This is a genomic window from Paraherbaspirillum soli (assembly GCF_042654985.1).
Classification (GTDB): domain Bacteria; phylum Pseudomonadota; class Gammaproteobacteria; order Burkholderiales; family Burkholderiaceae_D; genus Paraherbaspirillum; species Paraherbaspirillum soli.
Genome location: NZ_JBHSMT010000014.1, coordinates 1 through 115,343 on the forward strand (window position 1 = coordinate 1; position 115,343 = coordinate 115,343).

101 protein-coding genes, 1 other RNA gene and 1 pseudogene (1 of these 103 running past the window's edge) are annotated in these 115,343 nt (G+C 57.9%); 72 read left to right on the forward strand and 31 right to left on the reverse strand.

All coding sequences use genetic code 11. The annotated features are described in order from the left end of the window. The 8 genes from ACFPM8_RS10335 to ACFPM8_RS10370 all read left to right on the forward strand — a co-directional run. The coding region (locus ACFPM8_RS10335; RefSeq protein WP_378997456.1) for a group II intron maturase-specific domain-containing protein at positions 1 to 260 on the forward strand (260 nt) is incomplete at its 5' end. A 123-nt stretch (positions 261 to 383) separates the two neighbouring features. Beyond that, the gene (locus ACFPM8_RS10340; protein WP_378997457.1) at positions 384 to 647 is read left to right on the forward strand and encodes a hypothetical protein; all 264 of its coding nucleotides are present in this window, start codon (positions 384 to 386) and stop codon (positions 645 to 647) included. 394 nt (positions 648 to 1,041) lie between these two features. After that, on the forward strand, positions 1,042 to 3,285 hold the full coding sequence (locus tag ACFPM8_RS10345; protein WP_378997458.1) for a type VI secretion system Vgr family protein: 2,244 nt from the start codon (positions 1,042 to 1,044) through the stop codon (positions 3,283 to 3,285). A gap of 192 nt (positions 3,286 to 3,477) precedes the next feature. Then, a complete protein-coding gene (locus tag ACFPM8_RS10350; protein WP_378997460.1) occupies positions 3,478 to 5,139 on the forward strand; it encodes a tetratricopeptide repeat protein in 1,662 nt (553 codons plus the stop codon). Between the two features lie 17 nt (positions 5,140 to 5,156). Next, positions 5,157 to 9,377, forward strand: coding sequence for an RHS repeat-associated core domain-containing protein (locus ACFPM8_RS10355; RefSeq protein ID WP_378997461.1), 4,221 nt, complete (start codon positions 5,157 to 5,159; stop codon positions 9,375 to 9,377). Positions 9,378 to 9,388: 11 nt separating this feature from the next. Further along, positions 9,389 to 10,327, forward strand: coding sequence for a hypothetical protein (locus ACFPM8_RS10360; protein WP_378997463.1), 939 nt, complete (start codon positions 9,389 to 9,391; stop codon positions 10,325 to 10,327). A 203-nt stretch (positions 10,328 to 10,530) separates the two neighbouring features. After that, positions 10,531 to 15,093, forward strand: a complete 4,563-nt coding sequence (locus ACFPM8_RS10365) for an RHS repeat-associated core domain-containing protein (RefSeq protein ID WP_378997465.1) — start codon at positions 10,531 to 10,533, stop codon at positions 15,091 to 15,093. A 179-nt stretch (positions 15,094 to 15,272) separates the two neighbouring features. Next, entirely contained in the window at positions 15,273 to 15,563 is a 291-nt protein-coding gene (locus tag ACFPM8_RS10370) for a hypothetical protein (protein WP_378997466.1), read from the forward strand. An 8-nt stretch (positions 15,564 to 15,571) separates the two neighbouring features. Here ACFPM8_RS10370 and ACFPM8_RS10375 read toward each other — a convergent pair whose 3' ends face one another. The 3 genes from ACFPM8_RS10375 to xseA all read right to left on the reverse strand — a co-directional run bounded on the left by ACFPM8_RS10375 (position 15,572) and on the right by xseA (position 18,361). Next, positions 15,572 to 16,132: an NADAR family protein gene (locus ACFPM8_RS10375; protein ID WP_378997467.1), complete on the reverse strand. Its 561-nt coding sequence runs from the start codon at positions 16,130 to 16,132 to the stop codon at positions 15,572 to 15,574. A gap of 39 nt (positions 16,133 to 16,171) precedes the next feature. Then, complete coding sequence (gene sodB, locus ACFPM8_RS10380; RefSeq protein WP_378997468.1) at positions 16,172 to 16,750, reverse strand: superoxide dismutase [Fe]; 579 nt, start codon at positions 16,748 to 16,750, stop codon at positions 16,172 to 16,174. Positions 16,751 to 16,999: 249 nt separating this feature from the next. Continuing rightward, entirely contained in the window at positions 17,000 to 18,361 is a 1,362-nt protein-coding gene (gene xseA / locus ACFPM8_RS10385; RefSeq protein WP_378997469.1) for an exodeoxyribonuclease VII large subunit, read from the reverse strand. Between the two features lie 262 nt (positions 18,362 to 18,623). On the opposite strand from xseA, the gene ACFPM8_RS10390 reads away from it, so the two are divergent. The 17 genes from ACFPM8_RS10390 (at position 18,624) to ACFPM8_RS10470 (ending at position 34,434) form a co-directional block, all read left to right on the forward strand. Beyond that, positions 18,624 to 18,905: a hypothetical protein gene (locus ACFPM8_RS10390; RefSeq protein ID WP_378997470.1), complete on the forward strand. Its 282-nt coding sequence runs from the start codon at positions 18,624 to 18,626 to the stop codon at positions 18,903 to 18,905. Between the two features lie 284 nt (positions 18,906 to 19,189). Continuing rightward, complete coding sequence (locus ACFPM8_RS10395; RefSeq protein WP_378997472.1) at positions 19,190 to 19,795, forward strand: MotA/TolQ/ExbB proton channel family protein; 606 nt, start codon at positions 19,190 to 19,192, stop codon at positions 19,793 to 19,795. Positions 19,796 to 19,805: 10 nt separating this feature from the next. Beyond that, a complete protein-coding gene (locus tag ACFPM8_RS10400; RefSeq protein ID WP_378997473.1) occupies positions 19,806 to 20,240 on the forward strand; it encodes an ExbD/TolR family protein in 435 nt (144 codons plus the stop codon). Next, positions 20,227 to 21,297: a tetraacyldisaccharide 4'-kinase gene (lpxK, locus tag ACFPM8_RS10405; protein ID WP_378997474.1), complete on the forward strand. Its 1,071-nt coding sequence runs from the start codon at positions 20,227 to 20,229 to the stop codon at positions 21,295 to 21,297. The genes ACFPM8_RS10400 and lpxK overlap by 14 nt, the downstream gene beginning before the upstream one ends. Then, a complete protein-coding gene (locus ACFPM8_RS10410) occupies positions 21,278 to 21,484 on the forward strand; it encodes a Trm112 family protein (RefSeq protein WP_378997475.1) in 207 nt (68 codons plus the stop codon). The genes lpxK and ACFPM8_RS10410 overlap by 20 nt, the downstream gene beginning before the upstream one ends. A 22-nt stretch (positions 21,485 to 21,506) precedes the next feature. Next, a complete protein-coding gene (kdsB, locus tag ACFPM8_RS10415) occupies positions 21,507 to 22,259 on the forward strand; it encodes a 3-deoxy-manno-octulosonate cytidylyltransferase (protein ID WP_378997476.1) in 753 nt (250 codons plus the stop codon). Positions 22,260 to 22,475: 216 nt separating this feature from the next. Continuing rightward, positions 22,476 to 23,132, forward strand: a complete 657-nt coding sequence (adk, locus tag ACFPM8_RS10420) for an adenylate kinase (RefSeq protein ID WP_378997478.1) — start codon at positions 22,476 to 22,478, stop codon at positions 23,130 to 23,132. Positions 23,133 to 23,477: 345 nt separating this feature from the next. Beyond that, positions 23,478 to 25,940 (forward strand): sodium-translocating pyrophosphatase, encoded by a 2,463-nt coding sequence (locus ACFPM8_RS10425; RefSeq protein WP_378997704.1) that lies wholly within the window; start codon positions 23,478 to 23,480, stop codon positions 25,938 to 25,940. Between the two features lie 114 nt (positions 25,941 to 26,054). Further along, positions 26,055 to 27,239, forward strand: coding sequence for a patatin-like phospholipase family protein (locus ACFPM8_RS10430; RefSeq protein ID WP_378997480.1), 1,185 nt, complete (start codon positions 26,055 to 26,057; stop codon positions 27,237 to 27,239). A gap of 111 nt (positions 27,240 to 27,350) precedes the next feature. Then, entirely contained in the window at positions 27,351 to 27,773 is a 423-nt protein-coding gene (locus ACFPM8_RS10435) for a guanyl-specific ribonuclease (RefSeq protein ID WP_378997705.1), read from the forward strand. A gap of 50 nt (positions 27,774 to 27,823) precedes the next feature. Beyond that, positions 27,824 to 28,240, forward strand: coding sequence for a barstar family protein (locus ACFPM8_RS10440; RefSeq protein ID WP_378997481.1), 417 nt, complete (start codon positions 27,824 to 27,826; stop codon positions 28,238 to 28,240). Between the two features lie 159 nt (positions 28,241 to 28,399). Next, positions 28,400 to 29,008: a phosphoribosylglycinamide formyltransferase gene (gene purN / locus ACFPM8_RS10445; protein ID WP_378997482.1), complete on the forward strand. Its 609-nt coding sequence runs from the start codon at positions 28,400 to 28,402 to the stop codon at positions 29,006 to 29,008. A 95-nt stretch (positions 29,009 to 29,103) separates the two neighbouring features. Continuing rightward, on the forward strand, positions 29,104 to 30,357 hold the full coding sequence (locus ACFPM8_RS10450) for an RsmB/NOP family class I SAM-dependent RNA methyltransferase (RefSeq protein WP_378997483.1): 1,254 nt from the start codon (positions 29,104 to 29,106) through the stop codon (positions 30,355 to 30,357). Between the two features lie 18 nt (positions 30,358 to 30,375). Then, positions 30,376 to 30,957, forward strand: coding sequence for a phospholipase D-like domain-containing protein (locus ACFPM8_RS10455; RefSeq protein WP_378997485.1), 582 nt, complete (start codon positions 30,376 to 30,378; stop codon positions 30,955 to 30,957). Beyond that, positions 30,957 to 32,294 carry a mechanosensitive ion channel family protein gene (locus tag ACFPM8_RS10460; protein WP_378997486.1) on the forward strand — a complete coding sequence of 446 codons (1,338 nt, stop codon included), beginning with the start codon at positions 30,957 to 30,959 and terminating at the stop codon, positions 32,292 to 32,294. The genes ACFPM8_RS10455 and ACFPM8_RS10460 overlap by 1 nt, the downstream gene beginning before the upstream one ends. 101 nt (positions 32,295 to 32,395) lie before the next feature. After that, complete coding sequence (locus tag ACFPM8_RS10465) at positions 32,396 to 33,604, forward strand: DesA family fatty acid desaturase (RefSeq protein ID WP_378997487.1); 1,209 nt, start codon at positions 32,396 to 32,398, stop codon at positions 33,602 to 33,604. 245 nt (positions 33,605 to 33,849) lie between these two features. Next, positions 33,850 to 34,434, forward strand: coding sequence for a LysE family translocator (locus tag ACFPM8_RS10470; RefSeq protein WP_378997706.1), 585 nt, complete (start codon positions 33,850 to 33,852; stop codon positions 34,432 to 34,434). A 72-nt stretch (positions 34,435 to 34,506) separates the two neighbouring features. On the opposite strand, the gene rpmG is transcribed toward ACFPM8_RS10470, so the two are convergent. The 3 genes from rpmG to radC form a co-directional block, all read right to left on the reverse strand. Further along, positions 34,507 to 34,674 carry a 50S ribosomal protein L33 gene (rpmG, locus tag ACFPM8_RS10475; RefSeq protein ID WP_014005218.1) on the reverse strand — a complete coding sequence of 56 codons (168 nt, stop codon included), beginning with the start codon at positions 34,672 to 34,674 and terminating at the stop codon, positions 34,507 to 34,509. 24 nt (positions 34,675 to 34,698) lie between these two features. Then, positions 34,699 to 34,935, reverse strand: a complete 237-nt coding sequence (gene rpmB, locus ACFPM8_RS10480) for a 50S ribosomal protein L28 (RefSeq protein WP_014005219.1) — start codon at positions 34,933 to 34,935, stop codon at positions 34,699 to 34,701. A 135-nt stretch (positions 34,936 to 35,070) separates the two neighbouring features. Further along, complete coding sequence (radC, locus tag ACFPM8_RS10485; RefSeq protein WP_378997488.1) at positions 35,071 to 35,745, reverse strand: RadC family protein; 675 nt, start codon at positions 35,743 to 35,745, stop codon at positions 35,071 to 35,073. A 117-nt stretch (positions 35,746 to 35,862) separates the two neighbouring features. On the opposite strand from radC, the gene ACFPM8_RS10490 reads away from it, so the two are divergent. The 7 genes from ACFPM8_RS10490 (at position 35,863) to ACFPM8_RS10520 (ending at position 42,139) form a co-directional block, all read left to right on the forward strand. After that, entirely contained in the window at positions 35,863 to 36,318 is a 456-nt protein-coding gene (locus ACFPM8_RS10490; protein ID WP_378997489.1) for an FKBP-type peptidyl-prolyl cis-trans isomerase, read from the forward strand. A 16-nt stretch (positions 36,319 to 36,334) separates the two neighbouring features. Continuing rightward, complete coding sequence (gene ispH / locus ACFPM8_RS10495) at positions 36,335 to 37,267, forward strand: 4-hydroxy-3-methylbut-2-enyl diphosphate reductase (protein ID WP_378997490.1); 933 nt, start codon at positions 36,335 to 36,337, stop codon at positions 37,265 to 37,267. 668 nt (positions 37,268 to 37,935) lie between these two features. Then, positions 37,936 to 38,865: a branched-chain amino acid ABC transporter permease gene (locus tag ACFPM8_RS10500; RefSeq protein ID WP_378997491.1), complete on the forward strand. Its 930-nt coding sequence runs from the start codon at positions 37,936 to 37,938 to the stop codon at positions 38,863 to 38,865. A gap of 16 nt (positions 38,866 to 38,881) precedes the next feature. Continuing rightward, positions 38,882 to 40,096, forward strand: a complete 1,215-nt coding sequence (locus ACFPM8_RS10505; RefSeq protein WP_378997492.1) for an ABC transporter permease subunit — start codon at positions 38,882 to 38,884, stop codon at positions 40,094 to 40,096. Positions 40,097 to 40,105: 9 nt separating this feature from the next. After that, complete coding sequence (locus tag ACFPM8_RS10510) at positions 40,106 to 40,876, forward strand: ABC transporter ATP-binding protein (RefSeq protein WP_378997493.1); 771 nt, start codon at positions 40,106 to 40,108, stop codon at positions 40,874 to 40,876. Beyond that, entirely contained in the window at positions 40,876 to 41,601 is a 726-nt protein-coding gene (locus ACFPM8_RS10515) for an ABC transporter ATP-binding protein (RefSeq protein ID WP_378997494.1), read from the forward strand. The genes ACFPM8_RS10510 and ACFPM8_RS10515 overlap by 1 nt, the downstream gene beginning before the upstream one ends. Before the next feature lie 241 nt (positions 41,602 to 41,842). Continuing rightward, positions 41,843 to 42,139: a hypothetical protein gene (locus tag ACFPM8_RS10520; protein ID WP_378997495.1), complete on the forward strand. Its 297-nt coding sequence runs from the start codon at positions 41,843 to 41,845 to the stop codon at positions 42,137 to 42,139. On the opposite strand, the gene ACFPM8_RS10525 is transcribed toward ACFPM8_RS10520, so the two are convergent. Further along, positions 42,136 to 43,065 carry a transglycosylase SLT domain-containing protein gene (locus tag ACFPM8_RS10525; RefSeq protein WP_378997496.1) on the reverse strand — a complete coding sequence of 310 codons (930 nt, stop codon included), beginning with the start codon at positions 43,063 to 43,065 and terminating at the stop codon, positions 42,136 to 42,138. The two genes, ACFPM8_RS10520 and ACFPM8_RS10525, sit on opposite strands and share 4 nt — an antisense overlap. A 490-nt stretch (positions 43,066 to 43,555) precedes the next feature. Here ACFPM8_RS10525 and ubiD point away from each other — a divergent pair, with 490 nt between their 5' ends. Continuing rightward, positions 43,556 to 45,040 carry a 4-hydroxy-3-polyprenylbenzoate decarboxylase gene (ubiD, locus tag ACFPM8_RS10530; RefSeq protein WP_378997497.1) on the forward strand — a complete coding sequence of 495 codons (1,485 nt, stop codon included), beginning with the start codon at positions 43,556 to 43,558 and terminating at the stop codon, positions 45,038 to 45,040. Between the two features lie 79 nt (positions 45,041 to 45,119). Then, positions 45,120 to 45,218: signal recognition particle sRNA small type (ffs, locus tag ACFPM8_RS10535), an RNA gene on the forward strand. A 4-nt stretch (positions 45,219 to 45,222) separates the two neighbouring features. Here ffs and ACFPM8_RS10540 read toward each other — a convergent pair. The 5 genes from ACFPM8_RS10540 to ACFPM8_RS10560 are packed head-to-tail and all read right to left on the reverse strand — an operon-like array spanning position 45,223 to position 53,229. Then, entirely contained in the window at positions 45,223 to 46,659 is a 1,437-nt protein-coding gene (locus ACFPM8_RS10540; RefSeq protein WP_378997498.1) for a heavy metal sensor histidine kinase, read from the reverse strand. After that, a complete protein-coding gene (locus ACFPM8_RS10545; protein WP_378997499.1) occupies positions 46,656 to 47,342 on the reverse strand; it encodes a heavy metal response regulator transcription factor in 687 nt (228 codons plus the stop codon). Before ACFPM8_RS10545 ends, ACFPM8_RS10540 begins: the two co-directional genes overlap by 4 nt. Positions 47,343 to 47,393: 51 nt before the next feature. Next, positions 47,394 to 50,555: an efflux RND transporter permease subunit gene (locus ACFPM8_RS10550; protein WP_378997500.1), complete on the reverse strand. Its 3,162-nt coding sequence runs from the start codon at positions 50,553 to 50,555 to the stop codon at positions 47,394 to 47,396. Next, positions 50,552 to 51,736, reverse strand: coding sequence for an efflux RND transporter periplasmic adaptor subunit (locus ACFPM8_RS10555; protein WP_378997501.1), 1,185 nt, complete (start codon positions 51,734 to 51,736; stop codon positions 50,552 to 50,554). The genes ACFPM8_RS10550 and ACFPM8_RS10555 overlap by 4 nt, the downstream gene beginning before the upstream one ends. Positions 51,737 to 51,753: 17 nt before the next feature. Beyond that, complete coding sequence (locus ACFPM8_RS10560) at positions 51,754 to 53,229, reverse strand: efflux transporter outer membrane subunit (protein WP_378997502.1); 1,476 nt, start codon at positions 53,227 to 53,229, stop codon at positions 51,754 to 51,756. 361 nt (positions 53,230 to 53,590) lie between these two features. Between ACFPM8_RS10560 and ACFPM8_RS10565 the strand changes: the two genes are divergently transcribed. The 4 genes from ACFPM8_RS10565 to ftsB all read left to right on the forward strand — a co-directional run bounded on the left by ACFPM8_RS10565 (position 53,591) and on the right by ftsB (position 58,261). Next, positions 53,591 to 55,243 (forward strand): CTP synthase, encoded by a 1,653-nt coding sequence (locus tag ACFPM8_RS10565; RefSeq protein WP_378997503.1) that lies wholly within the window; start codon positions 53,591 to 53,593, stop codon positions 55,241 to 55,243. Between the two features lie 32 nt (positions 55,244 to 55,275). Then, positions 55,276 to 56,130 carry a 3-deoxy-8-phosphooctulonate synthase gene (kdsA, locus tag ACFPM8_RS10570; protein WP_378997505.1) on the forward strand — a complete coding sequence of 285 codons (855 nt, stop codon included), beginning with the start codon at positions 55,276 to 55,278 and terminating at the stop codon, positions 56,128 to 56,130. A gap of 113 nt (positions 56,131 to 56,243) precedes the next feature. Then, the gene (gene eno / locus ACFPM8_RS10575; RefSeq protein ID WP_378997506.1) at positions 56,244 to 57,527 is read left to right on the forward strand and encodes a phosphopyruvate hydratase; all 1,284 of its coding nucleotides are present in this window, start codon (positions 56,244 to 56,246) and stop codon (positions 57,525 to 57,527) included. A gap of 359 nt (positions 57,528 to 57,886) precedes the next feature. Further along, the gene (gene ftsB / locus ACFPM8_RS10580; protein ID WP_378997507.1) at positions 57,887 to 58,261 is read left to right on the forward strand and encodes a cell division protein FtsB; all 375 of its coding nucleotides are present in this window, start codon (positions 57,887 to 57,889) and stop codon (positions 58,259 to 58,261) included. A gap of 125 nt (positions 58,262 to 58,386) precedes the next feature. Here the strand turns inward: ftsB and hslO are convergent, their stop codons facing one another. Continuing rightward, entirely contained in the window at positions 58,387 to 59,349 is a 963-nt protein-coding gene (gene hslO, locus ACFPM8_RS10585; protein WP_378997508.1) for an Hsp33 family molecular chaperone HslO, read from the reverse strand. Positions 59,350 to 59,356: 7 nt separating this feature from the next. After that, a complete protein-coding gene (locus tag ACFPM8_RS10590; protein ID WP_378997509.1) occupies positions 59,357 to 59,881 on the reverse strand; it encodes a gamma carbonic anhydrase family protein in 525 nt (174 codons plus the stop codon). A 107-nt stretch (positions 59,882 to 59,988) separates the two neighbouring features. On the opposite strand from ACFPM8_RS10590, the gene ACFPM8_RS10595 reads away from it, so the two are divergent. After that, positions 59,989 to 60,831 (forward strand): ferritin-like domain-containing protein, encoded by an 843-nt coding sequence (locus ACFPM8_RS10595; RefSeq protein ID WP_378997510.1) that lies wholly within the window; start codon positions 59,989 to 59,991, stop codon positions 60,829 to 60,831. Positions 60,832 to 60,890: 59 nt separating this feature from the next. Here ACFPM8_RS10595 and ACFPM8_RS10600 read toward each other — a convergent pair whose 3' ends face one another. The 4 genes from ACFPM8_RS10600 to ACFPM8_RS10615 are packed head-to-tail and all read right to left on the reverse strand — an operon-like array spanning position 60,891 to position 63,121. Continuing rightward, entirely contained in the window at positions 60,891 to 61,442 is a 552-nt protein-coding gene (locus tag ACFPM8_RS10600) for an RDD family protein (RefSeq protein ID WP_378997511.1), read from the reverse strand. A 7-nt stretch (positions 61,443 to 61,449) separates the two neighbouring features. Next, entirely contained in the window at positions 61,450 to 62,148 is a 699-nt protein-coding gene (locus tag ACFPM8_RS10605; RefSeq protein WP_378997512.1) for a DUF3106 domain-containing protein, read from the reverse strand. A 2-nt stretch (positions 62,149 to 62,150) separates the two neighbouring features. Further along, a complete protein-coding gene (locus tag ACFPM8_RS10610) occupies positions 62,151 to 62,555 on the reverse strand; it encodes a DUF3619 family protein (protein WP_378997514.1) in 405 nt (134 codons plus the stop codon). After that, positions 62,552 to 63,121: an RNA polymerase sigma factor gene (locus ACFPM8_RS10615; protein ID WP_378997515.1), complete on the reverse strand. Its 570-nt coding sequence runs from the start codon at positions 63,119 to 63,121 to the stop codon at positions 62,552 to 62,554. The genes ACFPM8_RS10610 and ACFPM8_RS10615 overlap by 4 nt, the downstream gene beginning before the upstream one ends. 552 nt (positions 63,122 to 63,673) lie before the next feature. Between ACFPM8_RS10615 and ACFPM8_RS10620 the strand changes: the two genes are divergently transcribed. The 9 genes from ACFPM8_RS10620 (at position 63,674) to ACFPM8_RS10660 (ending at position 72,412) form a co-directional block, all read left to right on the forward strand. Beyond that, complete coding sequence (locus tag ACFPM8_RS10620) at positions 63,674 to 65,401, forward strand: acetolactate synthase 3 catalytic subunit (protein ID WP_378997516.1); 1,728 nt, start codon at positions 63,674 to 63,676, stop codon at positions 65,399 to 65,401. A 2-nt stretch (positions 65,402 to 65,403) separates the two neighbouring features. After that, complete coding sequence (gene ilvN / locus ACFPM8_RS10625) at positions 65,404 to 65,895, forward strand: acetolactate synthase small subunit (RefSeq protein WP_061534038.1); 492 nt, start codon at positions 65,404 to 65,406, stop codon at positions 65,893 to 65,895. A 100-nt stretch (positions 65,896 to 65,995) separates the two neighbouring features. Then, a complete protein-coding gene (gene ilvC, locus ACFPM8_RS10630) occupies positions 65,996 to 67,012 on the forward strand; it encodes a ketol-acid reductoisomerase (RefSeq protein ID WP_378997518.1) in 1,017 nt (338 codons plus the stop codon). A gap of 410 nt (positions 67,013 to 67,422) precedes the next feature. Then, on the forward strand, positions 67,423 to 68,181 hold the full coding sequence (locus ACFPM8_RS10635; RefSeq protein ID WP_378997520.1) for an SIMPL domain-containing protein: 759 nt from the start codon (positions 67,423 to 67,425) through the stop codon (positions 68,179 to 68,181). Next, a complete protein-coding gene (locus ACFPM8_RS10640) occupies positions 68,178 to 68,369 on the forward strand; it encodes a hypothetical protein (protein WP_378997522.1) in 192 nt (63 codons plus the stop codon). Before ACFPM8_RS10635 ends, ACFPM8_RS10640 begins: the two co-directional genes overlap by 4 nt. Positions 68,370 to 68,577: 208 nt before the next feature. Further along, on the forward strand, positions 68,578 to 69,216 hold the full coding sequence (locus tag ACFPM8_RS10645) for a phosphatidylserine decarboxylase (protein WP_378997523.1): 639 nt from the start codon (positions 68,578 to 68,580) through the stop codon (positions 69,214 to 69,216). A gap of 44 nt (positions 69,217 to 69,260) precedes the next feature. Next, positions 69,261 to 70,142, forward strand: a complete 882-nt coding sequence (pssA, locus tag ACFPM8_RS10650) for a CDP-diacylglycerol--serine O-phosphatidyltransferase (RefSeq protein WP_378997525.1) — start codon at positions 69,261 to 69,263, stop codon at positions 70,140 to 70,142. An 82-nt stretch (positions 70,143 to 70,224) separates the two neighbouring features. Further along, complete coding sequence (gene lysM, locus ACFPM8_RS10655) at positions 70,225 to 70,716, forward strand: peptidoglycan-binding protein LysM (protein ID WP_378997527.1); 492 nt, start codon at positions 70,225 to 70,227, stop codon at positions 70,714 to 70,716. A 145-nt stretch (positions 70,717 to 70,861) separates the two neighbouring features. Continuing rightward, the gene (locus ACFPM8_RS10660) at positions 70,862 to 72,412 is read left to right on the forward strand and encodes a 2-isopropylmalate synthase (protein ID WP_378997528.1); all 1,551 of its coding nucleotides are present in this window, start codon (positions 70,862 to 70,864) and stop codon (positions 72,410 to 72,412) included. Positions 72,413 to 72,472: 60 nt separating this feature from the next. Here the strand turns inward: ACFPM8_RS10660 and ACFPM8_RS10665 are convergent, their stop codons facing one another. Continuing rightward, entirely contained in the window at positions 72,473 to 73,144 is a 672-nt protein-coding gene (locus ACFPM8_RS10665) for a gamma-glutamylcyclotransferase (protein WP_378997529.1), read from the reverse strand. Positions 73,145 to 73,319: 175 nt separating this feature from the next. Here ACFPM8_RS10665 and ACFPM8_RS10670 point away from each other — a divergent pair, with 175 nt between their 5' ends. Next, complete coding sequence (locus tag ACFPM8_RS10670) at positions 73,320 to 73,709, forward strand: MliC family protein (protein ID WP_378997530.1); 390 nt, start codon at positions 73,320 to 73,322, stop codon at positions 73,707 to 73,709. 181 nt (positions 73,710 to 73,890) lie between these two features. Here the strand turns inward: ACFPM8_RS10670 and ACFPM8_RS10675 are convergent, their stop codons facing one another. Then, positions 73,891 to 74,775 (reverse strand): LysR family transcriptional regulator, encoded by an 885-nt coding sequence (locus tag ACFPM8_RS10675; protein ID WP_378997531.1) that lies wholly within the window; start codon positions 74,773 to 74,775, stop codon positions 73,891 to 73,893. A 156-nt stretch (positions 74,776 to 74,931) separates the two neighbouring features. Here ACFPM8_RS10675 and ACFPM8_RS10680 point away from each other — a divergent pair, with 156 nt between their 5' ends. Further along, positions 74,932 to 75,330 carry a carboxymuconolactone decarboxylase family protein gene (locus ACFPM8_RS10680; RefSeq protein ID WP_378997532.1) on the forward strand — a complete coding sequence of 133 codons (399 nt, stop codon included), beginning with the start codon at positions 74,932 to 74,934 and terminating at the stop codon, positions 75,328 to 75,330. A gap of 66 nt (positions 75,331 to 75,396) precedes the next feature. Here ACFPM8_RS10680 and ACFPM8_RS10685 read toward each other — a convergent pair whose 3' ends face one another. Genes ACFPM8_RS10685 through ACFPM8_RS10695 form a run of 3 tightly spaced genes read right to left on the reverse strand, consistent with a single transcriptional unit; the run spans position 75,397 to position 80,972 of the window. Continuing rightward, positions 75,397 to 77,922 (reverse strand): DEAD/DEAH box helicase, encoded by a 2,526-nt coding sequence (locus ACFPM8_RS10685; protein ID WP_378997533.1) that lies wholly within the window; start codon positions 77,920 to 77,922, stop codon positions 75,397 to 75,399. Beyond that, positions 77,923 to 78,708 (reverse strand): 2-keto-4-pentenoate hydratase, encoded by a 786-nt coding sequence (locus ACFPM8_RS10690; RefSeq protein ID WP_378997534.1) that lies wholly within the window; start codon positions 78,706 to 78,708, stop codon positions 77,923 to 77,925. It lies immediately after the preceding gene. After that, on the reverse strand, positions 78,708 to 80,972 hold the full coding sequence (locus ACFPM8_RS10695; protein ID WP_378997535.1) for a DEAD/DEAH box helicase: 2,265 nt from the start codon (positions 80,970 to 80,972) through the stop codon (positions 78,708 to 78,710). The genes ACFPM8_RS10690 and ACFPM8_RS10695 overlap by 1 nt, the downstream gene beginning before the upstream one ends. A 403-nt stretch (positions 80,973 to 81,375) precedes the next feature. Here ACFPM8_RS10695 and ACFPM8_RS10700 point away from each other — a divergent pair, with 403 nt between their 5' ends. Beyond that, complete coding sequence (locus ACFPM8_RS10700; RefSeq protein ID WP_378997536.1) at positions 81,376 to 81,636, forward strand: hypothetical protein; 261 nt, start codon at positions 81,376 to 81,378, stop codon at positions 81,634 to 81,636. A 235-nt stretch (positions 81,637 to 81,871) separates the two neighbouring features. Next, entirely contained in the window at positions 81,872 to 82,921 is a 1,050-nt protein-coding gene (locus ACFPM8_RS10705; RefSeq protein ID WP_378997537.1) for a hypothetical protein, read from the forward strand. 24 nt (positions 82,922 to 82,945) lie between these two features. Here the strand turns inward: ACFPM8_RS10705 and leuE are convergent, their stop codons facing one another. From leuE to ACFPM8_RS10720, 3 genes are all read right to left on the reverse strand, one after another. Continuing rightward, positions 82,946 to 83,626, reverse strand: coding sequence for a leucine efflux protein LeuE (gene leuE / locus ACFPM8_RS10710; protein WP_378997538.1), 681 nt, complete (start codon positions 83,624 to 83,626; stop codon positions 82,946 to 82,948). Positions 83,627 to 83,757: 131 nt separating this feature from the next. Then, positions 83,758 to 84,684: a sugar kinase gene (locus tag ACFPM8_RS10715; protein WP_378997539.1), complete on the reverse strand. Its 927-nt coding sequence runs from the start codon at positions 84,682 to 84,684 to the stop codon at positions 83,758 to 83,760. A 20-nt stretch (positions 84,685 to 84,704) separates the two neighbouring features. Then, complete coding sequence (locus ACFPM8_RS10720) at positions 84,705 to 85,997, reverse strand: amino acid deaminase (protein ID WP_378997540.1); 1,293 nt, start codon at positions 85,995 to 85,997, stop codon at positions 84,705 to 84,707. 154 nt (positions 85,998 to 86,151) lie between these two features. On the opposite strand from ACFPM8_RS10720, the gene ACFPM8_RS10725 reads away from it, so the two are divergent. From ACFPM8_RS10725 to ppk1, 5 genes are all read left to right on the forward strand, one after another. Next, a complete protein-coding gene (locus ACFPM8_RS10725) occupies positions 86,152 to 87,033 on the forward strand; it encodes a MurR/RpiR family transcriptional regulator (RefSeq protein WP_378997541.1) in 882 nt (293 codons plus the stop codon). Between the two features lie 16 nt (positions 87,034 to 87,049). Then, positions 87,050 to 88,537 (forward strand): N-acyl-D-amino-acid deacylase family protein, encoded by a 1,488-nt coding sequence (locus ACFPM8_RS10730; protein ID WP_378997542.1) that lies wholly within the window; start codon positions 87,050 to 87,052, stop codon positions 88,535 to 88,537. 209 nt (positions 88,538 to 88,746) lie between these two features. After that, positions 88,747 to 89,130: a RidA family protein gene (locus tag ACFPM8_RS10735; protein WP_378997543.1), complete on the forward strand. Its 384-nt coding sequence runs from the start codon at positions 88,747 to 88,749 to the stop codon at positions 89,128 to 89,130. A 235-nt stretch (positions 89,131 to 89,365) separates the two neighbouring features. Next, positions 89,366 to 90,718 carry a GntP family permease gene (locus tag ACFPM8_RS10740; protein WP_378997544.1) on the forward strand — a complete coding sequence of 451 codons (1,353 nt, stop codon included), beginning with the start codon at positions 89,366 to 89,368 and terminating at the stop codon, positions 90,716 to 90,718. Between the two features lie 143 nt (positions 90,719 to 90,861). Continuing rightward, a complete protein-coding gene (gene ppk1, locus ACFPM8_RS10745; RefSeq protein WP_378997545.1) occupies positions 90,862 to 92,916 on the forward strand; it encodes a polyphosphate kinase 1 in 2,055 nt (684 codons plus the stop codon). Between the two features lie 12 nt (positions 92,917 to 92,928). Here the strand turns inward: ppk1 and ACFPM8_RS10750 are convergent, their stop codons facing one another. After that, on the reverse strand, positions 92,929 to 94,014 hold the full coding sequence (locus ACFPM8_RS10750) for a YeiH family protein (RefSeq protein ID WP_378997546.1): 1,086 nt from the start codon (positions 94,012 to 94,014) through the stop codon (positions 92,929 to 92,931). Between the two features lie 297 nt (positions 94,015 to 94,311). Between ACFPM8_RS10750 and ACFPM8_RS10755 the strand changes: the two genes are divergently transcribed. The 5 genes from ACFPM8_RS10755 to ACFPM8_RS10775 all read left to right on the forward strand — a co-directional run bounded on the left by ACFPM8_RS10755 (position 94,312) and on the right by ACFPM8_RS10775 (position 101,333). Beyond that, positions 94,312 to 95,211 (forward strand): LysR family transcriptional regulator, encoded by a 900-nt coding sequence (locus tag ACFPM8_RS10755; RefSeq protein ID WP_378997547.1) that lies wholly within the window; start codon positions 94,312 to 94,314, stop codon positions 95,209 to 95,211. Positions 95,212 to 95,397: 186 nt separating this feature from the next. Beyond that, positions 95,398 to 96,273: a DUF2278 family protein gene (locus ACFPM8_RS10760; protein ID WP_378997548.1), complete on the forward strand. Its 876-nt coding sequence runs from the start codon at positions 95,398 to 95,400 to the stop codon at positions 96,271 to 96,273. Between the two features lie 25 nt (positions 96,274 to 96,298). Beyond that, on the forward strand, positions 96,299 to 97,174 hold the full coding sequence (locus ACFPM8_RS10765; protein ID WP_378997549.1) for a hypothetical protein: 876 nt from the start codon (positions 96,299 to 96,301) through the stop codon (positions 97,172 to 97,174). A gap of 179 nt (positions 97,175 to 97,353) precedes the next feature. Beyond that, positions 97,354 to 99,783, forward strand: a complete 2,430-nt coding sequence (locus tag ACFPM8_RS10770) for an alkaline phosphatase family protein (RefSeq protein WP_378997550.1) — start codon at positions 97,354 to 97,356, stop codon at positions 99,781 to 99,783. 284 nt (positions 99,784 to 100,067) lie between these two features. After that, positions 100,068 to 101,333: a cytochrome-c peroxidase gene (locus tag ACFPM8_RS10775; RefSeq protein ID WP_378997551.1), complete on the forward strand. Its 1,266-nt coding sequence runs from the start codon at positions 100,068 to 100,070 to the stop codon at positions 101,331 to 101,333. A gap of 28 nt (positions 101,334 to 101,361) precedes the next feature. On the opposite strand, the gene ACFPM8_RS10780 is transcribed toward ACFPM8_RS10775, so the two are convergent. Continuing rightward, positions 101,362 to 101,790, reverse strand: a complete 429-nt coding sequence (locus ACFPM8_RS10780) for a hypothetical protein (protein ID WP_378997552.1) — start codon at positions 101,788 to 101,790, stop codon at positions 101,362 to 101,364. Between the two features lie 292 nt (positions 101,791 to 102,082). Continuing rightward, positions 102,083 to 104,260 carry an FUSC family protein gene (locus ACFPM8_RS10785; RefSeq protein ID WP_378997553.1) on the reverse strand — a complete coding sequence of 726 codons (2,178 nt, stop codon included), beginning with the start codon at positions 104,258 to 104,260 and terminating at the stop codon, positions 102,083 to 102,085. A 273-nt stretch (positions 104,261 to 104,533) separates the two neighbouring features. Here ACFPM8_RS10785 and ACFPM8_RS10790 point away from each other — a divergent pair, with 273 nt between their 5' ends. Both ACFPM8_RS10790 and ACFPM8_RS10795 read left to right on the forward strand, forming a co-directional pair. Continuing rightward, positions 104,534 to 105,073, forward strand: coding sequence for a DUF4399 domain-containing protein (locus ACFPM8_RS10790; protein WP_378997554.1), 540 nt, complete (start codon positions 104,534 to 104,536; stop codon positions 105,071 to 105,073). A 78-nt stretch (positions 105,074 to 105,151) separates the two neighbouring features. Then, positions 105,152 to 105,727, forward strand: a complete 576-nt coding sequence (locus tag ACFPM8_RS10795) for an HD domain-containing protein (protein WP_378997555.1) — start codon at positions 105,152 to 105,154, stop codon at positions 105,725 to 105,727. Positions 105,728 to 105,747: 20 nt separating this feature from the next. On the opposite strand, the gene ACFPM8_RS10800 is transcribed toward ACFPM8_RS10795, so the two are convergent. After that, positions 105,748 to 106,038, reverse strand: coding sequence for a helix-turn-helix domain-containing protein (locus tag ACFPM8_RS10800; RefSeq protein WP_378997556.1), 291 nt, complete (start codon positions 106,036 to 106,038; stop codon positions 105,748 to 105,750). Beyond that, positions 106,031 to 106,147 (reverse strand): annotated as a pseudogene (locus ACFPM8_RS10805) (transcriptional regulator); the annotation flags it as partial. The gene ACFPM8_RS10800 and the pseudogene ACFPM8_RS10805, both read right to left, overlap by 8 nt. A 266-nt stretch (positions 106,148 to 106,413) precedes the next feature. On the opposite strand from ACFPM8_RS10805, the gene ACFPM8_RS10810 reads away from it, so the two are divergent. The 8 genes from ACFPM8_RS10810 to kdpE all read left to right on the forward strand — a co-directional run. Then, positions 106,414 to 106,521: a potassium ABC transporter ATPase gene (locus ACFPM8_RS10810; RefSeq protein ID WP_378997557.1), complete on the forward strand. Its 108-nt coding sequence runs from the start codon at positions 106,414 to 106,416 to the stop codon at positions 106,519 to 106,521. Further along, positions 106,518 to 106,607, forward strand: coding sequence for a K(+)-transporting ATPase subunit F (gene kdpF, locus ACFPM8_RS10815; RefSeq protein ID WP_378997558.1), 90 nt, complete (start codon positions 106,518 to 106,520; stop codon positions 106,605 to 106,607). Before ACFPM8_RS10810 ends, kdpF begins: the two co-directional genes overlap by 4 nt. A 1-nt stretch (position 106,608) precedes the next feature. After that, positions 106,609 to 108,423, forward strand: a complete 1,815-nt coding sequence (kdpA, locus tag ACFPM8_RS10820) for a potassium-transporting ATPase subunit KdpA (protein WP_378997559.1) — start codon at positions 106,609 to 106,611, stop codon at positions 108,421 to 108,423. A 233-nt stretch (positions 108,424 to 108,656) separates the two neighbouring features. After that, positions 108,657 to 110,735, forward strand: a complete 2,079-nt coding sequence (gene kdpB / locus ACFPM8_RS10825) for a potassium-transporting ATPase subunit KdpB (protein WP_378997560.1) — start codon at positions 108,657 to 108,659, stop codon at positions 110,733 to 110,735. A 10-nt stretch (positions 110,736 to 110,745) separates the two neighbouring features. Continuing rightward, complete coding sequence (gene kdpC, locus ACFPM8_RS10830; RefSeq protein WP_378997561.1) at positions 110,746 to 111,417, forward strand: potassium-transporting ATPase subunit KdpC; 672 nt, start codon at positions 110,746 to 110,748, stop codon at positions 111,415 to 111,417. 47 nt (positions 111,418 to 111,464) lie between these two features. Further along, positions 111,465 to 112,223 carry a TorF family putative porin gene (locus tag ACFPM8_RS10835; RefSeq protein ID WP_378997562.1) on the forward strand — a complete coding sequence of 253 codons (759 nt, stop codon included), beginning with the start codon at positions 111,465 to 111,467 and terminating at the stop codon, positions 112,221 to 112,223. Between the two features lie 209 nt (positions 112,224 to 112,432). Next, the gene (gene kdpD, locus ACFPM8_RS10840) at positions 112,433 to 115,237 is read left to right on the forward strand and encodes a two-component system sensor histidine kinase KdpD (protein WP_378997563.1); all 2,805 of its coding nucleotides are present in this window, start codon (positions 112,433 to 112,435) and stop codon (positions 115,235 to 115,237) included. After that, positions 115,234 to 115,343 carry the 5' end (the start) of a two-component system response regulator KdpE gene (gene kdpE / locus ACFPM8_RS10845; protein ID WP_378997564.1) on the forward strand. Its footprint extends 589 nt past the window's final position, so only the first 110 of its 699 coding nucleotides appear in the window; it begins with the start codon at positions 115,234 to 115,236; the stop codon falls past the right edge of the window. The genes kdpD and kdpE overlap by 4 nt, the downstream gene beginning before the upstream one ends.

Sequence of the window (115,343 nt, forward strand, 5' to 3'; positions counted from 1 at the left end):
ATCTGCGGACGACGTTGAGTCTGGAAGAGCTGGTCCAGCGAATTGGTCCGATCCTCAAAGGGTGGATTCAATACTATGGACGCTTCAATCGCGGCTTGCTGATTAAGGCGATCAGGACAGTAGATCTGTACTTGATGCGCTGGGCGATGCGGAAATACAAAAGACTACGGGAGAGCTACATAAAGGGGTGGAGATGGGTGAGCAAGTTGCGTACTCGCCAGCCGAATCTACTGCCGACGTGGCTACCGGGTTGGGGCTGAACGACAAGAGCCGGATGAATCGAGAGGTTCACGTCCGGTTCTGTGAGAGCCTGAAGGGGAGGTTCCTTTGGGCGACTCGATCTCCCATTCTGGAAGTGCGGCTCAACCACCAAAGGAGCCCGTATGACCTTCGCTATCACGCCTGACAACAAACTGATTTTTCCCCCATCCGACCACCTCCACGAAGCCGCCGAATGCGCCCGTCTCGGCATGTTCTGCCTGGAAGAAGTGCTGCGTCTGCTGCGACCGCTGCGCGAGATCAACAAGGACAACGCGATGACGCATGACTTGGTGCAGGCGATCATCGACCTGGCCGACGACAGGCACAACCTGTTCGATGTGATGCGCGCGCGATTTGAAGAGGAAGAGAAAGCGCGCAAGAAGTAGGGCGGAAAAGCGCAGCGCCTTCCGCCGTTGGATGCGCCACCTACGTTCGATGCATCTAAAACGGCGGATAACGCTGCGCTCATCCGCCCTACGTACACCGATTACACCGATACTCAATGTTTTCAAGGCAAGCCTGTTTTTACACTTTCTTGCTTTTCGACATTACATATCTTTACAAAGGTTGATACAATTTCCGTTGAGAAATGTGGTCGCAAGTTAACAATCCCATGATCCAAAACCGTACTGTGCCTGCCATTGCGACTCGGCTGGTTGTAGAGGACTTTGCTTGTCCGGTCGTCGTTGTGCAATGCAACGCGCCGGTCTGAATGGTCTGAGCGATCTTGGTGCATGTATTGCCTGCTCGGTGATCTCTTTGACAAAACGGAGAACGTCAATGTATCCAAATGCCCCTGACTCTTTGACCAAGGTGGTGCGATTCAATCAGGATCGTCGCCTGGTGCAAATCAAGTCGCCGCTGGAATCCGAACTGCTGGTGGTGCACCGGCTGCATGGCAGCGAGGCCTTGTCCAAGCCTTTCCAGCTGACGGTGGACTTGTTGTCGCCGTCGGCCCAGGTCGAACTGAAGGAGTTGGTGGGCCAGCCTTTGCGCCTGAGCATGCTGACGCCGCAAGGCCAGCGTCATTTCCACGGCTTTGTGAAAGAGTTTGCGCGGACCGGCACCGATGGCGGTTTGACGACCTATCGGGCCGAACTGGCGCCGTGGTTTTCGTTTCTCGACTATGCGACCGATTGCCGGGTGTTCCAGGATCTTTCGGTGCTGGAGATCACGCGCGAAGTGTTCGGCAAATACGGCGACCTGGCGGATTATCGGTTCGACCTGCTATCCGATCGCTATCCAAAACTTTCTTACTGCGTGCAATACAACGAGTCCGATTTCACCTTCGTTTCGCGGCTGCTCGAGGATGCCGGCATCTACTATTACTTCGAGCACGCGGAGGACGGCCACAAGCTGGTGCTGGCGGACGATTCCACGCAATGTCTGCCGTCGGGCGCCGATCCGGTGGTGGAGTTCCAACCGCATCAGGATGTGCTGGCCACCGATGTTCTGGACGACTGGCGTCCGCGCCGCAGAATCGGCGCTTCGGTGCACAGCGCCAAGAGTTTCGATTTCAAGCAGCCGCGCAACCCGCTGGCGGCACAGTGGAAGACCGACGCGCCGCGCGGCACTTTGCCGCAATTTGAAAGTTATGCCTACGATGGCGCGGCCACCTACGACAACACCGGGATCGGCGAGAAATTGACGGCGGTGCGGGGCGAGGAGTCGGCCTGGCAAACCAAATTGTTCGAAGGCGAGGGCACTTGCCGCACCTTGGTGACCGGCCGTTATTTCGATCTGGATGGGCATTTCGAACACGGTGGCGATGATGCCAACGAACGGCGCTTCGCGGTGCTGGAGGTCAAGCACGATGCGCGCAACAATTTTTCCAGCGATTTCAGCGAAGCGCAGGATTGCGTCTACCGCGTCAATGTGACCGCTTTGCGGCGCGTGGTTCCGTACCGGCCGTTGCGGGCGACTGCGCGGCCGCGCATGCCCGGGCCGCAGACGGCGACAGTGGTCGGTCCGGCTGGCGAAGAAATTTGGGCTGACCGTTACGGCCGGGTCAAAGTCCAGTTCCATTGGGACCGGCAGGGCAAATTCAACGAGCGCAGCTCCAGCTGGGTGCGAGTCGCCAGTCCGTGGGCCGGCAGCGGCATGGGCGGCGTATCGGCGCCGCGGATCGGGCAGGAAGTGGTGGTGGATTTCCTGGATGGCAATCCTGACCGGCCGATTATTACCGGCCGCGTTTATAACGCCGACAACATGCCGCCGTTCGGCCAGGAAGTCAGCGGGATGCGCTCGAAGACGGTGCGCGGCGGCGGCTTCAATGAAGTCACGATGCATGACTCGGCCGGCAGCGAACTGCTGAACATGCACGCCCAGCGTGATATGGCGGTGGTGGTGCAGAACGACCACAACAGCACGGTCAACAACAACAAGGCGACCAAGGTCGCGAGCAACCATAGCCTGAACGTCGGCGCCAACCAGGATATTACGGTGGGCGGCAATCGCGGCGCGACCGTGACCGGCAACGATACGCGCACGGTCACCGGCAAGTCCGACACCGCGGTCACCGGGCCGGTGACGCACACTTACCAGGCCGGGCAGAAAGTGACCATCGCGTCGGCCGGCTACAGCGAGAACATCACCGGCAATTTCGGCCACACGCTGATCGGGGACTATAAAGCCAACACCAACGGCACCTGGAACCATGAGATCACCGGCACTTCCACACGCAAGGTAACCGGGGCCGTCAGCGAGACCATGCTGACCGGACGCGAAGTGACGGTGAGCGGCGGCGCCGACAAACGCAACGTGCAAGGCGCGGTGGAGGATGTCAACGTCGGGACCCGTCTATTGTCGGTGGACGGCGATATGAACCATGAGGTATCCGGCACGCATAGCGTGTTTGCCAACACAGCCATGGGACTGACTTCCAGCAACATCATCGAACTGGGAGTGGGAGGGGCCAAGCTCAGTATCAAGGATGGCGAAATCACCATCAGCGCGAATGGCTCGGTCATCAAGATCGATGGCGGCGGGATTTCGATCAATGGCGCCAAGATCCATTTGAATTGATCAGCGCAGGACTGGCGTTTGGCGAATTTTTGATTAACGCAAAAGTGGTAAGGAGTAGGGCGGATGAGCGCAGCCTTATTTGCAATTGCGCCGCCGATGGATGTGTCGCAAGTGTTCGGCGCATCCAAAACGGCGGATAACGCTACGCTCATCCGCCCTACTTGACTGATTTAAAAGAAAGGACCCCTGATCGTGGCCAAAAGCCCAGTGGAAAAAAAAGTCGAAGTGTTGCGCGATCTGTGGATGGAGCATACCCAGGAGCCGCAGCTGCGCTTGCTGGTGTGGCGCATCCCCAATAATGCCGACCGCATGCTGCAAGCTTTTTTCGAAGTGCAGCAGCATCCCGGCGACTGGAACACGGCCGATCTTTTTGTGCGCTTCGATGCGCCGTTTGAAACCGGCTTCGGCTACAGCAGGGCGCTGCGCGATGCGCTGGTCGAGGGTTATGTCGAAGGCCACGACAGCCTGAAGGAGCAAGGCGTGGAGCCGGACTGGCCGTACGCGGCGCTGCCGCGCCACTATTCCGCGGCGGGCTTCATGAGCGTGCTGGGCGCGTTCGCCGAGCATCATCAGGCGCAGGCCAGGCAGCAGCCGGATGCGCCGCAGTTCCGCTATGTGGCGGCGGTGCTGGATCCGGGTTCGGTAGCGAGCCAGGAGGCGTGGGAGGCCTGGCTCGATGCGGCACTGAGCAGCCGGGTTTCGCCGGCAGTGCGGCTGGTGCTGGTGGATACGCAGCAGGATAAACGCTGGGACGGCTTGGTGCGCAAATATGGCGAGCAGGTGGGAGTGATCGAAGCGCCGATCGATATGTTCGATATCGCCCGCGAAACCGCGGCCCAAGCCGGCGGCGCCGGTCCGGCCGTGGCTTACCGCCAGTTGCTGACCGATGTCATCGCCCTGGTCGAAAAAGGCAGTGCGGCGCAGACCAGCGCGCGCGCCGACAAAGCCTTGAAAATAGTGCAGCAAGAACAATGGTTCGATCAGCAGGTGGTGCTGCACATGGCGGTGGCCGGCGCGTATGTGAAAGAAAAAAATTTCAGCGAGGCCATCACGCGCTACCGCAGCGCGCGCGAGTGCGGCGTCCAGGCCGAGCAAAACAAGCATCCGGTCGGCGCCGATATGATCATGCAAACCTGGTTTGGCGAAGCCGGGGTGTGGCTGGCGGCCGGTCAGCCCGAGCGCGCGGCGCAGGCCTACCGCAGTGCGGCGGAACAGGCGCAGAAGGTGCCCAATCCGATGTTCGAGATCGAAGGTTTCAGGATGGCGGCGTACTGCTACGCCCAGGCCAAGCAGCGCGAACCGGCGCGCGAGCACGGCGCCTTGGCGGTGCGTGCGGCCAAGGCGGTGGCGCCCGCCGAACGTCCGCTGACCACGCTGCCGCTGGCGTTGCAGGATTTGTTGCGTTTGCAGGATGCATCCCGCACCGAGAAACTGGAGCGCTGCGCCGCCGACTATCAAGCCGCCATCGCGACTGCGCACAAACAGGCGGAGGAGCAAGCGGGCAAGCTGGGCAATCAACCCGCGGCGGCCGATCTGCAGCGCATCGAAGACAGTATGCATGAGCGTTTTGAAGCGAGTTTCCAACGCCAGCGCCAGGAGCGTGAACGGCTGATCGCGGGCGGCGATGAATTTTTCCGCAAAGTGGTGGCGCTGGGACGGGACATGCTCGACCCGCTGTGGAACGGCCTGCCGACCGTCAAGCATCCGCTGGACAAGGAGGTACAGGAATGGAGCGAGCCGCCGCAATTTACGCCATTGCCGGATCCGACCGATTTGCTGGAAAAGCCTGAGCCGGCGCCTCCAGCACCGGCGCATGCGCCTTCAGCGGCGTTGTCGGATTCCTTGATCGCCTAGCCGCACAAAGGACAAACATGACTGTCGCGGCCAAACATTTCGATCCCCAGATCGGCCTCGACATTCACTCGTACGCGATGCCGCCGGCACCGTTGCCGACCGCGCATATCTCCATCGTGCTGGATCCGTTCGATTACCTGCCCTTCATCGGCGCCACGGTGGAGGTGGCGGGGGTCAAGCGCGCCACCGCCGGTACCGGCGGCCTGTCGGTGCATATTCCGCTGGGAGTCTGGGCGCCGCCGCTGCGGGCGCCGAGCGGGCCACAGTTCGACGATGAACTGTTCATGGGCAGCAAGACGGTGGATGCGGATGGCAGTCCGTTTTCACGAATCGCCATGCCGGTGCTCGACTGCAATATGGTCGGCCTGATCCCGCCGTTCCGGCCGAAAAAACCATCCAAGCCGCCGACGACGATGAGCATGCCGACGGCGGTCAACCTGGCGATCCCGACCAATGTGTTCGTCGGCGGGCCGCCAACCATTTCCGTTCAGGCGCTGTTATTCAAGGCTGGCTTTGCCGCGCTGGGCAAAGGCTTCAAGATGCTGCGCAAGACCAAGGCCTATAAGCGCGCGATGGACGCTTTCAAGAAGGCGCGCCAGAAGCTGTTCAAGAACATGAAACCCGGCTTCCTCAAGTGCAAGGTGTTGCGCGCCGAGCCGGTTGATATTCGCGACGGCAGTGTGGCGCTGGAGCATGAGGATTTCAGCATTCCGGGGCGCTTGCCGCTGACCTGGAGCCGTGAGTATGCGTCGAGCGACAACTACGACGGCATGTGCGGGCACGGCTGGCAGACGCCGGCAGACTTCCGGCTGGAACTCGACCCCGATGGCAGCGTACTGTTCTTCGAAGCCAGCAGCGCTGCGGTGTTTCAGCAATTGCCCGCAGCGCTTGGCGCCGAACATGCGGTGACCGAATTTGTCGACGGCGCGCGGCTGACCTGGGCACAGGGCGCCGGCGGCGACGAGTTGCAGGTCGTGACCAAGGAAGATCTGCGCTACGTGTTCCGCAAGCCGGCATCGAATCTGACGCCGCTGCATCAAAGCCTGTCGTTGCCGATCGAACGGATCGAGGATTTGTGCGGCAATCATTGGCGCTTCGAACGGCGCGATGGTCACCTGACGCGCATCGTCGAAAGCGGCATAGCCGGTTTGCCGGGACGCTTTATCGAAGTGCATGAACGCGGCGGACGGATTCATCGCCTGGGTTTGCACGATCCGGCGACCGGGGTAACGCACCGACTGGTGCGGTACAAATATAACGGCAGCAAGGACCTGGTCGCGGCGCTGGACCAATTCGATGCGGCGCGTACTTTCGAGTACGACCGGCACCATATGGTGCGCCATACCGACCGCCTCGGCCTGTCTTTTTATTATGCGTATGACGCCCAGTGGCGCGTGCTGCATGCCTGGGGCGATCACGGCTTGCACGACTACCGCTTCGTCTACAACGAACTGCTGCGCGAAACCGAAGTGACCGATTCGCTGGGGCACATCTCGCTGATCAAATTCGACGACAACAATCTGCCGCTGTGCGAAATCGATCCATTGGGCGGCGTCACGATCTTTGAGTACGACGAGGTGGGACGCACCACGGCGGTGGTCGATCCGGCCGGGCTGCGCACCGAGTTTGAATACGATGAGCGCGGCAATTTGCTGAAGCTGGTGCAGCCGGACGGCACTGCGGTGTGTACCGTATTCGACGATGCCAATCACATCACCGAGGTGGTCGATCCGCTCGGACATCGGTGGCGACAAAGCTGGGATGAGCGTGGCTTGCTGCTGGACCAGACTACCCCGACCGGAGCTTGTTCGCGTTATGAATACGACGCACTGGGGCAATTGCGGGTTCACGTCAATCCGCGCGGCGCTACGACGGCGCTGACTTTCGACCGTTACGGCAACCTGTTGCACCTGACTGATCCACTCGGTCATCCCAGTTATTTCGAGAGTGATGCGTTGGGGTGTTTAAGGCGGTGTACCAACGCAGTCGGCGATGTCACGCAATACCGTTATGACGTCAAAGGGAGATTGCTGCAGGAGGTACAGGCAGGCGGCAGTACAAGTTATGAATACGACGCCGAAGATCAGCTGATTACCCATACCGACGAGGACGGAGCGCAGACCAGGCTGGAATATTTCGGTACCGGCCAGATAGCCAAACGATTGCAAGCCGACGGCTATAGCGTGCAGTACCTGTATGACACCGAAGAGCAGTTGGTGGGGGTGGTCAATCAACGCCAGGAAACGTACCGGATCAAGCACGATGCGCTGGGCCGCGTGATCGAAGAGGTCGATTACTGGGGACAGGCAACGACTTTCCGCTACGACGCTGCTGGCCGCCTGCTGGGCAGTTGCGATCCGCTGGGACGGATCGTCAGCTACGACACGGATAGGCAAGGCCGTATCGTCAAGAAAACCTTACCGGATCACGACCGTCCCGGCGCTCAGCTGCATGAGATATTCCGCTACGACGATAACGGCGCTTTGATCGAGATGCGCAATGCGCACCGCCATATCCTGCGCAAATTGGATGCCGCCGGCCGTCTCTGCGAAGAGGTGCAGGACGGTTTTCGTATCGAGAATAGCTACGACGAGATGGGCAACTGCTTGTCGCGTCGTACCAGTGCCGGCAATACAGTCGTTTCTACCTTTGATTTGGCCGACGAAGTGCTTAGCGTCGCGATCAACGATGAAGCGCCTATCGTCATCGAACGCGATGAGTTGGGCCGGGCCGTGACCGAGCAGTTGAGCGTCAGCGTCAAGCGTAGCTTGCGTTACGATGGCGCCGGTCACTTGAGCGGCCAGTCCGTGTTGCGCGACCAGTCGCCGTTGTTTGAAACGCATTATGAATATGACCGGGTCGGCAGCCAGACCCAGCGCCACGATAGCGTGCACGGCACCGATCTTTACCAATACGACCTATTGGGCAACCTGTTGCAGCATACCGATCCGGCCGGGCGCGTGACCGAGTTCCTGAACGATCCGGCCGGCGACCGTTTGCAAACGCGCATACGTCAGGCGGAAATGCAGCAGACGGCCGGCGGCGAAGGCCAGGCCGAGACGCTGTGGGCGCGGGAAGGCAGTCATGACGGCAAGCACTATGTGTTCGACCGCGCCGGCAACCTGATCCAGAGCGGGGAGATGCCGGCAACGGAGCTATCGGCCGCGGATTCGACTTTGCAGCTGCGCTGGGATGCCAGCCAACGCCTGATCGAGAGCCGCAAGGCGGGACAAGCCACTCATTACGGCTACGATCCGCTCGGACGCCGGGTCTTCAAGCGCAACCCGACGCATACCACCTGGTTCTTTTGGGATGGCGACGCATTGCTGGCTGAATTGCAGCAGGCGAACGAGGCGCAGAATGCGGACGACATCTGGCTGAGCAGCGACGTGGCGGATTTGACGGCGGCCCGGAACAGGCTCAATGCACTGAAGGCATTGCATTCCCAGGCGCGCGAGTTTGTTTATTATCCCGACACTTTTGTGCCGCTGGCATTGATTGATCGGCAGGCCGAAGTCAATCCGCCGGGTTCCGGCATATTTCATTATCACAATGACCCCAATGGTTGCCCGACCAGGTTGACCGATAGCGCCGGCCGAGTGGTGTGGTCGGTCAGTTATACGGCATGGGGAGCGGTACAAAGCACGCATGTGCAAGCCATCGAGAATCCGATCCGGTTTCAAGGCCAGTATTACGATGACGAGACCAAGCTGCATTACAACCGACACAGGTATTACCACCCTGATATCGGTTATATAAGTCCGGATCCTATCGGACTGGCGGGGGGGATAAATCCCTATCAATATGCGCCGAATCCACTCTCCTGGATTGATCCGTGGGGACTTGACAGAGCCCCGGCTTCTTTGCCCAACGAGCCTGGCATCTACATAATCACCAATGGCAAAACATCTTATGTGGGTAGTGCCGGGATTGGAACGAAGGATGGAATGAATGCGCGAGTATCAGCCTCGAAGCATGCAAAAGCGCAGCGATTAATAAAACAGCCCGGGACCAAGGTGGAATATGTGAGAGTTAATCTTGGAGGGGCAACGACCAAGAGCGATCGTAATAATATCTTGCGATATTATGAGTCGCGCGAATTCAAGAAACAACAAAGTCGGGGATATAGAATGCTGAATGGGGACAGGATTCAAGCGAAGAAAAAGGTCGCACATGCCGAAAGCCTGATTAACACGCATGGGGCACGGGCCAGCAAACGACGGACAAAATGTAAGTAAGGATATTACTCATGATGGAAAATACTTTGGAAGCTTATTTTGTGGAAAATAGAACGCAATATTTATCTCCGGATCTGGAGGGTTGTTATTGCGTCGGAAATAAAGATCTATGCTCATACCTTGAGGATGATGGAGCGGTAAGAATTGCTTGGGGGACGGAGCCAAAAGCCGAGAATCTGGCATCGATCAAGAAATTGTATTTGCTGCCCACGATGGCGCAAATCAAGAATGCCGAATTGCCGCCTTATGTGCGTCAATTGAAGAATCTTCAATTCCTTTCCATACCTTTCCCATTCCTTTTAAATTTAACCAGGGGATCGCTGCCTGATAATCTCAAATGCCTGGTGATTGAAAATTCCTATGATTATGAGGATAGTTTGAAAGGAAAAGAAATTGCGTGGCCGGATATTTCCTTGCCAGCGCTAAAAGCCATGGCTTTCCTTGGCGATTATGAGGCCTCAACCATGTGGCATCGGCTGCATATAAAAAATGGACATGTGCCATCTTTGGAATTTTTAAAGACTTATGTGGATAAAGCAGGGGCGGTATTAGATGCAGTCAGTCAATTTGACGGATTAAAGACCCTGGAATTGAGCAAAGTCGGAAAGCACAATATTTTTGAGCATGTAAGCAAGGAATTGGTGGCACTGGAGATTTCAGGGGCAAGCGCTGATTTCCCAATTTCCAATATGACGAGCTTGCAAAAAATCGAGATGCTAAGTCTTTTCGATATCAAATCAGAGATTGATTGTGAGATTTTTCTCGATTTTCCAGCATTAAAAGAAGTGGAAATGGTGGACTCCAAGAAAATAAAAAACATTGATGCCTTATTGGAGTGCAAGCATCTGATGAGTATTTTGTTACTGAATTGCGGTAACCCATTAAAAAAAGAAGGAAAGCAACGTTTTAAAGCTGCTGACTTTAAAAGACTGGACGTCGACTATTCATAATGTGTTAATTGGGCTTTGGGCTTGGTATTTAACATGCGAAGCCCAAGGTTTCACTTCATAAATATTCTCATTCCCAATCAATAATTTTCTGCCCTCCGCTATCCCCGGATGGGCGGAATAACGTGACGTCCGTAAATTCTTTCTAATAATTCTGGTTACCAATATCTCGTCATTTAGAGATAGCAATAAATATAAGAAAACACATGAGCATTGCAGCCAAACATTTCGATCCCCAAATCGGCCTCGACATCCACCTGTATTTGATTCCGCCGGAACCGGTCCCGGTGCCGTTGCCGACACCGCATATTTCGGTGGTGCTGGACCCGTTCGATTACCTGCCGTTCATCGGCGCCTCAGTGGAGGTGGCGGGGGTCAAGCGCGCCACCGCCGGCACCAGCGGCTTGACGGTGCATATTCCGTTTGGGCTCTGGGAACCGGCGCTGCGGATGCCGGAGGGCCCGCAGTTCTGGGATGAACTGTTCATGGGCAGCAAGACGGTGATCGCGGACGGCAATCCGTTTTCGCGGATCGCGATGCCGGTGCTCGACTGCAATCTGTTCGGCCTGATCCCGCCGTTCCGCATCAAGAAGCCGTCCAAAGAGCCGATGTCGATGTCATTGCCGATGGCGGTCAACCTGGCGATCCCGACCAATGTGTTTGTCGGTGGACCGCCGACCATCAACGTCGCGGATATGGCGTTCAGGGCTGGTTTTGCCGCGCTGGGCAAAGGCTTCAAGGCGCTGCGCAAGACCGAGGGCTTCAAGCGCGCGATGGAAGCGTTCAAGAAGAAGCGGCAGAAACTGTTCGAGAACATGGAGTCCGGCTTCCTCAAGTGCAAGGTGTTGCGCGCCGAGCCGGTCGATATCCGCGACGGCAGCGTGGCCGTTGCGCAGGAAGATTTCAGCATCCCGGGCCGTCTGCCGCTGACTTGGAGCCGCGACTACTCATCAAGTAACGACTACGACGGTCTATGCGGGCACGGCTGGCAGACCCCGGCCGACTTCCGGCTGGAAATCGACCCCGATGGTGCCGTGCTGTTCTTCGAAGCCAGCGGCGCGGCGGTGTTTCCGCAACTGCCGGCAGCGGTTGGCGCCGAACATGCGGTGACCGAATTTGTCGACGGCGCGCGACTGATCTGGGCGCAGGGCGCCAGCGGCGACGAGTTGCAGGTGCTGACCAAAGGTGATCTGCGCTACGTGTTCCGCAAGCCGGCCGCCAATATCACGCCGCTGCATCAAAGCCTGCCGTTGCCAATTGAACGGATCGAGGATTTGTGCGGTAATCATTGGCGCTTCGAACGGGGCGACGGCCATTTGACGCGCATCGTCGAAAGCGGCATAGCCGGTTTGCCGGGCCGCTTTATCGAAGTGCATCAACGCGGTGGACGGATTCATCACCTGGGTTTGCACGATCCGGCGAGCGGGGTAACGCACCCGCTGGTGCGTTACCGCTACAACGACAGCAAGGACCTGGTCGCGGCGTTGGACCAGCTCGATGCGGCGCGTACTTTTGAGTACGACCGGCACCACATGGTGCGCCACACTGACCGTCTCGGCCTGTCTTTTTATTATGCGTATGACGCTCAGTGGCGCGTGCTGCATGCGTGGGGCGATCAGGGCCTGCACGACTACCGCTTCGCCTACAACGAACTGTTGCGCGAAACCGAAGTGACCGATTCGTTGGGACACGTCTCGCTGATCAAGTTCGATGAGAACAATCTGCCCTTGTGCGAAATCGATCCGCTGGGCGGCGTCACGATTTTTGAGTATGACGAAGTGGGGCGCACTACGGCGGTGGTTGATCCGGCCGGCTTGCGCACCGAGTTTGAGTACGATGAACGCGGCAATTTGCTGAAGCTGGTACGGCCGGACGGGACGGCGGTGCGCTCCGTATTCGACGACGTCAATCGCATGACAGAAGTGGTCGACCCGCTCGGCCAGCACTGGCGACGCAGTTGGGATCAGCGCGGCCTGCTGCTGGAGCACGCTACCCCGCTGGGAGCCTGCTCGCGCTTTAGCTACGACGCCCACGGTCAACTGGTCACCCACATCAATCCGCGCGGCGCCGTCACGGCGCTGGCCTTCGATCGTTACGGCAACCTGTCGCATCTGACCGACCCGCTCGGCCATCGCAGCCTTTTCGAACATGACGCACTCGGCCGCCTGCAGCGCCGCACCGATGCCGTCGGCGACGTTACCGAATACCGCTACGACGCCAAAGGGCGATTGCTGCAGACCCGCCAGGCGGACGGCACCAGCGTCCATTGCGACTACGACGCCGAAGACCAGTTGCTCTGCTACACCGATCAGAACGGTGCCCGGACCCGGCTGGAATATGTCGGCACCGGCCAGCTCGCCCGACGCGTGCAAGCCGACGGCCACGCGATGCAGTACCTGTACGACACCGAAGAACAATTGATCGGGCTGGTCAACCAGCGTAAAGAAAGCTACCGGCTCAAGCGCGACGCGCTGGGTCGCATTGTCGAAGAAGTCGATTATTGGGAGCAGTCGCGCCGCTATCGCTACGATGCCGGCGGCAAGCTGTTAAGCGTCACCGATCCACTGGGCCGCATCATTGCCTACGACGCCGACCGCCTGGGCCGCATCGTCAAGAAAACCCTGCCCGATAGCGTCCATCCGACACAGCAGCTACAGGAAACCTTCAGCTACAACAAGAACGGCGCGCTGATCGAGATGCGCAACCCACATCGGCACGTCCAGCGCAAGTTCGACGCAGACGGCCGTCTCAGCGAAGAAGTGCAGGACGGCTTCCGGATTGAATACCGCTACGACGAAGCCGGCAACCGGCTGTCGCGAGTAACCAGCGCCGGCAACCAGATCGTTGCCAGCTACGATTTGCGCGACCAGGTGGCGAGCATCGCGATCAACGACGAAGTGCCGATCCTGATCGAACGCGATGCGCTCGGGCGCGCCGTCAAAGAGCAGTTGAGCGGCAGCGTCCAGCGGCAACTATGCTATGACACGGCAGACCAACTGACTGCCCAGACTGTGCTGCGCGACCAGGTCCCGCTGTTCGCGACCAGCTATGAATACGACCGCGCCGGCAACCAGACCCGGCGCAGCGATAGCGAACACGGCGGCGACCTGTATCACTACGACCCGCTAGGCAACATCCTGCGTCACACCGATCCTGCCGGACGCGTCACGGAGTTCCTCAACGACCCGGCCGGCGACCGATTGCGTACGCGGATCCGCCAGATGGAAATGCAGCAGGCGGCAGGCGCCGAAGGCCAGGCTGAAGTGTTGTGGAGCCGCGAAGGCAGTCATGACGGCATGCACTATGTGTTCGATCGCGCCGGCAACCTGATTCGACGCGGCAGCAGTCCGACGTCATCGACAAATCCAGCGGCCACCGACTCCAGCTTGCAACTACGCTGGGATGCCAACCAGCGCCTGATCGAAAGCAGTCAGGCCGGTCAAATCACTCGCTACGGCTACGATCCTGCGGGGCGGCGGGTATTCAAGCGCAATCCGACGCATACCACCTGGTTCTTCTGGGATGGCGACGCCTTGCTGGGCGAAGTGCAGCAAGCGAATGAGGCCCAAAGCGCCGACATCTGGTCGGCTGGCAATGTGGTCGACCTGATGGCGGCGCGCAAACGGCTTGGTGCGCTGAAGGCGCTGCATGCGCAGGTGCGGGAATATGTTTACTACCCGGGCACGTTTGTGCCGCTGGCGTTGATTGATCGGCAGGCCAAGGTCGCCAAGCGGCCTGCGCACATGGCGCCAGTGGCACCGGTTGTTGCAGCTAAGCCGCTGCCCCCGGCTGCGCCAGTTTCAAAGGCAGCCGCTGTCGATGGCATGGATGGTTTAGGCGGCATCGGAGGATTGGGCAGCGTCAGACTCGGCCAGCAGGGCGACGCTGCCGCCTCGGCGCCAGAGAGTAATCGCCAAGCCGGTCTCGGCGGCTTGGGTGGCGGGATGCAACTGGGCGGCAGTGTCAGCGCACCACCGCCCACTTTCACGTCGATCGTTGTTGCGGTAAGTGCTTCGCCCGAGGTCAGCACCAGCGGCGCAGAAGCGGTAGCCGATCAGGCTGGCAGCGCTGTCTTCCACTATCACAACGACCCTAACGGCTGCCCGACCAGATTGACGGACAGCAGCGGGCGGGTGGTCTGGTCGGCCAGGCATGCGGCTTGGGGGGCGCTACAAAAAATCCATGTGCATGCGATCGACAACCCGATTCGCTTGCAGGGGCAGTATCACGACGAAGAAACCGGTTTGCATTACAACCGCTATCGCTATTACGATCCGCATATCGGGCAGTTTGTCGGGCAGGATCCGATTGGGCTGGCAGGAGGAGAGAATCCCTATCAATATGCACCCAATCCTATGGTTTGGATTGATCCGCTGGGGCTTGCCCGGAACAAGAAAAAAAAGGACAAGGAATATGTCTACAGGCAATTGAATGCCGAAGACAGAGACCGATTCGATAGCGGACTAAGTTTGAAACCGAAAGGTACCGGCGGGTCTATCGCCGATCACGTCGCGGGCGCGGATACCGGGCATATTTCAGCCTCATTGACGGAAGAGGCCACTCTTCGATTTGAGAGCGGGAACGGAATGGTCAAGATCGATGTCGAGGCAGCAATTGCGGGCGGAGCTAAATATGTTGATCACAATAATGTGCTGCAAGGCGCAAAGCAATCCAAAGATTTGAAGGTGCAGAGAGATGCAAGACGGGCCGAAGAGGTCTTATTTAAAGGAGAGATCCCGCACGAAGCAATGACACTTTGCAGGAAGTAAATTAATTTTTGTGTAGTATTTTAAATACTCTCAATACTCCAGGAAATCCGCTTAATTTTTAAACATAGGGACACCTCTAAAAACCTACTGCAAGGTTTGACAAGCTCGCCAATCTCGGGGCTGCTCGCTACGGTTCTTCGAGGTGCCCATAGTTTTAATGCGACTGAATAGGTAAATATATGGCAGCACTTTCTGAATATGCAAACGTCCAAGATACTGCATTGAAAATACTTTTAAAAAAAGGATATCAATTTTGGTTCGACGACCGGACTGAATTGTATTGCGCGGAAAAAAACGGCTGGGATTTTAAGGCGGAATCTCCATGTGGGCTTCTCGGTATCGTCACAATTTATGAGTTCAAAAATCCAGGTCAATATTCTGAATATTGGTGGAAAGAAGAAGGTGAAAATGTCTTTCGCAATATAAGTCACGAACAGCCTGCATATGTCCCCATATGGAAAAAAACCTGAGGTTCGAGTTAGGGAGCGCTCAGTTTTGCACGCAGTTCCATGAGTAGTATGCCCAGCATGTTTTTGCCTTTGCCATCGCCACCGTCGCCCCAGTAGTCGTCATTTTCAGTATGTTCTACTAAACAAGCGTCTTTGGTACTCGCCAATTCAACGCGCAATTCCTGATGCTGGGTAAATTTTGCCCACAACGCCTCACGCATGATGGAAATCTTGACTGAGTCCCAGTCCCGTCTAAGTGGTCGCCGACGGTCACGTCCCATTTGCGCCGCTAACACGGGTGTCTTTGCTTTCCTTATTTTTTCTTCATCGGGCTGTCCCGCGAATTTCTGTGCCTGAAAGAAATGTTCGGTCGTCGGCCAGAGTTTCCCCTTGATACGGACTGAATACGGGGCAAAGTTAGAAAACGAACCATAGTCGTCGTTGACACTGTAAAAATGAATTTTTTGCACGATAAATACCTCGACGAAGCGAAATATGGTGACCGCGGACGTTAAGCGGTTATGAGCGAGTAGAGCGGTTCGATGACAAAAAAATAGCGCTTGCCGCGAAGCAAACGCTATTTTCAGCATGCACTGCCTATTTAAAACTGCGGCAAAGCAATAAAACCCTTAAGCAAAATTCTTCGCCGCAAATTCCCAGTTAGCCAATGCCCAGAATGCTTCCAGGTATTTTGGACGGGCGTTGCGGTAGTCGATGTAGTACGCGTGTTCCCAGACGTCGACGGTCAGCAGTGGCGTGGCGTCGGTGGTCAGCGGTGTGGCGGCATTGGAGGTCGATACCAGGTCGAGCGTGCCGTCGGCTTTTTTCACCAGCCAGGCCCAGCCGGAACCGAAAGTGCCGATCGCGCACTTGGTCATCTCAGCCTTGAAATTGTCGAACGAACCCCATTTCGCATTGATCGCATCTGCCAGTGCGCCGGTCGGTGCGCCGCCGCCTTGTGGCGACAGACTGTGCCAGTAAAAGGTGTGGTTCCAGATTTGCGCTGCGTTGTTGAATACGCCGCCGGAAGATTTCTTGACGATGTCTTCCAGTGATGCGTTTTCGAATTCGGTGCCGGTGATCAGGTTGTTCAGGTTGGTCACATAGGTCTGATGGTGCTTGCCGTAGTGATATTCGAGCGTCTCTTTGGAAATGTGTGGTGCCAGTGCATCCATTGCGTACGGCAGGGGCGGGAGTGTGTGTGTCATGGTGCTTCCTTCGTTTGATTTTATTGGGAAAGACTCAGAATCTGTTGCTTGAGCAGCTGTTGAACAGGTGTCAAGCAGGCTATTGTAAATCGCTTATCCATTCAATGCAGCAGGTTTAGCACCGTCTTAAGGGCACCTCTAAAAACCGTAGCGAGCGGCTCAAGGTCGGGGCGAGAAGCGCAGCCGTACAGAGGTACGGCGAGCATCACAGCCCCGAGATTGGGCCGCGCAGTAGGTTTTTGGAGGTGCCTAATCCAGGGTCGGCTGCACGCTGTCTATTCCGACTTTGGCGCTGCCCTCGGCCAGTTGCAAGGTGATGAAGTGGCGCGGTTGCAGCGCCTGCGGCGTGCGGATCACGTGGCCTTTGGCGTCGGTCACGATGGCATAGCCTCGCTCCAGCGTGCGCTGCGGATTTAATAATTCCAGTTGCGCATTGAGCGCCGCCAGCGTTTGCCGGTTATCCCGGTTCCGTGCCACGAACGCGCTGCTCAGACGGCGCGCTTGCTCGGACAACTGTGCACGTTGCGCGGTTGTGTTCGGCAGGTGCGCGGATAAGCGGGTGCGCAGATTGAGTAGCGCGTAACGCGATTGCGTCAGCGGGATGCGGGTGGCATGCGCCAGCCGGGTTTGCAGGGTTTGCAGTTTGAGGCGTTCGTGCGCGATCGTGGCGGCCGGACTGCTCAAGCGGCGCGTCAGCCAGTCGAGTTTTTGGCCGGCATCGCCCAGTCGTCGCTGCAAGGCGCGGGTCAGGTGTTCGGCATGGGCTTCCAGTGTGGCTAGCCAATCGGTGCGCGGGAACGCCGCCAGTTCGGCGGCAGCGGTCGGGGTCGCGGCGCGCAGGTCGGCCGCAAAGTCGGCAATCGTGAAGTCGGTTTCGTGACCGACTCCGGAAATCACCGGCATCGCGGCGGCGGCGACGGCGCGGGCCACGGCTTCGTCATTGAACGACCACAAATCTTCGATGCTGCCGCCGCCTCGGCATACCAGCAGCACGTCGCACTCGGCGCGGGCCGAGGCGGTATTGATGGCGCGTGCGATTTTTTCGGCCGCGGCTTCGCCTTGTACCGGGGTCGGATACAGGATCACCCGCACATGCGGCGCGCGCCGTGCCAGCGCGGTCAGGATGTCGCGCAGCGCGGCGGCCTGGAGGCTGGTGACGATGCCGATGCAAGTGGCGAACTGGGGCAGCGGGCGCTTGCGGGCCGGGTCGAACAAGCCTTCCGCGTTGAGCTTCTCCTTGAGCCGCAAAAACGCTTCATATAGATTGCCGACGCCGGCGCGTCTGATGGTCTCGACATTCAATTGATAGTCGCCGCGCGGCGCGTACAGTGTGACCAGCGTACGGACCTCGACCTTGTCGCCCTCGCGCGGGATGAAGCCGGCATATTGCGCGCGTCCCTTGAACATCACGGCACGCACCTGGGCTGCGTCATCTTTCAGCGTGAAGTACCAGTGGCCGGACGCGGCGCGGGTGAAGTTGGAAATCTCGCCGGAGACCCAGGTCAGCGGAAAAGACCGTTCCAGCATCCGGGCCACGGCCTGGTTCAAAGCGGAAACCGAGATGACCGGCGGGCCGCTGGATTGCTTGTCGGTGGGGCTAAAGAGATTCATGCGATCTTTCGGCGGCGAGTAAATAATTTATGGCAGGCATTGTAAAGCTGAACGGCGCAGGCGGGCGCTCGGCGTCGGTGTTCGTCAGTCTGTGAAATAAACGCAGCGTCAAGCACGCTTGTTGTACATGAACGGAAAATCGTTACAAATCAATGACTTTGAATAATCCCAGTAAGCTTTCCCACAAAGTTATCCACAAATTCTGTGGGTAACTCTGGAAAGTCGCTGCTTTGCTGGCGGCGACAATGAAAGTTGTGTCGGAATGACTATAAATGCTTATTTGCGACCATTAATTCTAGGAAAAAACTGGTTTTTCGGGTATTTGCACCAAACCTTCACAGCGATGGAAATTCCTTTTCAATCAAGGACTTCGGAGGAGTCCAGTGTGCTTGTTCACAAAGTTATCCCCAAAATCTGTGGAGAACTTTTGATGCAAGATCGCCGGCAGGCGTTGCACGTTTTTGATGCAGGCTTAAAAAAGCCTTTTAAATCAGTGGCTTTGAGTATGATTCCAGCACTTGTCCACAGTCTTGCTCACATTTAGTGTGTGGAACTTCGGGGGATTCTGGGCACCTCGAAAAAACCTACTGCGCGGCCCAATCTCGGGTCTGTGATGCTCGCCGTACCTCTTGTACGGCTGCGCTTCTCAACCCGACCTTGGGCCGCTCGCTACGGTTTTTCGAGGTGCCCATGTGATTAATTTGAAACGGGTTTTGTGCAGATCAATGTTACTCAGGCTTGCTCACAAAGCCTCAACAAGTTACATTCTGCATCCGTGTTGATGAACCCCCTATTTGTACTGAATTTGTATCCACTAAGGAGTCTCTTTTGTTTTCCATTATTCAAGCAGCGGGCTGGCCGATCTGGCTATTGTTAATTGCCTCCATCATTGCCACCGCATTGATTATCGAGCGCCTGGTGTATTTGCGCCGGGCGCGCATTTTGCCGCCGCAGTTGTTGCAGGAAGTAATCCGGGTCTATCACAACGGCAAGATCAACGCCGAAGTCGTCACCAATCTCGAAACCAACTCGCCGCTGGGCCGAGTGCTGGCCGCCGGTCTGCGCAACGTCAATGTGCCGCGCGACATCATGAAGGAGTCGATCGAGGAAGCCGGTGCGGCTACGGCGCATGAGCTCGAACGCTTTCTGACCACGCTGGGCACCATCGCTTCGCTGGCGCCGTTGATGGGCTTGTTCGGCACGGTAATTGGGATGATCGAGATTTTCGGTGCCACCACTGGCGCCGGCGCGGATCCGGCGCAATTGGGTCACGGCATCTCGGTGGCGCTGTATAACACCGGGTTCGGTTTGGCGATCGCAATGCCGGCGCTGATTTTTTACCGGCATTTCCGGGCGCTGGTCGACAGCTTCATCGTCGATATGGAACAGCAGGCGGTGAAGTTTGTGGATACCGTCCACGGCGCGCGCAAATAAAGGTCACCGTATGAATTTCCGCAAAGGCAAGGGTCGCGAAGACCCTGAAATCAATCTGATCCCGTTCATCGACGTACTGTTGGTGATCGTGATCTTCCTGATGGTGACCACCAGCTACAGCAAATTCACCGCGTTGCAGATTACGCTGCCGACGGCCGACGCCGACAAGGCATTGCAGCAGCCGTTCGAGATTAATGTGGCGGTGAATCCGCAAGGTCAATACGCGGTCAATAACGTCCAGGTATCGTCCAAGGATGCCGCCGAACTTGCCCAGGATCTGAAAAGCGCGGCATTAGCCAACAATCAGTCCAAGCAGGAACCTGTGGTGATCATCAATGCCGACGCCATGGCGACCCATCAAACCGTGATCAATGTGCTGGAAGCGGCGCGTCTGGCAAATTTCGATAAGGTCACATTCGCCGCGCAGACGAGTGGCCACAAATAGTCCCTCGACCCGCATCTCGGCCGAGTCAGTCCTGAGCGCCGCCTGGCAGCGGCGTGGACTGCTGGCTTGGTTGCTATGGCCGTTATCGCTCTTGTTTCAGCTGGTGGTCGGGGTGCGGCGTCGCTTGTACGCCGCCGGCTGGCAAGCCAGTGTCCAACTGCCGGTACCGGTGATCGTGGTCGGCAATATTTTTATCGGCGGCACCGGCAAGACGCCGCTGACGATCTGGTTGGTGCAAGCGTTGCGCGCCGCCGGCTATGTACCCGGCGTCATCTCGCGTGGTTACGGCGCGCAGCCGGATGATGCCGAATCTGCCGTAAAGCATGTCACGGCCTTGTCGCTGGCATCGGAAGTCGGCGACGAGCCGCTGTTGATCGCTCGTCGTGCGCAATGTCCGGTAGCGGTAGGCCGCAATCGGGCAGCTGCCGCCCAAGCGCTGTTGCAGGCGCATCCTGAGGTCAATCTGATCTTGTCCGACGACGGTTTGCAACACTATCGCTTGCGACGCGATATCGAAATCGTGCTGTTCGATGCGCGCGGTGTCGGCAACGGCTGGTTGTTGCCGGCCGGGCCCTTGCGCGAACCGGCATCGAGGCGGCGTGACTTTACCGTGGTGAATGCCGATGCGATGCCGGCGTCGATGCCGGAAGCGTCGATCCGCATGAAACTGGTGGGCGAGCAAGCTGAACGACTCGACGACCCGGCTCAGGTGATGTTGTTGTCGGCTTTGCAAAAGAGCGCTTCTGGTGTGCCGGCAGTACGGATTACCGCCGCCGCCGGGATCGGCAACCCTCAGCGCTTCTTTACGATGTTGAGCGCTGCCGGGTTGGTATTTGAATCCGTGGCATTGCCGGACCACTATGATTTTTCCGACAATCCTTTCGCGGCGGTGCAGGCCGAGATCATTCTGATCACCGAAAAGGATGCAGTAAAATGTCGTCAAATAGAAACTATCAAAAACGACCCGCGTATATGGGTCGTTCCAGTGACGGCGCAGATCGATAAAGCGCTGGCACACCAAATTGTGGAGAAACTCCGTGGACACCCGACTGCTTGATATCCTGGTTTGCCCGATCTGCAAAGGTCCGCTGCAATACGACAAGAAAGCGCAAGAATTAATTTGTAAGTCTGACAAGCTGGCCTATCCGATCCGCGATGGTATCCCGATCATGTGGGCCGACCAGGCGCGTGATCTGAGTGATGCTGCGCAAGCAGTAGCCAATCCGCCGGCTCCTGCGGAGTAATTTCATTTAAACAAGACCAGCAATGTCCTTTACCGTCATTATCCCGGCCCGACTGGCCTCCACCCGTTTGCCCAACAAGCCGCTGGCCGATATCGGCGGCAAGCCGATGATCGTGCGCACCGCCGAGCGGGCCGCGCTATCAGGCGCGGCGCAAGTCATCGTCGCCACCGATCACGCCGAGATCATGGCGGTCTGCCAGCAACACGGCATCGCAGCGCGCTTGACGCGTGCCGACCATCCGTCGGGCACCGACCGGATTGCCGAAGTTGCCGCTGCACTGGGGCTGGCTGCCGATGCGGTAGTGGTCAACGTGCAAGGCGACGAGCCGATGATCGATCCGGCATTGATAGCTGCCACCGCTGCGCAGATTACCGAACAGGTGCCGATGGCTACCGCGGCGCACCAGATCGAATCAGCCGCCGACGCTTTTAACCCGAATGTGGTCAAGGTAGTGTTGAACCAGGCTGGTCGCGCGCTGTATTTTTCGCGGGCGACCATTCCATGGCACCGGGACGGCTTCGCACTGACGCAGCACAGTTTGCCGGCGGCGTATGCGCCATTGCGGCATATCGGTCTGTACGCGTATAGCAATGGATTTTTGCAAACTTATCCAACCCTGAGCGTATCGCCGTTGGAACAGATTGAAGCGTTGGAGCAGCTGCGGGTGCTTTGGCACGGGTATTCGATTGCGGTGCATATCGCGCCGTCCGCACCGGCTGCAGGCGTTGATACGCAGGACGATCTGGAACGGGTCAGGCGCTTATTCGGATCCTGATGTATTTGACCGTTGAAAACATGTTCAAATAAGCGTTGAATGACCAATGATTCGGTGGAAAGGGCGGTTGCACCGTCTGTGGATAAAATTGTGTGGTATGTTTCATGCAAATTTAGCTTTCTATAAATATAATAAGCATCTCGGGTGGCGTCGCTACAGGTTTGAGAAACAAGCCGCCACCACAATCAATTTCTCAAACTTACCTTAGGACTTAACATGCGCCTCATCCTTTTAGGAGCGCCTGGTGCCGGTAAAGGCACGCAAGCGACTTTCATTAAAGAGAAATTCAACATCCCGCAGATTTCCACCGGCGACATGTTGCGCGCAGCAGTCAAGGCAGGCACCCCGCTCGGGATCGCAGCGAAGAAGGTGATGGACGCAGGCGGCCTGGTATCGGATGACATTATCATCGGCCTGGTCAAGGACCGCCTGAAGCAGGCCGATTGCGCCAGCGGCTACTTGTTCGATGGTTTTCCGCGCACGATTCCTCAGGCTGACGCGATGAAAGAAGCCGGTGTGACGATTGATTACGTTCTGGAAATCGATGTCCCGGATGAGGCGATTGTCGAGCGCATGAGCGGCCGTCGCGTGCATTTGTCGTCTGGCCGCACTTACCACGCCAAGTACAACCCGCCAAAAATCGATAACAAGGATGACGTCACCGGCGAAGACTTGATCCAGCGCGATGACGACAAGGAAGAAACCGTCAAGAAGCGCCTGTCGGTATATCACGAGCAGACCGAAGTGTTGGTCAATTATTATGGCGAGTGGGCCAAGTCGGGCCAGCCCGGCGCACCTAAATATCGCAAGATCGCCGGCGTAGGACCGGTCGAACAAATTCGCGATAGTGCATTTGCGGCACTGGAAGCGTAAAACAGAGCGGACCTTGGGTCCGCTTTTTTATTACCCAAACAATTATTCTGTCTTCAACAAGCCAATGATTTGCGGGACAGAGTTTAAGAGGCACCGTAGCGCGGCGAATTACTCTGTCCTCAACTGACTAAAGAGAAGCTCAAGGAAAGTACCAAGAAAAAGATCCATTTCGGCCAGCCCAGCCATTCTTCCGAACACAACAGGCCGACGAAAAGTTTTGCAGTGCGCAGTATTTGCAGGAAATGAATGCCGTTTAATGCCGTTGATTTGACGGTGCAGCTTCCCGCAGTGGTGTGGTTGTTTTACTTTGCCGTGACTGTCGTCAAAAAAACAGGAGGAATCAATATGGCATCAGGTCTATGGTTTGCTGTCGTTTGCGGTATCGTCGCCGTCATTTACGGGCTGGTCTCGCGCAGCTGGATATTGAAGCAGGACCCCGGTAATCCACGCATGCAGGAAATCGCGGCAGCTATCCAGCAAGGGGCCGCCGCCTATCTGGCCCGCCAGTACCGCACTATCGCCATGGTTGGCATTGTGCTGTTCATCATCATCGCGCTCATCCCAGGGCTGGGCCCGATTACCGCAGTCGGCTTTATGGTCGGCGCATTGTTGTCAGGCGCCTGCGGTTTCATCGGCATGAATGTCTCGGTGCGCGCCAACGTGCGTACCGCGCAGGCCGCAACCAAGGGGATGAGTGCGGCGCTGGACGTGGCTTTTCGCGGCGGTGCGATTACCGGCATGCTGGTGGTCGGTCTCGGCCTGTTGGGAGTGACGCTGTTCTTTCTGTGGCTGGTATCGTTTGAAGGACGATCCGGGGTCTCACTGCACGACATTATCCGGCCGATGATCGGATTGGCATTCGGCGCTTCGCTGATTTCCATTTTTGCCCGCTTGGGCGGCGGCATTTTTACTAAAGGCGCCGATGTCGGCGCCGATTTGGTCGGCAAGGTCGAGGCCGGGATTCCTGAAGACGATCCTCGCAATCCAGCGGTGATTGCCGATAACGTCGGCGACAATGTCGGCGATTGCGCCGGTATGGCAGCGGATCTGTTTGAAACCTATGTGGTGACATTGATCGCCACCATGTTGCTGGGCGCATTGTTGATCAAAGGGGCTGAATTGCAGGCGGTCCTGTATCCGTTGATGCTTGGCGGCGTGTCGATACTGGCGTCGATTGCGGGATGCTCGATGGTCAAGGCCAAACCCGGCAAGAAAATCATGTCGGCGCTGTACACCGGTCTGCTGTGGGCCGCCGGCCTGAGCCTGATCGGTTTTGCGGTCGTGACCTGGCTCATTCTGCCGCCGTCGATGCGGGTGCCGATGATGGGTTCGGCCATCATCGGTATCGTGTTGACCGGGTTGATGGTGTACATCACCGAGTATTACACCGCCACCGAATTCAAGCCGGTGCGCCACATCGCCGAAGCCTCCACTACCGGCCACGGCACCAACATCATTGCCGGTCTCGGCGTGTCGATGAAGTCGACGGCCTTTCCGGTATTGGCAGTGTGCCTGGCTATCCTCGCTTCATACTGGCTGGGTGGCCTGTACGGCATTGCGATTGCCGCCACCGCCATGCTGTCGATGGCCGGCATCATTGTCGCGCTCGATGCCTATGGTCCGATCACCGATAATGCCGGCGGCATCGCCGAGATGTCCGGCTTGCCGGAGTCGGTACGCGCCATTACCGACCCGCTGGACGCGGTTGGCAATACCACCAAAGCGGTTACCAAGGGCTATGCCATCGGTTCTGCCGGGTTGGCGGCATTGGTGCTGTTTGCCGACTATACGCATGCGCTGGATTCGGTCGGCAACAGCACGGCATTCGAATTGTCGAATCCGCAGGTGATCGTCGGACTTTTCATCGGCGGCTTGATTCCCTATTTGTTCGGAGCGATGGCGATGGAAGCTGTCGGACGTGCCGCGGGCGCGGTGGTGATTGAAGTGAGACGCCAGTTCCGCGACATCAAGGGCATCATGGATGGCAGCGGCAAACCGGAATACGACAAGGCGGTCGATATGCTGACCTCGTCCGCGATCAAGGAGATGATCATCCCGTCGCTGTTGCCGGTGGTGGTGCCGATCCTGGTCGGTTTGTTATTGGGACCGGCGGCGTTGGGTGGGCTGTTGATGGGCACGATCGTGACCGGCCTGTTTGTTGCGATCTCGATGACTACCGGCGGCGGCGCCTGGGACAACGCGAAGAAATACATTGAAGACGGTCATCACGGCGGCAAGGGTTCGGACGCGCACAAGGCCGCGGTGACCGGCGACACCGTTGGCGATCCGTATAAGGATACCGCCGGCCCGGCGGTCAATCCGCTGATCAAGATCATCAATATCGTGGCTTTGTTGCTGGTGCCTTTGTTACCCGGGGTGGGGTTGAATCAGACTGCGACGATGGGGCAGCGGATGCTGCCGATCCTGGTAGAACCGTCTGGCGCGGAGAGTGTCGGCAGCAATGCCGGCGACAGCAGCGACCGGCAGTTACCGACGCCGGCGCAGACGACGATTGTGTATTTTGAATCCGGCAAGACCGAAGCCGCAGCGGGTACGGCTGCACAGTTGGCGGCCATTGTGAGCACGGCCAAAGCCAAAGCAGATGCCAAAGTGGTGTTGAGCGGGTTTCACGATGCCACTGGCGATCCTGCGAAAAATGAGGAAATCGCAAAAGAGCGTGCCAAGAGTGTGAAAGCCTTGTTGTTGATTGCAGGCGTTCCTGAAGATGCGATCGTGCTGGAAAAGCCGCGGGTGACGACCGCAGGCGACAACGCAGAGGCGCGGCGGGTTGAGGTAAGCATTCGATGAGAACTCAGGGTGGCGGCGCAGAGTTAATTGGGGCAGTGCGCCGCCATACTCGGCCCGCGACGTCGCGCCATATCAGATGCCGCATTCCCCAAAGTCCGTCCCCCTGTTAATCTCATGTCCATGCAGATAAAAACAGGCCTGATATTGACCGGCGGCGGCGCGCGCGCCGCGTATCAGGTCGGGGTGATGGACGCGGTGGCTTCCATTTTGCGGGGGCAGGGCTGGCCGTCCGAGCGCAATCCATTCGACATCATTTGCGGCACTTCAGCCGGCGCCATCAATGCGACGGCGCTGGCCTGCCGTGCCGATCACTTCGGCGAAGGTGTGCAAAAACTGCTGGACGTGTGGGAGCACTTCACGGTCGAACAGGTATATCGCGCCGACTCGCTCGGGATATTGCGTTCCGGTGCGCGCTGGTTGTCGTTGCTGTCTTTCGGCTGGTTATTGCGCAAGTGGCATGCCAATCCGCCGACTTCACTGCTCGACAACACGCCGCTGGTTACCATGCTGCATCGGCTATTGGATCTGGAACGGCTGGACGCGGTTTTAAACAAGGGCGCGTTGCAGGCGCTGGCGATTACTGCCTCGTCATATAGCGGCGGTCAGCACATCACGTTTTATCAAAGCAGCGCTACGGAAATCCAGAACTGGACTCGCAGTCAGCGGCGTGCCGTCAGGGATCAGATCGGGGTCGTGCATTTGCTGGCGTCGTCCGCGATTCCATTCATCTTTCCTGCGGTCCCGATTTATTGCGATGGTCGCCGGGAATATTTCGGCGATGGTTCGATGCGCCAGCTGGCGCCGATTTCTCCTGCGATCCATCTCGGCGCCAGCAAGGTGCTGGTGGTCGGCGCTGGCCGCCGCAAGGAATCGCCGTCGGACTTGCCGCTATTTGCCAGTTATCCCAGCCTGGCGCAAATTGCCAATCATGCACTCACCAGCATTTTCCTGGATGGGCTGGCGGTCGATATCGAACGCCTGCAGCGGATCAATCACACCTTGTCTTTTTTGACCGAGGAGCAGCGTGCGCAAGTAGCGTTGAAGCCGGTCGACATGTTGATCATTTCTCCATCGGAGCAGATCGACGATATCGCGTGCAAACATATTGACAGCTTGCCAGTGCCGATCAGGGTCCTGTTAAGCGGCCTTGGCGGCACCGACGCGCACGGCGCCGGGCTGGCCTCTTATTTATTATTCGAGTCCGGCTATACGCGCGACCTGATCCGGATGGGAAAAAAGGATACGTGGGCGCGTCAGGATGAGGTGGTGAATTTTTTTTCCGATCGGTCAAGCACGTAGCTTTTCTGGCGATGCGCAACGATCAGTGCCACTGACGGTGATGATACGGGTTGATTCGGTTTGAGCAACACGTTACCCTACGGTATCGGTTATTTCAAATTTGTTAAATTGATGTCAAATCATGCAACTCAGGGCCGGCTCTCCGGTCCAAGCCCGGGCTTCAGCTTCGCGTTTATGCGCAACTGGATGCTGCTTCTGGTTGGCTTACTGTTCTCTTTTCAGGTTTTTGCACGCGGGCCTTTGCCGCCGGATGTGGTGCCCTTGTCGCAGCTTCCGCGAGAAGCGCAAGCTACGCTGGTGCTGATTAAACAAGGCGGGCCGTTTCCGTATGCCAAGGACGGAGTGGTCTTCGGCAACTATGAGGGGGTTTTGCCAAAGCAAAAGCGCGGGTATTATCACGAATTCACGGTCAAGACCCCACGCGCCCGTAATCGTGGTGCACGTCGTATTATTGCCGGTGGCAATCCCCAGTATTCGGGGGAATATTATTACACCGACGATCATTACCAAACTTTCAGACGCATTCAAGAGTGACTGAGATACAAAAACAACAGCAATCCATCATTGCTCTAGCTGAGGGAAAAATGAGTTTGTTTAAAACCGTGCAGCCAAATGTAGTGCAGTCCATTCGCGCCTTTCGTGTGACCGACTTGCAGGCGGAGGCTGAAGGTCTCGGGCAGCATTTCTTGTATGCGTATTGCGCGGATGCAACGACCAAACAACAAGTTTTATCGAATATCGCGCAGTCTTTTCACTTCCCCAAACATTTTGGCAAGAATTTCGATGCGCTTAAGGATTGCCTGACCGATCTGGCGTATAAAGCCGGTGCGCAACCCGGCTTTGTCGTGGTGTTGGAGCAATTGCCGAACACGCCCAAGTTCGACAAGGAGGCGCGCGAAACTCTGCTGGATGTGTTCCGCGACAGCGCAGATTTTTGGGCCGACAAGAAAGTAGCGTTTCGAGTGTTTTACTCGTTTTCAGTGCAAAACCTGCTTCCCTGATACTTGAGCCGAAGGGCAGAGCGGACGGCCGTTCTTTTGCTGTAGAGTATTTTTTCGTTCTTGGCCTGCTTTCGCAAACAGCCTAGCACCTGTTGCAAAAATAATATTTTGCAGGTGCTTTTGATCAAAAACAGTAGTGCAGAAGGTACAATGCGCGCCATGAAAAGCATTGTTATCCTGATTTCCGGACGTGGCAGCAACATGGAAGCCATCGTCCGCGCCGCTCAAACCGAGCAATGGCCTGCCAGAATCACCGCCGTCATCAGCAACCGGGCCGATGCCGCGGGCCTGACGTTCGCTGCCGCGCAAGGCATCCCAACGGCCGTGGTGGCGAATAAAGATTATCCCGATCGTGAACGGTTCGATGCCGCGTTGCGGACCGTGATTGATGGATTCTCCCCCGATTTGATCGTCCTGGCCGGATTCATGCGTATCCTGACCGCGCCGTTCGTGCAGCATTATGCTGGCCGCATGTTGAATATTCATCCCTCACTGTTGCCCAGTTTTCCGGGTATCGCGACCCATCGGCAGGCTTTGGCAGCGGGTGTCAAAGTGCATGGCGTTACTGTGCATTTTGTGACTGCAACGCTGGATAATGGTCCGATCGTGGCGCAGGCGGTGGTGCCGGTACATCAAGGCGACACCGAGCAGACACTGGAAGCGCGGGTGCTGATTGAAGAGCATCAGCTATATCCGCGTGCAGTGCGCTGGTTTATCGAGGATAGCCTAACCATCGAGGACGGCCGCGTGTTGGTGAGTGAACAATAGTGAACATCAGCGCTGATTAGGCGCGCCGCATGTGGCAACACAAAACGACGTAGCAAGTAGTAGCAACACCGAAAGATTTTTATGAAAGATTCAACATGAGATTGCCACCAGCGATCATCGGTCATACCGAAGAAGTCCTGCGCGAAATTTTGCGTTTTACCGGCCCAGCAGATGGCACCTTGTCGCGCTATTTCCGCGAACATCCCAAGCTTGGTTCGCGCGAGCGCGGAGTGGTCGCGGAAGCGGTCTACGGCTTGCTGCGCAATAAATCGATTTACACCAGTTTCGCCGAATCGGGTAATGGCCCAACCATGCGTCGCATGACCTTGCTGGGTCTGGCAGACGCCGTCGGCGCCGACGCCTTGGGCGGCTTGTCCGAAGAAGAAACAGAGTGGCTGGAGCGGGTCGCCCTGATCGACCGCAGCCTGATGCCGGCGGCAATGCGCGCCAACCTGCCGCAGTGGCTGTTTGAGAAACTGGTGGCGCGCGACGGCGAAGCCACGACCTTACAACTGGCCGACGCAATGAATCAACCGGCACCGCTGGACCTGCGCGTCAATTCTATGAAGGCAACCCGCGAAGAAGTCGTCGCGGCCTTGGCTGAGGCGCCGATTCTGTGTGAGCCAACGCCTTATGCACCACTCGGTTTGCGTGTGATAAAAAAACCGGCGCTGCAAAATCTGCCGCTATTCAAGAACGGTGCGATCGAAGTGCAAGACGAGGGCAGCCAGTTGCTGGCGCAAATCGTCGGCGCCAAGCGGGGCGAAATGGTGGTCGATTTCTGTGCCGGAGCCGGTGGCAAGACGCTGGCGCTGGGCGCGACGATGCGCAACACCGGTCGTTTGTACGCATTCGATGTGTCCGAGAAGCGGCTGGCAAAACTGAAGCCGCGCATGGCGCGCAGCGGTTTGTCGAATATTCATCCGGTACTGATCGCGCATGAAAACGACAGCAAGGTAAAACGTCTGGCCGGCAAGATCGATCGCGTGCTGGTCGATGCTCCTTGCAGCGGCCTGGGCACTTTGCGTCGCAATCCCGACGTCAAATGGCGTCAGACGCCAGAAACCATCGTCGAAATGAACGCCAAGCAAATTGCGATTTTGTCGAGCGCGGCACGCTTGGTGAAGTCGGGCGGTCGCCTGGTTTACGGTACCTGCAGTTTGCTGGATGAAGAAAACGAAGCTATTGCCGCGCAGTTTTTGGCAAGCCACGAAGATTTTGCGCTGCTGCCGATGAAGGATGTTTTGGCCGAGCAAAAGATCGTACTGGAGATGGGCGACTACCTAAAATTGCTGCCGCATCAGCATCAGACCGACGGCTTTTTTGCTGCGGTATTCGTCCGTAAGTAAGTGCTTGAAGGCCCGTCGATGAGGCGCCTGCCTTGCCTGATTCGCCGCATCGGGCAGGGCATAGTGATCTGCGCAGCACTGGCTTCTGCGTCGGTCGGTGCCTTCGATTCCGCTGTGCCGCCGCAAAGTGCGGTGGGCACCTTGCAGCCGGCATTTGCACCGTGGGACGACATCGAGGGCTTGATTGTCGAGAACCTGGCTATGGCCAAAAATCAGGTACTGGTCCAAGCCTACCTGTTGAGTAATCAAAAGATCGTCGATGCCTTGATTGCCGCCAAGCGGCGCAGGGTCGATGTCCGGGTGCTGGTCGACGGCCGGCAGATGGAACAAGTTGGGGCAAGCAAGGCGGCAGCATTGGCGGCCGCCGACGTACCGGTCTGGTTGGAAACGCGCTATCAAAATGCGCACAACAAAGTCATTGTGATTGATCCAGACGCTACCGATGCTACGGTGATTACCGGCAGTTTTAATTTCACCTGGAGCGCACAACATAAGAATGCCGAAAACATTCTGATCGCGCGCAAAAACCCGGCGTTGGCGGCGCGTTACGCCTTGAATTGGGAGCGTCACCGCCAAGACGCTATTCCGTACACAAAATAATGCCGGATATTCTCACTGATTTGATCAACGACTTGGCGAGCAATCTGCGGGCGCCCGGTTTGTTGGCGCAGGCTGGATTGCTACTGCTATGTATCGGCCTTGGCTGGCTGCTGGCGCGTGTGCTGCGCCGCACGTTTACCGTGGCGGGAGTCAAGCCGCCGGTGATGCAGATTGGCCTTGGCAGTTTTGCCCAGGTATTGACGCCGATACTGACCTTGCTGCTCTTGCTGCTGGCCAGGTTGGCCCTGTTGAAATGGCATCAGCCGGTCAATTTCCTGCGGCTGATGATTCCATTGGTAGCGTCCTTGGCGCTGATGCGTTTTGTGTTTTACGTATTGCGCCGGATTTTTGCGCGCAATAGTAGCGTCGGGACCTTCCTGCTGCTGTTTGAAAAGACTTTTGGCGCATTGGTATGGATCGGCTTGCTACTGTATATCACCGGCTTGTGGCCTGATTTGGTGGCGTACCTGGATAGCACGATCATTCCGATCGGCCGCTATCAAGTCTCGCTACTGGCAATCCTGCAGGCACTGGTGTCCGTACTTGTGACCGTGGTGATCGCATTGTGGGCCGGCGCCACGCTGGAAGAGCGCCTGATGCGCGTCAATACCATGCACTCGTCAATCAGGACCGTGGTTGCACGCATGGCGCGTGCGTTCCTGATTGTGGTCGCTTTGTTATTGAGCCTGTCATTGGTCGGTATTGATCTGACAGTGTTATCCGTGTTCGGCGGTGCATTGGGCGTGGGGCTTGGTCTTGGCTTGCAAAAGATCGCCAGTAGTTATGTTTCCGGTTTCGTGATCTTGCTGGAGCGCAGCCTCGCCATCGGCGACATGGTCGGGGTCAGTACGTTTTATGGGAAAGTTACCCAGATCAATAGTCGTTATACCGTACTGGAAGGGCTGGACGGCGTTGAGTCGGTCGTGCCCAATGAAGTGTTCATGAGCAATGCGGTCCAGAATTATTCATTGACCCACCGTATTTTGCGGCTTGCAACACATGTAACGATCGCTTATCAGGATGACGTCGAACGGATATTGTTATTGCTTGAGCAAGCTGTTATCGCTGTCAACCGTGTTTCGAACGATGTCCTGCCGCAGGCTTTACTGCTGAAGATTGGTGCGGACGGTCTGGAGCTGGAAATTGGATTCTGGATCACCGATCCCGAGAACGGGCGCCTGAACGTGTTGTCTGACGTTAATCGTGCAATCTGGTGCGTGCTGCAGACCAACCAGATCAAGGTGGCGCAAGTGAAACGCGATATCAAGCTATCGCAGGAAGAAAATCTCGGCACCAATTCGCAACAAGATTCGCCAAATATCAAAAGTGCTCAATAATAAGGGTACAATTACGGTCTAAATTCGGCTAACTGTTCGGTAACTACCCTTCAAATTACCCGTATTGCACTGCAAAATAACTGCAGCTAAGTAATTCAATTATGGAGTACACAATAGTGTTCAATGCAATTCTGGATTTTTTATCGAATGGTTTGATGGGCGCCAGTCCGTGGCAAATCGTGGTGTTCACGCTGGTGGTGACGCACATCACTATCGCTGCAGTGACTATTTACCTGCATCGTTGCCAGGCGCATCGCGCACTTGAGCTGCACGCGATCCCCAGCCACTTTTTCCGCTTCTGGTTGTGGTTGACCACCGGCATGGTCACCAAGGAGTGGGCTGCTATCCACCGCAAGCATCACGCCAAATGCGAAACCGAAGAAGATCCGCATAGCCCGGTGACACGCGGCATCAAAAAGGTTTTGCTGGAAGGTGCGGAGCTGTATCGCGCTGAATCCAAGAACCTTGAAACCATGGAAAAATTCGGTCACGGCACGCCTGATGACTGGGTTGAAAAGAACGTTTATGACAAGCACAGCGCATTGGGTATTGTCGCCATGCTGTTCGTCGACCTGATGCTGTTCGGCGTCGCCGGTTTGACCGTCTGGGCAGTTCAAATGCTGTGGATTCCAATCACCGCCGCCGGCATCATCAACGGCATCGGTCACTATTGGGGCTATCGCAACTACGATTGCAATGATGCTGCGACCAACATCATTCCATTCGGCATCATCATCGGTGGCGAAGAGCTGCACAACAACCACCATACTTTCGGTACTTCGGCCAAGCTGTCGTCGAAGTGGTACGAATTTGATATCGGCTGGATGTATATCCGGATTCTGGAAACCTTCGGGCTGGCCAAGGTCAAGAAAGTTGCGCCGGAACCGAAGTTCAATCACGCCAAAGCGGTACCGGATCTGGATACATTGCAATCGGTGATCGTCAACCGTTACGACGTGATGGCCAAATATGCGAAATCGCTGAAGACTGCCTGGCGCGAAGAGCGTGAGCATTTGGCAAGCATGGCTAAACTGGAGTCCGGGTTTTTGAAATCATCCAAGAAATTGCTGCAACGCGAACCGACTAAACTGGAAGCCCCGCAAAAGCAGCAGTTGACGGAATTGTTCTTGCACAGCAAAGCGTTGCAAACCATGCACGAAATGCGGGTTGAGCTGGGTGCGATTTGGGAGCGTTCGCATTTCACCCGGGATCAGTTGCTGCATCAATTGCAAGACTGGTGTGCGCGTGCCGAAGCTTCCAAGATCAAGGCATTGCAGGATTTCTCCTTGCGCTTGCGCAGTTATTCCTGAGTCAAGTTAATGGCGACGATGCATTAACTTGCTTCAATAGAACGGTCCTTTTTGGGCCGTTTTTTTTTTGCTCGCATAAATCATTACTGGCGCGTGCATATTCTGCTCTGCATGCCAAACGCGACTGTTCCAGCTATCGGTGACATTGCATAAAGCCGCGCGTAAAATTGCGTGGCGCAAACATTAGGAGGTCTTTAGTGTCGAGTTCACATTTGCAAATTGGCTTTGCTCTGCTCGCGTTTGGGATGGCGCTTACGCCTGGGCCGAATATGCTCTATCTGATTTCGCGCTCGATTTGCCAGGGCCGCAAGGCTGGATTCATTTCGCTTGCCGGTGTCGCTGCAGGATTCTTGTTTTACATGCTTTGCGCGGCTTTTGGCATTACCGCTTTCCTATTTGCGGTCCCATTTGCTTATGATGTGCTCCGGTTCGGTGGCGCGGCTTATTTGCTATATCTTGCTTGGCAGGCAGTCAAACCGGGCGGACGCTCACCATTTCAAGTCAAAGATCTCCCTCTCGATAGCGGCCGTAAGCTATTTCTGATGGGATTTCTCACCAATCTGTTAAATCCCAAAATTGCTTTGCTCTATCTTGCGCTGCTGCCACAGTTCATCGATCCGTCCGCTGGCAGCGTTCTGGTTCAGTCCTTGTGGCTGGGTCTGGTCCAGATTTGTATCAGCATCACGGTCAATGGAATTATTGCGCTCGTTGCCGGGTCGATTGCAGGGTTTCTTGCAGTTCGACCGAGTTGGATTCTGGTCCAGCGCTGGGTGATGGGAACGGTTTTGGCCGGATTAGCGGTTCGCATTGCGCTGCAAGCGCGTAAATAAGCAGGTTCGTACAGCCGAAAAAAAGCCTCGCAAGACGGATGTCTTGCGAGGCTTTTTTTAAGACTGGATCGATTACTTGATCTTGGTCTCTTTGTACTCAACGTGCTTACGTGCCTTCGGATCAAATTTCATGATCGACATTTTTTCCGGCGTCGTACGCTTGTTCTTTGTCGTTGTGTAGAAATGACCGGTACCTGCGGTCGATTCCAGCTTGATTTTGTCGCGGCCTGATTTCGCCATGATGGTTCCCCTTTATTCTGCTAGTTAGACTTTTTCGCCACGAGCGCGCAAATCGGTCAACACGGCATCAATGCCGATTTTGTCGATTACACGCAAACCGGCGTTGGACAGGCGCAGGGAGACCCAGCGATTTTCAGACTCGACGAAAATACGACGATTTTGCAAGTTAGGCAAAAAGCGACGTTTCGTTTTGTTGTTTGCATGGGAAACATTGTTGCCGACCATCGGCCCCTTCCCAGTGACTTGGCAGACACGTGCCATGTTTTACTCCTTGAATATTTCCGAAATTGGAAAAAATGCGAGTATATATAAAAAAATGAGATTTTTCAATGACTTGCGGAAAACAATTGTGTCTTTTGTGTTTTCAAGATTTAACAATTTGACGGTGCAAGTATTTCATAGCTGTCCATGCTCGGCAAATGAGTAAAACTGGGTGCCGGCCACAATGAAATGATCGAGCACGCGCACATCGATCAATGCCAGTGTCTGTTTTAGTGTTTGCGTCAGACTGCGGTCGGCGGCGCTTGGGTCGGGTGATCCGGATGGGTGGTTGTGCGCCAGCATCACGCTGGCGGCATTGTGCGCCAGTGCCGCCTTGACCACTTCGCGCGGATAGACACTGGTGCGGGTCAGCGTGCCGCGGAATAGTTCATCGACCGCAATGAGTCGATTTTTGACATCCAGGAAGAGCAGCACGAACGATTCATAAGGCAGGTTGCACAGTAATAACTGCAGATACTGTTTGACTGCCATAGGCGAATTGAAAGTAGCGCTGGTTTGCAACTCTTCTATCAATGAGCGTCGGGCCAGCTCCAGTACCGCTTGTAGTTGGGTAAACTTGGCTGGACCGAGACCGCTGATGACGGAAAAGTCGCTGAGCGAAGCCGCGAACAGACGATTCAGCGAGCCGAAATGCGTCGTCATATCGCGCCCCAGATCGACTGCGCTCTTACCCGCTACGCCGGACCGCAGAAAGACGGCTAGCAACTCTGCATCGGAAAGTGCCCGTGGGCCGTGTTTGATCAAGCGTTCGCGCGGCCGTTGATCGGCTGGCCAGTCTTTGATTGCCATGGTTTGGTGTGAGGGTAGGAACGTCGGGTTGAGAGTGTCGTTATCCAGGTCATCTGCTTGAAGGTGACATACAATAGCAGCTTTCGACGAACACTTGATTTTTTCTTAATAGTATTTATGCCTAATTCATCTGTCCCAATAGTTACCGAAGCATCCTATTTGACCTTGCACTATCGTCTTGCTTCGCAGGATGGAGAGGATATTGTCAGCACCTTCAAGGAGTCGCCGGCTACACTGCAGTTCGGCATGGGGCAGCTGGCGCCATTCCTGGAACACTGCCTGCTTGGTTTGGAGGAAGGTACGCATAAAACCTTTGACCTGCCGCCGGAACAAGCCTTTGGGCCGCGCAATCCCGAATTGATTCAGCGCGTTTCGCGCGCTACGCTGAAACAGAATTCCCAGTTGGGCGAGGAATATCGTGTAGGTGATCTGGTCGAGTTCGCGGCGCCTGGCGGCGGTCAGTTTGCCGGTGTGCTGCGTGAGATTGACGAGCAGGGCGCTGTGTTTGATTTCAATCATCCGCTGGCTGGCCAATCGGTCAAATTCGAAGTAAAGATTATCGGCATTTTGTAAGTTGAGGGATCTGAATATGGGCAAAGAAATTCTATTGGCGCAACCCCGTGGTTTCTGCGCCGGTGTTGATCGCGCGATCGAAATTGTCGAGCGCGCACTGCAACAATTCGGGGCGCCGATTTATGTGCGTCACGAGATTGTGCACAATGCCTACGTGGTCGCCGACCTACGCAATAAAGGAGCAATCTTTATCGAGGAACTGGCGGATGTGCCGGCCGGGAATACGGTTGTTTTTTCGGCGCATGGCGTCTCCAAGGCGGTGCAGGCAGAGGCGGAAGCACGTGGCTTGACAGTCTTCGACGCCACTTGCCCGCTGGTCACCAAAGTGCATATGGAGGTCGCCAAGATGCGCCGCGAAGGGCGCGAAATCGTCATGATCGGCCACGACGGTCATCCCGAAGTGGAAGGCACGATGGGGCAGGCGGAAAGCGGCATGCATCTGGTCGAGACCGTGGCTGACGTCGACAAACTGGAGGTGGCTAATCCCGAATTGCTGGCTTACGTTTCGCAGACCACGTTGTCGGTCGATGACACTGCGGATGTGATTGCCGCATTGAAGCAAAAATTTCCATTGATTACCGAACCGAAGAAGGGCGATATCTGCTACGCCACCACCAACCGTCAGCAAGCCGTCAAATTCATGGCGCCACAGGTTGATATCGTGATTGTGGTTGGCAGCCCGAATAGTTCCAATTCCAATCGCTTGCGCGAGGTCGCCGAGAAAAAGGGCACAGTCGCCTATATGGTTGACAACGCAGCACAGATTGACGCTGCCTGGCTGGAAGGAAAGTCCCGCATCGGCGTCACTGCCGGCGCATCGGCGCCGGAGGTATTGGTGCAGGCAGTCATCGATCGTCTCAAGGAATGCGGTGCGAAAAGCGTGAGCACGCTGGACGGCGTCGAAGAGCATGTCACGTTCCCGATGCCGAAAGGTTTGGCGCGCGCCTGACCACGAGGGCTGCTTCAGAAAATCGGTGGGGGATTAGGAATGTTCTTGTCATCCGATAGACAAAAGTTGGGCAAATGAAATTTTTGTCCTGAACTATCCCCCCGCATATTAAGTTGCCTGAATGAAATCATTCCGGCTAAGTTGCCGGTCTGTCAAACAACTGTCGATTCGCCCTGTCGAACCAGCTCTTTTGCTGCATTTCAAAGCGAAATTAAATTCAGAAGAATCTCATCTTTTCCAGCGATAGTTTTTTGTTTTCCTCGCTATCATTGCGACGCCGCTGTTTGATCTCAAAGGTCTGTGCGAATCGGGATCAGCAGGGTAGTATTACAAGCTGCTGGGGGTTATTTTTCGGTCAACGCTGACTATAATTTACACAATCATGCTGCGCTGCCCCTGAGACAAAACTTATTAAAGATAAAAAACGTTTTTATAAAAACGTATAGGAGACAAAAAAATGTATACCCATCTCACCCCTCTGATTCCGGCCATTCTCGCAATGCCAAATTATCTTTCCAGTTAAATGGACGGATGTCCCTCAACGGCACTAGGATTTTTATCCTGCGTGCCGTTTTTGTATCGGGAATGATTTTGCTGTGTTGCCTTTGACATGGTCGCAGTAGTGTTCTGACCGATTTGAACCGAACTACAGATAGAACAAGGAAATTATGGATATCTTTATCCAACAAGTTATCAACGGCTTGGTGCTGGGAAGCATGTATGCGTTGATCGCCCTCGGCTACACGATGGTGTACGGCGTCTTAAATCTTATTAACTTTGCGCACGGCGACATCCTGATGATCGGCGCGATGGTTGGTTTGTCGATCCTCAAACTGGTGCAAAACTACGCCCCGGATTTGCCCGGCATCGTCAAATTGATCATTGCGATCGTCGGCGCGATTCCGGTCTGCGTCATCGTCAGCCTGATCATTGAACGGGTCGCCTACCGTCCGCTGCGCACTGCGCCGCGACTGGCACCGTTGATCACAGCGATCGGCGTTTCGATCCTGCTGCAGACTTTTGCGATGATGATCTGGGGCCGCAGCCCGCTGCCGGTGCCGCAAGTCATGCCGTCCGATCCTATCCATGTGTTGGGCGCATTGATTTCGCCGACCCAGGTCATGCTGCTGGTATTGGCAACATTGTCGATGGTTGGACTGGTTCTGCTGGTTGAGAAAACCAAAATGGGACGCGCCATGCGTGCCACAGCAGAAAATCCACGGGTCGCAGGCCTGATGGGCGTCGATTCCAATCGCGTCATCGTGATGACCTTTGCCATCGGCGCCGCGCTGGCCGCAGTGGCTGGAGTGATGTGGGGTGCAAATTATTCGTCCGCACAATTCGCCATGGGGTTCGTGCCTGGCTTGAAAGCGTTCTCTGCAGCGGTATTGGGCGGAATCGGCAATATTTACGGCGCCATGCTGGGCGGCATTCTGCTCGGCCTGATCGAAAGTCTCGGCGCCGGTTACATCGGCGATTTCACCGGTAATTTCCTCGGCAGTAATTATCAGGATATTTTCGCATTCATCGTACTGATCATCGTACTGACGCTACGGCCGTCCGGCATCATGGGCGAACGCGTCGCCGATCGCGCTTAATCGCAGAGGAAATTTCATGGCTCATTATTTCGATACTAAAAAGAACCCGGTCAAGGCTTACACCAGCCTGGCTGCCCTCGGCATTTTGCTGGTGGTCTTCCCGTTTGTTGCCGCCAATTACGGCAATTCCTGGGTCCGCATCATAGACTTTGCGTTGTTGTACATCATGCTGGCGCTGGGTCTTAACATCGTGGTCGGTTTTGCCGGTCTGCTCGATCTTGGTTACATCGCGTTCTACGCAATCGGCGCCTACATGACCGGTCTGCTGGCATCGCCGCAGTTCGCGTCGGTACTGGAGTCCTTCGTCAATACCTATCCCGCCGTCGGCCAGTTCCTGGTGACGGTGTGCGGACCGCAAATTGTCCAGAACGGCATTCATCTGTCGCTGTGGGTGATCGTGCCGCTGGGAGCGGCGCTGGCAGGGATGTTTGGCGCAATCCTGGGAGCGCCGACGCTGAAGCTACGCGGCGACTACCTGGCCATCGTGACGCTCGGCTTTGGCGAAATCATCCGGATCTTCATGAATAACCTGAACGCTCCAGTGAATATCACCAATGGTCCGCAGGGGATCAATTTGATTGATCCGATTCGTATCTTCGGCGTCTCGCTGGCTGGCGAGCGCGGCTCCAATGCAACGGTTTATCTGGGCGGTTATGGCATGCCATCCGTGAATGCCTATTACTTCCTGTTCCTGGTGCTGTGCATTGCGATCATTTTCATTTCGGTACGCTTGCAGCATTCGCGGCTTGGTCGCGCCTGGGTTGCGATCCGGGAAGATGAAATTGCCGCCAAGGCGATGGGGATCAATACCCGTAACATGAAATTGCTGGCTTTCACCATGGGCGCCTCGTTCGGCGGCGTGGCCGGCGCCATGTTTGCGTCGTTCCAGGGCTTTGTGTCGCCGGAGTCGTTCTCGCTGACCGAGTCGATTGCGGTGCTGGCGATGGTGGTGCTGGGCGGGATGGGACATATTCCAGGCGTCGTGCTCGGCGGCATATTGCTGGCCGCATTGCCGGAAGTGTTGCGGCACACGGTGGAACCGATTCAGATGGCAATTTTCGGGAAAATCCTGATTGACGCCGAAGTGCTGCGCCAGTTGCTGTACGGTCTGGCCATGGTCGTCATCATGCTGACCCGCCCATCCGGCCTGTGGCCTGCACCGAAACACGAGGATCGGCCCGATGCCGATATGGATAAACCAACCCCGGCAACGGGCGTGGTACCGGCTTAAGGAGATCTCATGAGCGCACAAACTATTCTAAATATCTCCGGCGTCAATAAACGATTTGGCGGCTTGCAGGCATTGTCCGAAGTCAACATCAAGATTCTTAAAGGCCAGATTTATGGCCTGATCGGACCGAACGGCGCCGGCAAGACGACTTTCTTTAACGTCCTCACCGGCCTCTATCAAGCCGATACCGGCTCCTTTGAGTTGGCAGGCAAACCGTATTCGCCTTCGGCCCCGCATGAAGTGGCAAAAGCCGGTATCGCGCGTACTTTCCAGAACATCCGCCTGTTTGGCGAGATGACGGTACTGGAAAACGTCATGGTCGGCTGCCATGTGCGTACCGAGCAGGGCGTGTTCGGCGCGGTGTTCCGGCACAAGAAGGCGCGCGACGAAGAGGCTGCGATTCGCAAGCGTTCACAGGAACTGCTCGATTTCGTCGGCATCGGCCGCTTTGGCGAGCGCACTGCGCGCCATTTGTCCTACGGCGATCAACGCCGTCTGGAAATTGCGCGAGCGCTGGCTACCGAGCCGCAACTGCTGGCACTGGATGAGCCTGCCGCCGGCATGAACGCGACTGAAAAATTGGCCCTGCGCGAGTTGCTGGTCAAAATCAAGAATGAAGGAAAAACCATTTTGTTGATCGAACATGATGTCAAATTGATGATGGGCTTGTGCGACCGCTTGACGGTACTGGATTACGGCAAGCCGATTGCAGAAGGACTGCCGGCTGAAATCCAGAAAAATACAGCTGTGATCGAAGCCTACCTGGGAGGTGGTCACTAATGGCAACCAATAATATTCTGCGTGTCAGCAACCTCAAGGTTGCATACGGCGGCATCCAGGCGGTCAAGGGCGTCAGTCTGGAAGTCAACGAAGGCGAGCTGGTAACGCTGATTGGCGCCAACGGCGCCGGCAAAACCACGACTCTGAAAGCAATCACCGGCACCCTGCCGCAATGCCGGGTCGATGGCGAAATGCATTACTTGGGGAAGGCGACCAAGGGCATCAATTCATTCAATCTGGTCAAGCAAAAGCTGGCCATGGTACCGGAAGGGCGCGGCGTGTTCACGCGCATGAGCATCCTTGAAAACCTGTTGATGGGAGCTTACACGCGGGACGACAAGGCTGGCATTGCGGCTGACGTCGACAAATGGTTTGGCGTTTTCCCGCGCCTGAAAGAGCGTGCTGCGCAAATGGCCGGCACCTTGTCCGGCGGTGAGCAGCAGATGCTGGCAATGGCGCGGGCATTGATGAGTCATCCAAAGCTGCTGTTGCTGGATGAGCCGTCGATGGGGCTGTCGCCGATCATGGTCGAAAAGATCTTTGAGGTCATCCGCAACGTCTCGGCACAAGGCATCACGATCCTGCTGGTCGAGCAGAACGCCAAACTGGCGCTGCAAGCGGCGCATCGGGCCTACGTGATGGATTCCGGCCTGGTGACGATGAGCGGTCATGCCAAGGAGATGCTGGACGATCCGAAGGTCAAGGCGGCTTATCTGGGTGAATAACCAGAACGACGGGGTGGGCTGTTCCGAGCCCACCAACAAAAAAGGAGCCGATGGCTCCTTTTTTGTTGGCTAGTCGTTTGTCTTATATTGATCAACCAGTCTGCAAGGTGCGTAGACAGACAATCGCCTGGTGTTGCGCTTGACTGCCGTCGCGGCTATATGACGGGTTCTGGCTTGCTAACGATATACGGTCATATCGAGGAAATGCTTGACGATCCGAAGGCTAAGGCAGCTTATCCAGGTGAATAATACGCACGACCGTATTGGAGGGCGCCTCGAAAAACCTACCGCAGGGTTTGGCAAGCCCGCCAATCCCGGGCCTGTGATGCTCGCCCGCTCCGTACGGCTGCAGGTGTTGCAACTTCGTCGCCCCGATCTTGGGCCGCTCGCTACGGTTTTTCGAGGTGTCCTGGAGTTTTCTGAGACAAGCAATAAAAAAGGAGCCATTGGCTCCTTTTTTATTGCTGGTAATGCGCGGTTAATGCTGTTCAAACAGTGCAGCGTGACCAGTAATAGCTTTGTACAACGTCTTGCTTAAGCCTCGGCCGGTGCCCGGTTGGCATCGGCCGGCGATGCCGCCTGTAATGGACGTGACTTTGGAGTTGCCATTGGCGTCGTGATGTTGCCGGCCAGCGGCACTTTCTTGCCGGTCGCAACCTCTTGCAGGCGTCGATATTCGGCCAGTACCTTGGAGCCGTAGCCGCCGTCGTTGGCAAAAGCAGCGGCGCCGACATAGCGTTTCAGGCCGGCTTCAACCGAACCGCCCTGGGTCACGTAATCCTTCAGGATCATCGAGCCCACCTTGATATTGGCGGCCGGGGTCAGTGCAGCCTTGATGCCGCCCAGATTTTCGAACTTCTCTTCATGTACCTTCGACATGACCTGCATCAGGCCTTGAGCGCCGACCGGGCTTTCAGCAAACGGATTCAGACCCGATTCGATTGCCATTACGGCCAGGATCAGCAGCGGATCGAGCTTGGTTTCCCGTGCCGTCTTGTATGCAGTGCTGACAAACACGTTGGTGGCATCGCCGGCTACGCGGTAGCGCTTGGATAGCCAGCTCGTCACCCATTGTTGCTGGCGCGAGTTGTCGACCGGCTTGATCACTTTGTCGGATAACGCGACCAGTTGCGCAGGACGGGTGGTGTCGGCAGCGCTGGTCGGATTGACCTGCTTTTGAGCTTGCAAGTCCGGCTGGCTGTTGACCGCCGGAGTGACATTCTGGGTGCTGGCGAACAGCGACGTTGTCTTCAACTGATCGACTACACTCGGCTTGAGCAACACGGCTGCAACCGTGGCGATCGCGAGCAGGGCGGTCAGCAATACGGTGATGCGGGTGGCGGCGATGAAGCCGCTGATGGAATTGCCGGTGACCGATGCCCAGTTTGCTGAATGGGCTTTGAATTGTTTTGAATAGGCGAACGTTGTCCCGCCTGGTAGAGCCTTGATAGATCTTGCTAACATTAAACCTCCTGAATCGTCGCGATGCATTCAGGCCCCTTAAAACTAGCAAGGGCAAAAAACTGAATTCTGCGTGCATCGTAATCAATATCGCCTGGGCGTCGCATGCTTGCGTAGCGCCGAAACGTCGTTGTTGTTTGCAATTGAGTGGCGGTGACAGGCTGCAGTAGAGTGAGAGCGCTGTGCCAATGCAAACAACTTGTTCGGGGGAGAAGGCTGACGCCTTTTGAAAAACACTCCTTAAAATGTCATATGGGACCCCGATCCCGTGAGTATTGAGAACCGAATTAAAATCGCTTTTCTGGCGATGCGGCTTCATCAAGCTGGGCGCATTGTAGGGGGCTGTTTATATCGAGTCAATACTATAAAATAAAAAAGCTATTACTTTTGTATCTAATGAATGCCTGTCGATTGCAGCAAAAGTCAATAAAATCAAGCGCTTGGCTCAAATGCCTGAATCCTGGGCTTCACATTCAAAAACAATCTAAAAAACATGAAATATTCAGATTTGCGGGATTTTATTGTCAAATTGGAACAAATGGGGGAGCTGAAACGGGTTTCGACGCCGATTTCACCCTATTTGGAGATGACAGAAGTCTGTGACCGCACCTTGCGTGCGGCCGGACCCGCGCTTCTATTCGAGCAGCCGACCGGCCATACGATACCTGTATTGGGCAATTTATTCGGCACGCCGCGCCGTGTGGCGCTTGGCATGGGGACCGATGATGTGAGCGAATTGCGGCGCATCGGCCATGTGCTGGCAATGCTGAAAGAGCCGGAGCCGCCCAAGGGTTTTAAGGACATCCTCGGGCTTGGCACCTTGGTCAAATCGTTGTGGGACATGGCGCCGAAAGAGCATCGTTCGGCCGCCTGCCATGACATCGTGTGGGAGGGTAACGATGTCGACCTGGCGAAACTGCCGATTCAGCACTGCTGGCCGGGCGACATCGCGCCGTTGATTACCTGGGGCTTGGTGATTACCAAAGGGCCGCATAAGAAGCGGCAGAATCTCGGCATTTACCGGCAGCAGGTGATTGCGCGTAACAAGGTGATCATGCGCTGGCTGGCGCATCGCGGCGGTGCGCTCGATTTTCGCGAGCACGCGCTGGCCACCGGCGGCAAGCCGTATCCAGTGGCGGTCGCGCTGGGCGCCGACCCGGCTACTATATTAGGTGCGGTAACGCCGGTGCCGGATAGCTTGTCCGAATATCAGTTCGCCGGACTGCTGCGCGGCAGCCGGACCGAGTTGGTCAAAGCCATCGGCAGCGAACTGCGGGTGCCGGCCTCGGCCGAAATCGTATTGGAAGGCCACATCAATCCCGACCCATCACACCCGTCCGGCTACGAAATGGCGCTGGAAGGGCCGTTCGGCGATCACACCGGCTATTACAACGAGCAAGACTGGTTTCCGGTGTTTACCATCGACCGCATCACGATGCGGCGTTCGCCGATTTACCACTCCACCTACACCGGCAAACCGCCGGATGAGCCTGCGGTGCTGGGGGTGGCGCTGAACGAGGTATTTATTCCGCTATTGCAGAAGCAGTTTTCCGAGATCACCGATTTCTACTTGCCGCCGGAAGGGTGCAGTTACCGGATGGCGGTGGTCCAGATGAAGAAAGCTTATCCAGGCCATGCCAAGCGGGTGATGTTTGGCGTCTGGAGCTTTTTGCGTCAATTCATGTATACCAAGTTCATCGTGGTGGTCGATGAAGATGTCAATATCCGCGACTGGAACGAAGTCATTTGGGCGATTACCACCCGCGTCGATCCGATCCGCGATACCACGCTGGTCGATCACACGCCGATTGATTATCTCGATTTTGCCTCGCCGGTCAGTGGTCTCGGCAGCAAAATGGGGATTGATGCCACCAACAAATGGACTGGTGAAACCAGCCGCGAATGGGGCCGCACGATCAGCATGACGGATGAGGTCAAGGCCAGGGTCGATCAAATCTGGCAGGAATTGGGTTTGTAATAGCGAAACATGCAAAGAAATGACTGCCTAGGCACAAAAAGCGCTGGCAGTCATTTCATGTTGATGTACAATGCACCCCGGCGGGCCCCTGCGCATTGTGGCATGGTCAACCTGGTCAGGTCGGGAACGAAGCAGCCACAGCCATTTCCTGCAAGTGCCGCAGACAAGGCTCGCCTCTTTCCTCAGTTCTCCGTTTCATTCCCCCATTGTTTATTGCCCCCGGCGCCTGCTTGCGCGAGCGGGATGCAAAAGCCTATCGTCGTCACGCCATCAGCGCTATCGGCAAACACGCTGCCGCCATGCATGTTGGCAATCGCCTTGACGATCGCCAGACCGAGGCCGTGGCCGTGATATTGGTTCTGGTCTTGATGTTGATCGTTGCGTGCGGGATCGACCCGGTAAAAGCGATCGAACAAGCGCTGCAAATGGTGTGCGGCAATCGCCTGGCCGGGGTTGGATACCGCCACCCGGATCAGATTCGGCTGCTGCGTGATATTGACCAGAATCTCGGCGCCGGCATGCGAGTGCTGAATCGCATTGTGCAGCAGATTGCTCATCGCGCGCCGGAACAGTGCGGTCTCGATCGAGGCTTCGGCCGCGACATCGCCGCCTATCCTGACCGTCATTTTGGCGTCATCCAGCACGAATTCAAAAAACTCGATGGTCTTGTCGATTTCCTGCGCGATCGCGGTGCGGGTGAGGCTGGTTGCCGGTTCGCCCTGATCGGCGCGCGCCAGGAACAGCATGTCATTGATGATAGAGCGCAAACGCTCCAGCTCCTCCAGGTTCGACTGCAGCACCTCTTCGAATTGCGCTGCGCTGCGTTGGCGCGACAAGGCCACCTGGGTGGCGCCGATCAGGTTGGCCAGCGGCGTCCGCAGTTCATGGGCGACATCGGCATTGAAAGCTTCAAGCTGATGGTAGGCGCCCTCCATCCGTTCCAGCGCGCCGTTGAAGGCGACCGTCAGGTCCGACAATTCGGCCGGCAGCGGCGAAATGTGCAGTCGCTGCGATAGGGTGCGCGGGCCGATCGCCTGCGCCTCGTTCGACAATTGTTTCAGCGGCCGCAGGCCGACCCGGGCGATCCAGTAGCCCAGCAGCATGACCAGCAGCACGCCGCTGAGCGACAGGCTGACCAGCGCAATCACGAAGGCCCGCATGGTATGTATGTAAGGCGCCGCATCGACTGCCACGATCAATCGGATCGGCGGCCGCGCCAGATAGGGGGCAATGGTTTTGCTCAAGGTGTGCAGCGGATATTCGCGATGGCGCAGCACCATGGTCCCGATACCGTTCGGATTACGCTCGATCCGGTCTATGTCGGCCAGGTCTTTGCCGTATTGAAAGCGCGGATCGTCGCTCAAGATCCAGTAGCGGACGCTGCCGTCCGCCGGTGTCAGCGTATCCAGTTTGGCTTGCACATGCGACCAGCGCTCGGTGTCGCCGGCACGCCCGATCATGTATTGCATGTCTTGTATGCGGGTCGTCAATTCATCCTGCTGATGACGCGCCAGCTCGCGTTTCAGCACGCCGTACAAGGCCGCGCCGATCAGCGAAAAAATCACCAGCGCAGCCACGGCAAACATCGCGACCAGGCGGACTGTGATTGAACGTTTCATTCAGCGCTTTCTATGTTGCGCGGTTCCAGCACATAGCCCATGCCGCGGATGGTGTGCAGCAGCTTGGGGCTGAACGGCGCGTCTATCTTGGCGCGCAAGCGCTTGATGGCGACCTCGACAACGTTCGTGTTGCTGTCGAAATTCATATCCCAGACCAGCTCGGCGATCGCGGTTTTCGACAGGATTTCGCCTTGCCGCCGGGCCAATACCGCCAGCAAGGAAAACTCTTTGGCGGTCAGGTCGATCCGGGTACCGCCGCGATAGGCTTTGCGGCTGATCAAATCAATCTGCAAATCGCCGATGCGCAATTGCGCCGGTTCCAGTGCGCGGCCGCGCCGCGTCAGCGCTTGCAGCCGGGCCAGCAGTTCGAGGAAGGAAAACGGTTTGACCAGGTAATCGTCGGCGCCGCCCTGCAAGCCCTTGATCCGGTCTTCGACCCGGTCGCGCGCGGTCAGCATGATGACCGGCGTTTGTTTGATGGCGCGCAGCGCATGCAATACCGAAAACCCATCCAGTCCGGGCAGCATCACATCCAGCACGATGACGTCGTAATCGTGCTGCAATGCCAGGTGCTGACCGTCGATGCCGTTATGCGCGACATCCACCGCGCAACCCTGCTCAGTCAGTCCCTTGTGCAGATAGTCGGCAGTCTTCAACTCATCTTCGACAATCAGGATTTTCATTGGGGGAGGGCTCCGGGTTTGACTTAAGGCTCGAGTGATTTTCTCGCTTGATTATTTGGAATCTAACATGAGCGCGGCGCTGCTCGCTTTACGCGCGCTGCGCGCTTCATTGCGCCGCATGAACCAGTAATGAGCGCGATCCAGGTACAGGTACACCACCGGCGTGGTGAACAAGGTCAGCGCTTGCGACAGTATCAGGCCGCCGACCATCGCATAGCCCAGCGGCTGCCGCAATTCCGAGCCGGAGCCGTGACTCAGCATCAGCGGCAAGCCGCTCAACAACGCGCACATGGTGGTCATCATGATGGGGCGGAAGCGCAACAGGCAGGCTTGATAAATCGCTTCATCCGGCGTCAAGCCATGCTCGCGTTCGGCGGTCAGCGCGAAGTCGATCATCATGATGCCGTTTTTCTTGACGATGCCGATCAGCAGGATGATGCCGATCAGCGCGATCACGCTGAAGTCATAGCCGCCGGCCATCAGGATCAACAGCGCACCGACCCCGGCCGACGGCAGGGTCGACAAAATCGTCAGCGGATGGATATAGCTTTCGTACAGCAGGCCGAGCACGATATACACCGCGATCAAGGCCGCGGCGATCAAATACGGCTGCGACGCCAGCGACTCGCCGAAAGCCTTGGCGGTGCCCTGGAACGCACCGCTCAGCGTCGACGGCACGTTCATTTCAGCCTGCGCTTTCTGGATCGCATCGACAGCGTCGCCGAGCGCGACATTCGGCGCCAGATTGAACGAGATCGTCACCGCCGGGAACTGGCCTTGATGGCTGATCGACAGATAGGCGGTCTGATTGGTGTCGATCGAGACGATGGTCGACAACGGCACTTGCTGGCCGGTCAGCGGCGAGGTCAGGTAAAGCTTGCTGAACAAATCCGGGTCCTGCTGCAACTTCGGCGTGACTTCCAGCACCACGTGATAGCTATTGATCTGGGTGAAATACTGGGCGACCTGGCGTTGGCCGATGGCGTCATAAATGGTGGCATCGATCAGCGCCGGCGAAATGCCGAAACTGGAAGCGCGCGCGCGGTCGATGGTCAGGGTCGCGGTGGCCGCCGCATTTTGCTGATCGGAGGCGACATCGGTCAATTGCGGCAAGCTGCGGAAGCGGGTCAGCAGCTTCGGCGCCCAGGTATTCAGTTCGTCCAGGTTGGAGTCGGTCAGCGTGTACTGATATTGCGTGCGCGCCAGGCGGCCGCCGACATTGATGTCCTGGCCCGCCTGCAGGAACAGGTTGACTCCTTGCACTTGCGCCAGCTGCGGCCGCAAGCGGGCAATCACCTGGTCGGCGCTGGCGCTGCGGCCTTCATCTTTCGGTTTCAGGCTGATGAAGAAATTGCCGGTATTGAAGGTGTTCTGGCCGCCGCTCATGCCGAAGCCGGTGACGTCGGGGTCCTTGCGGATAATGTCGGCCAGCTTGATCATGCGTTCATTCATCGACGCAAACGAGGCGTCCTGGGCCGATTCGGCAAAACCGAAAACAAAGCCGGTATCCTGCTGCGGAAAGAAGCCTTTCGAAATCCCGATGAACAGCAATACCGTGGTCGCCACGGTCGCGAAGAACACCATCAGCGTGCTGAACTGGTGGCGCAATACGAACTGCAGGCCGCGCTTGTAGCCATTCAGCATGGCGTCGAAACCGCGCTCGAACAGCTGATACAGACGGCCATGCGATTCGGCGGCATGCGGTTTCAAAAAGCGCGAGCACAGCATCGGCGTCAATGTCAGCGAAATCGCGACCGAGACCGCAATCGTCAAGGTCACGGTCACCGCGAATTCACGGAACAGGCGACCGACAATCCCGCCCATCAGCAGCAATGGGATGAACACCGCCACCAGCGATACCGAAATCGAAATGATCGTGAAGCCGATCTCGCCCGCGCCTTTGTAGGCTGCCTCCATCGGCGACATGCCTTGTTCGACGTAGCGGTAAATATTTTCCAGCATCACGATCGCATCATCGACCACGAAGCCGACCGAGATGGTGAGCGCCATCAGCGACAGGTTGTCCAGGCTGAAGCCGGCCAGATACATGACGCCGGCAGTGCCCATCAGCGCCAGCGGCACGGTGACGCTGGGGATCAGCGTCGCCGGGACGTTGCGCAGGAACAGGAAAATCACCAGCACCACCAGTGCGATGGTCAGCATCAGGGTGAATTCGACATCCAGCACCGAGGCCCGGATAGTCTGGGTGCGGTCGATCAGGGTATTCACATGCACGGTCGGCGGAATCGCCGCCTGCAGCCGCGGCATTGCCTGTTTGATGCGGTCCACGGTGTCGATCACATTGGCGCCCGGCTGCTTGGTAATCGCCAGCACGATCGAGCGGCCGTTGGTGATGGTATTGTCGGCCGCTGCCGCAGCGCCGGCATAAGCCCAGCCGGCGACTTTGAGGTTTTCCGGCGCATCGATCGCGACGCCGATGTCCCGCACCCGGATCGGCGCGCCGTTCTTGTAGGCCAGCACCATGTCGTTCCACGGTGCGGCGCTCAACAGCTGATCATTGGTGTAGACGGTAAAGCTCTGCTTGCGGCCGTCCACTGTCCCTTTGGGTTGATTGACGGTGGTGGACGCGATCACGCCGCGTATATCTTCCAGGCTCATGCCCATCGCGGCCAGCTTGGTCGGATCGACCTGGATCCGGATCGCCGGCTTTTGGGCGCCGCCGATATTCACCAGGCCAACCCCCTGGATCTGCGAAATCTGCTGCGCCAGGATGTTGTCGGCATAGTCATTCACCTTGATCAAGGGCAGCGCATCGGATTGCACCGCCATCACCATGATCGGCGAATCGGCCGGATTGACCTTGCGGAAGGTCGGCGGGTTCGGCAGGTTGGCCGGCAACTGGCCGGTGGAGGCATTGATCGCCGCCTGGACGTCGAGCGCAGCGGCGTCGATGTTGCGGTTGAGATCAAACTGCAAGGTGATTTGCGACGAGCCGAGGGCGCTGGTCGAGGTCATTTGCGACAGCCCTGCAATCAGCGAAAATTGACGCTCCAGCGGTTGCGCCACGCTCGATGCCATGGTTTCCGGACTGCCGCCGGGCAGGTTGGCCGACACTTGAATCGTCGGGAAGTCGACTTGCGGCAAAGGTGCGACCGGCAGCAGCGGCCAAGCGGCGACGCCGGCCAGCAAAATCGCCAGCGACAGCAGCGTGGTGCCGATCGGGCGCTGGATGAAAGCGGCGGAAATGCTCACTTGGCGCTTCCTTTCACTGGCGTGCCGGCAGCAGCCGTAGCTGCGGCGGACTCGACAATTTTGGCGCCGGGTTTCAATTTGTACTGACCATCCAGCACCACCCGTTGTCCCGCCTGCAGACCTTGATCGATGACGGCGATGCCATCCTGGATATTGGCGACCCGGATCGCTTGCATCTGCGCCGTATTATCGGGATTGATCACATACGCGTAGGTGCCGTCCTGGCTGCGCTGCACCACGGCGGCGGGCACAGTCAGCGCTTGTTTGCGGTCGCCCAGCACCAGCCGCACGTTCACATATTGGCCCGGCCACAGCACATGCGACGGATTCTCGAACACCCCCTTCAATTGCACGGTGCCGGTGCTGGTGTCGATCTGGTTGTTGAGCAGCGTCAGCTTGCCTTGAGCCAGTAGCTGGTCGCTATTGCGCAAATAAGTCTGCACGCTCAGCGGCTGCTGGCTGGCATGCAATGCAGCGTTAATGCTCTGGAAACTTTCTTCCGGCAGGGTGAATGCCACCGCAATCGGATTGATCTGATTAATCACCACCAAGCCATTCGGATCGGCGGCATGGATGATGTTGCCCGGATCGACCAGCCGTGCGCCGACCCGGCCGCTGATCGGCGCCACGATGCTGGTAAAGCTCAGCTGTACCTTGGCAAAGTTGATTTGCGCCTCGTCGGCTTTCACCGCGGCTTCCAGTTGCGCCACTTGCGCCCGTTGCGTATCCAGCGTTTGCTGGGTCGCCGCATCTTGCTGCTGCAAGGTGGTGTAGCGCTGCAGGTCCAGCCTGGCGTTGGCCAGCTGCGCCTGGTCCTTGGCTTTTTGTGCCTGTACCTGCGCCAGTTGCGCCTGCAAGGTGCGCGGATCGATCTGCGCCAGCAATTGACCCGCCTTGACCTCCTGACCTTCGACAAAACCGATCTTGTCGAGCTGGCCGTCAATCCGCGCCTTGACCGTCACGCTGGCATTGGCGGCGACGGTGCCGACCCCGGACAGGTACAGCGGTACATCTTGCTGCTTGACCGCGACGGTGGTGACGGCGACCGCGGGTGCTGCGGCGTTGACCGGCGCGGCGGCGCCGGCCCTGTGCATCAGGCCCCAGCCGGCAGCGCCGGCCAGAATCAGGATGGCGGCGGCGATCAACAGGGTTGAGCGCGATGTGGAAAGTGGGGTAGTCATGTTGTCAGCTCAGGAAATCAATTTGCAGTGTTTTTTTGCGATGGGTTCGCGGCAGCCAGTTGGGTCGCATCCCAACCGCCGCCGACGGCCTTGATCAGCGCCACGCTGGCGATCAGCCGGCGGCCCAACAGCTGCACCAAGGTGCGTTCGTTGGCGAGCGCCAGTGTTTGCGCCGTCACCACCCCCAGATAGGTGGCGGTGCCGGCCCGGTACTGGCTCAGCGCCAGTTGTTCGGCCAGTTGCGCAGCCTTGACTGCTTGCTCCTGCACCACCGTTTCCTGCTCCAGCACGCCGAGTGTCGCCAGGTTGTCCTCGACTTCCTGGAAGCCGCTCAGCACGGTTTGTTTGTATTGCGCCACCGTGACGTCATACGCCGCCACCGCCTGCGCATTGCGGGCGCGCCGCAAGCCGCCGTCGAACAGGGTTTGCGCCAACGCGGCGCCGAGCGACCAGACCCGGCTCGGGGTGGTGAACCATTGCGCCAGGCTGGCCGCATTGAAACCGCCGCTGGCGCTCAACATCAGGGTCGGGAAATAAGCAGCCCTGGCGACGCCGATGCTGGCATTGGCGACCGCCACATGGCGTTCGGCGCTGGCGATATCGGGACGTCGTTCCAGCAGTTCGGACGGCAGGCCGGTCGGAATCGCCGGCAAGTGCGCCGCAAGTTGCTTCAGATGTTGCGGATCCGACGCCGCTGGCGGCAACGAGAATTCGGCCGGCGCCTTGCCGCTCAAGATCGCGATCGCATGTTCCAACTGGCTGCGTTGCGCTTGCAGGTCAATCGCCTGCGCTTCCGCCGTTCTCAACTGGCTTTCCGCCAGCGCCACATCCGAGCGCAGGGCGACGCCGACCGCATACTGGCTTTGCGTCAGTTTGTACGAGCGGGTGTAGGCGGCGGCGGTGCGCGCATATAAGTCTTGCAGCAAGTCGGTCACGCGCAGTTGCAGATAGTCTTGCGCCAAGGTGGCCTGGATGCTGAGCCGCGCCGCGGCCAGATCGGCCGCGCTGGCCTGGCTGCCGGCGTTGCCCGCTTCGGCCGCGCGCCGCACGCTGCCCCAGATGTCGGGCTCCCAACTGGCATTGACGGCGGCGCTGTAGCCGTTGCTGAGTTTGATGCCATTGCTATTGCCCAGGGCGCGATCGACGCCGGCATTGACGCCGATGCTGGGCCAGAAGCCGGCGCGGGCGGCATCGGCAGCGGCGCGTGCCTGTCGATACTGCGCTTCGGCCTGGTGAATATTCTGGTTGGCTTGCATGGCTTGCAATATCAGCGCATTCAGCGTGCTGTCGCCGTACATTTCCCACCAGTTATGGTTGGGATCGATTTGTTTCGGTTCGGCCGTCTTCCACAGCCCGCTCTCTTTATATGTCGACGGCGTGTCCATGACGGGGCGAACGTAATCGGGTCCGACCGCGCAGCCTGCCAGCCATACTGCCAGCGCGGATGCGATGATGCGGCTAGTGAGCGGGCCGCTTGGTTTGAATGAATGCATGAGGTTCGTGATTGAGCTGTTCGGGCGGCAATAGGCATGCCGCCGGACCGGTATGCCGATCGTGTCACTGTAGGCGTCGCTGCGGTACTTCAGGCTGTCGCAAAAATGACAAATTTGTCAGTTTCGGCGATGCGAATGCGGCATTGGATTTTTTGGCGAAACCGGCACGTTTGAAGGGGATGGGAGAAGTTAAGCGGCGCTATGCCAAGTTTCTCATATGAAATTATTTGTTGGTCGGAAGATGAATGACGGCGAAGGAGGGAAGCGATTCGATCGATTTTAAGAAACGATTCCGGATATTTAGCCAACTGTTTGAGGTATAATTCGCATTTCCCGCATGTGCCGTTCGGCACCTTCTGTAATGACTAAGTTTGTATTTGTTACTGGCGGCGTCGTGTCTTCCCTTGGTAAAGGGATTGCCGCCGCCTCTCTCGCTGCGATCTTGGAATCGCGCGGTCTAAAAGTCACCCTTCTTAAACTAGATCCGTACATCAACGTCGATCCAGGCACCATGAGCCCGTTCCAGCACGGCGAAGTGTTTGTGACCGACGATGGCGCCGAAACCGATCTCGACCTTGGCCACTATGAGCGTTTCATTACGGCCAAAATGAAGAAGGTGAATAATTTCACCACCGGTCAGATCTACGAATCGGTTATCCGCAAGGAACGCCGCGGCGAATATCTCGGCAAGACGGTGCAGGTCATCCCCCATATCACTAACGAAATCCAGGACTACATCTATCGTGGCGCCGAAGGTTTCGACGTTGCATTGGTGGAAATCGGCGGTACCGTCGGCGATATCGAATCGCTGCCGTTCCTCGAAGCCGCGCGTCAGCTGAGCCTGCGCGCCGGCCGCAAGGCAGCCGCGTTCGTGCATCTGACGCTGGTGCCGTACCTGGTCTCGGCGGGTGAATTGAAAACCAAGCCGACCCAGCATAGCGTGCAGAAATTGCGCGAAATCGGCATTTCGCCGGATGCCTTGCTGTGCCGCGCCGACCGTCCGATCCCGGATGACGAGCGGGCCAAGATTTCCCTGTTCTCGAATGTCCAGGGCGACGCCGTGATTTCGGTGTGGGACGCCGACACGATCTACAAGATTCCGCAAATGCTGCACGATCAGGGGCTGGATGCGATCGTCTGCGAAAAGCTCGGGCTGTCGCCGAAACCGGCCGATCTGTCGATGTGGACCAAGCTGGTGCATGCACTGGAAAATCCGGCTCACGAAGTCACCATCGGCATGGTCGGCAAATATGTCGACCTGACCGAGTCTTACAAATCGTTGACCGAAGCATTGCGTCACGCCGGCATCCACACCGGCAGCCGGGTCAATATCGAATACCTGGATTCCGAAGAAATCGAAGTCAACGGCAGCGCTGCATTGGCTAAATACGATGCGGTGCTGGTGCCGGGCGGTTTTGGCAAGCGCGGCGTCGAAGGCAAGATTGCCGCAGCCCGTTTTGCCCGCGAAAACAAGATTCCGTATCTCGGCATCTGTCTCGGCATGCAGGTTGCGTTGCTCGAATATGCGCGTAACAAGGCTGGTTTGACGCAGGCTAACTCGACCGAATTCGATGAGCAAACCGACCAGCCGGTAGTCGCCCTGATTACCGAGTGGCAGAATCACGACGGCAAGGTTGAATTGCGCGATGTCAATTCCGACCTCGGCGGCACCATGCGGCTTGGCGCCCAGACTTGCGCGGTCAAACCGGGCACCTTGGCCGCTGAAATTTACGGCCCTAGCGTGACCGAGCGTCACCGTCATCGTTACGAAGCCAACAATCATTACCTGGAGCGTATCGAAACCGCCGGTTTGGTGGTGTCGGCCCGCACTCCGACCGAAGATCTGTGTGAAATCATGGAACTGCCGCGCACCGGTGACAACGCTCACCCTTGGTACGTCGGCGTCCAATATCACCCGGAATTCAAGTCGACCCCGCGCGATGGACATCCGTTGTTTATTTCGTTCATCAAGGCTGCGCTGGCACATAAGCAAGCGCTGGCCCAGAAGCTTTAAATTTAACGAATCGCAAGATATAAGGAATCAGCATGAAACTCTGCGGTTTTGATATCGGCCTGGATCAGCCGTTTTTCCTGATTGCCGGTCCGTGCGTGATCGAATCGCGCCAGATGGCGTTCGATACTGCCGGCCAATTGAAAGAGATCACCAGCGCGCTGGGCATCAACTTCATTTATAAGTCGTCGTTCGACAAGGCCAATCGTTCGTCCGGTTCTTCTTTCCGCGGCCTCGGCATGGAAAAAGGGCTGGAGATCCTGGCCGACGTCAAGCAGCAGATCGGCGTGCCGGTGCTGACCGATATTCATGAAATCGACGAAATCAAACCGGTCGCAGCCGTGGTCGATGTATTGCAGACCCCGGCTTTCCTGTGCCGCCAGACCGATTTCATCAACGCTTGCGCGCAATCCGGCAAGCCGGTGAATATCAAGAAAGGCCAGTTCCTGGCACCGCACGACATGATCAACGTGATCGCCAAGGCACGCTCGGCAGCACGCGACGCCGGTCTGCCGGAAGACAACTTCATGGCTTGCGAACGCGGCGCTTCTTTCGGCTACAACAACCTGGTATCCGACATGCGCTCGCTGGCAATCATGCGCGAGACCGGCTGCCCGGTGGTGTTCGATGCGACCCATTCGGTGCAATTGCCGGGCGGTCAGGGCAGCACCTCCGGCGGCCAGCGCGAATTCGTGCCGGTATTGGCGCGTGCCGCGATCGCGGTCGGTGTTTCCGGCGTCTTCATGGAAACCCATCCGAATCCGGCCGAGGCCAAATCGGACGGCCCCAATGCGGTACCGCTGGGGCGCATTAAAGAATTGCTGGCGACCTTGATCGAACTGGATCGCGTGGTCAAGAAGAATGGCTTCATTGAAAGCAATTTCGCCTGAATTTGAATTAACGCGCTGTCACATTTCAAAAGAATGAGAAGCGCGTTTTTTTTGGCTTATCGACAGCAGAATTGAATTAATTAATCATTGCGTAATTCATTAAGAGGAAATACATGAGTGCAATCGTTGACATCATTGGCCGCGAAATCATTGACTCACGCGGTAATCCGACAGTCGAATGCGACGTCTTGCTGGAATCCGGCGTGATGGGCCGGGCGTCGGTCCCGTCCGGCGCCTCCACCGGTTCGCGCGAAGCGATCGAACTGCGCGACGGCGATAAAGGCCGTTACGGCGGCAAAGGCGTGTTGAAGGCTTGCGAGCATATCAACACTGAAATTTCCGAAGCGATCATGGGGCTGGATGCCAACGAACAGGCCTTCCTGGACCGCACCCTGATCGACCTCGACGGCACCGAAAACAAAGGCCGCCTGGGCGCCAATGCCATGCTGGCAGTGTCGATGGCGGTGGCCAAAGCCGCTGCCGAAGAGGCCGGCCTGCCGCTGTATCGCTACTTCGGCGGCAGCGGCGCGATGCAAATGCCGGTGCCGATGATGAACGTCATCAACGGCGGCGCGCACGCCGACAACAACCTCGATATCCAGGAGTTCATGATCATCCCGGTCGGCGCGCCCAGCTTCCGTGAAGCGCTGCGCTACGGTGCCGAGGTGTTCCATGCACTGAAGAAAATCCTGCACGACAAAAACCTGACCACATCGGTTGGCGATGAAGGCGGATTCGCGCCATCGGTTGCCAATCATGAAGAAGCGCTGAAGCTGATCATTCAAGCGATTGAAGCCGCCGGCTATGAGCCTGGCACGCAAATCGCGCTGGGTCTGGACTGCGCCGCAAGCGAATTCTACAAGGACGGCAACTACGTCCTGGCCGGCGAAAACATGACCTTGACCAGCGCCCAATTCACCGGCTTGCTGGCATCGTGGTGTGACAAGTACCCGATCATCAGCATTGAAGACGGCATGGCGGAAAACGATTGGGATGGCTGGAAACTGCTGACCGAAACACTGGGCAAGAAAATCCAGCTGGTCGGCGACGACCTGTTTGTCACCAATACCAAGATCCTGCGTGAAGGCATCGACAAGGACATCGCCAACTCGATCCTGATCAAGATCAACCAGATCGGCACCCTGACCGAAACCTTCGCTGCGATTGAGATGGCCAAGCGCGCCGGCTACACGGCAGTGATTTCACATCGCTCCGGCGAGACCGAAGATTCGACGATTGCCGACATCGCGGTGGGTACCAACGCAATGCAGATCAAGACCGGCTCGATGTCGCGTTCCGATCGCATGGCCAAGTACAACCAGTTGCTGCGGATCGAAGAGGATCTGGGCGACGTCGCCAGCTATCCTGGGCGCGGGGCTTTCTACAATCTTAAATAATTGCGGGACAGAGTTTAAGAGTCGCCGAAGCGCGACGAATTACTCTGTCCTCAACAAGCTGACTATTTGCGGGACAGAGTTTAAGAGTCGCCGCAGCGCGACGAATTACTCTGTCCCCAACCAATTAGATTAGACGCATAAATTGCAATGAAAAGCATTAGTGGGAATGAGTTCAGGAGCCACAGCAACACGGCGAATTACCCTGTCCCCCCAACTAATCAGATAAGACGTGTAAATCGCCATCAAATCTGATTAATGCGATATTTTGAAACAAGCCAAAATCCGGTCAGCGAACGTAAAGTTTCTCTGACCGGATTTGCACATGAAGACCTGAAGAATAACCCCTGGATATTTCGTCGATGCGCCTCATAGCCATTTTCCTGACTGTTCTGCTGTTGCTGGTCCAGTACCCTTTGTGGCTGGGCAAGGGTGGCTGGCTGCGCGTCTGGGATATGGATCAGCAGGTGAGTGCGGCGCATGAAAAGGTCAACGAGTTAAAAGTGCGCAATGCAAAGCTGGAATCGGAAGTGCATGATCTGAAGGAAGGTACCGGCGCGGTCGAAGAACGCGCGCGCAGCGAACTGGGGATGATCAAGCAGGATGAAATTTTTGTGCAAATCCTTGATCCGAACGCTCATCCGGGAGAGGCGGTGGCGGTAAATGCGCAGATGTCGGCAGTGGCCAGTGCGGTGGCGGTTCCTCCGGCTGATAAATCGAAGAAACCGCGTCCCTGAATAAGGCGCCTCTGGAAACCTACTGCAGGGTTTGGCTACTACGCCAATCTCGGGGCTGCAGGGGTGGCAAGATCGTCGCCCCGCCCTTGGGCCGCTCGCTACGGTTTCTAGAGGCGCCTTTTTTGCTAGTGCTTGCTCGCTCCAGGCGGCAGCAAAGTTTCGACCGGGGCAGTGGTTGCAAACAAATGTGCGCAATCCACTTTGTCGAACTCGTAATGCTGTCCGCAAAAATCGCAGTCGACGGCAACTTTCCCTAACTCTGACAGCGCTTCCTCGATTTCCCGCTCCCCCAGCATTTTCAGCATATGGCCGACTTTCTCGCGTGAACAGTTGCACAGGAAGCGCGGGTGCTGCGGTTCGAAAACACGGATCGTCTCTTCCCAGAACAGACGATGCAACAACGTCTGAATGTCGGTCGACAGCATTTCTTCGGCGCGTAGCGTGCCGCCCAGCGCACTGAGCCGAGTCCAGGTTTCCAGCTCGTCATGCTCTGGCACCGCGACGCCGCCATGCAGCGGCAATTTTTGCAGCAATAGGCCGCGCGCAACCTTGTCGTCAGCTGCCAGCCACAGCTTGGTGTCCAGCTGTTCCGAGCGCAGCATGTAGTTTTCGATGACAGTGGCGACGCTGTCCCCATCCAGCGGCACGATGCCTTGATAGGCTTTTTGACCCGGCAGTTTATCTTGCGGATCGAGCGTGATCACGAAGCGCCCCTGACCGTTCAGGTTGACCAGTTGCGACAGCGTGGCGTCGTCGTCAACCACGGCATCGGGAGCAAGTTTGGCGGTGGCGCGCATCTGTAGTTTCGAATCGCATTCGACCACCAGCAGATGTACCGGGCCGTCGCCGTGAATTTGCATGACGATGACGCCGTTGAATTTCAGGTTGGCGGTCAGCAGCGCGGCTGCCGCCAGCATTTCGCCCAGTAGCGTCTTGACCGCCAGCGGATATTGGCGCCGCGCCAGTACGTGCTGCCAGGTGGCGGACAGCTCGACCAATTCGCCTCGCACTGCGGCGTTTTCAACCATGAATTTTTGCAGCGAGTCGCTGTGAGTATCGTTTGTATCCACTACGGTTTTTACGTTCATTTTTTCTTTATCCGATGAGTTTCAGGCCGGTCTTGTATTCTTGGCCGCGCTTAATATAGTGTGCGGCGTTGCCGGCGAGCGCGGTGATATCTTGTTCGCTCAAGGTGCGCACGACTTTGGCCGGCGAGCCGATGATCAGTGAGTTATCCGGGAATTCCTTGCCTTCGGTGACCAGCGCACCGGCGCCGACCAGGCAGTTCTTGCCGATTTTGGCGCCGTTCAATATCACTGCCTGGATCCCGATCAAGGCACCGTCGCCGATGGTGCAGCCATGCAGCATGGCTTGATGGCCGATGGTGACGTTTTTGCCTATCGTCAGCGGAAAACCCATGTCGGTGTGGAGCGTGCTGCTTTCCTGCACGTTGCTGCCGCTGCCGACAGTAATCAACTCGTTGTCGCCGCGAATGGTGACGCCAAACCAGACGCTGGCGGCAGCTTCGATTTTGACCTTGCCGATCAGGTTGGCGGATGGCGCAATATAGGCCGATGGATCGATGTCGGGGGCATGCTCGCCCAATTGGTAGATGGCCATAAATTTCCGTAAAATGCTGGTTTGCTTGCTTCTGGCGTTGACGGCAGGCATCCTAAATGGGTCCGTCCGCCGTTTGTTCAACCACCCGCCATTTTAACGCTGTCAACATGAACAGTTCGCCCAATTCCGACTTTGCTGCATCAATACCAGCGACTGAATTACGTGCCGCCGCACTGCATTGGCTGGCCGTATCGGACGCTGCTGCCAAAGTTGCCGGGGTCGGCGCGATGGCTGCAGCATGGCGAGGCGGGGTGCTGACGCTCGAGAGCGGCGCTGTGCTCACCGCAACCGCAACGATACCAGGACGCCCGCAGCAGCCTGAACTGGTGCCGCCGCGGGAAGTCGGGCATCGTTCGATGGCATCGCTAGAAGGGCGGGCGGCAATGATTCATGCCTTGGCCCATATCGAATTCAATGCCATCAATCTGGCGCTGGATGCGATCTGGCGCTTTGCCGGAATGCCGGACGATTACTATGCCGACTGGTTGCAAGTGGCGGCCGAAGAGGCTTATCACTTTGACTTGCTGGCGCGTCATTTGCAGACGCTGGGCTTTGCCTACGGCGATTTTTCGGCACACAACAGTTTGTGGGAGTTGACTGAGAAAACCGGGCACGACATTGTGGCGCGCATGGCCTTGGTGCCGCGCACGATGGAGGCGCGCGGCCTGGACGCCTCACCGCGCATGCGCGCAAAACTGGCGCAGGCCGGCGATTTGCCTGCAGCCGAGATTCTGGACATCATCCTGCGCGACGAGATCGGCCATGTCGCGATCGGCAATCGCTGGTATGGCTGGCTCTGCAAGGAACGTCAGCTGGAGCCGTTGGCGACGTTTGCAGCGTTGGCACTGCAATATCGGGCGCCGGCCATGCGCGGACCATTCAATCTGGAGGCGAGAAGAGCGGCCGGCTTTACCGAGCAAGAATTGATCGCGCTGGAACAGGGTTTTTAGAATCGGCCATCAGCGCCGCTCCAAAAAAATAGCCGCCTAACAGGCGGCTATTTGAAATTTCAGTGATACCACTTTCGTTTGCCGGCGGGCTTTGCGATCTCGGCCATGTTGACCAGCCTGGTTCCCGCCAACCGGTCATGCAGGAACTGCCGTTCGGGATCGAGATAAATGGTGAGTGACCAGAGGGCGAAATTTGCCGCAGGAATCATGACCAGCATCCAGGCGTGTGCGCCCAGCACCCATGCCAGCGCCAGCCCCGGCATAAACCACAACCAGCTCAGCAGATAGCGAGCCAAGGCACGTCCTGCTTTGACTGCGCTGCCATCTTTGTTGACCAGCTGGATGCGCCAGGTCTTCATCGCCAGTGTTTGACCGCCATGACTCCAGCACCAGACAAAATACAGCGTAAGTACAATGAATAGCCACGTTTGCTGCCCATGCCGCAGGTAGAGCGCATGGCGTTGTTGCAGCAAGGTTGAAAAAATCCAGCCGGAAATAAACAGGATGCCGAACAGCAGCATGGCCTCATACATGATGCTGCCGAAGCGACGACCGAGAGACGGTGTTTGCCGGACTGTGCCTGTTTCGCTTGAGGTGGATGCAGGATGCACAGTGCGATTATTTGGTCGCTGGAGCGGTAACCGGCGCTGCTGGCGCGGCGGCAGAGTGCTCGGCTGGCGCCGCAACCTGGGCCGCATCGGATGACTGCGGCGTCAATTTGATTGGGCTCGCCGGCTTGGTTTTGGCTCGGGGCGGCAGGGTGGTTACCCGTTTGTGATGCGGTGCTGCCTGTGCGGCAAGTTCCTTCTTTTGCTGCTCGGATAACTGCTGATATTGCTGCCAGCGGAGCGCTCTTTGCTCGGTGTCGAGCTTGTTGGCGAGGGCGTAATTTTCACGCACGATGCGTCGTTGATCCGGGGTCAGCTTGGTCCACTCGCGCATCCGTTCCTGCAGTCGTGCTTGTTCAGCCGGTTGCATGGCGGCGTAGCGATTGCTGATTTCAAGCCATTTCTTCTTGTGGGACGGCTTCAGCTTGTTCCACTCGGATTCCAATGGCGCCAACACTTGCTGTTGCGCAGCAGTCAACTCGGCCCAGGATGGGGAGCTAGCCGAAACTTTGGTCGCTTTGACAGTATTGTTTGAGGTGCTGGTCGTATTGGCAGCAGGATGCACGGCTGCATGCGTTGACGCAGCCAAGGTGAGCAACAGCATGCCCATCGAGAGCAGGACGGCCGTCGCGTTCGACCAGCTGTTGCGGCGACGCGGAGCCGCAGCAACAATTGCCTGACCGGCAGCCGCATTTGGTGTCAGCATCATCCTTATTCGTCTTGTTGTGCGAGATAGGCGTTGAAGCCGCGATCCAGATAGGCTGATGGCGGCAGTTCATCCGACAGCAAGGCGGCGTCGATATCGGCGGTGGCAGCGATGCGATGCTGTTGTTCGTACTGATACAAACCGGACAGCAATACCATGCCGGCCAGGATAGGCAGCGCGACGCCGATCCGCCTTAGCCAGGAAAGGGGATCATTGAAAAAGTTGCCAGCTTGTCCGGCCAGCACGCCTTGATGGACAAAGACTCGCGTCGGCGCGTCTTTTTTCTTGCGAGCCAATGCGGCTTTGCGTGCAGAAGCGAGACGATCGGCGGTCGATGGCGGTAGATTGTCGAGATTTTCGTTAAGTGCATGCCGCACTTTATAAGCGAAATTGATTTCTTGTGTGTTCATAAACTGATTCCTTTGGCCTTGAGCGATAGCGCCAGAGTGTGCGTTGCGCGAGAACAATGCGTTTTCACGCTGCCCTCGGAACAACCCATTGCAGCCGCGGTTTCGGCAACATCCATGTCCTCCCAATAACGCATCAGGAAGGCTTCCCGTTGACGTGCCGGCAGCTTTTGTACTTCTTGGTCGATCATGTTGAGAATTTGCTCACGCTCAAGTTTGGCCGAGCTGGACTCGGTAGCTTGCGAGTCTTCCTCTGAAGTGTAAGTCTCCAGGACATCATAATCTTCGTCGCTGGCATTGTTATGGCCCATGCTGGAAAACAGGCTGACCCAGGTATTGCGTACCTTTTCCCGGCGGAAATAGTCGTGAACGGTGTTTTGCAGAATTCGCTGGAACAGCATCGGCAGTTCTGCCGCCGGCTTGTCGCCGTATTTTTCGGCCAGTTTGATCATCGCATCCTGGACGATATCCAGTGCAGCCTCGTCTTTGCGGACGGCATAAACCGCCTGCTTGAAAGCGCGGCGTTCTACGTTTTCAAGAAAATCTGAAAGTTCTTTATCTGTGGCCATGCGTTGCGGCGGGTTGTGTCATTGGCTGCCGACCAAGTAGATCCGGTTTAAATTATTACTGCACATCATCGAACATACAATTCGTTACGATTGATTTTCAGGCTGGCCGAATGCTAGCAAAAAAAAAGACGGTTGCGGGTTGTTCGTGAACAAATTTGCAGTAAAAAAGCACGATCTAAAGCGAATTTCAATCAAATTGGCTTGACCGAAATGAAACCACGCATTATGGTAACAGTCCACTTCAGAACCCTGAAGTGCGACCATGGTCTTTTCGCTGGCTGCCCAAGATGCGGTTCAACGGAAAGACGCGCTTTACATTTGAAAGCTGTTTGCTCCAACCCGTGCCACAAGCACGAGAAATAAGCAGTGGTGCTTCAGATATCCGGGCCGAACGAGTAGCGTTAAGCGTCATTTTGAATCGTATCTACGGGTGCGCAACGAATTGGCGTGATCGCACAAAAAAGGGACGCCCTAGCACTGTCGCACTCCGCCATTTCGCCAGGGAAGAGCATCCGATCAATTTCCAATGGACCTTGAAAGGACGTAGTAATAATGAATAAAGATACGAAATTGCCTGTCACCGGCGCGGAAATTCTCGTGCGCTGTCTGGCAGAAGAGGGGGTCGAACACGTGTTCGGTTATCCTGGCGGCGCAGTGCTCTATATTTACGACGCCATCTTCCAGCAAGATAAATTCCAGCATATTCTGGTTCGTCACGAGCAAGCTGCGATTCACGCAGCCGATGCTTATTCCCGCAGTTCGCAAAAGGTTGGCGTGGCGATTGTCACGTCCGGTCCAGGCGTCACCAATGCAGTCACCGGTCTGGCTACGGCCTACATGGATTCGATTCCGATGGTGGTGATTTCGGGTCAGGTGCCGTCCTACGCGATTGGCGAAGATGCGTTCCAGGAATGCGATACCGTGGGCATCACCCGCCCGTGCGTCAAGCACAATTTTCTCGTCAAGGATGTGAAGGATCTGGCGGCGACGATAAAGAAGGCGTTTTACATTGCGAGTACCGGCCGCCCCGGTCCGGTGCTGGTCGATATCCCTAAAGACATTACGATGCACCGGCATGTTTTCGACTATCCGAAAGAAGTCGAAATGCGCTCGTACAAGCCGGTCGACAAAGGGCACTCCGGCCAGATTCGCAAGGCGGTGCAACTGCTGCTGACGGCTGAACGGCCGATGATTTATGCCGGCGGCGGCGTGATCCTGGCCAATGCCGCTCCCGAGCTGAACAAGCTGGTGGATCGCCTCGGCTACCCGTGCACCACCACGCTGATGGGACTGGGCGGCTACAAGGCATCCAGCGACAAGTACCTCGGCATGCCCGGCATGCACGGCACCTATGAAGCCAATATGGCGATGCAGCACTGCGACGTGCTGATTGCGATCGGCGCTCGTTTTGACGATCGCGTGATTGGTAATCCGAAGCATTTCACCTCGCATGCGCGCAAGATCATTCATATCGATATTGATCCGTCGTCGATTTCCAAACGGGTCAAAGTTGATATTCCTATCGTCGGCAACGTCAAGGATGTGCTGCAGGAATTGCTGGCGCAACTGGACGCGACCGACACCAAACAAAATCCGCCGGCCTTGGCCGATTGGTGGAAGCAGGTCAACGAATGGCGTGCTCGCGACTGTTTGAAATATGCCGACTCGAAAGAAGTCATCAAGCCGCAATCCGTGATCGAAAAGGTCTGGCAAATCACCGATGGCGACGCCTTCATAACGTCGGATGTCGGTCAGCACCAGATGTGGGCGGCGCAATATTACCGCTTCGATCAGCCGCGCCGCTGGATCAACTCGGGCGGCCTCGGCACCATGGGCGTCGGCTTGCCGTACGCGATGGGGGTGCAGATGGCCAATCCGGGGGCGACTGTGGCCTGCATCACCGGCGAAGCATCGATCCAGATGTGCATCCAGGAACTCGCCACCTGCAAGCAATACCATCTGACGCCGAAAATCATTCTGCTCAATAATCGCTTCCTCGGCATGGTGCGTCAGTGGCAGCAAATCGACTACGGCTCGCGTTATTCCGAGTCGTACATGGATTCGCTGCCGGACTTTTCCAAGCTGGCTGAATCATTCGGCCACGTCGGCATGAAGATTGAAAATCCGGCGGACGTCGATGGCGCATTGAAAGAAGCGTTTGGCATGAAAGACCGCCTGGTGTTCATGAATTTCATTACCGATCAAACCGAGAACGTCTGGCCCATGGTCAAGGCGGGCAAGGGCTTGACTGAAATGCTGCTCGGTTCGGAGGATCTGTAATCATGCGACATATCGTTTCTGTACTGTTGGAAAATGAACCAGGCGCACTGTCGCGCGTGGTCGGCCTGTTCTCTGCGCGTGGCTACAATATCGAGACATTGACGGTCGCACCGACCGAAGATGCGACCTTGTCACGGATGACCATCGTGACAAGCGGTTCGGATGACGTGATCGAACAGATCACCAAACATCTGAATCGTCTGATTGAAGTGGTCAAGGTGGTGGACCTGACCGAAGGCGCCCACATCGAGCGCGAACTGATGCTGATCAAGGTGCGTGCGGTCGGCAAGGAGCGCGAGGAAATGAAGCGTACTGCGGATATTTTCCGCGGCCGCATCATCGACGTCACCGACAAGTCCTACACCCTTGAGTTGACGGGTAACAAAGGCAAGCTGGACGCGTTCATTGATTCGATCGACCGCGCTGCGATTCTGGAGACGGTCCGTACCGGCGGTTCCGGCATCGGCCGCGGCGAACGGATCCTGAAGGTTTAGGCGCAAGAATAAATATCCACACTGATACATACAGACATACAGCTGAGCCGATTTAAACCACATCGCTCGGTTCACATCACACTTATATATAGGATTAATAATGAAAGTTTTCTACGACAAAGACAGCGACCTCTCCCTGATCAAAGGCAAGAACGTTGCCATCATCGGCTACGGCTCGCAAGGCCACGCGCATGCACAGAATCTGAACGACTCCGGCGTTAAAGTGACGGTCGGCTTGCGCAAGGGCGGCACATCGTGGGACAAGGCAAAAAATGCCGGTCTGAACGTGGCGGAAGTCAACGACGCGGTCAAGGCCGCCGACGTCATCATGATCCTGCTGCCGGATGAAAACATCGCTCAGGTCTACGCAGAAAACGTCGCACCGTACGCCAAGCAGGGCGCCACCTTGGCATTTGCGCATGGCTTCAACGTGCACTACGGTCAAGTTGTGCCGCGCGCCGACCTCGACGTCATCATGATCGCGCCAAAAGCGCCGGGCCACACTGTGCGTGCGACCTACACCCAAGGCGGCGGCGTGCCGCACCTGATCGCCGTGTACCAGGATAAATCCGGCAGCGCGCGCGAAATCGCCTTGTCATACGCTACCGCCAACGGCGGCGGCCGTGCCGGCATTATCGAAACCAACTTCCGCGAAGAAACCGAGACCGATCTGTTCGGCGAACAAGCCGTTCTGTGCGGCGGCGCTGTCGAACTGATCAAGGCCGGTTTTGAAACGCTGGTCGAGGCAGGTTATGCGCCGGAAATGGCTTACTTCGAGTGCCTGCATGAACTGAAACTGATCGTCGACCTGATCTATGAAGGCGGGATCGCCAATATGAACTACTCGATTTCCAACAACGCCGAATATGGCGAGTATGTCACCGGTCCAAAGATCGTTACCGAAGCGACCAAGGACGCCATGCGTCAGTGCCTGAAGGACATCCAGACCGGCGAATACGCGAAGAGCTTCATTCTTGAAAACAAGGCTGGCGCACCGACCTTGATTTCCCGTCGCCGGTTGACTGCCGAGCATCAAATCGAACAGGTTGGCGAGCAACTGCGGGCGATGATGCCTTGGATTAAAAAGAACAAGATGGTCGACCAATCGAAGAATTAATTCGAGCTTTAATAGTTTGAGGTCGGGCATCATGCAGCAAGCGCCTGCAGGCGCTTGCTGGGCAGGACGGCGCAAAGCGATGCTTTGCGAATTCCCGTCCAGCCTGCCATGGATCAAAAAGAACAAGATGGTCGACCAATCTAAGAATTAATTCCATCCTGGTTTGAAAAAAAGGGACGTTTGATACGTCCCTTTTTTTATGAGATTTTTCAATGCGATTGAAACATGCTGGAGAATTTCCTCTGACTATGACTCGTTCGTTAGTTGCCGCGCAATCTTGTATTCGGCAACAAGTGCAGATAATATCCACGGAGAACTAAATCGACAGCACACAATCGAAGAATCGCTCTGTGTTGCATCTTATGTGGGCGCGCATTCGGCAGCGCCCTTTTTTCCTGGAGAGTCATCCTATGTCGCGATCACGCAAACTGATGTTGTCATCCCTATTGGCCGCAATCAGTCTCACCGCGCAAGCGCAAACCTCTGTGCCTACTTCCGGCACGCTGGCGGTGGTGCCTGCCTACGGTGAAGTCAAACACGCCAACGATCAGGCGCACATTACCTTCGCAGTCGAAGAGCAGGACAAGGACAAGTCTGCCGCCGCATCGCGCGTCAATCTCAAGATGAAGCAGGGCACCGATATCCTGAAGCGCCAGGACCCGCAGGCGATCTTGCAAACGCGCGGCTATTACACTTATCCGGTTTATTCGGAAGACCAGCCGCAACCGCGCGGCAATAGCAATAAACTGCGGCAACCGATAGGCTGGAGAGTCGGACAGTATCTTGATGCGACCACTACCAATCTGAACAATCTGCCGAAAACCGTGGCTTCGGTGCAAAACGTATTGGGATTGAACGGCTTGCACTTCGGCTTGAGCGATGCCACCAGCAAAAAACTGGACGATCAAAGAATTGCGGCGACTTACCAGAACCTGACCGAACGGATTGCTTCGATTGCCCATGCAATGGGACGCAATGTGTCGGACGCAGTGCTGGATACGGTCGATTTTGAAGGTTCCGGCAACTACGCCCAGGAATCTGCCCCCGCAGCGAAAGGGATGATGATGCGCGCCGCAGCGATGAACGAGGCAGCGGTGGAAGAGCCCAGTTTCGAACCGGGTGAAACCACTTTGAGCATGCGCGTGGTCGGCAAGGTTCGCTTCAAATGAGCGCCAGGCCCATTTTGGGGTTGGCTTTAGCGCTGACGTTTGCGTTGGCTGGCTGTAAGCCGGCCGGCCCGCCGCCCGACATCCTGAAAACGCAACGCCAGGCGCTCGACAAGGCGAAAGCGGTGGACGGCCAAGTGCAGAAACAAGCGCAAGAGCAGATGAAAACGATCGACGACGAGCAAAAATAAGGGAAAAGATGCGGCGAGGCTTTGCCGCATCTTCCTGATCCGGCGCGGCATGCTTGTTAATTAGGCCCTTGAAAGCGTATTTGCACTGATCAACTCGTGCTCCGCCCATTGTTTGTAGAGATGCAAAAGGTTACATTTCATTCCTCGCTCGACTAGAATAGCCACGCTATCGAGTTTCCACCATTTATCCAGACAATCCGGAGTACCGTTGAATAACTATCCCCATCCCATTATTGCCCGTGAAGGTTGGCCGTTTTTGGCAATCTCATTTGTGCTTGCGCTGCTGGTCACGCTGTTCTCGCCGCTATGGTCAATTCCAGTCTGGATCATTGCATTGTTCGTATTGCAATTTTTCCGTGATCCGGCGCGCGTGATCCCGCAACATCCCAATGCCGTGTTGTCGCCGGCCGACGGCCGCATTGTGGTGGTTGAAAAAACCATGGACCCCTATGCCAAGCGCGAAGCCCTGAAAATCAGCGTTTTCATGAATGTGTTCAATGTGCATTCGAATCGCGCGCCAGTCGATGGCAAGATTGAGAAAGTGCAATATTTCCCAGGAAAATTCGTCAATGCCGATCTGGACAAGGCGTCGATAGAAAATGAGCGCAATGCTCTGGTCATCACCGCCGCCAACGGCCAAACCGTGACTTGCGTTCAAGTCGCCGGTCTGATTGCGCGCCGCATCCTGTGCTATGCCAAGGTGGCCGACGTAGTGACGCGCGGTCAGCGCTACGGCTTTATCCGCTTCGGCTCGCGGGTCGATGTGTATTTGCCGCTGACGGCAACGCCCAAGGTGGCAGTCGGCGACAAAGTGTCGGCGACCGAAACGATTTTGGCCGAATTTTGAGATTCCGCTATTGTTTTCTTTTAGTTGATTGAATCGGAATTTACATGGCCTCATTCCAGCGCCGTAAAGCGAAGAATAACGTCGCGCAGTTCCCCAAAGCGCGACGTGCAATGAAAGCTGCGCAGCGTAATTCGCCCGACCCGCAAGGGCCGGTGCCGCCGCGGCGTCGTCGCGGCATCTATCTGTTGCCGAATGCGTTTACGACAGCCGCGCTGTTCTGCGGTTTTTACGCGATTGTGATGGCGATGGGTCAGAGGTTTGATCATGCATCCATCGCGATTTTTGTAGCGATGGTGCTGGACAGCCTGGATGGCCGGGTGGCGCGCCTGACCAATACCCAGAGTGAATTCGGTGCGCAATACGACAGCCTGTCGGATATGGTGTCGTTCGGCGCGGCGCCGGCCTTGGTCGTGTATGAGTGGGCATTGCACGGCATGGGCAAACTGGGCTGGCTGGCGGCATTCGTCTATTGCGCCGGCGGAGCATTGCGCCTGGCGCGCTTCAACACCAATATCGGCGTGGTCGACAAGCGTTACTTCCAGGGCTTGCCAAGTCCGGCGGCAGCGGCGCTGGTCGCCGGCTTCGTCTGGCTGATGGACGATCTCGGCTTTCAAGGCTCGGGATTGAGCTGGGCCGCCTGGGCGATTACGCTGTATGCCGGTCTGACGATGGTGACCAACGTGCCGTTCTACAGCTTCAAGGACATCAATCTGCGCAAGCCGATGCCATTCATTGCCGCATTTCTGGTGGTGCTGGCGCTGGTGGCAATTTTCAGCGATCCGTCAAAAGTATTGTTTTGCCTGTTCGTGTTGTATGGCCTGTCCGGATTCGGCGTGTATTTTTGGCGCTGGTTCAAGGGCAAGCCGGTAAGCATCGTGCAAACCGAAGTGGAACATGACGATAAAGAGCACGAAGACAAGGAGTAGTAGCAGGGGGTAACCCTGCATTTGCAGCAGCGCAGTACCGTAACAAGTGGCTTCATTGATTTTCAACATGATTGGAGAAAATATGGGATTGCTTTCTTTTTTTAAAGACGCCGGTGAAAAGCTGTTAAACCTTGGCAAGGCCAAAGAAGTTGCCGCTGCCCCGACCGAGGCCAATGTCGAGGAACTGCAGAATTCCGCAGTGCAGGCAATTCAAGCTTATATCGCCACGCAAGGTATCGCGACCGACGGCTTGACGTTTGCGTTCGATGCGGCTTCCTCGACCGTCACGGTCGGCGGTGAAGCGCCGGACCAGGCCACGCGCGAAAAAATCGTACTGTGCTGCGGCAATGTACACGGTGTCGAGCACGTCAACGATGAATTGACAGTTGCGGCACCCGCCGATGAATCGCAGTGGTACACCGTGGTAAGCGGCGATAACCTGTCTAAAATCTCGAAGCAATTCTATGGCGATCCAAACAAATATCCGGTGATTTTTGAAGCCAACAAACCCATGTTGAGCAGTCCGGACAAGATTTATCCAGGGCAAATGTTGCGGATTCCTGCACTGACCTGATAGCCCAATAAGCGCCAACGCGCAGCACGCCGCCCAGGTATTACCTCGGCGGCATTTTTTTAATGTCGATGAGCTTGATGTTTTTTTCGGCAGCGGTAAAAAGTCTTTAAAATCGATAGATCCACAGAACATTCAGGAGCACAGCATGGCAGCCAACTCACCCGAAAAATTGATCATATTCGACACCACCTTGCGCGATGGCGAACAGTCGCCCGGTGCGTCGATGACCAAAGACGAAAAAATCCGCATCGCCAAGCAATTGGAGCGGATGAAAGTCGATGTGATCGAGGCCGGATTTGCGGCGGCTTCCCCAGGCGACTTCGAAGCGATCAAAGCGATTGCCGGGATCATCAAGGATTCCACCGTCTGTTCGCTCTCGCGCGCCAACGACAAAGATATCGCCCGCGCCGCCGAAGCGTTGCAGCCGGCTGAACGCAAACGGATTCACACCTTCCTCGCGACCTCGCCGTTGCACATGGAAAAGAAATTGCGGATGACGCCGGATCAGGTGTTCGAACAAGCCAAGCAGGCGGTGCGCTTTGCCCGCAAATTCACTGACGACGTCGAGTTCAGCCCGGAAGACGGCAGCCGTTCGGATATGGATTTCCTGTGCCGGGTGCTGGAGGCGGTGATTGCCGAAGGCGCGACCACCATCAACTTCGCCGACACTGTAGGTTACGGCGTACCGGAACTGTACGGCCACATGCTGAAGACATTGCGCGAACGGATTCCCAACTCCGACAAGGCGATCTGGTCGGTCCACTGCCATAACGATCTCGGCATGGCAGTCGCCAATTCGCTGGCCGGCGTCATGATCGGCGGCGCCCGTCAGGTCGAGTGCACCATCAACGGCCTCGGCGAACGGGCCGGCAATACCGCGCTGGAAGAAATCGTGATGGCCGTCAAAACCCGCCGCGATTACTTCAACCTGGACATCGGTATCGATACCACGCAAATCGTCCCAGCCTCCAAACTGGTATCGCAAATCACCGGCTTCGCGGTGCAGCCGAACAAATCGGTGGTCGGCGCCAACGCCTTCGCGCACGCTTCCGGGATCCATCAGGATGGCGTGTTGAAAGCGCGCGACACCTACGAAATCATGCGCGCCGAAGACGTCGGCTGGAGCGCCAACAAGATCGTGCTCGGCAAACTGTCGGGCCGCAATGCGTTCAAACAGCGCCTGGAAGAACTGGGCATCGCGCTTGATTCGGAGGCTGAAGCCAATGCCGCGTTCGCGCGTTTCAAGGAATTGGCCGATCGGAAGTCGGAGATTTTCGACGAAGACATTATCGGCCTGGTGTCCGAAGAACAGCAGTCGCACGACAATGAATATTATCGTTTCCTGTCGCTGTCGCAGCACTCGGAAACCGGCGCCAAGCCGAAGGCCAGCGTGGTGTTCTCAATCGACGGCAAAGAGCATTCTTGTGTAGCGGAGGGCAACGGCCCGGTCGATGCCATCGTCAACGCCATCGAAACGCAAGTAGCCAGCGGCGCGGAACTATTGTTGTTCGCGGTCAATGCGATCACCACCGGCACCCAGTCGCAAGGGGAAGTCACGATGCGCTTGTCGAAAGCCGGTCGCATCGTCAACGGCATCGGCGCCGATCTCGACATCGTGGTGGCATCGGCCAAGGCTTATTTGTCCGCACTCAACAAACTGCATTCAAAATCGGAAAAATTGAATCCGCAGCTGTGATGCGTTGCTGATAGTCATACGAGTTGATCGGGGGCCGAATTATTCGGCCCCCGATGCCATTCAACCCTGGCCAGCCTCCAGCTGCGCCCACAAGCGCGCCAGATAAGGATCCTCGAATCCTTCCTTGCGCAGCCCATCCAGCGTGTGCCACAAATAGTCGCGCGCCGGCCCATACAGGCCGCAGGCATCGCGCAGATGGGATACCACGGTGAGGTCGGGCAGGCGGCCGGTATAGCCGGCATGCTGACGATTCATGACAAATGCGAGGGCCCGGATGCGCGGGCCGTGGCGACCGTTGAGCTGGATCGGCAGCCAGCGTGGCAGATAGGCGCCGGTCATCATTTCGCGACGCCACAACATGCGCAACTCGGTCTCTATGCAGGCAGCGGGGATGCGAAATGCCAGGCCGCGGCAACAGCCGCCGCGATCCAGTCCCAGCACCAGCCCCGGGTTGTCCCAGGTGCCGCGATTGATGCGCGAATACAAATAAAATCCGCGGTGATAGCCGTGCAGCATGGCCGGCAGCCGCTCGCTATGCTCCACCATCGGATTCCAGATCAGCGAACCATAGCCGAACAGCCAGACATCGCCATGCGGCTCTGGTAGCGCTGCCAGCGCAGCACGCCACGAAGCTTCCAGCGCTGCTTCGGACAGCAGGGCGGGGGCGATCGGGGTGTTGTCCAGGATGGACCGCAGGCGGTCTTGCTCAAGATCTTCACGAGTGATACTCATGGCCGACAGAATAAGCCAGACTGCGATCCGATAACAAGTGTTTTGGCGGGCAATGTGGCGACAATGATGCGGGCCAATGGCATGGAATGCGTGACATCAAGAACTTTATTGCCGGCGCCACGTCAATAATGTGCTTTTACCGGTTTTTTTGTCATTGATTTTTTTAGGAGAAGGCATGAAATTTTCCTCATCTGTTTTGGCCGCAATATTGCTGCCGCTCTCGATCAATGCCGCCGTCGCCCAAAGCGCAGAAGCGCAAGACGATGCTCCCAACGACAGTAGCGCAGCCAGCTACCGCTGCGAAGGCGGCAAAAAAATGCAGGTCGCGTATGTGAACCTCAAGGATGGAAAATCGATTGCCGTCTTATATTACAAAGGACGTTTGATCCCCATGCATCAGGGGGTGTCTGGCTCCGGCGCGCGTTACGTTGCCGACGATGAGCAGAATAGTTATCGCTGGCACACCAAAGGAAAGATGGGTATTTTGTCCTTTAAGGTTGCCGGTGCGAGTGCGAAGGAAAAGACCATTTTTCGTGATTGCAACCAGGTCTCGCCAAGCGATTGATTCATGCCGGATGAAAAAGAGCCCGCTAACCTTGCGGCGCGGGCTAAATCTAAACTCAGGGAGAGTTATAGAAGACGGCTTCAGTGTATCGTCCGCACGATGCTAGCCACAGTTGTTAGAACTACTAGGTGCGGAGCCTAAGATGCCGGGTTGCGTCGGCCACCGTTCCGACCTGAAGTTTTCAGCCGAATGAGGCCAGCACAAAATCAATGAAACTTTTCAGCTTGGGTGTCGGCCGCCGGTCCGCCGGGTAGACGATGTGCATCGGCCGCGACGGCGCATCGTAATCCGCCAGAATCCGCACCAGGCGACCCGCCGCAACATCATCGCCGACCAGCACTTCCGGCTGCATGATGATGCCCATACCGGCAATGGCCGCAGTCCTGAGCGCCTGGCCGTTATTGACCGTCAAGCATCCGCTCACCTGCACGCTCTCGATCCGATCGCCCTGGTGCAAGCGCCACACATTCTTTTTGCCCCAATAAGTAAATCCAAGGCAGTTGTGCTGCGCCAGATCCTGCGCGCCTGCCGGAGTGCCGTATTGCGATAAATAGGCTGGCGCGGCGCACAGCCACATACGATACGGTTGCAAGGCCCTGGCTACCAAGCCCGAATCGGGCAGCGAGCCTATCCTGATCGCGACCTCGTATCCTTCTTCCACCAGATCCGCCGCCCGATCCGACAGCGTGAGGTCCACCTTCACCTCCGGATGCTGGCCAAGATAGGCAGCCAGCGCCGGCGCCAGCCGCTGGCTGCCGAACGACACCGGGGCGTGGACTTTCAGCAGTCCGCGCGGCGAGATGCGCATTTCGTCGGCGCAGGCATCGGCAGCCTCCGCATCTGCCAACAGCTGCTTGCAGCGCTCGTAATAGATGCGGCCGACCTCGGTCAGCGATTGCTGCCGGGTGGTGCGATTGAGCAGCTTGGCCCCGACCCGTTCTTCCAGGAAACGAACGTGCTTGCCGACCATGGTGGTGGAGATCCCGAACACCTCCGCCGCCTCGGTGAAGCTGCGTTTGTCGGCCGCGCAGATGAATATCGACATGCTGGTAAATCGATCTAACATTTAAAACTCTCAGTTCCAAGTTATTAAATTACTGCGTAGTTTATCAATTATTGAGAAGCAATGATAATTTGCCTGTCGGTAAGGGAAATGCGGCAAACAACTTTTCCGACGCCAGTAGATGCGCAATTTGTGCCCACTAACTCAAGGAGAAACAAGATGTCAAACGAAAGCACCTATCGCCGTCGCGGACTTGAATTGCTCGAACAACTGCACGGCGGACATGCCGGCGCAGCGATGGTGGCCGAGATGCAGGATGTCTGCCCGGCATTTGCCGACATGACCATCGACTGGGCCATCGGCGCGATCATGGACCGCCCGGGCCTGGACTTGCTGACCCGCGAACTGATCTTGATCGCCTCCTGCGTCACCATGGGACATGCCATGCCGCAGTTGCACGCCCACGCCGAAGCGGCGATGAAGGTAGGCGCCACCAAAGAGCAAATCGTCGAAACAGTGCTGCAGTTGACCTTTTATGCGGGCGGGCCGGCAGTGCGTAATTCTCTGGTGGTGCTGAAGGATGTCTTCGCACAGTTGGAGGCAGGGCACGGTCAATAACACGCGAGGCGTCGAAAAGAACAGCGCTAGGGCCTGTTGATCGATCCAATCTCCGTTGCGCGGCTATCACGTTGCTTGATGCATCGCGCTTGCTTGCTGCAAAGGCGCCAGCAATGCCTGCAGATCCTCGGCGTTGAACTTGGGCGCCAGCGCCGCGTCGCTGCCCAGCACGCCTTCGGCCAGTGCTGCTTTGCGCGCTTGCAGTTCGAGCATGCGTTCTTCGATGCTGCCCTCGACCACCAACTGGTAGACGAACACCGTCTGCTCTTGGCCGATGCGGTGGGCACGGGCGGTGGCTTGCTCTTGTACCGCAGGGTTCCACCACGGGTCCATGTGGATCACGGTGTCGGCCGCGGTCAGGTTGAGCCCGACGCCGCCGGCCTTCAGGCTGATCAGCAGGATAGGCACGCTTTTGCCTTGGAATTGCGCCACCACCGGGCCGCGCTGGGCCGGCGGCGTCTGGCCGGTTAATGCCAGCCAGGGCAATTGCAGCGAGCTGAGTTCGGCTTCTATCATGCTCAGCATTTCGGTGAATTGAGAGAACACCAGAATCCGGCGCCCCTCAGCCACCAGCGCCGGCAGCATGTCGCGCAGCAGTTCCAGCTTCGCGCGTTCCATGGTGTGAGAGGGCGCGTGCTGTAACTGCGCGCCTTTCAGCAGATAGGGATCGCAACATACCTGCCGCAGTTTAAGCAGCGCGTCGAGGATCGTGATTTGGGCGCCGGCAAAGCCTTTGCGCTGCAACACCCCGCGCACCTGCTCGTCGGCGGCGACCCGCACGCTTTCGTATAAATCGCGCTGGCGGCCTTGCAATTGCACCCGCTTGACCACTTCGACTCTGGGCGGCAACTCGGTCGCCACTTGATCCTTGCGTCGCCGCAGGATGAAAGGCCGCACCCGCTGCGCCAGCAATTGGGCGCGCAAGGTTTCGCCGCCGACCTCGATCGGCTTGCGCCACAAGCGCATGAAGCTGCCGGCGTCACCCAGGAAACCGGGCATCAGAAAATCGAACTGGGTCCACAGCTCGCCCAGGTTGTTTTCCAGCGGCGTGCCGGTGATGCATAGCCGGTGCCGCGCCTGTATCCGGCGCACCGCGTTGGCGCAGCGGCTGGCCGCGTTTTTGACGGTCTGCGCTTCATCCAGGATCAGCAGGTGGAACGGCTGCGCCTCCAGCGCCGAGCGGTCGCGCCACAGCAAGGGATAGGTGGTCAGCACCACGTCGTGCTCGGCCATGCGGCCGAAATGCCGGCTGCGGTCCGGTCCTTGCAAGGTCAGCACGCGCAGGCCGGGCGCCATGCGCTGCGCTTCCGCCTGCCAGTTGAAAACCAGCGAGGTCGGCAGCACCACCAAAGCCGGGCGGTCGAGCCGGCCGGACTGCTGTTCGATCAATAGGTGCGCCAGCGCTTGCGCCGTTTTGCCCAGACCCATGTCATCCGCCAGGATGCCGGCCAGGTGATGCTGGCGCAGGTATTGCAGCCAAGCCACGCCGTGCAACTGATAAGGCCGCAAGCTGACACCAAGACCCGCAGGGGCGGCGACGGCGGGCGGACCGCCGCTGTCTTGCAGCCGGTGCGCCAAGGCGCGCAGGCCGGCGTCTCCCTGCAGTTGCCAAGCGCCATGCGGCCCGGCGCGCTGGTGCTGGCTGTCCAGCAGGCTCTGGCGCATGGCGTCGAGCCGATACGCATCCCAGGGCGACAGCCGCAGCGGACCGTCTTTACGGCGCGGATCGGTCAGCAGCTCCAGCATGTGGCCGACGATGGCCTTGAGCGGCGCCGCCATCGCCTCGATCCGCTTGCCGCCCGGCGCGCGCAGCAGCACCAGCGACAGGTCGTCGATCTGGGCCAGCCGTGCGGCATCCAGCCAGCGGGCATCTCGCTGCAGCAGGTTGGCCAATAACGGCACCAAGTCCAGCAGCTCGCCGTCGATCTCGATGCCCAGGCTCAATAACCACGAACCTTCGCCCGCAGGCTGGCCCAGGGCCGTCACGGCCGGAGCGCGGCCGCGCATGGTCGCCGCCACTTCCTTGCCCAGCACTTCGCCGGTTTCGGGGCTGACGATCAGGTGCCAGGCTTCCACCGGCACGCTCTCGTGCGCAAAGCCGGGTCGCACCACCACCGCCCAGCCCTGGGCCTGCAAGGCGGGCAATTGCTCGGCCCAGAAATCGCCGAAGAAATCTTCTTGCGCTAGCGTCCAAAGGTGTTTTTGATCGTGGAGCGGATGGGCTTGGGCCGCGCTATTCGCGCGCCACTGCAAGCTGCCAGCGGGGATAGGATGCAGACCCAGATCCCACACCAGGTCCAGCGCATCGGCCTCGGCTCCCAAGTCGCGCAGCAGCACACGTTGTCCGTGAGCGTCTTCCACAAATTGCGAGGAGGCGGGGCGGCGGTTCAGCAGCGCGGTCGGCGCCGGGGTTTCCCAGCGCAAGCCGTCGCCGCCGCTATAGGTCCAGGCGATCTGCACCACCGTCACGCTGCCGCCGCGCGGCCCGAACGGGCCGGAAGGTTTCATCCCCAGCAGGCCGTCGCCGCGGGTCAGGGTTTGCAGCGTCAGTCGGGGCCGGAAGCGGCCGACGGAGACAGTCGCGCCACCCATCTATTTCTGTGCAAACCGCACTGTCAGCACGCCCAGCTCGCCGTATCGAATCGCGATGTCCTGCCCCAAGGGCAAATCAAAGCTGCCGGCATACGAGCCGGTGATCACGGCTTGCCCGGCTTGCAGGCCTTGCCCTGTGCTGCGCAAGAACTCGGCCAGCCAATACAGCGGTGCGCGTGGATCGTGAGCAGGGTGGCGGCCGTCCAATTCGATTTCCTCGCTCGTTTCGAACGTGACCCGCAACGCCATCCGGCTGGCCGTGCGTGCTGCTTCCGACGCCACCTGCGGGCCGAGGAACAAGCCTTGATTGAGCAAGCCATCCGCCAGGTTTTCGGCAAATCCGGCGTCAGCCGGATCGCTGTAGCGGCTGGCTATCAGCTCCAGCGCGAGGTGGGTACGGACGATGGCGGCATCGACTTCGGCGGGAGTGTAGGGGGCGTCGCGTGCGGGCAGGTCGCGGCCGAGGATGAAGGCCAGTTCCGGCTCCACCCGCGCTTGACCGCCGCGAGCCCATATGGAGCATGGGCTGTTGCCGGTGTGAATAGTGCCGGCATAAATCGGCGCCAGCACCACGCCGCCCTCGACCGGCAAACCGCATTTCCAGCCGCCGACGGCAGCGCCGAGTTGCGCGCTGACGGCAGCCTGGATCGCCAGCGCGTCCTCAATCGCGGCTGGCCGCAAGGACGCCGGCAGGCGTGGCCCTTGCTCGCCGCATCTGCGCCGCGCCGCCAGGATGCCGGCGGCGGCGCTGATCTGCTCCGGGGTTGGGGCCATGGTCCGCAACATCAGCCCGGCTTAGGCCCTTTGCGATGCGGCTTAGGCTTGGGCTTGCCGGCATCGACCGTGCGCTTGGCGAAATCGCTCTTGGATTTGAACGGCGGCTTGTCGCCAAACTTCTTTTCGCTGACCCTGCGATCGCCGCCGGTTTTGCCGGGGACAAAGGGCTTGTCCTTGCCGCCGAACTTGTCGGCCACCGCTGCCGGCTCGCCGGCATGGCTGATGCGCAGCTGTTGCCCAGCCACCCATACGGTCTTCAGATGCTCCAGCAACTCTTTCGGCATGCCTTGTGGCAGATCCAGCGTGCTGTGGTCATCGAAGATTTCGATGCGGCCAATGTATTTGGCATCCAGGCTCGCCTCGTTGGCAATCGCGCCGACGATATTGCTGGCTTTGACGCCGTGCTCATGACCTACTTCGATGCGGAAAGTCTCCATGCCGACATCGGTCTTGCGATCGCCGCGTTCTTTTTTCGGCAGGGCAGGGCGCTCGGCTTGGGTTTGCTCCCTGTGCTCTGGGCGATCCTTGCGTTCGAACTTATGTTCAACCCTGTGTTCAACCTTATCCGCATGCGCGCCGGCGCGGCTGATGCGCAGCTGCTGTCCCGCCACCCATACCGTCTTCAGGTGATCCAGCAGTTCCGGCGGCATGTCGTCCGGCAAATCCAGCGTGCTGTGGTCGTCATGGATTTCAATCCGGCCGATGTATTTGGAATCCAGCCCCGCCTCGTTGGCAATCGCGCCGACGATATTGCCCGGCTTGACGCCGTGCGCATGGCCGACTTCTATGCGGAAATTCTGCATGCCGACCTCGGCGCCGCGCTCGCTGCGTTCTCTCCTTGGCGCCACCAGACGCTCGCCGCGCTCCGGGCGCTCAAACCTGGCGGCACGGGCCGGTCTTTCATCCGACCAGGATGTGGTGGCGAAGGTGCTGCTTTGCGGCTCGCGCTTATTTTTATCCAGCAATAACGGCACGTCGCCGCGCGCCAGTTTTGCCAGTGCCGCCGCGATTTCAATCGCAGGGACATTGTTCTCGCGTTCGTAATCTTCGATCAGCGATTGGAAAATCTCCAGTCCGTCAGAGCTCAGCGCTTCGCGGATTTGATCCTTGAACTTGGCGATCCGCACGTCGTTGACGGTTTGGATGCTAGGCAATTCCAGCGCCGATACCGGCTGCCGCGTGGCGCGTTCGATCGCCTTCAGCAAATTCTTTTCGCGCGGGGTGATGAACAGGATCGCCTCGCCGCTGCGTCCGGCACGGCCGGTGCGGCCGATGCGGTGGGTATAGCTTTCCGGATCGTGCGGCACATCGTAATTGATCACGTGGCTGATGCGTTCCACGTCCAGGCCGCGCGCCGCCACATCTGTTGCGACCAGGATGTCGATCTTGCCGTCCTTGAGCTGCTGGATCGTGCGTTCGCGCTGTTGCTGCACGATGTCGCCGTTGATCGCCGCCGCCGAAAAACCGCGCGCTTGCAGTTTGCTGGCCAATTCTTCCGTGCCCAATTTGGTGCGCGAAAAAATGATCATGCCGTCGAATGTTTCCGCTTCCAGGATACGGGTCAGCGCATCCAGCTTATGCATGCCGCTGACCAACCAATAGCGCTGGCGGATATTGTCGGCGGTGCCGGTTTTGGCGGCCACGGTGACTTCGGCCGGGTTGCGCAAATAAGTTTGGGCGATGCGCCTGATCGCCGACGGCATGGTGGCCGAGAACAACGCGGTTTGGCGCGTGTCGGGGGTTTTTTTCAGGATGTTCTCGACGTCGTCGATAAAACCCATGCGCAACATTTCGTCGGCTTCATCCAGCACCAGCGTTTTAAGTTGCGATAAATCCAGCGTGCCTTTATCCAGGTGATCGATGACCCGGCCTGGCGTACCGACCACCACATGCACTCCACGCCGCAACGCGCTCAACTGCGGGCCATAGCCCTGGCCGCCGTAAATCGGCAGCACATGAAAGCCGGGGATATACGTGGCATAGCGCTGGAAGGCTTCCGCCACCTGGATCGCCAGTTCGCGCGTCGGCGCCAGCACCAGCGCTTGCGGAGCGCTTTGCCGGAGATCGATGCGGGACAGGATGGGCAGGGCAAAGGCGGCGGTTTTACCGGTCCCGGTCTGGGCTTGGCCCAGCACGTCGCGGTTGCCCAGCAAAATAGGGATGGTGGCCGCCTGGATCGGTGACGGCGACTCATAGCCGACTTCCTTCAGCACGCGTAACAACGGCTCGCTGAGGTTTAAATCGGCAAATAGGGGGATAGGTGTTTCAGACATGTCGTAACTCACAATTTCGCTCGAATCGCACTATGCGAAACAATGGACGCATAGTTTACTCTCTCTTGTTGCGCTGACTCTTGAATTTATGCGCTGAAGCACGGTGGCGGGACAAATAACCTGGGTTGGCTTGTCGTCAACAACAATCTGCGCTATCTTGCCCTCGTCGCGCAGAAAGTACGCGATGCGGTGTCAGAACCGGCAATTCAAATAAGCTGGACAGTCGACTTTGGTCGTCTGTCCCATCAATGCTCGTCTTCCATGGCGGTCACTTGGTGGGGATACCTTCGGGTATGCCGGCTTTTCTGGCTTATTTGTGCCGGTTTCTGACCCTCGCTTTGTGTCCGCCTCCTTCGTCGCCCGACGAAGGGCGGTTTAACCCCCACCGTACGAGGAGATCAGCATGCATGGCAACAATCCGTCGCAACCATCCCCAGCTTCCCCCGCAATCGTGTATCTCAATCGCGCCATCGACAACGCCTGTCTCGGCATGCACAGCGCAACAGACGTGCTGCGCGTCTTCAAGGCGATGCGTGACCTTTCCAAAAACAATGAGGTGATGCAGGGGTTGGCGCTGACCGGCATCAAATTGGCCGATGACCATTTCAATATGTTCGATGCCGAACGTGGCGAGCTGGAGCGGGAGAAGGCCGGCAAATCATGATGGGCCGCCTGCGGTGAATCCGCACGGGTAATTGGTATTTGTAGGGCGGATGAGCGCAGCGTTATCCGCCGATGGATGCGTCACCTATGTTTGATACATCCAAAACGGCGGAAGGCGCTGCGCTTTTCCGCCCTACATTGCCGCGATGTCCCGCGAAGCGCCGATTACCATGCAGCACAAAGTTCGATGGCCGTACAATTCGCCATTACGGTCAAACAGCTTAAGAAAGGTCGTTATGTCTACAAAGCATCAAAGAGCCCGCCATATTGTCCTGGGATGTGCGCTGATTTGCTGGCTGCCCGTGGCGCAATCCGCTGACTTGCCCGCAGGCGACGATGGCGGCTATGTGTCGGCAGCGCTCGGCAACGGCATCCTCTACGGCAACGGTGCCGGCAACGCCAAGCCAATGCGGTGGCGCGCTGCGGAAATCCGGGCCGGGCGGGAAATGGATATGTTCGGGCTGGTTTCGGGCGGCCATATCCCGGCGGCTGAAGCGCCTCGGCTGGACGTCGTCTATTACAACGAAGGGCATCCGGACAACAACCATAGGGACGGCTATGCGCTGCAGATGGTTTACCGGAAAAATCTGCAGCCTCGCGTCGGCCTCGAACTCGCCGCCGGACCGTATCTCAGCATGAACAGAACCACCATCAACGGCAACGAAATCGACGATGCGCGGGTTGGGGCCTTGTTTTCGGTGGCGTTGCTGACCCGTCTTGATCAATATTCCCCCGGTCTGCATGTGCGGCTGGCCTATAACCACGTCATGATGCCCGGTGCGCCATCGACTGACGCCTTGCTGCTCGGCATAGGCAAAGAACTCGGCGCCGTGCATGCGAGCGCGTCTGAGCAGCCCGGCGGCCATCCGGTATGGCTGGCGGCGTCGGGCGGTTTCGCCCAGACCAACCACTCGGGACCGGGCAAGCGGTTCAGCTACCAGGTCGAGGCAAAAAGTTACTACGGATTATGGGCGGCGTCGCTTTCCGGCATCGAAGAAGGGGATGACGGCGTACGCGTCAATCGCCGGGGGATCGCCGCGCAAGGGTGGTATGTGCAGCCGATCAATGAAAATTGGTCGATCAGCGCCGGCGCCGGGCCTTATCTTGGGAAGAACAAGCGGGACTTGGATCACTGGGCGGTCAGCGGCCTGATGACGATACAGGTAGCCCGCGACCTCGGTCGCGACTGGAAAGCCTTCACCAATTTCGGCCGGGTAATTACTTTTAAAAACAGGAACGACGCCGATTTGTTCAGCGTCGGGCTGATGAGGCGTTTCGATTTGTAAAGCGGCCTTAACTGTATTTAGTGTCTACAGCGTGGCCGTGGCCAGCTTCGCGCCAAAGCCGATGAAGACCGCGCCGACGCCGCCCGACATGCTGGCGGCAAGGCGACGCCGCCGGCGAAATTCTTGCGCCAGCCGGGCGCCGACAAAGATGATGATGGTCAGGTAAATGCAACTGAGCACTTCGCACACCAGGCCCAGCAGCGTGAACGACAGTGCCGGCGAGCCGAAGTGGGGATCGACGAACTGGATGAAGAAGGAGATGAAAAACAGGATCGCCTTCGGATTCATCAGGCTGATTGCGAGCGCCTTGCGGAATGGATCGCCGCCTCGCTCCTGGGGCGTCGCCGCGACTGCGGCCGGGGTTGCGCCGGAGTCGGTGTTGGCCCGTAAAGCGCGCCAGGCCTTGAGCAGCATTTGCAAGCCGATCCAGCCCAGATAGGCGGCGCCGACGTACTTCACCAAATGAAACAGCGTCGGGCTGGCCTTCAGCAGCGAAGCGACACCGCCGGCCGACAGCACCATCAAAATCAGGTCGCCCAGAAATATCCCGCAAGCGCCGCGATAAGCATCGCGCACGCCGCGTTGGGCAGCCACGCTTAGCACATAAATCGAGTTAGGCCCTGGCAGCAATACGATAAAAATCGTGCCGACCAGAAACGTCCAGAAATCGGTAATACCGAAAGTGGTGTGCATCAGCGCGTTCATGGTCTGCTCCAGGCTTGAAAATGTTAGCTGTGAATAATAGCAGGTTGGGCGGTCGAACAAGGAGCGGGGCAGCATCCATTGAATGCTGCCCCGCTGACCGATTACTACCAGCTATATAGCGACGACCAGCTTCAGTGCCGTTTTAATCCCAGGATGCCCTCCACCTGCGCAGCCTTCGGAATCGGCGCCACCGCGCCATAGCCGGTGGTCGACAATGCCGCCGTGATATTGGCATAACGGGCGGCAGTAAACGGATCGTCGCCTGCCACCAGCCGGGCGATGAAAGCGCCGCCAAAGCAGTCGCCGGCGCCGGTGGCATCCACCGCCTCGACGCTGTACGGCGGCACCAGGCGGCGCTCGCTAGGGGTGGCGACATAACAGCCTTGGGCACCGAGTTTGAACGCGATCAGGCCGATGCCGTACGACAGCAGCGTATCGACAATCGCGTCGCGGTCTTCCAGGCCGGTGAGGGCGCTGACATCGTCCCAGCTGGGCAGGCAGATGTCGCATAGCGCGAACGCTTCACGCATTTTTTCGCGGGCTCGCTCCAGCGGCCACAGGCGCAGCCGCAGATTGGTATCGAGCGAGGTCTTGACGCCGTGTTTGCGGGCGTGCGCCATCGCCGCCAATCCGGCATCGCAAGCAGACTCGCTGATCGCCAGGCTGATCCCTGACAGGTGCAGCACTTGCGCTTCGGCGATGGCGGCTAGCGGCAACTGGGCGCGGGTATAGCGGCTGGCGGCGGAACCGGCGCGCAGATAGCCGAAATGGTGGCCGTCTTTGTCGTGCGAGACGAAATACACGCCGGTGGCGGCATCCGCATCGGTGGCGACGTGGCGGCTATCGACTTGCTCGGCCTGCCACAGCTCGCGCAATTGGCGGCCGAACTGGTCGTCGCCGAGCGCGCTGATGTAGCCGCTGCGCGCGCCCTGGCGCGCCGCGGCGATGCAGAAATTGGAGGTGTCGCCGCCAAATCCCTGCAAGTACATGCGGGGATCGTGAATGCGCTGGTTAAATTCCAGCATCGCCTCGCCGTAGGCCAGGATGTCTAGCTTCATAGCTGGGTCCGTTCAAGAGCTTAGAAAAAGGTTTGGATCACGTCGACGACCTGATGCTGCGGGTTGACGACCGCAATCTGGCGCCATTTGTCGAAGGTCAGGCAAGGGTGGGAAATATCGAAGGCAAGCATGTCGCCGACCTGGATGTCGTCGCCCGCGGCAATCTGCAAGTAAGCGTGCTGGTCCATCATGCCGGTCACTTGCCAGTGAGCCGGGGTGGCGGTCGGCGCCGCATTGCCGGGCCGGTAATGGCTGACCGGCAGCGGCATGCCGGCGTCGAAGGCGGCGTCGCGTTTGCCGAGCGCGACGATGGCCTTGCCCGGTTCCGGGATCGACTGCACATAGGCCCACAATTGCAACGCCGGCTGCAGTTCGGTGCGCATTTTGCGGGCCACCGGATTGCGGGTCTGGATCTGCGCCTGGGCGGCGCGGTAGATGCCGACGTCGTGCGTCAGGTAGCAGCCGGGGCGCAGCACCACGTCCAGCGGCAAACCGATGTCGGCTTTGGAAAATTCATCGGCGACCACGTCGTACCAGGCCGAGCCGGCGCCGGTCAGGATCACCGGCTGGCGTGCCGCGCGTTCGGTAAAGCGGCCGGCCTCCGCCAGTTGCTTGGTGCAGGCCACAGCGTGTTGCAGAAACTGCCGGATATCGGCTTCTTCTTTCAATACGCCTTCGTACAGTTCGACGCCGGCCAGTACGATCTGGTCTTTCCAGCGTTCGATCGCGTTCAATACTTCGGTTTGCTGGGCGCTGTTGCGGACCCCGGTGCGACCGCCGTCCGGGCCTAGTTCCAGCAGCACGTTCAGCTTTTGCTTGCGGGCCTGGAAGAATGCGCCCAACTGCTCGACCCCGGCGGCCGAATCGACCAGGCAGCAAAATTCAAACGCCGGATCGGCCACCAAGTCGGAAATGATCGCCATGTTTTGTTTGCCGATCAATTGATTGGCCATGATGATGCGCCGCACGCCATGTTGATAGGCGACCCGGGTCTGGTGCGCGGTGGCGAGCGTGATGCCCCAGGCGCCGCCGGCCAACTGGCGCGCAAACAGTTTCGGCGCCATCGTGGTTTTGCCGTGCGGCGCCAGCTTGACGCCGTATTCAGCGACGAACTGCTGCATCCAGTTCAGGTTGTGCGTCATGCATTCTTCGTACAGCACGGCGGTCGGCAAGCTCAAGTCTTCGTTCAGCAAATTCCAGTTCAAGGCCTTGACGTCGACAGCCGCCAGCGGTTGCTGAAACGCACCCAGCCCCTTGTTCAACGGGTCGATTACCGGGTTCTGATAAGTGATGTGATTGTTTGTAACATTCATTTTAAATCCCCTTCGTTAGAATTCATTTGACGTAATCATAGCCTTGAATTTATTATATTAAAAGCATGTTACAAAGTAACATAATAATTTCTTGGCAGGTTTTGCGCAATCGAATCAAAGCCTCGCCCGCAATCATATTGGAAGCCTGGAAGCAATGTCGCATTCATTCGATATCGTGTCACGGATTGCCGAACGCAGCGGGCAGCTGCGCCTGGCCGAGCAAAAGGTCGCGCAAGCGATTTTGAGCGATCTGCCGTTTGCCGCCAGTGCCAGCATCAATACGCTGGCGCAACAGGCGGGCGTCAGCGAGGCCAGCGTGACCCGTTTTGCCAAAGCCATCGGTTGCCGCGACGTGCGCGAGCTGAAGCTGAACCTGGCGCAGGCGGCGGCTATCGGGCAGCGTTTTTTACAAGCTGAAAGTCCGGTTTCGGAATACCAGGTGCCGCAGATAGCGGATGTCGTTTATGCCGATATCCACAAGGTGCTGGAAGTCAATCGGGCGCTGCTGAATCAGGATGGATTGCAGCAAGCGGCGCGCTTGCTGTTGGAGGCGCGCATGATTTACGCGTTCGGCATGGGCGGCGGTTCGACCATGCTGTCGGATGAAGCGCGCTACCGGTTGGTGCGCCTGGGACGTCCGGTAGCGACTTATCACGATGCCATGCTGCAAAGAATGGTGGCGGCCACGCTCGACAAGAGCGATGTGGTGCTGGCGTTTTCGACCACCGGCAATGTGCCTGAATTGAACGCCAATTGCGCCATCGCCAAGGAGTACGGCGTGCGCCTGATTGCGATCACGGCGCTGGGCTCGCCGCTGGCGGCGATGGCGGATGTGTTGTTGCCGCTTAAATCACTGGAAACCGACTTTATTTTCAAGCCGTCGTCATCGCGCTACGCAATGATGATGGCGTTGGATGTACTGGTAGCGGAACTGGCGCTACTGCAAAAAGAGCACAGCCAGGAATTGCTGCGACGTTTGAAGTTCAGGCTGGATGCGCATCGCGGCGGCAGCAACCGTGAACCCTTGGGAGATTGAGATGAAGGAGAGTGATATGCAGGTCGATTCAAATCAAGCCGCACGTCGTTGCGACACCTTGATCCGCGACGTTTCGGTGATCGACGGCAGCGGTGGCGCGCCGATCAGTGCCGACGTTGCCGTGGCGGCCGGCCGCATCGTCCGGATCGCCGCCGCCGGCAGTCTGGGCGACTGGCAAGCGCAGCACCAGGTCGACGGTCGCGGCAAAGTACTGAGTCCCGGCTTTATCGACGTCCATACCCACGACGATACCAACGTCATCCGCACCCCGGCCATGCTGCCGAAGCTGTCGCAAGGGGTCACCACCGTAGTGGTCGGCAATTGCGGCATCAGTGCCGCCCCGGTCAGCCTCAAGGGCGAACCACCGGACCCGATGAACCTGCTGGGCCAGACGGGCGCGTTCAGTTATCCGACTTTCGCCAGCTATGTCGAGGCCATCGAGCAGGCGCAACCGGCGGTCAATGTGGCTGCGCTGGTCGGCCACACTGCGCTGCGCAGCAACCAGATGGATCGCCTCGACCGCGCCGCCACCGAATCCGAAATCGCCGCCATGTGCGCGCAACTGCGCGAAGCGTTGGCGCATGGCGCGCTCGGCCTGAGCACCGGTCTCGCCTATGGCAATGCGATCAATGCGCCGACCGCCGAAGTGCTGGCGCTGGCGGCCCCGCTGGCCGATGCCGGAGCGCTGTATGCGACCCATTTGCGCAGCGAATTCGCCGACATCCTGGAAGCGATGGACGAAGCTTTCCGCATCGGCAAGCATGCGCGGGTGCCGGTCGTGATTTCACATTTGAAATGCGCCGGGGTCGACAACTGGGGCCGCAGCGGCGAAGTGTTGGCGGCACTGGAGCAGGCGCAGCGCTACCAGCCGGTCGGTTGCGATTGTTATCCGTACACCGCCAGCTCGTCGACGCTGGACTTGAAGCAGGTGACTGACACGATCGACATCATGGTCACCTGGTCGACACCGCATCCTGAGATGGGCGGCAAGATGCTGGCCGCGATTGCCGCCGAATGGCAGGTCGACCTGATGGAGGCTGCGCGCCGCCTGCAACCGGCCGGCGCGGTCTATCACAACATGCAGGCCGAGGATGTCAATCGCATCCTGAGTCATCCAGCCTCGGTGGTCGGCTCGGACGGTTTGCCGAACGATCCGATGCCGCATCCGCGCTTGTGGGGAGCGTTTCCAAGGGTGCTGGGCTATTACAGCCGCGAGCAAAAACTGTTTCCGCTGACGACCGCGATCCGCAAGATGACCGGCTTGTCGGCCGAGCGCTTCGGCCTGAGCGAGCGCGGTCTGGTGCGCGAAGGCTACTGGGCCGACCTGGTGCTGTTCGATCCCGAAACTGTACGCGACGCGGCGACCTTTGCCGATCCGATGCAGCCGGCGGATGGGATAGACGCGGTGTGGGTCAATGGTGTTTTGTCATATCGCGGCGGCGCCGAGAAGGCGGCTAGCGAGGTGCGTGCCGGGAGGTTTTTGGCGCGGCAGGAGCGGGTTTAGGGCTTGAGGTTATTTTTAGAGTTTTTGATGGGTAGTTGGGAGCAGGGTAAGTTAGTGTGCTGCGGTGGTTTTTTTAAAGCTTCCCGCTAATGCCTTTCGTTGTAATTTAGACGTTTATCTAATTTGTTGGGGACAGAGTAATTCGTCGCGCTACGGCGACTCTTAAACTCTGTCCCGCAAATTGTTAGCTTGGAAAAATTGGAGAAAACATGACAATCAAACGCTATGGTGTAGAAGGTGGTTCCGGTACCGGCGGTCAGCATTTGCCGTTCGCACGCGCGGTGGAAGCCGATGGCTGGCTGTATGTTTCGGGTCAGGTGGCGATGGTCGATGGCGAAGTGATCGACGGCGGCATCGTCGCGCAGTCGCACCAGACAATCAAGAACGTGTTGGCGATCCTGAAAGAAGCCGGTTACGGTCCGGAACACGTGGTGCGCTGCGGCGTGTGGCTGGACGACGCCCGCGATTTCCAGTCGTTCAACCGCGTCTTCAAAGAGTATTTCGGCGCCAACCCGCCCGCCCGCGCCTGCGTGCAGTCGAGCATGGTGGTGGATTGCAAGGTGGAAGTGGATTGCATCGCCTATAAAAAATAATCAGATTAAATTTAAAACAATTGCGGGACAGAGTTTAAGAGTCGCCGTAGCGCGACGAATTACTCTGTCCCCAACAAGCTAACAATTTGCGGGACAGAGTTTAAGAGTCGCCGCAGCGCGACGAATTACTCTGTCCCCAACAAATTAGATAGACGTCTACATTTCAAAGAAAAGCATTTGTGGGGAAGAGTTAACGGGTCGCCTTAGTAACAACGAAGAACTACAGGAGAAATCAATGGAGGCAGTTCAGGGAAATATGCTGTTGTTGTACGCGCTGATCGCAGTGATCGCGCTGGTGGTGTTGATCGCCAAATACAAGATGAATCCGTTCATCGTGCTGATCGTGGTGTCGGTGATCCTGGGCCTGGTAGTCGGCATGCCGATGGAAAAGATCGTCAAGGCGTATGAAACCGGGGTCGGCGGCGCGCTCGGTCATATCGCACTGGTGGTCGGGCTAGGCACCATGTTCGGCAAGATGATGGCCGAATCCGGCGGCGCCGAACGGATCGCCAATACGCTGATCCACGCCTTCGGTCCGAAGAAAGTGCACTGGGCGATGATGGTGGTGGCGCTGATCGTCGGCTTGCCGGTGTTTTTCGAAGTCGGCTTTGTGCTGCTGATTCCAATTGCCTTCAACGTCGCCAAGCGCACCGGGACCTCGATGATCATGGTCGGGATTCCAATGGTGGCCGGACTGTCGGTGGTGCATGGCTTGATTCCTCCACATCCGGCAGCGCTGTTCGCCGTCACCGCGTACAACGCCGACATCGGCCGCACCATCATGTACGCGCTGATCGTGGGCGTGCCGACTGCGATCATTGCCGGCCCCTTGTTTGCCAAACTGATCAGTCGCTTCGTCGTGCCGAACCCGGACAATCCATTGATTGCGCAGTTTGTCGAAGCCGATCTCAAGCGCGAGTTGCCCGGTTTCGGCATCACGATCTGCACCATCATGCTGCCGGTGGCGTTGATGCTGATCGGCAGCTGGGCCGACCTGTTTTTTACTCCCAAAACTTTCCTTAATGATTTTCTGCGTCTGATGGGCAATTCGGTGATCGCCTTGCTGATTGCGACATTGGTGAGTTTTTATACCTTCGGCAAAGCGCGCGGTTTCGATCGCGTGGCCATCCTCAAATTCACCACCGAGTGCCTGGCGCCTATCGCCGGAATTACCTTGATCGTCGGCGCTGGTGCCGGTTTCGGCCGGATCCTGATCGACGGCGGCGTGTCCAAAGCGATTGTTGAAATCGCCACCAGCGCCAATTTGTCGCCGCTGCTGTTGGGCTGGTTTGTCGCGGCGCTGATCCGGGTCGCTACCGGCTCGGCCACCGTGGCGATGACCACTGCCTGCGGCATCGTCGCACCGCTGGTATCGGCGGCCGGCGTGACTGTCCGGCCGGAATTGATGGTGCTGGCAACCGGCGCCGGTTCGCTGATCCTGTCGCATGTCAACGACGGCGGCTTCTGGCTGGTCAAGGAGTATTTCAACCTGACGGTGACCGAGACCTTTAAAACCTGGACCGTGTGCGAAACCATTATTTCGGTGGTGGCGCTGCTGTTGACGCTGGGCTTGTCGACGGTGATTTGATTTGCCAATTGACTGTGTTGCGGCGGCTTGCAAAACTTCGGTTTTGCAGGCCGTTTTCATTTGCGTGATGCCACCTGCTGCTGATTGCATCGGGTTGTCGATCTTGTCATACTAGTGTCCTGAATTACTTTCCACGCAAGAGCATGATTTCCCCATTGCTGAATCGCGAACTCGGTGTGCTGGCATTCAACGAACGGGTGCTGGCGCAGGCCGAAGACCCATCGGTGCCTCTGCTGGAACGACTGCGTTTTGTCTGCATTACCAGCAGCAATCTGGATGAATTCTCGGAAGTCCGCATGTCCGGTTTGCATGAGCAGATAAGGGTGGCGGCGGATGGCATGACGCCGGATGGCATGTCGCTGCAGCACGCTTACGCCGTCATCAGCGAGCGCGCGCAAAAATTGGTCGCGCGCCAGTACGCCTTGTTCAACGATGTATTGCTGCCGGCGTTGGATGCCGAGGGCATCGCTTTTTACCAGGAGTCCGACTGGGATCAGGAGCAGACCACCTGGGCGCACGCATTCTTCAAGACTGAATTACTGCCGGTGCTGACGCCGATTGGACTCGACCCGGCGCATCCGTTCCCGCGGGTACTCAACAAGAGCCTCAACTTCGCGGTCAAACTGAGCGGCAAGGACGCATTCGGGCGCGAGACCGAGCTCGCCATCGTACAAGCGCCGCGCGCCTTGCCGCGACTGATACGGATGCCGGAAAACTTGTCGCGCCATGCCTATGGCTTCGTGCTGCTGAGCAGCCTGATGCAGCACTTTGTCGGCGAGCTTTTTCCCGGATTGTCGATTGGCGGTTGTTACCAATTCCGGGTCACGCGCAACAGCGACCTGTTTGTCGATGAAGACGAAGTGACCGATCTGCGGCAAGCCCTGCAAGGGGAGTTGTCGATGCGTCAGTTGGGCGATGCGGTGCGGCTGGAAGTGGTCGACGGCACGCCGCCGTCGCTGGTGCAGCGCTTGCTGAACCAGAACAATCTGGGACCCGGCGACTGTTATCGAGTCAACGGCTCGGTCAATCTGGTACGTCTGATGCTGTTGCCGGATCTGGTCGACCGGCCCGACTTGAAATTTGCGCCGCATGTGCCGGTGCTGCCGAAGGCATTCGTCACCGCCGGTTCGGTATTTGATGTCATCGACCAGGGCGACGTGTTGCTGCACCATCCTTATGAGAGCTTCCAGCCGGTGCTGGAATTGCTGCAGCAGGCCGCGATCGATCCCGATGTGCTGGCGATCAAGCAAACCATTTACCGCACCGGCGACGACTCGCCGCTGATGAGCACCTTGATGCAAGCCGCCAAGAACGGCAAGGAAGTCACGGTCGTGCTGGAGCTGATGGCGCGCTTCGATGAAGAAACCAATATCGGCTGGGCCGCCAAACTGGAAGCGGTCGGCGCCCACGTGGTGTACGGCGTGTTCGGCTACAAGACGCATGCAAAAATGCTGCTGATCGTGCGCCGCAAACGTCACGCAAAACACACCAGGCTGAAACGCTATCTGCATCTCGGCACCGGCAACTACCATCCCAAAACAGCACGTCTGTATACCGACTTCGGCTTGCTGACCAGCGATGAAAAAATGTGTGAAGACGCGCATAACGTGTTCCAGCAATTGACCGGCTTCGGCAAGCAAGTCCCGCTCAAGCGCCTGTGGGAGTCGCCATTCACGCTGCACGCCAATCTGCTCAAAGCGATTCAGGCCGAAGTCGATGCCGTCAAGGCCGGGCGTCAAGGCAGCATCATCGCCAAGATGAATGCCTTGCTGGAGCCGTCGGTGATCGAAGCCTTGTACCAAGCCTCCCAGGCCGGCGTCACCATCCAGTTGCTGGTGCGCGGAGTTTGCGCGCTGAAACCTGGCGTGCCCGGCCTGTCGGAAAACATCAAGGTGCGCTCCATCATCGGCCGCTTCCTGGAACATCACCGGATCTTTTATTTTTTTGCCGACGGCGAAGAAAAAGTGATGCTGTCCAGCGCCGACTGGATGGACCGCAACCTGTTCCGCCGGATCGAAATCGCCTTCCCGATCCAGGACGCCAAACTGAAGCGCCGCGTGATCGAAGAAAGTCTGCTGGTACACCTGCGAGACAATGCATCGGCCTGGGACATGGACAGCGAAGGCGGCTACCAAAAAACCAGCCCCGGCGATGCCGAGGCTATGGTCAGCCAGATTGCTTTGCTGGCGCGGTTTTGACAGCTCACGTTTTTAGCCGAACACCCGCAACACCACCGTATTGATCGCTGCGCCGCCGACGATCAGCCAGACGAACAACAGTGCCGCAAACAGCAAGGGCTTGAGGCCGGCAGCGCGGATCGCTGAAAAATGCGTGGACAGTCCCAGTGCCGCCATTGCCATCGCCAGCAGGATAGCGTCGGCATTGTTGATGTGGCCGGTCAGCGCAGTCGGCAGCACCGCCAGCGAATTCAGCGCCACCACCGCCACAAAACCAAATGCAAACCAAGGGATCGCGAGCCGGGCGCTGCCTTTTTCGACGGAAGCCGTCGGACGTTTTGCCGACTTCTTCGACACATACGCCGACAGCAGCATCAGAAACGGCGCCAGCATCATGACCCGCACCATCTTGGTAATCACCGCGGTATTGGCGGCGTCGGGGCCGATGGCGCGCGCGGCGGCGACCACTTGCGCGACTTCATGCACGGTCGATCCAGTGTAGATGCCGTAGGCCAGCGGCGACCCCGCCAGGAAGTGCCAATGCAGATTGAGTTGGTACAGCAGTGGATACGCGAAGATCGCCATCGAGCCGAACACCACCACCGTTGCCACCGCCACCGTCACCTGCGCCGGGTGCGCCCGCAGCACGGGTTCGGTCGCCATTACGGCGGCCGCGCCGCAGATCGAACTGCCGGCGCCGATCAGCAGCGCGGTGTCGCGCTCCAGCTTGAACAAGCGAGTGCCAAGCAGCAGCGCCATGCCGAAGGTCGAGCACAACACCAGCGCGTCGATCAAAACCCCGCTCAAGCCAACATTGCCGATGTCTTGAAAAGTCAGCCGAAAGCCGTACAGCACGATCCCCAACCGCAACAGATTTTGTTTCGAAAAATTGACCCCGGCGGCGCAGGCTGGGGCGATGCGCCGATAGCCCAGATTGCCGACCAGCATGCCGAACATGATGGCCAGGGTTAATGCGCTCAAGCCGTGCGCCTGCAGCCAGCCGAGCTTGCCGATGGCGGTCGCGATGGCGGCAATCAGCGCACTCAATCCCAATCCTGGCAGCAGTGAGGACTGTAGTGTCGGCAGGCAGGCGGCTTTAGAAAACGTCGAGGTATTCACAAAAACTCCCATTGAAACTTGTGGCGGCATAAAAGGTGCGCCGCTATGGGAGTCACTATAGCGATACGGCAATTAAAAGAAAAACGGATTAATTTTGTATAATCAAGCTGTTTTTTGAGTAGATTGAAATAGATGATACGCCTAACGCAAAAATCCCTAGAAGTAGGGCGGATGAGCGTAGCGTTATCCGCCGTTCTATATGCGTCACACAAATGTGATACATCCATCGGCGGATAACGCTACGCTCATCCGCCCTACCCACAGCTGTCCTGAATAAATATACGAGCCGTCCCAACCATGCGCCTGACAATAAGACAACTGCAAATATTCCTGGCCGTCGCCAAATCCGGCAGCACCACTGCTGCCGGCGAACTGCTGGCGCTGTCGCAATCGGCCACCAGCGCCGCCTTGAACGAGCTGGAAAACCTGCTCGACAGCCGCCTGTTCGACCGGGTCGGCAAGCGCCTGCTCCTCAACGATAACGGCCGCATGCTATTGCCCCAAGCCAGTCAGGTGGTGGATGCCGCCAACTCGATCGAACAACAATTTTTGACGCCGGACATGGCGCAGGGCGGCGGCTTGCAAATCGGCTCCAGCACCACCATCGGCAGCTATCTGCTGCCGGCGCTGATTGCCGCGTACCGCCAGCGGCACAGCGAGTTGCAAGTGCGGGTGACGATTGCCAATACCGCCGACATCGTCGCCGCGGTGGCGCATTTCGAAGTCGATCTCGGCCTGATCGAAGGCCCCTGCCACGCGCCCGATGTGCGGGTCGAGCCGTGGCTGATGGACGAATTGCTGATCGTCGGCGCACCGCACCACCCACTAGCTGCCGGGGACAAAAAAATCACCGTCAGCGCACTGCGCCAGGCCGAGTGGCTGCTGCGCGAACCGGGCTCCGGTACGCGCGAAGCTGTGGAGCAGGCGCTATTGCCGCATTTGCATCATTTGCGTCAAAGCTGCGAATTCGGCAATTCGGAAGCCATCAAACACGCCACCGCGGCCGGACTCGGCATCAGTTGCCTATCGCGCGCGGTTGTCAGCGATTTCTTGCAAAGCGGACGGCTGGTGGTCCTGAAAACCACTTTGCCGCGATTGCAGCGGCATTTTTATCTGATCCATAGCAAGCACAAGATGCTGTCGCCACGGTTGATGCAGTTTTTGGCGTATTGCAGGAGTTGGTCGGACGACGTTTAGCTCCCCATAGTGAAGAGGCTGTCGAGCAACCTGTCATTTTTACGAGGGTGAGCGACATTGCTTTCAGCACTTGGGTTTCCTATCTTTTCAAGTAGACGCGTGTTTCCACGGTGCACCTTTGCATATCACGCAACGTTCGGCTGGTCGCGTACAGCCGGCCGCAACTTTCCCGGGAGGGCCTGAGCCATGCCGTTGCAAACACCATATGGCGTGCTGAGCGGGACCGTGCAATCAGCGGATCTGCAGACTCCCAGCGGCGGGCAGTGGCCGCACTACCACATTCATGTCAATACGCCTGATGGCGTGTACGACTCTGCCGTCAATCTCAAATCGCTGACCGATATCCAGATCGAGTACCGCAGCCACGATGTCGTCAATCCGGCGCACTTTGCCGCCGTATTGGCGCTGCCGGATGGCTGGACCCATCTGGCTCAGACGGCTGTCAGCGGGGCGCTCGACTACGTTCGCCATCCCGGGCTGGCCGGGCCCGGAGCATGGATTCTGCAGAGTGGCGACAACTTGATCAATGTGCTGCAGTCCTACCTGACCGGGGTCCAGCGGATTCACATCTTCGGCGCCGCGTACAGCGCGCCGGATCACGGCGTGCACGACGTTCACATGAACCAGGGCGATCCCGAAGGCAGCGCGTTCGCGCCGCTCGATGCGATTTGGCAAGATGGCGGGCTGCTGTTCGAATACGGCGGGCCGCAGGCCCACGTTTCGGTGTTGCAGATCAAATTCGAAACGCAGTCGCTGATCACGGATGGGCAGGGCCGGCCGCTGCATTTTTACTGGCCGCGCCAGCCGATTTACTACGTCCCGCGCTGGAAATGGCCGCCGGGTGATCCGATGTCGGCGCTTGAAAGGAAGATCCTGGTCGAACAGGGCTTGTTCGAACTCGCAGGCTGGGCGCGCGCCGTTCACTACCTGGAAGGCGAGGCACAGCGGATGGTGCTGCAGCAGGTGCGCAGCCAAGTGGCAAGGCATTTGCAGACGGCCAGCCCGGAGCATGTGGGGAGAGTCGCCGACTATGTGGTGAGATTGGGCGTGGCGTTGCGCTGAGACAGCGCCATAGAGGGAGATGGTCATGACCTTGCTGGCTATGCTGTGGAAGGGCGCCCCCGGCGACGAGCACGTCTATCAGAACTATTTCGATGGATCGGGCTGGTCGCCCCAGCAGCAGGTGCCCGAGATCGTGACGGCCACCCATCCGCTGTGGGTGGCGTATTACGACCAGATCCTGTTTGCCGCCTGGAAGGGGGTGTCGCCTTACCAAAGTGTGTTTGCCGCCCGCTACGATGGGCCGTCGGAATGGACCTGGCTAGGCGCGGTCCCCAACGCCCATAGCAGCGCCGCGCCGGCGGCCGCGGCGTTTGACAATCCTGCCGGGAAATTGCTGCTGGCGTGGAAAGGCGCCGGCAATGATGTCGGAGTTTATTTCGCGACGTTTGACAGCCTGCACTGGTCGGCAGTGCAAGCCATCCCCAGCGTTGCGACATCGCACGGTCCGGCGCTGGCGCCGTTCCAGAACAAGGTGTGCATGGCCTGGAAAGGCATTCCCGGCGATTCGGGCATCCGTTATGCGGTGCACAATGGCGCCGGCTGGTCTACCCCGGCGCTGGTTCCGAATGCGCACACCACCAGCCAGCCGGCGCTGGCGACTTATGGCGGTCAACTGGTCCTGGTGTGGAAGGGCGGGCCGGGCGATCCCAGCCTTTACTGGTCTATTTTTGAGGCCGGACACTGGACGCCGCCGGCGCAGATTCATGCTTTCGCCGCCGGGACCGGGCCGGCGGCGATGCAATTCCAGGACCGCTTGCATCTGGCCTGGAAAGGCGTCGAGGATGATTTTTCGATTTACACAGCGAATTTCGACGGCGATTTCTGGTGGGGGCCGCATCAGGTCCCTGCCGTCAGCACCAGCAGCAGTCCTTCGCTGGCGGTGTTCGATCCTGCTTTTTGATCGTCTCCAATCGGCCCCCGCGCCTCTCTTCTGCACACCATCATTGCAGCCTTAAGCAGCCTTCAAGCCATTCATCGTGCTGTAATATTTCCGTGAGACAATAAAAAGCTCTGCTATGGCGTCATGCCATCGGTTTGTGCCGACCTGGCCTCTTACAACAATCCAACAATAGGATCTTCATGAAACTTCGTTCTTTGGCACTGGCGTGCGCAACGCTGGTTTCCTTGGCAGCTTGCGGCGGCGGTGGCGATTCGGCTGCGTCTGGCGGCACTACCGTCAATCTGAGCGGCGTGGTCGCGAGCGGCAAGCCGCTGGCCGGCGTCAACGTGACGGTGACCGACAGCACCGGTCAAACCGTGCAGTCCGGCGCCACCGATGCCAATGGCAAGTTCACGCTGGCGCTGAAGGGCAGCGGGCCATTCATCCTGACCGCGCCGTTCAACGATGCCGACGGCACTGCCGCCACCTTGTCGTCCGTGATCTATCCGACCACCACGCCGGGCCAGGTGACGGCGGTGCAAGGCAACCTGAATCCGCTGACTTCGCTGATCACGCAACGGGTGCTGGGGCTGGTGCCGGACGGGGCGCCGACCGCGGCGCAAATCGCCAATGCCAAAATCACCCAGGCCAATATTTCCCAGGCATTGCTGGATGTGTCGGGCGTCTTGCAGCCGCTGTTTACCGCGCTCAACGTCCCTGCCAGCGAAAGCGCCGACCCGATCGGCAGCACCAGTTATCGCGCCGATCCTAGCGATCCGCTAGATAACTTGTTCGACCTGGCGCATTTCAACGTGCATGCCGGCCAGATTGCGCTTGGCACCGATGCCGACCGCACCACGCTGACGATTCCAGCGACCGGCAGCGTGCCCGGCGCGGCGCCGGCCAATGCCGTGACATCGGTGCTGGCCTTGCACCATGGCCCGACCACTACGCCGATCCAGAACGTGATCGTGGTCGTCGGCGAGAACCAGACTTTCGACGCCGTGTTCGGCGCCTATCAGCCGCCGGCAGGGCAGGCGGTCAAGAACCTGCTGTCGCAAGGCATCATCAACGCTGACGGCACGCCCGGCCCGAACTTCAGCCTGGCGCGCCAGAACCAGGGCACGACCCAGACCGCTTACACGATCAACCCGACTCGCTCGACCGCCTTCGCGGCGCTGCCGCAACCGACCGCGATCGGCGAGTTGTTGCCGCCGACTTTCCAGGACCCGGGCGGGGTGCCGGACAAGCGCTTCCCGGCCAACTTGCCGAGCGGCCCGTTCCAGCTGACCAAGTACGTGGCCTACGGCACCGACAACACCGCCTTGACCGGCGATCCGGTGCATCGCTTCTTCCAGATGTGGCAGCAGACCGGCGGCGACAATGCCAAGCTGGACTTGTTTGCCTGGGTCGCGACCACGGTCGGCATGGGCGGCGACACCAGCGGCATTACGCCGGCCAATCCGGGCCAGGGCGGCGAGCTGATGGGTTTCCTCAATATGACGAGCGGCGATGCGCCATTCTTCAAGTCGTTGGCGCAGCAATATGCGTTGAGCGACAACTATCACCAATCCATCATGGGCGGCACCGGCGCCAACTTCTTTTCGATCGCCACCGGCGACCTGCCGTACTTCAATAACGCGGGCACGATCGGAGTGCCGCCGGCCAACCAGATCGAGAACCCGAATCCGCTGCCAAACACCGCCAATTTTTATAGCCAGGACGGCTATCAGGGCGGCTCTTACGTCAACTGTTCGGACCCGAGCCAGCCGGGGGTGGCAGCGATCCTGAATTACCTGAACAGCAAGAAGGTCAAGAGCAACTGCGACGCCGGCAAGTATTACCTGGTGAATAACTACAATCCGGGCTTCACCATGACCGGTGCGGCCCAGCCGATCGGCCCCAATAATTACAACTACCCGCCGCAAACCGTGCCGACCATCGCCGAAGGCTTGGCGAAAAAAGGCGTGGCGTGGAAGTGGTACACCGGCGGCCGCGAAGCAGAGGACGTGGCAGCCGATGCCGCCGCCATGCACGCCCCGGTGGCGGCAGCGCAGGCGGCGCAGTACAACGTGATCGGCGACCCGCTGGTGGCGTCGTCCAATGTGATGTCCAACCCGGCGCTGAAAGGCAATCTGGCCGGTTTGACCAGCTTGTATAAAGACCTGGCAGGCGGCACCTTGCCGGCGGTCTCGTTCGTGGTCCCGAAAAACCTGGAGAGCGGCCACCCCGGTTATTCCGCGCCGGCGCGCTACGAGGCGTTCCTGCAAGACCTGATCGCCAGGGTCAAGGCCGATCCCAAGCTGTGGGCGCACACCGCGATCCTGGTCACAACAGATGAAGGCGGCGGTCATTTCGACACCGGCTATATCCAGAACGTCGATTTCTTCGGCGACGGCCCGCGCATCCCGTTCCTGCTGGTATCGCCGTATGCACGCACCGGCTTTGTCGATCACACCTATTACGATCATTCGTCGGTGTTGAAATTCATCGAGCGCAATTGGCGTTTGGCGCCGCTGTCGGCCCGCAGCCGCGACAATTTGCCGAACCCGGTGGCAGTAGCCAAGGATCCGTACCGGCCGCTTAATAACACGGCGATTGGGGATTTGATGGCGATGTTTAATTTTTAAAACAATTGTGGGACGGAGTTTAAGAGCCACCGGAGCGTGGCGAATTACTCTGTCCCCAACTGACTAGATGGAGCACGTAGCCATCGCCTTCCGTATTCCATCGTGCGTAGTCGTAGGTCGGAAAAGCGCAGCGCCTTCCGACATGGCGCCGCGAGTCCGTCGGCCAAGTGCTTGGCTTTCAACACTTGGCGTTCCTGCTCACAGGTAAGTTGGTACGCCATGTCGGAAGGCGCTGCGCTTTTCCGACCTACTTCAATTCTTTTAGCCGAATGAATAATTGTTTAATGGCAGCGCTGGTCTTCAGCGGCATCACACTCTTGACCGGTTGCCATGATGCCGACAAGACGGTAGCAGCCCCCGCCGCCACCCCCAAACCCAATCTGAAAATGTGGGTCCGCTACCCCGAACCGCCAGCCACCCTGAGCGCCGCTGCCGCGCTCGGCAAGCAACTATTCTTCGATCCGTCGCTGTCGGCCTCGGGCCGGATGTCGTGCGCGACCTGTCATAGCCCGCAACATGCTTACGGACCGCCCAACGGTCTGGCGGTGCAATTGGGCGGGGCCGATATGCGCCATCCCGGCACGCGCGCGGTGCCGTCGCTGCGCTATTTGAGCTTCACCCCCAAGTTCACGCGCCATTACTACGTGCCGGGGCCTAGCGAGACCGAGGACGAGGGGCCGACCGGCGGCTTCACGCATGACGGTGCGGTCGATACGCTGCACCAACAAGCGCTGATCCCTTTGCTCAATGTGAACGAGATGGCTAACCCGAATCCGGCCGCGGTGGTCGCCAAATTACAGCGCAGCAGTTACGCCGGACAGTTCCGGCAACTCTACGGCGCCGACATTTTCGAACATCCGGACGCCGCGCTGGCGCAGGCCGCTTTGGCGCTCGAAGCGTTCCAGACCGAAGATACTAGCTTCCATCCGTACACCAGCAAATTCGATGCGGCGATGGCCGGCAATGCGGAGTTTACGGCGGCAGAGTTGCGCGGCTACGGCCTGTTCAATAATCCGAACAAAGGCAATTGCGCCAAATGCCATGTCGACCGGCCTGGGCCTGGAGGGCGGCCGGCGCAGTTCACCGATTTCGGTTTTCAGGCGCTCGGCGTGCCGCGCAATCCGGAGATTGCGGCCAACCGCGATCCCGGCTATTTCGATCTCGGCATTTGCGGCCCGGCGCGCACGGATATGCGCAAAGAGACCGCCTTTTGCGGCATGTTCAAAGTGCCGACGCTGCGCAATGTCGCCACCCGCCAGGTGTTTTTTCATAACGGACGTTTTCACACGCTGGATGAGATGATGCATTTCTATGTCGAGCGCGATACCCAGCCGTCCAAGTGGTATCCCAAGGTGCAGGGCAAGACGCGCAGCTTCGACGATCTGCCGCCGCGCTACCGCGACAACATCGACCGTGAAGACGCCCCGTTCAACCGCAAGGCCGGCGATCCGCCGGCGCTGGACGACGACGAAATCGGCGACCTGATCGCCTTTATCAAAACGCTGGACGACGGCTATTCGGTCAAGGCCGGCGCCAGGCGCGTCGAGTAAGACACGCCTGGCGCGTACCGAGCCGGACTTATTGATAAGTGATTGTCATGAGTACGGGCACGGGGCCGGACGCCGCCGCACGCGAGCCGATTTGATTCGCTTCCAGCGCAAGCCGGCTGGTGCCCTGGAACGCCATCGCGTAGCTGGCTGCTGCGGCTGGACCTAAAGGTTTGCCGTCACGGCTAAAGCTGATGTTGCTTGCCGCGGCAGCGGCTGATGCGGCCGGCCTGCCGACACGCTGGAAGGAAACATCAAAGGCAGTCCGTTCCGGGCAATGAAGGTCCAGTTGCAGAGTCGCTGGCGACGGCGTGGCATCGGACGCGGTATTGAACTCGCAAGGCGGTTCGACAAGCGCTCCGGTGAAATGGATAACGCCGGAACTGCCGCCTGCCGTGACGCTTGAGGCCAGGCACAGCAGAGTGGATGCGGCAGCGAGTTGAACGGAAATGAGCTTCATGCCGAACCTCCAAAGAAGATGAAAAAACACAGGGCAACGTTGGCGTTTGGCTGTGATGCCATTCGGAAACGTTGCGTATCCGTATCTCACATCTCTTGAGGCGGAGAGTCAATACGCTTCTCAAGGGAAAATGAGAAAACTCTTGTTTTACAATCGGATTTTGGAAGGGTAGGGTTAAAAGATAGCCAGAAATGCAATTTGCATTAATAAAGCTAGCTAAAAGCCGAATTTGTTAGTTGTCTGTAAACTAACTTAAATATCTAAAAACTACAATAGCTAGCTATTAGCTATATTATTTAGCGAGAATTCGCCCGATCGCAGCGCTGTGGATAGCGATTTTTTCGGCATCGTCGTGTAGCAGGCCGACCCGGCGTTGCAATAAATACCAGCCGGACCAAGCTGTTGCCGGCGCTGCCGGATCGGCCTCGGGCGTTGCGCTCGGCAGCGCGTCGGCCGCGGCGGCTGGCAGGGGCGCGCCGGCATCCAAGCCCCGTTCCGCCACTTCCAGCGTTTGACGGACCTGCTTGGCGCTAGCATCCAATAGCTGGTTGACAGCGGTCGTCGGCAGGTTTTCGACATGGCGCCGCAGCAGCAGGCGCAGCGCCGCAACGTGCGCCATCACCAGGTAATTCTGGACGATGAACTGGTTCAGCTCCTCGACCGCGCGGTGCTTGCTGAGCGGTTCGTCCAGCATCCGCACCAGGGTCGATGCCAGCGCTGAAATACTGTCGAGAAAGCGTTTGCGATGGACCCGGTATTTGAAATCGTCGGGCACCCTGGCCTGCAGCAGATGGTTGCCGGCCTCCAGGAAATCGCGGTTATTTTTCAGCACATTGCGGATCAGGCGCGGCAATGCGCGATATTCCCAGCTCGGCAGCACGAAGCTGAATAGCGTCGCGATCACAGCGCCGATCAGGGTGTCGATCAAACGTTCGCCGATCACATGCGAACTGCTCGGGATCAGCAGATTGATCTGCAACAGAATCTGCATGCTGGCGGCAATCGCGGTATAGCGATATTTGACATAGAGAAATGCCGGCACTGCCGCCGTCGCGATGAACAGAATGCCCAGCAGCGCCACCGGCTCATGCACGAAGCGCAGGATCACCGCCGTCGCCACGCAGCCGATCAGGGTGCCGAACAGCCGGTCGGTGCGGCGCTGCTTGGTTTGACTGAAGCTGGGTTTGAGGATGATGGCGATGGTCAGCACCACCCAATAGCCGTGGCTGGCATACGGCAGCGTGTCGGCCACCAGCAGCCCGCAAGAAATCGCCAGCGCCGCCCGCACCGCAAAACGGAAAGTGGGCGACTGCCAGCGCAGATTGTCGATCAAGACGCCCAGTTGATATTTTTGCTGGGTCAGGAACGGCGTCATGTCCTTGCCCATCAATTCCGGCAGCGGCCCTTGCACGCTCTGGGTGGCGTGGTGCAATTGGGCGATCATGTCGATCGCGTCGCGGATCTTGTTATACGTGCTGCGCAACACCACCAGCGCCGCTTCCGGCACTTTCCCGGCCAGGCTGTCCTGCTGCAGTTGTTGCAGCTCGCTCTCGATCGAGCGCAGTTCGGCCTTGTAGCTGACGCTGGCAAACGAGGCCCGCTTGCGGGTAATGGCGTAGGCGATGGTCTCGATATCCTTGGCCGCCTTGCCGACGACGTCGCGCAGATAAGTCAGCACTTCGGCATCGCCCAGATGCAGCCGCAGCAGCGCGTAATCGGTATGGGTCGACAGGATTTGTTCGTACAGGTCGAACATGCCGAAATGGACTTGCACCAGGATCGCATCCTGCTGGTTCCTGGGATCGCGCAAGATCAGGTCGCGCGATGCTTGCTGCTTTTCGGCCAGCACGCTTTGCTGCCGCACCAGGGTATTGAACTGGCTGTTCAAATCGACGTGCATGTCGTAAAAATCAGCCTTGATCTTGATATAGCGCGCCAGTTCAAACAAGGCTTCGGCCAGCACCTGCTGCTTGATGCGGCTGCGCAAAAACCACGAGACCGCCATCGAATAACTCAGATAAGCCAGGCCGCCGCCGAGGAACAAGCCGGTATGGAAAAACGCCTGCGGCACGCTCAAGCTGTTTTCCATCGCCAGCGTCATCACGAACAGCGCCGCAAACTGCAGCGGCATGGCCTTTTTGCCATACACCATCATCATGCTGGCGAAGAAAGTCACCACCACCAGCATGAAACTCAACAGCCAGTGATACGGCGCGCACAGACTGATGATCAGCGTCACCGCGGTGCACAGCAGCACGCTTGACAGCATTTCGTTGAACTTGTGCCGCAGCGTGCTCGGCAAATCCATCAAGCTGGTCGACAGCGCGCCGATACAGACCGTCATCGCGGTAGGCAGGTCGGTTAATTGCAGCACCAGCAAGGTCAGTCCGACCACCCCGGTGGCAATCCGCAAACCCGTATAAAAGTAGTGACTGAAAATAAAGGTGCGCAGATCCAGGGCGTAGTGCATGTCAGGGGGAGGGTGATGACGGACAAGGCGGAAAGTGTACCGCGTTGCCTGCTGTCATTGGAATGACATTTTTTCTTGTTTGCAAAACAAGCATTATTCTGTAAAGATGCACAATGGCAATTTTAATTAATTTGCGGAAAGGACCGTAGCTTGGGCTGGAAAGCCCAACGTTTGCAGCAGCGAATCAGAGAACAACGCCGATCGACAGATGTGAAGCAATTCTTAACAACGCCAGAACCTACCTTTATGGATATTTCAATGACCGGGATGTACATGACCTCAACAAGTTCTTCGGCTTTTCTTGCCAAATCGCTGCTGCTGACCGGTGCCTTGATTTGCGGACAGGCATCGGCGGCGACCAACAGCACAGAGAAGAATGTCGACACCGACTCGATTATCAGTACCATCAGCGCCTCGGAACGCACCCGGCCGTTCCCGGTCGGCGAGAAACATGCCTACTTTGTTAACATCAAGGATGGCGACCAGGTAAGGTCGCCGTTCAGGGTCGCATTTGCCGTCACCGGGATGGGGGTTTCCCCGGTTGCTGCCGGCGAGATTGGCGGCACCGGTCATCATCACATCTTGATTGACATGACTATGCCAGCCGACATCAAGGCGCCGATCCCGTTTGACAAGCCCAACGAATACCAGCACCAGCATTACAAGCATTTCGGCAATGGCGAAACCGAAACCCTGCTTGACCTTCCGGCCGGCAAACACACGCTGCGCCTGCTGTTCGCCGACCATCGTCACGTGCCTTATTACATTTCCAGTAAAGTGATTTCCATCGTGGTGCTGGATAAAGCGCATTAACAGGGTGTAGCAAGCACTTTAAAGCCTCTTATGACAATCTCACCAGAATCTTGGCTAAGCACCTGGCGCGCGCTAGGCGTGCTGGAACCGGACCCGGCCTTATACCCGGCGCTGCTCGAACGGTATAGCGAGCCGCACCGCAAATACCATACCCTGCAGCATTTGGACGAATGTTTGGCGAAGCTGCCTGAAGTGCGCGAGCTGGCATCGCATCCGGCTGAGATCGAGGTGGCCTTGTGGTTTCACGACGCCGTGTACAGCGTGCTGCGTCACGATAACGAAGAAAAAAGTGCGGAATGGGCCTGCGCCAGCATACAAAAGGCCGGGCTGCCGCAGGAAGTCGGGAACAGGGTGCATTCTCTGATCATGGCAACCCGGCACCGCGCCGTGCCGACCGATTTGGATGCTGCGATCCTGGTGGACGTGGACCTGTCCATCCTCGGCGCTCCCCGCGCGCGCTTTGAGCAATACGAGCGGCAGATCCGCGAGGAATATTCGTACGTGCCGACATTTTTGTTCTCGAAAAAGCGAGCGCAAATTTTGCAGGAATTTTTTGACCGGCCGCGGATTTTTACTACGCCGATATTTTTTGAGCGGTATGAACGGCAGGCTCGGGAAAATCTTCAGGCGAGCTTGAAGAGTGCTCTCGGTTGATGCTTCCGATCCCAACCTCCCTAAACAGGTTGTTGAGATTCTTCAATCAGTACTTCGGGGTGACGCATTGCGATATTCAACAAGGTCCTGGCAGCGCCCGATGGACTGCGGCGGCCTTGTTCCCATTCTTGCAAGGTACGCACCGAGACGCCCATCAGCGCTGCAAATTGCGACTGCGACAAACCGGACTGCGTACGTGCCTTGGCGATAGGTGAGACCGCAACAACTGTAGAGCGCGCCGCTTTACCCGATTTCATGTCTTTGACTGATTTGAGTAAATCAGATTGGAATTGCTCAAGTTCTTTATCCACGATTAATTTCCTCTCGTAGTTTGTTCAAAAATTCTGTCGGCAAGTTGTCGAATTTTGCTTTTGTGTAGGCAATCAGCAGCCAGATTTGGCCATTATCAAGCAGGTTGTAGGTTGTGGTTGAGCCGAAGGCGAAGCCCAACGTTTCATCTCCGTCGCCGCAAACGTTGGGCTTTGCAGCCCAACCTACTACCCTCCAATTTATCGCGTAGTCGAAGTGCTACCGCTCTCGCTGCCCGAATATCGTGCACATCCCCCGATTTTTACGATTTTTTTACACTTTGTTTACACCCCCGAAGCCACTCTTTACAACATTTTTAGAGCCTTCTCTATAGCCTGTCGGTGTCGTAACCAACGTAATTATTTTGTAAGAGGCTGATGATGGATCTGGTAATGGATGTGGTTTTTGTCGGCGCGATCATGGCTTTTTTTGCCGTGACCTGGTGGCTGGCAGTGGGATGCAAGAAGCTGGAGGACAAGCAATGAATCCGTTTTATGTACTCGGCGCGGTGGTGACCGTCGCGCTGTTGGTGTACCTGGTCGTTGCTCTGTTAAAAGCGGAGGACTTCTGATATGACCTCCCAATCCACATTGCTGTTGATTACCTTCCTGGCGGTATTGCTGGTACTTAGCTATCCGCTGGGCAAATTCATCGTCAAGGTTGCCGGCGGCGCCAGCGAGCATGCACCGGTGCCGGGCTTCGGCTGGCTCAATCGGTTTGAACAGTGGCTGTATCGCTGCGCCGGCATCCAGGCCAAGAGCGAGATGAACTGGAAGACCTATGCGCTGGCCCTGCTGCTGTTTAATACCATCGGTGCACTCGCAACCTATGGGCTGCAACGCTTGCAAATATGGCTGCCGCTGAATCCGCAAAACTTTGCCAACGTTTCGCCTGATTCTTCTTTCAATACCGCCATCAGTTTTGTCGCCAACACCAACTGGCAAGGCTACGGCGGCGAAAGCACGATGAGCTACCTGACCCAGATGCTGGTGCTGGCGGTGCAGAACTTCTTCTCGGCTGCTACCGGGATGGCGGTCGCATTTGCGTTGATTCGCGGTTTCTCGCGGCATTCGGCGCAGGCGATCGGTAACTTCTGGACCGACGTTACCCGTTCCACCATGTATGTGCTGCTGCCCTTGTGCTTGATTTTCTCCGCGTTCCTGATGAGCCAGGGCGTGATCCAGAATTTCGATGCGTATAAGGACGCTGCGATCATGCAGCCGCTGACCTATCAGCAACCGAAGGTCGGCGCCGATGGTCAGCCATTGAAAGATGCGGCCGGCGCGCCAGTGATGGAAACCATGAACACCAAGGTCCAGACCCTGGCCATGGGTCCGGTGGCGTCGCAAGAGGCGATCAAGATGATAGGCACCAACGGCGGCGGCTTCTTCAATGCCAACTCGGCCCATCCGTATGAGAACCCGACGCCGTTGTCCAACTTCATGCAGATGCTGGCGATCTTCCTGATCCCGGCCGCGCTGTGCTTCACCTTCGGTTTCATGGTGGGCGATATCCGCCAGGGCTGGGCGGTACTGGCGGCGATGACGATTATTTTCGTCATCATGACCGCGGTGGTGATGATCGCGGAAGAGCAGGCGCACCCGGTGCTCAGCACACTTGGCATCGATCAGGCCCACGGTTTGCTGCAATCCGGCGGCAATATGGAAGGCAAGGAAACCCGCTTCGGCATCAGCGCCTCGGCCTTGTTTGCGGCGGTCACCACCGCGGCTTCTTGCGGCGCGGTGAATGCGATGCACGATTCGTTTACCGCGTTGGGCGGCATGGTGCCGCTGGCCTTGATGCAAATGGGCGAAGTGGTGTTCGGCGGCGTCGGTTCCGGCCTGTACGGGATGCTGGTGTTCGCCATCATGGCGGTGTTCATCGCCGGCTTGATGATAGGCCGCACCCCGGAATACCTGGGCAAGAAGATCCAGTCGTTCGAAATGAAAATGACAGCGATTGCAATCCTGGCAGTGCCGCTGCTGGTGCTGGGCGGCACCGCGATTGCGGTGATGCTGCCGGCCGGTGTGGCCGGTATCGCCAACCCGGGTGCGCACGGCTTCAGCGAAATTCTGTACGCGTTTTCTTCGGCTGCCAACAACAACGGCAGCGCCTTCGGCGGCCTGTCTGCCAACACGCCGTTCTATAACGTGATGCTGGCCATCGCGATGTGGTTCGGACGCTTCATCATCATCGTCGCGATCCTGGCGATTGCCGGTTCGCTGGCCGCCAAGAAACGGCTGGAACCGAACTCCGGCACGATGCCGACCCACGGTCCGCTGTTCATTGTGTTGCTGATCGGGGTGGTGGTGCTGGTTGGGGTGCTGAACTATGTGCCGTCGCTGGCATTGGGGCCGGTTGTCGAACATTTGCAAATGTTTAAATAATCCTTTGCGGGACAGAGTTTATGAGGCGCCGCAGCGTGCCGAATTACTCTGTCCCCAACTGACTAAACAAGAAATTTCAAGCTACTAAATACTTTGCAAGACAGAAGTAGGGCGGATGAGCGAAGCGTTATCCGCCATGCCGGCCGCACAACATGCGACAGAGGTATGCGTGGCGGAAGACGCTACGCTTTTCCGCCCTACCTTGTTAAGTAAAAATGATTAAAAGGAACATCATGTCTCGCACCAATCTGACGCTGTTCGATTCCGCGCTGCTCGGCCCGGCCATCGTCGCATCGTTCAAAAAACTGGCGCCGCGCACGCAGTTGCGCAACCCGGTCATGTTCGTGGTTTATATCGGCAGCATCCTGACCACGATGTTGTATTTCCAGGCCCTGACCGGCAAGGGTGAAGCCAGTCCCGGCTTTATTCTCGGCATCTCGGTCTGGCTTTGGTTCACGGTATTGTTCGCCAACTTCGCCGAGGCGCTGGCCGAAGGCCGCAGCAAGGCCCAGGCCGAATCATTGCGGGCGCTGAAGCAAACCGTGAGCGCCAAAAAACTGGAGCGTCCAACCGCCCCCAAGGGCCAGCTCAGCAACTGGTTGGCGACACCCGCCAGCAACCTGCGCAAAGGCGATGTGGTGCTGGTCGAAGCGGGCGATGTGATCCCGGTCGACGGCGAGGTGATCGAAGGGGTGGCGTCGGTCGACGAAAGCGCCATCACTGGCGAATCGGCACCGGTGATTCGCGAATCCGGCGGCGACTTTTCGGCCGTCACCGGCGGTACCCGGGTGCTGTCCGACTGGCTGGTGGTGCGGGTCTCGGTCAATCCAGGCGAAGCTTTCCTGGATCGCATGATTGCGATGGTGGAAAACGCGAAACGGCAAAAGACGCCGAACGAAATCGCGCTGACCATTTTGCTGGTGGCGCTGACCATCGTGTTTCTGCTGGTGACGGTGACCTTGCTGCCGTTCTCTTTATTCAGTGTGGACGCCGCCAAAAGCGGGTTGCCGATCACGATCACGGTGCTGGTGGCCTTGCTGGTGTGTTTGATCCCGACCACCATCGGCGCCTTGCTGTCGGCGATCGGGGTGGCCGGCATGAGCCGCATGATGCAGGCCAACGTGATCGCCACTTCCGGCCGTGCGGTGGAAGCGGCCGGCGACGTCGATGTGCTGTTGCTGGACAAGACCGGCACCATCACGCTCGGCAACCGCCAGGCTTCGGCTTTCATTCCAGCGCCCGGTATCACCGAGCAACACCTGGCGGATGTCGCGCAACTGGCGTCGCTGGCCGATGAAACGCCGGAAGGCCGCAGCATCGTGGTGCTGGCCAAACAGCGCTTCAATATCCGCGAACGCGAGATGAGTTCGCTGCACGCCACCTTTGTGCCGTTCACCGCACAGACCCGGATGAGCGGTGTCGATATCGGCGCTCGTGCAGTGCGCAAGGGTTCGTCGGAAGCCTTGAAAAAATACGTGGAAACACTGGGCCAGCCGTTCCCGAACGAAGTCGCGCTGGCGGTGGACGACGTCGCCCGCCGCGGCAGCACGCCGCTGGTGGTGGTGGACGACGGCGTGGTGATGGGCGTGGTGGAGCTGAAGGACATCGTCAAGGGCGGGATCAAGGAACGCTTCGCCGAATTGCGCCGGATGGGGATCAAGACCGTGATGATCACCGGCGACAATCGCCTTACTGCGGCTTCGATTGCGGCCGAAGCGGGGGTCGATGACTTCCTGGCGGAAGCGACGCCGGAAGACAAGCTCAAGCTGATTCGCAGTTATCAGTCCGAAGGCCGGCTGGTGGCGATGACCGGCGACGGCACCAACGATGCGCCGGCGCTGGCCCAGGCCGACGTCGCGGTGGCGATGAACAGCGGCACGCAAGCGGCGAAAGAGGCCGGCAACATGGTCGACCTGGATTCCAACCCGACCAAGCTGCTGGAGATCGTCGAGATCGGCAAACAGATGCTGATGACGCGCGGTGCGTTGTCGACGTTCTCGATTTCGAACGACATCGCCAAGTATTTCGCGATCATCCCGGCGGCCTTCGTCACCACTTATCCGCAGCTCGGCGCATTGAACGTGATGCATCTGGCCAGCCCGTCGTCGGCCATCATGTCGGCCGTGATTTTCAACGCCTTGATTATCGTGGTACTGATTCCGCTGGCGCTGAAAGGGGTTGCGTATCGGGCGGTCGGCGCCGCATCGCTGTTGCGCCGCAACCTGTTGATTTATGGTCTGGGCGGCATCTTGTTGCCTTTCATCGGCATCAAATTGATCGACATGGTTTTGTCGCTCATGAATCTGGTTTAGGAGTTTTGAAATGAAATCCGCATCTGTAACATCCGCCGCATCTGCATCCAGCAAACAAGCTGCACCTTCAACCCCTGCCGCCGCTTCGGTGCAAGCCAGCTCGTCGTCGGTATTGCGTCCGGCGCTGGTGTTGTTCGCCGGGCTGACCTTGCTGTGCGGCGTGATCTATCCGCTGGCGGTGACCGGCATCGGCAAAGTGGCTTTTGCCGATCAGGCCTCCGGCAGCTTGATCATGCGCGACGGCAAGCTGATCGGTTCACGCTTGATCGGTCAGGAATTTTCCACCCCCGGTTATTTCTGGGGCCGTTTGTCGGCTACCAGCCCGATGCCGTATAACGCCAGCTCGTCCGGCGGCTCCAACTTCGGACCCAGCAATCCGGCGTTGATCGACGCCGTCAAGGGCCGGATCGCAGCTTTGAAAGCGGCCGATCCTGACAACACGCAAGCGATTCCGGTAGACCTGGTAACCGCCTCCGGCAGCGGCCTCGATCCGGAAATCAGCGTGGCCGCGGCTTACTACCAAGCAGGCCGCATTGCCCGTGAACGCAAGTTGAATGTCGACACGGTGCGCAGCATGATAGCCGCGCTGCAATCGACGCGCACCTTGGGTTTCTTTGGCGAGCCGCGGGTCAACGTCATGGCGCTGAACATGGCGCTGGACCGTCAGCCGGGTTCAAATTAATTTTTCACCCCGTTCCACCCTAACTACATTAAATGCTTGTAAATTTCATGAAAAAAATTGTCTATTTTGCTGGTCTGGTCACTGTTATCGGCGTTACCGCTTTTAGTGCAAATCTCTCTCACGCGGAAGAAGTCGCTCCGGCGGCGGTTCCAGATAACGCGCTGACGTTTAACGCCGGCGTCGTTTCCGACTATCGTTACCGCGGGATTTCCCAAACCCGCCTGAAACCGGCCCTGCAAGGCGGCGCGGATTACGTGAATAACCCAACCGGCTTTTATGCCGGAACCTGGTTGTCGACATTGAAATGGATCAAGGACAGCGGCGGCAACGGCAATATCGAGGTGGATGTGTACGGCGGCAAGAAGGGCAATTTCACGACGGATCTGACGTATGACGTCGGCGTGCTGACCTATATCTACCCATCCAACGACTTGCATCCGAATGCCGACACCACCGAAATTTACGGCCAACTCGGCTATGGCCCGGCCTATATCAAGTATTCGCATGCGGTGACCAACCTGTTCGGCTTTGCCGACAGCAAGAACAGCGGCTACCTGGATATCGGCGCCAACATTGACGTGAGCAACGGCTACACCGTCAACCTGCACGCCGGCCATCAAAGCGTGAAGCACAATTCGGCCTCCAGCTATACCGACTGGAAAGTCGGCGTGACCAAGGATTTCGGCTTCATGTCCGCCAGTCTTGCGGTGCTCGGAACCGACACCAAAGCCTATGTCGGTCCTGCGCCGGAGCATAAGGATCTGGGTAAGAAGGCTTTGCAGCTGGCGTTGACCAAAACGTTCTAATGTGTTTTGTAGGTCGGAAAAGCGCAGCGCCTTCCGACGGCGTGAATCGCATCAGCCGGTCAAGCCCTTGGCTCTTTTCGGCGATGCATCCAACGTCGGAAGACGCTACGCTTTTCCGACCTACATGTCGTATTGCTGTAACGGATGGATAATATCCATCTACAATTCGTAGTACGCACAATGCTTCACCCCCTACCTCGACCAATCTGATGTCTTCCAACTACCCAAGCGGCGATCAACGACCCGACCCCGATGCATTGCTGGCCCAGATGCAGGCCCAGGAGAGTCTGGCCGGGCGCGGCAAATTGCGGATTTATTTCGGCGCCTCGGCCGGGGTTGGCAAGACCTACGCGATGCTGAACGCTGCGCAAAAACTGCATGCCGAAGGGCGCGAGGTGGTGGCCGGCGTGATCGAGAGTCATGGGCGGGCGGAAACCGCGGCGCTGCTGAATGGACTGGAGCTGTTGCCGTTGAAGCAGGTCGCCTATCGCGACAAGCAATTGCCCGAATTCGATCTGGATGCGGCGCTGGCGCGCAAGCCTTCGTTGATCCTGGTGGATGAGCTGGCGCATTCCAACGCGGCCGGCTCGCGCCATCCGAAGCGTTGGCAGGATGTCGAAGAATTATTGGGCGCCGGAATCGACGTATTTACCACGCTCAATGTACAGCACCTGGAAAGCTTGAACGACGTGGTGGGCGGCATCACCGGCATCCGGGTCGCCGAAACCTTGCCCGACACGGTGTTCGATGCGGCCGATGAAGTGGTGCTGGTGGATTTGCCGGCCGATGAATTGCTGGCCCGGCTGAAGCTGGGCAAAGTCTATCAATTGCCGCAGGCCGAACGCGCTTCGCGCAATTTTTTCCGCAAGGGCAACCTGATCGCGCTGCGCGAACTGGCCTTGCGCCGCACCGCGGACCGCTTGCAGGGCGACGTGCAAGCGTATCGAGTCGAGAAGTCGATCGGCGCGGTGTGGCAAACCGATGCGGCGCTGTTGGCTTGCGTCGGACCGTCGCCGGCGGCCGAGCACGTGATTCGCAGCACCGCCCGCTTGGCGACCCAATTGAATGCCGAATGGCATGCGGTATATGTCGAGACCCCGCGCTTGCAGCGGCTGCCGTCGGCGCAGCGCGAGCGGATCCTGAAGACGCTTAAATTGGCGCAGGACCTGGGTGCCACCACCGCGGTATTGGCCGGCAACGAGGTCGGCGCGGTGCTGACCGATTACGCCCGCAGCCATAATTTTTCCAAAGTCATCATGGGGCGCAGCCAGCGCAAATTTCCGTGGCAGAGCAATCACGCGGCGCGGATTGCGGCGCTGGCGACCGATATCGACTTGATCGAAATCGGGTTGCCGCCGACCGCTGCTGCGACCAGGGATGAAAAAACCAGGGCCGGCAAATCGTTGCCGCTGTCCTTGCAATTGCGCGGCAAGGCCCGCTGGCAAGGTTATGCCTGGGCCTTTGCGACGTGCGTGCTGGTGACTTTGCTGGCGACGCCGATCTTGCCGTACTTCGATCTGGCCAACATCGTGATGCTGTATCTGCTGGGCGAAGTGGTGATTGCGATACGCTACGGCCGCGGGCCGGCGATTTTTGTGGCACTGCTGAGTATTGCCTCTTTCGATTTCTTCTTTGTGCCGCCGCGGTTTTCGTTCGCAGTCAGCGATATACAGTATTTGCTGACGTTCGCGGTGATGCTGGCGGTGGGTTTGATCATCACGCATTTGACCGCCGGTTTGCGCTATCAGGCGCGGATTGCGTCCCACCGCGAAAGCCGCTCGCGCGCCTTGTTTGAATTCGCCCGCGAACTGTCGGCGGCATTGCAGACCGAGCAGATATTCGAGATCAGCCGCAAATTCCTGCAACGCACTTTTCAAGCCCAGACCTTGCTGCTGGTGCCGGACACCGCCGAGCGCCTGCAGGTGCCGGCAACGCTGCCGGGCGACGCCGGCGATGCGGTTAAATCGCTCGATCTCGGCATCGCCCAGTGGGCGTTTGACAATGCCGCAAGCGCCGGGATCGGCACCGACACGCTGCCGGCCAGCAATTGGCTGTATCTGCCGCTGGTGGCGCCGATGCGTACCCGCGGCGTGCTGGCGATTTTGCCGCATAGCCGACGCTGGATTTTGATCCCGGAACAGCAGCAACAGTTGTATACCTTCGCGACCTTGGCCGCGATTGCGCTGGAGCGCGTGCATTACGTTGAAGTGGCGCAGGATGCGTTGGTGCGGATGGAATCCGAGCGCTTGCGCAATTCCTTGTTGTCGGCACTGTCGCACGACTTGCGCACGCCGCTGACGGCGCTGGTCGGACTGTCGGAATCGCTGGCGCTGTCCAAGCCGCCGCTGCAAGCCGCGCAGCAGATATTGGCGGCGGCGCTGCATAACGAAACGCTGCGCATGAGCGCGCTGGTGACCAATCTGCTGGACATGGCGCGCATCCAGAGCGGCGAGGTCAAGCTGAACCTGCAATGGCAGCCGTTCGAAGAAGTGGTCGGCAGCGCCTTGCGCGCCAGCAGCTCGCCATTGACCGGGCATCAGGTGGCAACGCGGGTGGCGCACGACTTGCCGCTGGTGCGTTTCGATGCGGTGCTGATCGAACGCGTGCTGTGCAATTTGCTGGAGAACGCCGCCAAGTATTCGCCGCCGGGTTCTCACATCGTGCTGAGCGCGCTGGTGAAAGGCCGCTTGCTGGCGGTCACGGTGGCGGACGATGGGCCGGGGCTGCCGCCCGGCATGGAAGATGCGATATTCGAGAAATTCACCCGCGGCGAGCGCGAATCGGCCAAGCCCGGGGTGGGGCTCGGGCTTGCGATTTGCCGGGCGATTGTCGAGGCGCATGGCGGCACCATTCATGCGAAAAACGCCGCAGGCGTGCGGGAAGGCAGCCACGGCGGCGCCGAATTTACTTTTACCATTCCGCTCGGAGTGCCGCCCAGCATGCCCGATCCGGAAGCGAGCGATAGCGCCGCCAGTCATGGCAGCGACTTTGGAGACACGGAGAAAACTGAATGAATCAACCAACGCCGATCGCGATCCTGGTCGAAGACGAACCGCAAATCCGGCGCTTCGTGCGCGCCGCGCTGGAAGGCGAGGGCTGGCAGATTTTCGAAGCGGAAAC

What these genes read in the sequence shown, in the direction of transcription:
- ACFPM8_RS10455 (WP_378997485.1), top strand. Translation starts at nt 30,376, where the DNA reads ATGAGGCGCCTGCCTTGCCTGATTCGCCGCATCGGGCAGGGCATAGTG.
- ACFPM8_RS10735 (WP_378997543.1), top strand. Translation starts at nt 88,747, where the DNA reads ATGACAATCAAACGCTATGGTGTAGAAGGTGGTTCCGGTACCGGCGGT.
- kdpB (WP_378997560.1), top strand. Translation starts at nt 108,657, where the DNA reads ATGTCTCGCACCAATCTGACGCTGTTCGATTCCGCGCTGCTCGGCCCG.
- kdpA (WP_378997559.1), top strand. Translation starts at nt 106,609, where the DNA reads ATGACCTCCCAATCCACATTGCTGTTGATTACCTTCCTGGCGGTATTG.
- ACFPM8_RS10755 (WP_378997547.1), top strand. Translation starts at nt 94,312, where the DNA reads ATGCGCCTGACAATAAGACAACTGCAAATATTCCTGGCCGTCGCCAAA.
- ACFPM8_RS10760 (WP_378997548.1), top strand. Translation starts at nt 95,398, where the DNA reads ATGCCGTTGCAAACACCATATGGCGTGCTGAGCGGGACCGTGCAATCA.
- ACFPM8_RS10620 (WP_378997516.1), top strand. Translation starts at nt 63,674, where the DNA reads ATGAATAAAGATACGAAATTGCCTGTCACCGGCGCGGAAATTCTCGTG.
- ACFPM8_RS10505 (WP_378997492.1), top strand. Translation starts at nt 38,882, where the DNA reads ATGGCTCATTATTTCGATACTAAAAAGAACCCGGTCAAGGCTTACACC.
- ACFPM8_RS10780 (WP_378997552.1), bottom strand. Translation starts at nt 101,790, where the DNA reads ATGAAGCTCATTTCCGTTCAACTCGCTGCCGCATCCACTCTGCTGTGC.
- xseA (WP_378997469.1), bottom strand. Translation starts at nt 18,361, where the DNA reads ATGAATCTCTTTAGCCCCACCGACAAGCAATCCAGCGGCCCGCCGGTC.
- ftsB (WP_378997507.1), top strand. Translation starts at nt 57,887, where the DNA reads ATGCGCCTCATAGCCATTTTCCTGACTGTTCTGCTGTTGCTGGTCCAG.
- ACFPM8_RS10435 (WP_378997705.1), top strand. Translation starts at nt 27,351, where the DNA reads ATGTCAAATCATGCAACTCAGGGCCGGCTCTCCGGTCCAAGCCCGGGC.
- ACFPM8_RS10515 (WP_378997494.1), top strand. Translation starts at nt 40,876, where the DNA reads ATGGCAACCAATAATATTCTGCGTGTCAGCAACCTCAAGGTTGCATAC.
- ACFPM8_RS10705 (WP_378997537.1), top strand. Translation starts at nt 81,872, where the DNA reads ATGTCTACAAAGCATCAAAGAGCCCGCCATATTGTCCTGGGATGTGCG.
- ACFPM8_RS10540 (WP_378997498.1), bottom strand. Translation starts at nt 46,659, where the DNA reads ATGAAACGTTCAATCACAGTCCGCCTGGTCGCGATGTTTGCCGTGGCT.
- ACFPM8_RS10500 (WP_378997491.1), top strand. Translation starts at nt 37,936, where the DNA reads ATGGATATCTTTATCCAACAAGTTATCAACGGCTTGGTGCTGGGAAGC.
- purN (WP_378997482.1), top strand. Translation starts at nt 28,400, where the DNA reads ATGAAAAGCATTGTTATCCTGATTTCCGGACGTGGCAGCAACATGGAA.
- ACFPM8_RS10835 (WP_378997562.1), top strand. Translation starts at nt 111,465, where the DNA reads ATGAAAAAAATTGTCTATTTTGCTGGTCTGGTCACTGTTATCGGCGTT.
- rpmB (WP_014005219.1), bottom strand. Translation starts at nt 34,935, where the DNA reads ATGGCACGTGTCTGCCAAGTCACTGGGAAGGGGCCGATGGTCGGCAAC.
- ACFPM8_RS10810 (WP_378997557.1), top strand. Translation starts at nt 106,414, where the DNA reads ATGATGGATCTGGTAATGGATGTGGTTTTTGTCGGCGCGATCATGGCT.
- ilvN (WP_061534038.1), top strand. Translation starts at nt 65,404, where the DNA reads ATGCGACATATCGTTTCTGTACTGTTGGAAAATGAACCAGGCGCACTG.
- ACFPM8_RS10690 (WP_378997534.1), bottom strand. Translation starts at nt 78,708, where the DNA reads ATGTTGCGGACCATGGCCCCAACCCCGGAGCAGATCAGCGCCGCCGCC.
- ACFPM8_RS10460 (WP_378997486.1), top strand. Translation starts at nt 30,957, where the DNA reads ATGCCGGATATTCTCACTGATTTGATCAACGACTTGGCGAGCAATCTG.
- adk (WP_378997478.1), top strand. Translation starts at nt 22,476, where the DNA reads ATGCGCCTCATCCTTTTAGGAGCGCCTGGTGCCGGTAAAGGCACGCAA.
- ACFPM8_RS10545 (WP_378997499.1), bottom strand. Translation starts at nt 47,342, where the DNA reads ATGAAAATCCTGATTGTCGAAGATGAGTTGAAGACTGCCGACTATCTG.
- ACFPM8_RS10685 (WP_378997533.1), bottom strand. Translation starts at nt 77,922, where the DNA reads ATGGGTGGCGCGACTGTCTCCGTCGGCCGCTTCCGGCCCCGACTGACG.
- radC (WP_378997488.1), bottom strand. Translation starts at nt 35,745, where the DNA reads ATGGCAATCAAAGACTGGCCAGCCGATCAACGGCCGCGCGAACGCTTG.
- kdpD (WP_378997563.1), top strand. Translation starts at nt 112,433, where the DNA reads ATGTCTTCCAACTACCCAAGCGGCGATCAACGACCCGACCCCGATGCA.
- ACFPM8_RS10730 (WP_378997542.1), top strand. Translation starts at nt 87,050, where the DNA reads ATGCAGGTCGATTCAAATCAAGCCGCACGTCGTTGCGACACCTTGATC.
- ACFPM8_RS10640 (WP_378997522.1), top strand. Translation starts at nt 68,178, where the DNA reads ATGAGCGCCAGGCCCATTTTGGGGTTGGCTTTAGCGCTGACGTTTGCG.
- ACFPM8_RS10775 (WP_378997551.1), top strand. Translation starts at nt 100,068, where the DNA reads ATGGCAGCGCTGGTCTTCAGCGGCATCACACTCTTGACCGGTTGCCAT.
- ACFPM8_RS10670 (WP_378997530.1), top strand. Translation starts at nt 73,320, where the DNA reads ATGAAATTTTCCTCATCTGTTTTGGCCGCAATATTGCTGCCGCTCTCG.
- ACFPM8_RS10765 (WP_378997549.1), top strand. Translation starts at nt 96,299, where the DNA reads ATGACCTTGCTGGCTATGCTGTGGAAGGGCGCCCCCGGCGACGAGCAC.
- ACFPM8_RS10365 (WP_378997465.1), top strand. Translation starts at nt 10,531, where the DNA reads ATGAGCATTGCAGCCAAACATTTCGATCCCCAAATCGGCCTCGACATC.
- ACFPM8_RS10605 (WP_378997512.1), bottom strand. Translation starts at nt 62,148, where the DNA reads ATGATGCTGACACCAAATGCGGCTGCCGGTCAGGCAATTGTTGCTGCG.
- ACFPM8_RS10720 (WP_378997540.1), bottom strand. Translation starts at nt 85,997, where the DNA reads ATGAATGTTACAAACAATCACATCACTTATCAGAACCCGGTAATCGAC.
- ACFPM8_RS10660 (WP_378997528.1), top strand. Translation starts at nt 70,862, where the DNA reads ATGGCAGCCAACTCACCCGAAAAATTGATCATATTCGACACCACCTTG.
- lysM (WP_378997527.1), top strand. Translation starts at nt 70,225, where the DNA reads ATGGGATTGCTTTCTTTTTTTAAAGACGCCGGTGAAAAGCTGTTAAAC.
- kdsA (WP_378997505.1), top strand. Translation starts at nt 55,276, where the DNA reads ATGAAACTCTGCGGTTTTGATATCGGCCTGGATCAGCCGTTTTTCCTG.
- kdpC (WP_378997561.1), top strand. Translation starts at nt 110,746, where the DNA reads ATGAAATCCGCATCTGTAACATCCGCCGCATCTGCATCCAGCAAACAA.
- ACFPM8_RS10790 (WP_378997554.1), top strand. Translation starts at nt 104,534, where the DNA reads ATGACCTCAACAAGTTCTTCGGCTTTTCTTGCCAAATCGCTGCTGCTG.
- ACFPM8_RS10675 (WP_378997531.1), bottom strand. Translation starts at nt 74,775, where the DNA reads ATGTTAGATCGATTTACCAGCATGTCGATATTCATCTGCGCGGCCGAC.
- kdpF (WP_378997558.1), top strand. Translation starts at nt 106,518, where the DNA reads ATGAATCCGTTTTATGTACTCGGCGCGGTGGTGACCGTCGCGCTGTTG.
- ispH (WP_378997490.1), top strand. Translation starts at nt 36,335, where the DNA reads ATGGGCAAAGAAATTCTATTGGCGCAACCCCGTGGTTTCTGCGCCGGT.
- rpmG (WP_014005218.1), bottom strand. Translation starts at nt 34,674, where the DNA reads ATGGCGAAATCAGGCCGCGACAAAATCAAGCTGGAATCGACCGCAGGT.
- ACFPM8_RS10525 (WP_378997496.1), bottom strand. Translation starts at nt 43,065, where the DNA reads ATGTTAGCAAGATCTATCAAGGCTCTACCAGGCGGGACAACGTTCGCC.
- ACFPM8_RS10440 (WP_378997481.1), top strand. Translation starts at nt 27,824, where the DNA reads ATGAGTTTGTTTAAAACCGTGCAGCCAAATGTAGTGCAGTCCATTCGC.
- ACFPM8_RS10740 (WP_378997544.1), top strand. Translation starts at nt 89,366, where the DNA reads ATGGAGGCAGTTCAGGGAAATATGCTGTTGTTGTACGCGCTGATCGCA.
- ilvC (WP_378997518.1), top strand. Translation starts at nt 65,996, where the DNA reads ATGAAAGTTTTCTACGACAAAGACAGCGACCTCTCCCTGATCAAAGGC.
- ppk1 (WP_378997545.1), top strand. Translation starts at nt 90,862, where the DNA reads ATGATTTCCCCATTGCTGAATCGCGAACTCGGTGTGCTGGCATTCAAC.
- ACFPM8_RS10390 (WP_378997470.1), top strand. Translation starts at nt 18,624, where the DNA reads ATGACTATAAATGCTTATTTGCGACCATTAATTCTAGGAAAAAACTGG.
- ACFPM8_RS10635 (WP_378997520.1), top strand. Translation starts at nt 67,423, where the DNA reads ATGTCGCGATCACGCAAACTGATGTTGTCATCCCTATTGGCCGCAATC.
- ubiD (WP_378997497.1), top strand. Translation starts at nt 43,556, where the DNA reads ATGAAATATTCAGATTTGCGGGATTTTATTGTCAAATTGGAACAAATG.
- ACFPM8_RS10400 (WP_378997473.1), top strand. Translation starts at nt 19,806, where the DNA reads ATGAATTTCCGCAAAGGCAAGGGTCGCGAAGACCCTGAAATCAATCTG.
- pssA (WP_378997525.1), top strand. Translation starts at nt 69,261, where the DNA reads ATGGCCTCATTCCAGCGCCGTAAAGCGAAGAATAACGTCGCGCAGTTC.
- ACFPM8_RS10510 (WP_378997493.1), top strand. Translation starts at nt 40,106, where the DNA reads ATGAGCGCACAAACTATTCTAAATATCTCCGGCGTCAATAAACGATTT.
- ACFPM8_RS10560 (WP_378997502.1), bottom strand. Translation starts at nt 53,229, where the DNA reads ATGCATTCATTCAAACCAAGCGGCCCGCTCACTAGCCGCATCATCGCA.
- ACFPM8_RS10470 (WP_378997706.1), top strand. Translation starts at nt 33,850, where the DNA reads ATGGCGCTTACGCCTGGGCCGAATATGCTCTATCTGATTTCGCGCTCG.
- ACFPM8_RS10355 (WP_378997461.1), top strand. Translation starts at nt 5,157, where the DNA reads ATGACTGTCGCGGCCAAACATTTCGATCCCCAGATCGGCCTCGACATT.
- ACFPM8_RS10465 (WP_378997487.1), top strand. Translation starts at nt 32,396, where the DNA reads ATGGAGTACACAATAGTGTTCAATGCAATTCTGGATTTTTTATCGAAT.
- ACFPM8_RS10785 (WP_378997553.1), bottom strand. Translation starts at nt 104,260, where the DNA reads ATGCACTACGCCCTGGATCTGCGCACCTTTATTTTCAGTCACTACTTT.
- hslO (WP_378997508.1), bottom strand. Translation starts at nt 59,349, where the DNA reads ATGAACGTAAAAACCGTAGTGGATACAAACGATACTCACAGCGACTCG.
- ACFPM8_RS10680 (WP_378997532.1), top strand. Translation starts at nt 74,932, where the DNA reads ATGTCAAACGAAAGCACCTATCGCCGTCGCGGACTTGAATTGCTCGAA.
- ACFPM8_RS10595 (WP_378997510.1), top strand. Translation starts at nt 59,989, where the DNA reads ATGAACAGTTCGCCCAATTCCGACTTTGCTGCATCAATACCAGCGACT.
- ACFPM8_RS10425 (WP_378997704.1), top strand. Translation starts at nt 23,478, where the DNA reads ATGGCATCAGGTCTATGGTTTGCTGTCGTTTGCGGTATCGTCGCCGTC.
- ACFPM8_RS10370 (WP_378997466.1), top strand. Translation starts at nt 15,273, where the DNA reads ATGGCAGCACTTTCTGAATATGCAAACGTCCAAGATACTGCATTGAAA.
- ACFPM8_RS10590 (WP_378997509.1), bottom strand. Translation starts at nt 59,881, where the DNA reads ATGGCCATCTACCAATTGGGCGAGCATGCCCCCGACATCGATCCATCG.
- ACFPM8_RS10345 (WP_378997458.1), top strand. Translation starts at nt 1,042, where the DNA reads ATGTATCCAAATGCCCCTGACTCTTTGACCAAGGTGGTGCGATTCAAT.
- ACFPM8_RS10340 (WP_378997457.1), top strand. Translation starts at nt 384, where the DNA reads ATGACCTTCGCTATCACGCCTGACAACAAACTGATTTTTCCCCCATCC.
- sodB (WP_378997468.1), bottom strand. Translation starts at nt 16,750, where the DNA reads ATGACACACACACTCCCGCCCCTGCCGTACGCAATGGATGCACTGGCA.
- ACFPM8_RS10610 (WP_378997514.1), bottom strand. Translation starts at nt 62,555, where the DNA reads ATGAACACACAAGAAATCAATTTCGCTTATAAAGTGCGGCATGCACTT.
- ACFPM8_RS10360 (WP_378997463.1), top strand. Translation starts at nt 9,389, where the DNA reads ATGATGGAAAATACTTTGGAAGCTTATTTTGTGGAAAATAGAACGCAA.
- ACFPM8_RS10700 (WP_378997536.1), top strand. Translation starts at nt 81,376, where the DNA reads ATGCATGGCAACAATCCGTCGCAACCATCCCCAGCTTCCCCCGCAATC.
- ACFPM8_RS10565 (WP_378997503.1), top strand. Translation starts at nt 53,591, where the DNA reads ATGACTAAGTTTGTATTTGTTACTGGCGGCGTCGTGTCTTCCCTTGGT.
- ACFPM8_RS10450 (WP_378997483.1), top strand. Translation starts at nt 29,104, where the DNA reads ATGAGATTGCCACCAGCGATCATCGGTCATACCGAAGAAGTCCTGCGC.
- ACFPM8_RS10615 (WP_378997515.1), bottom strand. Translation starts at nt 63,121, where the DNA reads ATGGCCACAGATAAAGAACTTTCAGATTTTCTTGAAAACGTAGAACGC.
- eno (WP_378997506.1), top strand. Translation starts at nt 56,244, where the DNA reads ATGAGTGCAATCGTTGACATCATTGGCCGCGAAATCATTGACTCACGC.
- kdsB (WP_378997476.1), top strand. Translation starts at nt 21,507, where the DNA reads ATGTCCTTTACCGTCATTATCCCGGCCCGACTGGCCTCCACCCGTTTG.
- ACFPM8_RS10770 (WP_378997550.1), top strand. Translation starts at nt 97,354, where the DNA reads ATGAAACTTCGTTCTTTGGCACTGGCGTGCGCAACGCTGGTTTCCTTG.
- ACFPM8_RS10555 (WP_378997501.1), bottom strand. Translation starts at nt 51,736, where the DNA reads ATGACTACCCCACTTTCCACATCGCGCTCAACCCTGTTGATCGCCGCC.
- ACFPM8_RS10430 (WP_378997480.1), top strand. Translation starts at nt 26,055, where the DNA reads ATGTCCATGCAGATAAAAACAGGCCTGATATTGACCGGCGGCGGCGCG.
- ACFPM8_RS10375 (WP_378997467.1), bottom strand. Translation starts at nt 16,132, where the DNA reads ATGCTGAAAATAGCGTTTGCTTCGCGGCAAGCGCTATTTTTTTGTCAT.
- ACFPM8_RS10490 (WP_378997489.1), top strand. Translation starts at nt 35,863, where the DNA reads ATGCCTAATTCATCTGTCCCAATAGTTACCGAAGCATCCTATTTGACC.
- ACFPM8_RS10725 (WP_378997541.1), top strand. Translation starts at nt 86,152, where the DNA reads ATGTCGCATTCATTCGATATCGTGTCACGGATTGCCGAACGCAGCGGG.
- ACFPM8_RS10665 (WP_378997529.1), bottom strand. Translation starts at nt 73,144, where the DNA reads ATGAGTATCACTCGTGAAGATCTTGAGCAAGACCGCCTGCGGTCCATC.
- ACFPM8_RS10695 (WP_378997535.1), bottom strand. Translation starts at nt 80,972, where the DNA reads ATGTCTGAAACACCTATCCCCCTATTTGCCGATTTAAACCTCAGCGAG.
- leuE (WP_378997538.1), bottom strand. Translation starts at nt 83,626, where the DNA reads ATGAACGCGCTGATGCACACCACTTTCGGTATTACCGATTTCTGGACG.
- ACFPM8_RS10715 (WP_378997539.1), bottom strand. Translation starts at nt 84,684, where the DNA reads ATGAAGCTAGACATCCTGGCCTACGGCGAGGCGATGCTGGAATTTAAC.